Here is a 113,244-nt window from a genome sequence, read left to right on the forward strand (position 1 = left end):
TCGGTTTTTTTATATTTCGCAGAATGATAAAAGTTATTTTATTCATTAAATCCAGAAATGGTGTAAAGGGATAATAGCGTGGGATGACTTTGCGAGCCTGCTTCCAGATTATTATAAAATCCGTCTGATTAATTCCTTGCAGATAAATTTCACGCCCTGACGAGTATAGAATAGCGGCGGGTGCTTGAGGCTGTCTGGCCTTGAGCATTACCAGGACCCCAGACAGACGAAAGCCCCAGGAGATATTTCTATCAACTGAGGCTAGCGAATGAACATAGACAATTCAGATGTTAGTCTCTTCTTTGCAGGGAGGCAAGATATGCTGACAAAATATGCCCTTGTGGCAATCATCGTACTGTGTATTACGGTACTGGGATTTACGCTGTTGGTGCACAGCTCGCTATGCGAGCTGAGTATTAAAGAGCGTAGTATTGAGTTTAAAGCTGTTCTCGCTTACGAATCGAAGAAGTAGCATCCGCGCGGGGGCAACCCCGCGTATTGGTTGTCAGGACGCATCCTCTTGCACCCATTTTTAGTTTGTTAAAACGGCAGCGCGGAGCGGCGCTGCCGTTTTTGACCTTAATAGGGCGATTGGGGTGCTAGACCAGACTTTTCAGACGATAAATCCACTCCAGCGCCTGACGCGGGGTCAGGGAGTCCGGATCAAGATTCTCCAGCGCCTCAACCGCAGGCGAGGTCTCTTCCGGGGCGGCGAGCAGCGACATCTGCGTGCCGTCGACCTGGGTCGCCGCCGCGTTGGGCGAAATACTCTCCAGCTCGCGCAGTTTCTGCCGCGCGCGCTTGATCACCTCTTTCGGCACCCCGGCCAGCGCGGCGACCGCCAGGCCGTAGCTCTTGCTGGCCGCGCCATCCTGCACGCTGTGCATAAAGGCGATGGTGTCGCCATGCTCCAGCGCGTCGAGATGGACGTTGGCGACGCCTTCCATTTTCTCCGGCAGCTGAGTGAGCTCGAAGTAGTGGGTGGCGAACAGCGTCAGCGCCTTGATTTTGTTGGCGAGATTTTCCGCACAGGCCCATGCCAGCGACAGACCGTCGTAGGTGGACGTGCCGCGGCCAATCTCATCCATCAGCACCAGGCTGTGTTCGGTGGCGTTGTGCAGGATATTGGCGGTTTCAGTCATCTCCACCATAAAGGTCGAGCGGCCGCTGGCCAGGTCATCCGCCGCGCCGACGCGGGTAAAGATGCGATCGATGGGGCCTATCTCCACCTTCTGCGCCGGGACGTAGCTGCCGATATAGGCCAGCAGCGCAATTAACGCGGTCTGGCGCATATAGGTACTTTTACCGCCCATGTTCGGCCCGGTGATGATCAGCATCCGCCGCTGCGGCGCCAGCTGCAGCGGGTTGGCGATAAACGGCTCTTTCAGCACCTGCTCGACCACCGGATGGCGGCCTTCGCTGATGCGAATGCCCGGCTTATCGCTAAAGGTCGGGCAGCAGTAGTTCAGGGTTTCCGCGCGTTCCGCCAGGTTGACCAGCACGTCCAGCTCGGCCAGCGCGCTGGCGCTCGCCTGCAGGTCGGCAAGGTGCGGCAGCAGCAGGTCGAACAGTTCGTCATAAAGCTGTTTTTCCAGCGCCAGCGCCTTGCCCTTGGAGGTCAGCACCTTATCTTCGTATTCCTTCAGCTCAGGAATAATGTAGCGTTCGGCGTTTTTCAGCGTCTGGCGACGCACGTAGTGGATCGGCGCGAGGTGGCTCTGGCCGCGGCTGATCTGGATATAGTAGCCGTGGACGGCGTTGTAGCCGACCTTCAGGGTATCGAGGCCCAGCCGCTCGCGCTCGCGGATCTCCAGCTTATCGAGATAATCAGTGGCGCCATCGGCCAGCGCCCGCCACTCGTCCAGCTCTTCGCTGTAGCCCGGGGCGATAACCCCGCCGTCGCGGACCAGCACCGGCGGCGCGTCGATCACCGCGCGCTCCAGCAGTTCGCGCAGTTCGCTAAACTCGCCCATTTTCTCGCGCAATTTTTGCACCGGCTGACTGTCAACGTCGGCCAGCTGCTCGCGCAGCAGAGGCAACTGCTGCAGGGCATGACGCATGCGGGCTAGATCGCGTGGACGGGCGGTACGCAGCGCCAGACGCGCCAGAATACGTTCCAGATCGCCGACCTGGCGCAGCACCGGCTGCAGCTCGGTATAGCGCTCCTGCAGCGCGCCGATGGTCTGCTGGCGCTCCACCAGCACGGCGGTATCGCGGACCGGCATATGCAGCCAGCGCTTGAGCATCCGGCTGCCCATCGGCGTCACCGTGCAGTCGAGCACCGAGGCCAGGGTGTTATCGGTGCCGCCGGCGAGATTCTGGGTGATCTCCAGATTACGGCGGGTGGCGGCATCCATAATAATGCTGTCCTGCTGGCGTTCCATGGTGATGGAGCGAATATGCGGCAGCGAGGTGCGCTGGGTGTCTTTGACATACTGCAGCAGGCAGCCGGCGGCGCACAGGCCGCGGGGGGCGTTTTCCACGCCGAAGCCGACCAGATCGCGGGTGCCGAACTGCAGGTTAAGCTGCTGGCGCGCGGTGTCGATTTCAAATTCCCACAGCGGGCGACGGCGCAGGCCGCGGCGGCCTTCGATCAGCGACGATTCGGCAAAATCTTCCGCGTACAGCAGCTCCGCTGGATTAGTGCGCTGCAGCTCTGCCGCCATAGTTTCGCGGTCGGCCGGTTCGCTCAAGCGGAAGCGGCCGGAGCTGATGTCCAGCGTCGCGTAGCCAAAGCCTTTACTGTCCTGCCAGATGGCGGCCAGCAGGTTGTCCTGGCGCTCCTGCAGCAGCGCTTCATCGCTGATGGTGCCCGGCGTGACGATACGCACCACTTTACGCTCGACCGGCCCTTTGGTGGTGGCCGGGTCGCCTATCTGCTCGCAAATAGCTACCGACTCGCCCTGATTAACCAGTTTCGCAAGATAGTTTTCCACCGCGTGGTGGGGGATGCCGGCCATGGGAATGGGTTCGCCCGCGGAGGCGCCGCGTTTGGTCAGCGAGATATCGAGCAGCTGCGACGCGCGTTTCGCATCGTCATAAAACAGCTCGTAAAAATCCCCCATCCGGTAAAACAGCAGAATGTCAGGATGTTGCGCCTTCAGCTTGAGATACTGCTGCATCATCGGCGTGTGGGCGTCGAGATTGTCAATTGTGCTCATGGGGTGTTATCCAGATCCCTGATTTGAAATGGCTGCGATTTTGTTGTTTTCGTCGTTATCACATGGATGAGACATGATAACGGAGATGGGCAGGCGAGGGAAACTGACGAACGCGCGCGGCGCGATCCGGATTCCAGTTGCAGAGGGGGATGAGTCATCAAAAGCCAGCATCAGGATGTGCAGTTACCGGTTCAAAAAAGCCCTATCCGATATTTCCCTGGATAAGCCTTAACGGCAGCAGTTAGCAACGATCCTTGATATACTGAAACCATCAGGTGAATGAAAAGGGAGATGCCATGAGTCACAACAAAAAAGATCAGGCCACATACGCCAGACCTTCCCGCGCTGACATCGTTCGTTCTGTTGCGACATCAACCGCGGTCGAGACAGGGCAACCCTCAGCCAGAGTTGAAGAGAGTCTTGAAGCCGCGCGCAAAAAATATGCGCATCTTCGTCTTGCCTAATCCCTTCTTAAGGCCATGCTGACCCAGTGTTTCATCGGTCGATAGTCCAGAGTCAAACCTGCATGGATAGCCGATATATACTGGGTTTTGTTTTGTTCCCAGCTTTGATAATTCAGCGGTTTATAGCCAGCCTGCACCGCCATCACATCAGCTAATAATCGTGATAAACGCCCGTTATCCTCTCTGAATGGATGGATGAGGATCAATTCAACATGTGTGAATGCGATAGCTTCTGTGAGCTGCAATTCACTCATGCCTGAACAAGGCGTATAATGAGCAAGGTATTTCTTATCAAAATCGTTTAGCAGTTTAGCCAGCTGTGCTGAAGGGGCGAACATAAAATCGCCTTTGCTGATATTGACCGTTCTTTCCTGGCCTGCCCATGCATAGATATTGCCTAACCAGCGATAATGCCACTTTTTCAGGATATTGACGCTGAGCAATCCGGTTGGAAAGTGTTCCTCAAAAACCGAGCGATAAAGTTGTTCCAGCAGTACCAGTTCTACGCTATCCATCTCATTTGCGTCAGCAATCCCGAGTTTATTAGCCAAAACCCGTTCACCTGAATTTTTCTCATACTGGCCTTCGCTGCCAGCAACTGTGTATCGGCTCATGGGGACCCTCAAAAGGGAACGCTGATAGATATGAAAGTATAATGCTCATCAGCTTTTGCGGTGTAATACCGAACGCGCGCGGCGCGATCCGGATTCCAGTTGCGCCGCGCGGGGGTTACGGCGCCAGATAGACCTGGGGGGCCGCGTTGTCCGAATGCTGGCCGAGGCGGACATCCGCCCCGTACCAGCGATGGATAACCGGCTGCTGGATCACCTCCTGCGGCGTGCCCTGGGCGACCAGATGGCCCTGGTGAAGCAGCAGGATGCGGTCGGCCCACAGGGCGGCGAGGTTAAGGTCATGCAGCACCACGCACACGTGCAGTTGCCCGCCGGCGGTGAGCCGTTTGAGCAAGCGCAGCAGATACTGTTGATAGTAAAGGTCCAGCGCCGAGGTGGGTTCATCAAGAAACAGCCAGCCCTGCGGCGCGCCGTCGCGCCACAGCTGCGCCAGACAGCGGGCGAGCTGTACCCGCTGCTGCTCGCCGCCGGAGAGGCCGGGATAGCGGCGGCCGGCAAGGTCATCGCAGCCGGTGACGGCCATTACCGCCGCCAGCACCGCCGGGTCCGCGGTCGGACCCCACGGCGAGCGCCCCATGGCGATGACCGTTTCCACCGTCCATTCAGCCTGCAGGGCCGTGCGCTGAAGCATGACCGCCCGCCGGCGCGCCAGCGCCTCGGGTGACCATTCCTCCAGCGGCGTGCCCGCCAGATGGCGAGTGCCGCTATCCGGAGTCAGGTACCCGGTAAGCAGCCGCAGCAGCGTGGATTTGCCTGCGCCGTTCGGCCCGATAAGCGCCGTCATCTCGCCGCCGCGCAGCGCGACGGAGACGTTGTCGATAATCTGCCGCTGGCCGAGGCGAAGCGCCAGTCCCTGCGCGCAGTATTCATTAGCCATGTTTGAGATTCTCCCGGCGAAAGACCAGCCACAGAAACCAGGGGGCGCCCAGCAGGCTGGTGAGCAGACCGACCGGCATCTCCGCTGGCGCCGCTACGGTGCGGGCCAGGGTATCGGCCAGCAGAAGCAGGATGGCGCCGGCCAGCAGCGAGCCGGGGATCAGCCCGCGATGATCCGGCCCCAGCCACAGGCGCATCAGGTGCGGCACCACCAGGCCGATAAAGCCGATGACTCCGCTGATGGCCACCGCCGCGGCCACCAGCACCGCGCTGCACAGCAGCAGCCAGCGCTGCAGCGCCCGCACGTTGACCCCGAGATAGTGCGCCTCTTCATCGCCGAGCTGCAGCAGATTCAGGTGGGATGCCATCCACCACACCGCCAGCGCCGCCGGGATGATCAGGGTCGTAGCCACCAGCAGGGTCGGCCACTCGGCCTGGCCCAGGCTGCCCATGCCCCACAGCGACAGCTGGCGCAGCTGGGCGTCGTTGCTCAGCCAGGCCAGCACGCCGACCAGCGCCCCGCACAGCGCGTTGATGGCGATCCCTACCAGCAGCAGGCGCGACAGCGAACCCTCCTCCGCCCGGCTGAGGATAAAAATCACTACCATCACTGCCAGGCTACCAATAAACGCCGCCAGCATCGGCATATACAGGGCGATCAGCCCCGATGCGGAAAGCGGGAGCACCAGCCAGCAGGCCACCGCCAGCGCGGCGCCGCTGCTGATGCCCAGCAGGCCCGGGTCGGCAAGCGGGTTGCGAAACAGCCCCTGCATCACGCAGCCGGAGAGGGCCAGCGCCGCGCCTACCAGCAGGGCCAGCAGCACCCGCGGCAGACGGATGGTCAGCCAGATGTGGCGCAGCATCTCATCCCCGGCGGGCAGCAGGCTGGCCAGCGGCAAACGCATCGCGCCAAGGGTGGTGGCGAACAGCGTCAGCGAAACCAGCAGTAGCGTCATCATCAGCAAACGGCGGGCGAGGGCAGGGCGCATCAGGGCAGTTGCTCCGCTTTTTCACGCAGCGCGATAATTGCCTGCGGGGTGCGCGGCCCAAAGCCGAGCAGGGCCATGTCGTCGATCGTCAGCAGCTGTTTATGGCGACCCGCCGGGGTCTGCGCCAGGCCGGGCAGGCTCCACAGCCCGGCTTCGCCGCCCATCCCTTTGAGACCATCGGCGGAGATCACCACCAGATCCGCCTGGCTGGCGGCCACTCCCTCCTGCGACATCGCCCGATAGTGGTCGAAGCCCTGCATCGCGTTCTGCAGACCGGCGGCGCGAATGGCGCCATCGGCCGCGGTGTGTTGCCCGGCCACCAGGGTATTCATTCCGCCGTGGCTGAGAATAAACAGCACCCGCCTGGCAATCGGCTGCGTTGGAATGGCGGCGATCTGCTGCTGAAGCTGCTGGCGCAGCGCGTCGCCTGCCGGGGTTTTGCCTAATGCTTCGGCAATGACGGCCACTTTTTTATCGATCGCGGCCAGGTTTTCGCCGCCAGGCACGTTAACCACCTTCACGCCGCTCGCCTGCACCTTTTGTAAGACCAGCGAGGGCTGCGCCTGGGCGCTCGCTAACACCAGCTGCGGACGTAATGCGAGGATCCCCTCAGCGTTCAGCTGCCGCAGGTAGCCGACATCCGGCAGTTTTTGCGCCGCCGGGGGCCAGCTGCTGGTGCTGTCCCGGGCGACCAGGCTCTGTTGCGCGCCAAGGGCATAGACGATCTCAGTGACATCTCCGCCGAGGGTGACGAGCCGCTCCACAGCGGCGTGGCTCAGCAGCGGGAAGGCGATGAGAAGCAGTAACCAGCGCATCATGCGGGCAGTCCTTCGCGGGTCAGACGATCCACCTGCTGGCGCCATTGCGCCTGCTCGGGGTGGCCCTCGCTGCGCTGGCCATAGAGCTGGGCAATCTGGGTGCCGTCTTTGGCGAACAGCTCGACGCTGGTGACGTGTCCGTCTGAGGTCGGCTTACGGGTCACCCACACTTCATCGATGCTCTCTTCGCGCAGATGGAGGGTAAAGGTGGGATTGAAGATATTCAGCCAGCCGCGCATCGGCGCCAGCTTTTCCAGGGCGCCGGTGAAAATCTGCACGCAGCCGCGATTGCCGACGAAGATCATGATTTCATTGCCCTCCTGGCGCACCGTCTCCAGTAACGCTGGCAGCGCATGGCGATCAACGCGGCAGGCGAGGTCGTCGCTCACCAGACGGAAGGCCTGCTGGCGGGAAAACTGATATTTACGCAGCAGACCGAAGAACTGGTGTACGTCGGTCATCGCGCGCCAGTCGTTCTCCAGCGCGGCTCCATCGGCGCTCTCGGCATATTTCACCGGCTCCAGCGGGCGCAGGGTCAGCGGTGCCGGGGCCGCCACCCGATACTCCGCGATCAGGGTGTCCCAGGCCGCCATGTCGGTCTGCGTGGTCGCATAGACTTTCAGCAGGGCGTCACCGTGGTGGTCGAAAAACTGAATGCTCTGGCGACCGTTATCGTTCAGATGGAAGGCGCTGGCCCACTGGCTGAGGAACAGACGCAGGTCGAGCGCGCGCGGGTTGAGTACCAGCCCGGCGTGGCCGCTGAGGTGCTGGTGCGTGAACTGGCCGACCTGCTCATGCACGGCATACTCGTTGCGGCAGATGCATTTGGTTTCACCGACGCGCTCCAGGGCGGCAATCAGCGCCCGGGCGTCATCGCTCAGGCGTACGGTATCGTGGCCGAGGCGGGCGGCGGTCAGTTCGGCTTCGCTGATCCCCATTTCCGCGGCGATATCGCGGGCATATTTCGCGGCGCTGGCCGCTTTGGTGGCCTGGTAGCGCTGCCACAAATCGGGGTGGGCATTGGGCATAATTATATCCTTCTCGATGATCAATATCCCCGGCCGGTGGGCCGGGGCAGGTGAGTGGTTATTCGGGCAATCAGAAGTCGACGTTGACTCCGAGCTGCCAGGTGCGGCCCGGCATCACCGCCAGCGCTTTATCGTTGGCGTCCTGGTTGGTGCCGGTCTCGATATTGCGGCTGCTCAGGTAATCCCAGTATTTACGATCGGTGAGGTTGTAGACCCCGCCATTGAGGCGCACGTTTTTCGCTACCTGCCAGTACGCGGTCCAGTCCAGCATGCCGTAGCCCGGCACGCGCATATAGTCGCTGCTGGCATCGGTGATGGCGGATCCGCTGTTGCTGTAGCTTTCGCGATTGGTGGCGGTCGCCTGTTTCCCTTTGACGAAGGTCGCCGTCAGGGCGGTGCCGTAGCGTTTCGCCGGATCGTCCCACGCCACGCCGACGATGGCTTTCATCGGCGCTACGCTGTCGAGGTCGACGTATTTATCGCCGCTGTAGCTGGATTTCGATTTCCCTTCGCTATAGCCGAGGGCGAGGGTGGCGCTCAGGCCGTCCACCTGCTCATACCAGGTGCCAAAGTTAAATTTAGTGCTGATTTCACCGCCGTAGATATAGGCTTTATCGCGGTTTTCCGCCTGATAAATGGTGTAGATATTCGACGGCACGTTGGTGAACTGGCCCGGATTATTCGCCCGGGTATAGCGGGTATAGGCGATAAAGTTCTTATAGCTGTTGTAGAACAGCGCCGTGCGCAGAGTGATGCCTTCGGTAACTTCCCCCTTCAGTCCCCACTCAAGATTATCGCTGGTTTCCGTCTTCAGATCGGTATTGCCGATCAGGGCATACTGCTGGCTGCCGGCGTAGCTGGAGCCAAGGTTCCAGGAGCCATACAGCTGGCTGGCGTTGGGGAACTGCGCCCCGCGCTGGTACTGCAGGTAGGTCATCAGACGCGGGGTGAGGTCGTACTGGAAGGTCAACGACGGCAGAACCTGGGTATCGCTGTTTTTACCATACAGCCTGGCCACTGACGATTCGGTCAGCGCGCTGCTGTTGGCGGCGAGGTCGGACAGATTTTCCGGCTTCGTCGATTGATGTACCACACGCACGCCGGGAATAATGGCGAAATTGTGGCTATCGAGATCGAAGTTGATCTTATCCTGAACAAAACCGCCGAGGGTGTAGCTGCGGCTATCCGCCTCCGGCTGCATGATCTCGCTGTAAACGCTGGGGATTGGCGACTGGCTGAACGGCCGCTGGGTTTTGCTGGTGCTGGCGTTAAAGCCGGCGCTCAGATCGTGGCGGCCCAGGGTTTTCGCCAGTGCGGTCTGCAGGCCCCAGGTGTCGGTGTCGTAGTTGGAGTTCACCGTCTGCATTCTGCGGGTGACGCTGTCCGGCATATACGTCCAGTCATGGGCTTCGGTATGCTGGTAATAGATTTTACTGGAGACGCTGTCGAGGTAGTCATTCATCGGCGTCCAGTCATCCTTCAGGCTCAGACCCCAGCGCCGGGTCTGGCTGGTCTGGTTGGCGGTGCCGATGGTGCTGTTGCCGCTGGAGTCCCAGGTATCGTAGTGGGTGTGGTTGGTTTTATGGTAATAGTCGAAGGTGCTGGTTAGCTTGTGCTCGTCGTTGGGCTGCCAGATCCCGGAGGCCAGAAAGGCATCGGAGTGCCAGTTCGCCGGGTAGGCATCGACGGTGCCGCTGTTATTTTCGGTTTCCTGACCATCGCGGCGGCTGTAGACCAAAATGCCGCGCAGGAACTCATCGCCGCCGGCGACGGTCACCCCGTTGTGCCAGCTGCGATCCGCGGAGTCGTAGCCGCTGCGATAGCCGAAGGCGCTGGTTTTGCCCGGGCGCAGGTAATCATCCGCCGATTTCGGGCGGAAGGAGACATTCCCCCCGATGGCGCTGTTGGCCGTTTCCGTCGAGGTGGCGCCGGACTGGATATCCACGCTGCCGTACATATACGGGTCGATATAATCGCGGCCGATGCCGAAGGTGTTGAGCCCGGCGCGACCGACGTAGCCGCGGCCGGTGGCGTTGGGCTGGGCGATACCGTCCACGTCGATGCCTACGCGGTTGCTCTCCATACCGCGAATGTTGTAGCCGGTGTAGCCTCCGCGGTCGAAGCCGCTTTTGCCGTTGCCGGAGCCGCCGCTGGCTCCGGTGGCGCTGATGAGCGGCTCATAGCGCATGATTGAGCCGAAATCGTTAGCGCCTTTATCCTCCAGCTCCCGGGCGCTGATGCTGTGCTCGTTACCGGCTTTTTGCGCCGGCGCGGGAGCGGTGACGGTCATTTGTTCCGAGGTGTCATCCACCGCCTCGCCGCCGATGGCGGAAGTGCCTGCTGCGACGGCAGAAGTTTGATAAATTGCTGCAAGCAAAGAGGTCACCAGCAGGCGTTTTTTACACCCTGCTGCTGACGGAGTCGATTTGTACATAGTCGCCACGCCTTGATCGTTATTAGTATCGGCTCACGCGTTACTTCCAGAGTTGCAGGTTGCTCCGTCTTTTCCGTTGCGGATAGGGTCTAACTCCATTTGTTGATTGCGAATGGTAATGATAGGTATTATCGTTTGCAACAAAATATTGATGTATTCCTCATTTAAACTGCACATTGTTTACACTGTGCCCTTTCAGCCTGAGCGAGATGACGATGAATTCAAAAGCGGCTATCACCATCACCTATTGTTCCCAGTGCAACTGGATGCTGCGCGCCAGCTGGATGGCGCAGGAGCTGTTACACACCTTCAGCACCGATATCGCCTCGGTGACGCTGGTGCCGGGCACCGGCGGGATCTTCACTATCGATATCGACGGCCAGCAGATCTGGGAGCGCAAGCAGGATGGCGGCTTTCCGGATGCGGCAGAGCTGAAACGCCGGGTGCGCGATGTCTGCTTCCCGGAAAAAGCATTGGGGCATGTTGATAAACCCGCTAACCCGACCTGATCGTTAGGAAAGCGGCTGCGTGGCCGGCTTAAAAGGTGTATTATTGATGCATCTTTTTGTGGGGAGGGAAATTGACGGTGGGCAAACGCATCGAACGTGAAAAGCAGACGATCTGTCGGATGATTGGGCTTTATCAGCGCCGCTGTCCGGAGGCCCGCGACGACGCCGAACACTATCAGGCGCTGAACGCCTACGCCGATAAGCGCCTTGATAAGTGCGTGTTTGGCAACAATAAACCGGCCTGCAAGCAGTGTCCGGTGCATTGCTACCAGCCGGCGAAGCGCGAAGAGATGAAGCAGATTATGCGCTGGGCCGGGCCGCGAATGCTCTGGCGTCACCCGATCCTGACCCTTCGCCATCTGCTGGATGACAGGCGGCCGGTGCCGCCGCTGCCGGAAAAATACCGACCGAAAAAATAGCGGCCTTCCCCGGCCTGCGCGGCGCGCAGCCGGCGGACAACTCGCGTTTTTTGTAGCCCCGGTAAGGCGTTAGCCGCCGCCGGGGATGGTTGCTGAAGTTTTCTGTTTCCGGCTATCCCGGATCGTGCTTGCCACAAAGGCGACCACAAACAGCGCGGTGAACAGCACCACGATAGTCGGCGCCGGCGCGCTATCGAGATAAAACGCCAGCCACACCCCTCCCGCCGAGCAGCAGACCGCCACTGCCACCGCCAGCAGCAGGGCGTGGATAAAGCGCCGTACCAGCAGGAGCGCGATCGCCCCGGGGGCAATCAGCAGCGAAATCGACAGAATAATCCCTACCGACTGCAGCGTCGCGACGATGGTCAGGGCGATCATGCACAGCAGGCCGTAGTGCAGCAGCCCCCCGCGCAGGCCGCTGGCTTTGGCCTGCGTCGGATCGAAGGCGTGCAGCAAAAAATCCCGCCATTTCAGCCCGATAATCAGCGCAATCACCAGCGCGATAGCCGCCGTTTGTCCAATATCGCTGAGGGAGATCCCCAGCATGTCGCCGAACAGAATATGGTCGAGATGGACGTCGGACTGGATCGCTACATACAGCACCAGCCCGGCGCCAAACATGCCGGAGAAGACAATTCCCATAATGGTATCGCGTTTGAGGCGGCTGTTATCGTCAAGAAAACCGGTCGTTACGGCACACAGCAGCCCGGCGATAAACGCGCCGATGGCGAAGGGGATGCCGATAATGTAGGCCAGCACCACGCCGGGAAATACCGCGTGGCTCATGGCGTCGCCCATCAGCGCCCAGCCTTTAAGCACCAGAAAGACCGACAGCAGCGCGCAGGGCACGGCGACGACCATCGATACCGTTATCGCGTTGACCATAAATGGAAACTGAAACGGAGCCAGGAACAGATTCAGCATGCAGCCTCCCTGGCGCGGCGGCGGTTGGCCAGCAGGCCATGCTTCGGCGCAAAGATAAAGGTGATGAGGAACAGCAGCGTTTGCGCCACCACGATAATGCCGCCGGTGGCGCCGTCGAGATAGTAGCTGAGCCAGGCGCCGAAGAAGCTGGTCAGGCTGCCGATGACGACGGCGATGGCCAGCAGGCGCGGGAAGCGGTCGGTTAACAGCCAGGCGGTGGCCCCGGGAGTGACCACCAGGCAGATGACCAGAAAGGCGCCGACGGTCTGCAGCGCCGCTACGGTGCAGGCCGCCAGCAGGGTAAAGAACAGCAGCTTCAGGCCGCGGGTGTTCAGACCAATCGAGCGAGCGTGGTTTTCATCGAAGAAGGTCACCATCAGATCTTTCCACTTCAGCAGCAGGATCGCCATCGAGATAAAGCCGATCGCCGCCAGCTGGATAATATCCTCCGGGGCGATGGCCAGAATATTGCCGAGGATAATGGTCTGGATATTCACCGACGTCGGGTTCAGCGACACCATAAACAGTCCGATACCGAAGAAGGAGGAGAAGATCAGGCCGATAATCGCATCCTCTTTTAGCCGCGATCGCTGCTGCAAAAATAGCATACTGCCCGCCGCCAGGCCGCCGGAGAGAAACGCGCCGAGGGCAAACGGCAGGCCGAGCATATAGGCCCCGGCGACGCCGGGCACAATCGAGTGGGAAAGGGCGTCGCCAATCAGCGACCAGCCTTTGAGCATCAGGTAGCAGGAGAGAAAGGCGCAGACGCCGCCCACCAGCGCCGATACCCACATCGCATTGAGCATATAGTGATAGCCAAACGGCTCCAGCAGCCAGCTCATCGTGGTCCTCCCGCCGCGCGCCGGCTGATAAACGGCCGCTCGTCATCGGTGATAATCTGCGCTTCCGCGCCGGTGAGGGCGACGTGGCGCAGCACGCCGCTGAAAGCCCGCTCCAGATTCTCGGCGGTGAAGGTGGTTTCTGTCGGGCCGCTGGCCAGCACGGTGCCTTTTACCATCACCGTATAATCGCAAAACTCACTTACGGACCCGAGGTTATGGGTGGAGACCAGCATGGTGCAGCCCTCATCGCGTAGCTCGCGCAGCAGGCTGATGATCCGCGCTTCGGTCTGCACATCGACGCCGGTAAAAGGCTCATCCAGCAGGATCACCTGACCCTGCTGAGCGATGGCGCGGGCAAGGAAGACGCGCTTTTTCTGCCCACCGGAGAGCTCGCCAATTTGCCGATGGCGGTACTCGCTCATGCCCACGCGGGCCAGCGCGGCATCGACGATTTCGCGATCGCGCGGCTTTGCCCGCCGCAGCCAGCCCATATGGCCGTAGCGGCCCATCATCACCACATCCTCCACCAGCACCGGGAAGGACCAGTCCACCTCTTCCGACTGCGGGACATAGGCGACCAGATTCTGGCGCAGCGCGCGATTGACCGGCTGGCCGAGTATGGCGATCTCGCCGTGACCGATGCGCACAAAGCCCATCAGCGCTTTAAACAGCGTGGATTTACCCGAGCCGTTAACCCCCACCAGCGCGGCAATGGCGCCGCGTGGTACGCTGAACGAGGCGTCGCGCAGGGCGGTGTGGCCGTTGCGCCAGGTAACGGTGAGCTGGTCGACATACAGACCCGCTTGCGCTGTATTCATGGCTGTTTCCTCATCCCGTCCTGGATACCGTTGACGATGGTTTCGGTGGTGACGCGCAGCAGGTCGAGCCAGGTCGGCACCGGGCCGTCGGCGGCGCTCAGGGAATCGACATACAGCAAGCCGCCGTAGTGGGCGCCGGCTTCGCGCGCCACCTGACGCGCCGGTTTATCGGAGATGGTGCTTTCGCTGAAGATGGTCGGGATCTGTTCTCTCTTCATGGTGTCGATAACCTTGCGCACCTGTTGCGGGGTACCCTGCTGGTCGGCGTTAATCGGCCACAGATACAGTTCGCGCAGGCCATAGTCGCGGGCCAGATAGGAGAAGGCTCCCTCGCTGGTGACCAGCCAGCGCTTATCCTCCGGCAGCTGCGCCAGTCTGGCCTGCAGTGGCGCCATCGTCTGGCGGATCTTCTCTTTGTAGGCCTCGGCGTTGCGGCGATAGGTGTCGGCGTGAGGCGGATCGTATTTCACCAGCGCGTCGCGAATATTATCGACATAGATCAGGGCGTTATCTGCCGACATCCAGGCATGGGGATTGGGCTTCCCGCTATAGGGGCCCGCGCTGATGCCCATCGGCTGGATCCCCTCGCTGACCACCACCTCCGGGACGCCCTGCAAGTGCTGATAAAAGCGGGCAAACCACCGTTCGAGATTGAGACCATTGCTGAGGATCAGCTGCGCCCCCTGCGCGCGTTTGATATCGCCGGGGGTGGGCTGGTAGTCGTGGATCTCCGCGCCCGGTTTGGTGATGGAGCTGACGACGGCGGCATCGCCGGCCACGTTCTGCGCCATATCGGCGATAACCGTGAAGGTGGTGATAACCCTGAATTTCTCCTGCGCCGAGGCCGGCGCCGCGGCCAGCAGGGCCAGCGCGCTGGCCAGCAGCAATGATTTCAGCGGTGTCAGATGCAGCATAGGATCCCTCGCAATGGTGTGGTTAATTTCTCAGCGTTTATAGCAATTGCTATGTTATATAGCACAAGCTATTTATAAATGAAAATAATTCTTATTTGCGTGCGGGGATAATAATGAGCCGGGAAACGAAAGCGCGAGAAAGGGGGAGGCAAGGTTGGCCCGGCGCGAACCGGGCGGAGATCAAGAGATATCGGCGACCGACTGGCGCGGGATCAGGCGGCCGGCCAGCGAGCGGCCCTCGGCGGTGAACGTTGGCCGGTCGTCTATCAGGCTGCGAATACGCTGAATACAGTTATCCAGCAGCGCCTCCAGTGGCCATGAGATGCAGGTCAGCGGCGGATAGAGCAGCGAGGCGAGGGGGGAATCCTCAAGGCTCAGCAGGGAGACCTCCTGCGGGACGGCGATGGTGAATTCGCGCAGCAGGCGCATTGCTTCAGCCGCGTAGCGGTCGCGTTTAACGATAATGACTGAGTATTTACTGAAGCTGTTAATTAAGGTCAGCAGCGCCTGCTCGACATCATCGTTGGCCGTCAGCACCAGCTGGCGGTTAAAAGGAATGGAGTAGTTCTGCAGGACGTTGCGGTAGCCTTCCAGCATCTGGCGGCTGGCATCGTCGCTATCGCTGTCCACCAGCAGGGCGATGTTGCGGTGTCCCTTGCCAATCACATAGCGGCAGGCGCTTTCGGTGGCGAAGGCGAAGTCATAGCCCTGGCTGTTGCTTCCAGCGACGCCGAAGCGGTCAAAGGCGATAACGTTGCGCGGCGCGTCGGCGGCAACGGCGCCCAGCACCACCACCGCCACGCACTGGCGCTGCAGATCGTCGATCGCCGCCGCCTGCTCTACCGGGTCGCTGACGTACTGGACCAGCAGGCTTTTATTCAGCCCTTTCAGCGCCTGCGAGAGGAGCGGCAACAGACGCGCGCCGTGGCTCTCGTCCTGCGCGGAAATCACCAGGCCAACGTGGCTGGATGTCTGACTGGCGAGGTTTTGCGCGGCAAAGCTCGGGCGATAGTTGAGTTCTTCAACGGCCCGCAGCACAGCTTCCCGGCTCTCTTCGCGCACGCCCCGGGTGCCGGTCAGCACGCGGGAAACCGTCGCTCTTGAGACATTCGCTAATCTTGAAACATCATCAATCGTTGGCATGGCTTTTTCTGTCTGGACATTTTCGCCTAGCTTAACATACCTGCTGAAAAAAGTGTCTACCGAGGCCCGTCCGCGGCGCCGGGCAACCGGGGCAGCCAGGCCGCGCCGCGCACGCCGCTGGCGTCGCCGAAGCGGGCCGGTTTGATCTGCGTGCGGCAGCTGTCGGAGAAGATCCACGGCACGATGGCGGCAGGCAGATCGCGATAGATCTGGCTGACGTTGGACAAACCGCCGCCCAGCACAATCACCTGCGGGTCGAGAATGTTGATCACTGACGCCAGGCTGCGGGCAAAGGCGTCGATAAAATGACGCCAGTGGGCCAGCGCGCGCGGATCGCCGTTTTGCGCTGCGGCGACAATGGCTTCCGCACGCGCTTGTTCCCCGTAGCGGCGGGCGAAGCCGGTGCCGGAAACAAAGCTTTCGATGCAGTTCGTTTTGCCGCAGTAGCAGGGCTGCGGCGGGCCATCGCGCTCAGGAGTATAGCCCGGCAGCGGATTATGTCCCCACTCTCCGGCGATAGCGTTGGGGCCGCTGAGCAGCTGTTGATGAACGGCGATCCCGCCGCCGCAGCCGGTACCGATAATCACCCCGAAGACGGTGGTGGCGCCGGCGCCGGCGCCATCGACCGCCTCGGAAAGGGTGAAGCAGTCGGCATCGTTTGCCATCCACACGGGTTGGCCAAGCTGCTGCATGATATCCCGGCGCAGATCGTGGCCGTTGAGCACCAGGCAGTTGCAGTTTTTAATGCGTCCGCTTTGCGGATCGATAGCCCCGGGAAGGCCGATCCCCAGAGTGAACGGCTGCGGGCTGACCGCGCGCATATCGGCAATCAGGGTCAGCAGTTGACGCATAAAGGCGTCATAGCTCTCTTTGTGGGTTGGCCGACGCAGGCGCTGGACGCATTCGCCTGCGGGATCCAGCAGTACGGCCTCCATTTTGGTGCCGCCAATATCTATTCCAAGATGTAACATAGTGACCTCGGGGAATCAGACCCGGCCAGCACGTCTGGCCGGGCAAGGCGCTAGGCGTGAAGCGGTTGCGCGCGGTAAATCGCAATCAGTTCGGCAATCAGCTCTTTCGCCAGAATGGAGGTCATCAGGTGATCCTGAGCATGGACCATCACCAGCGTCATTTTGGTTTTTCCCTCGCCTTCGTCAGCTTCGATAAGCTGGGTCTGCACAAGGTGAGCTTCGCGGGAATAGTGCGCCGCTTCCTGCATTTTGGCGTCGGCGGTGGCGAAATCACCCGCTTTAGCGGCGTGCAGCGCTTCGTAGCACAGGCTACGGGACTGGCCGGCGTTGATGATGATCCCCATCACCTGTTCTTCTAATTCCATGATTATCCTCTGAATCGTTAGCGTTAAGCGGTTTGCGCCGCGTTGTCAGCCTGGTCGACGGCGTTTTCACGCTCCTGGGCCAGCAGCTGTTTTTCGTAAGCTTTGAGAAATGGCAGGTACATCACCATGGCGGTGGCCATACAAATAAGGCACAGGATCACCGGGCTAAAGCTCCAGTTCGCCGCCCACGAGGCGCCGATAGGGGCCGGCGTCGTCCACGGCGTCATCGACACTACGCGGCTGACCAGGTCCAGCTTCAGCGCAAAGTACGCCAGGGTCGCGTTGACCATCGGCACCAGCACGAACGGCAGGAAGAACAGCGGGTTCATGATGATCGGCGCGCCGAACAGAATCGGTTCGTTGATGTTAAATACGCCCGGCACCACGCCCATCCGGCCAATCGTCCGCAGATGCACGGCCTTGCTGCGCAGCAGCATCAGCGCCAGCGGCAGGGTTGAGCCGACGCCGCCGATCAGCAGATAGTGATCCCAGAAGCCCTGGACATAGATGTGCGGGATAGCGGTGCCAGCGGCCATCGCCGCCTGATTGACCGACAGGTTGGCCATCCAGAACGGGTTCATGATCCCGGTGACGATCAGCGCGCCGTGGATCCCGGCGAACCACAGTACCTGACAGACCAGCACTGACAGCAGGATCGCCGGCAGCGTATCGGAAGCTGCGACCAGCGGTTTCACCAGCGACATGATCGCTTCCGGAATGATCATCCCCAGCTGGGCCTCGATAAACAGGTTCAACGGATGTAGCGTCAGGATGATCGCCAGCACCGGGATCAGGATCTCGAACGAGCGCGCTACCCCGGCAGGCACTTCCGGCGGCAGGCGAATGGTGATGTTATGTCGCTTGAGGAAGGCGTACAGCTCGGTGGAATAGATAGCCACCAGAATGGCGGTAAAGATCCCCTGGCCGGAGAAGTAGGCAGTAGAGATCTGGCCATCTTTCAGCGGCGCGGCGACCAGCAGAAACGACATCAGCGACAGCATCCCGGCGGTCAATGAGTCCAGGTGATGGTGCTTGGCGAGGCTGGCGGCGATCCCGACGGTGATAAACAGGGTCATCACCCCCATGCTGAAGTTGAACGGCAGCATCAGCGCCTCGCGATGATCGAGCGAAAATTGCAGCCAGGCGCGGGCAAAGCCCCACGTCGTATCCGGAGAAAACGGCGGGAAGATAAACACCAGCAAAAACGAGCCGACGATCATAAAGGGCAGGGCGGTAATAAAACCGTCGCGGATGGAGGTAACGTATTTTTGCTGGCCGATCGCTCCCGCCATAGGCGTGATCTGCCGTTCGATCACATCGATCAATTTAGCGTACAGAGAGCTCATGATCTTTCCTTAGTTCTTGTTTTCGATGAGGGAAAGGGCGAAATCAAGGACTGCGGCGCCTTTTTGCATGCCGTAGTCCATCATATTGATGGGTTCGACGCGGATACCGTATTTATCCGCCTGCTTTTGCAAATCCTGCTGCATGTATTTCACCTGCGGCCCCAGCAGCACCACCTGATAATGGCCAACCTGTTCGGCGAACTCCGCTACGCCATAGGCGTTGATCTCTACCGGCAGGCCCCGCTGTTCGGCTTCCGCAATCATTTTTTTCATCAGCAGGCTGGTGGACATGCCTGCCGAACAACACAACATAATTTTTTTCATAAGTACCGCTCCTGATGAGGTTGGATGTGCGGACTATAGTCAAAATGGATGCATTACGGAAAGCGCTTTCCATTTATGGATTTATTTATTGTGACCATGATCACCTATGGCAGGCTTTCACTTTCCGGTGTTGTGGGCGATCATCCCGGCGAGACAATCATTCGCAAAGGTAGGAGTATGAACATTCAGTTAATGAATGTGGCCGTGGACATCATCGAGCAGCGGCTGGCGCCGTTGGCGAATGTTCTGACGCGCAACAACCACATTACGGCGATGCGCGATAGCTTTGCGCTGGCGATGCCATTTGTGATTGTTGGCAGCCTGTTGGTTCCCATTTTGTTTCCGCCCGTTTCCATCGACGGCGCCTCGCGTTTCGGCCAGGTCTATTTGCTGCTGCGGCCTATCCTGCTGCCGACCTTTCAGCTAACCATTGGCTTGGTGGCGCTGATTGTCGCTTTCGGCGCCAGCGCCAGTCTCGCCAAGCAGTACCGTCTGCCGGAACGGCTCTGTGGTTTAACCGGGTGTCTGGCTTTTCTGCTGTTTATTGGCTTTCGCGAGACTGCGGTGAGCAACGTTTATCTCGGCGGCATGGGGATATTTACCGCCCTGATATCCAGTACCTATTCCATTGAGATAATTCGTTTTTTCTACAAAAAAGGCTGGTGTATCCGCCTGCCTGATGAAGTGCCGCTGATGACTCGCAATGGCTTTCAACTGCTGATCCCGCTGCTGGTGGTGATGCTGTCGATAAGCGTGATGAATGCCATATTGCTGCAGACGACCGGGCGCATCGTACCGGAGCTAATCAGCGAAGCGGTGCGACCGCTGGTGCTGGCGTCCGACACGTTGATGGCGGTACTTATCTCTTTGTTAATCTGTAACTTACTCTGGTTTATCGGTATCCACGGCGCGCTGATTATCACCGGGATTATGAACCCCTTCTGGATGACCTATCTGTTTGAAAATCAGCAGGCTTTGGCAGCGGGTTCGCCAACGCTGCCGCATATTTATCTGCAGGGATTCTGGGATTTTTACCTGCTGATCGGCGGTATCGGCTCCACTCTGCCGCTGGTATTGATGGCGATGCGCAGCCGCTCACGGCAGCTGAAAAGCGTGGCCAAAATTGGCCTGCTGCCGTCGCTGTTTAATATCAACGAGCCGATACTGTTTGGTTTTCCGGTGATCATGAACCCGGTTTTTTTACTGCCGTTTCTCTTTGTTCCGCTGATAAATGCCTGTATTGCATGGTATTTGACTCAGCTGGGCATCCTCGATCGCGCGGTGGCGATGCTACCCTGGTCGATGCCTTCTCCGCTGGGGGCGGCATGGTCGGCGAACGGCAGCTGGAAAAATTTGTGCATGAGCCTGTTCGCGATGTTTAACGCCTGGATGCTTTATCGCCCCTTCTTCAAAGTTTACGAACGCCAGCTCGCGGAAACCGAGCGCTGATCCCCTCGCCGTCGGCGGCTTATCCCCCGACGGCACCTGTTCACTTTCTCTTTCTTCCGCTCTGCTGCCGGCTTCCGGCGGTATTCTTGTTATTTTATGTGATCAGTCTCACGAATATATTCGTCGCAGAGCGAATTTTGTGAACCAGATAGGCAATTATGGAAAGCGCTTTCCATTAGTGGATGTACATTTCCATTTTTGATCCGTAAATTTCCCCTCCGTTATCGGTTCGTGTTAACAAACATAACGTGGGAAAAAAATAATGATAAAGCTGAAACACTCAATACCTCTGGCTCTCCTCTCGCTGGCCGGGACCAGCAGCCTGGCCTGCGCGGATCCGAAGTATGATTTTGCGCTGCATGGCTATATTCGCTCCGGGATCCTTGCCAATTCTGATGGCAACCGCGCGGACTCCGTCGGCCTGATGCCGGACGGCAAGTGGCGACTGGGCAACGAAGAAGACACCAAGATCGAACTGATCCCCACCGTAACGCTGACGGCGGACAGCGGCGTGGTGGCGAAAGTGCAGGCCAACCTCACTCACCAGTCGAAATGCACCTCCGACTGGAACTGTCAGGATGACGATGGCCATGATGTGCAGTTTCGTGAAGGGTTCGCCGAGCTGAGCAATCTGGATTTTGCGCCGGAGATGACCTTCTGGGCCGGTAAGCGCTACAGCAGCTCCAACACTTCCAGCCATCAGTTTGACTGGGAGTACATTCAATACAATGGCACCGGCGGCGGCTTCGACAACATGGATCTGGGCTTCGCCCGCTTCGACGCCGGGGTCTACGCCTTTTCGCCCACCGATGAAACCAAAGCCTACCCGGTGGATAAGGGAGATCAGGGCTACCCGGATGATTACTCCCTCAACCTGTGGCTGAAAAAGATCGCCGGGACAGGCTTCGATCTGGAGCTGATCGGCCACCACATGAACCGTAACGAAAAGCATCCGACTTCCGCCGAAAAGGGCTATGGCGTGACCGGTATTTATAACTTTGACGGTTTTTATGGCCTCACCGGGGGGTACTCCCGCCTCGCATTGCAGTACGGCAAAGGGCTGGCGGCGGGCGACTCGCTGGGTAAAAACGGCTGGGGCTGGGCCAATCTGGAAAACACCCAGTCCTGGCGGGTGGTGCTGGATAGCGTGGCCTCGATGGGCGATCTGGAAATCTCCACCTTCGCCTTCTGGCAGAAGGATAAAAACTACCGCTGGTGGACGGAAGATGACAATGGCTGGGGACGCTCGATGTGGGTCGCCGGTATCCGCCCCTATCATCAGATCACCCGCAACTTTGCCATGCAGTACGAGCTGGGCTACGAATACCTGGATGACAAAAACTACAAAGGGGTTAACGGCAAAGGCAAAGGCGGCCTGACCAAAGTCACCGTTGCGCCAACGCTGACTTTTGACTCCGGCTTCTGGGCGCGCCCGCAGCTGCGTTTCTTCGTCACCTACGCGAAGTGGGACAAAGGTGTCTCCGATGCGCTGGACGGCAACTACAACTGGGATACCAATACCATCACCGCCGGCGGTTATTCCCGCAGTGGCTCAACCGACACCGTTAACTTCGGCGTACAGGCCGAAGTCTGGTTCTAAGGAGAGACAGCGATGAAGCCGATGAAAAACCTGCTGCTAATGGGGCTGCTCTCCGCGCTGGGGGCCGGCGGGGCGCTGGCCGCCGAGCGCTCGCATTTTGAACATTTTATCACTCGCGACGGCGCCGCTCTCAAGGATGGCGATAAGGTGTTTCGCTTCGCCGGGATCCACGCGCCGGAGCTGCACCGCATTGAAGACGACGCCCGCGGCCCCTGCAGGGCAGACCCGCGCGGCTGGGGGCAATACTTTAAATGGCCGACGGCCCAGGAGCAGCAAAACTGGATCCAGGCGATGGTGCAAACCGGGGCGAAAGCCCAGCGCGTCTACGTGCTGTCGGTGCAGCAGGAGTTTGACAAGGCCTGCGGCCGCGAGACCCATATTCTCGCGCCGGAAACGGCGGACGGCATGCCGCGGCTGAATGAGAAAGCCATGCGGGTGTATGACAACATGATTGCCGAAGCGGATAAACAGGGATTGCGACTGATTCTGCCCTTTATCGACCACTGGTGGTGGTGGGGCGGGCGCGAGCAGCTGGCGGCGTTCTACCACGAAAAAGCGGAAGACTTTTATCGTACCGATAGCAAGACCTTCAAAGCCTATCTGGATGTGATCCGTCAGGTCATCACCCGGACAAATACCGTCACCGGCCGCGCCTACTTTGATGAGAAGGCGATCATGGCCTGGGAGACCGGTAACGAGCTGGAGGATACCAATGCCGATTTTCTGCAGCAGACCGCGGCGTGGATTAAAAAGTGGGCTCCCAACCAGCTGGTGATGGATGGCACCTATAAGAAAATCAATTCCTTTGCGTTGACTGACCCCAATGTGGATATCGTCAGCAATCACTATTACACCAACGCCGATAATAACCATCCCGGGCAGGTGACGCAGGATCTACGCGCCGTCGGCGGGCAAAAAGTCTATCTCGTCGGCGAGTTTGGCTTGCTGCCGGCGGATCAGCTGAACGCCATTATGCAGTCGATTGTTCACAGCGAGGTCAACGGGGCGCAAGCCGCCGGGGGGCTTATCTGGGGCTTCCGCGGCCATCGTCACGACGGCGGCTTCTACTGGCATAAGGAGTCGACCGGACACTACAGCTACCACCTGCCGGGGTTTGCAAAAGAAGGCGAAGCGAACCAGGAGCAGGCGGTGGTCGATCTGGTGCGCACCGCCGCAGCGCAGATGGCCGGGCAGCAGAGGATGGCGCCGCTGCCGAAGCCGGACGCGCCTCTGCTGCGCGAGACCACCTCGCCCTTCGCGATCAACTGGATGGGTGCCGCGGTAGGACGTAGCTACGATGTCGAACGCGCTGGCTCGCCGACCGGGCCGTGGACGGTGGTGGGCCGGGATATCTCCGATGGCGTTAACGAATGGAACCCGGAAACCATGGTTCTGTTCCGCGACGATTATCGTCAGCTTCAGCTCGGGCGGACGTACTATTACCGGGTGACGACGAAAAACGAGAGCGGTCGTTCTGCCCCTTCCAATGTGATTAGCGTGAAGCATAGTGAGGTGAATCAGCCGCCGGCTATCACGCTGGAACCCGCCTTAACTACTACTCAGGACCAGGGCGTCGAGCTTACGGCCAGCTGGCAGGACGATGGCCTGCCGTCGCGAGAGGTGAAAGTGGGCTGGCAGCACGCCGGCGACGGACAGGTACATTTCTGCCATGCCGATCGGCCGCAAACCCGGGCCTGGTTCACGGCGCCAGGCACCTATGCGCTGACGTTCACTGCCGACGATGGGCTGCTGAAAAGCAGCAAAACCGTGACCGTGACGGTGGGCGAGGCGACGGGGAAGGCGCCGGCGGATTTCTGTCGTTATCACGGCAAAGTCTATGGCGTGGCTGAGGGGCGCCTGACGGTAATGAAGAGTGATAAAGACGCGCTGGCAGTTGGCGAGGACGGTTTTCTCGGCCCATTTGCCAGCGAGGGGGATAAGATCAGCTGGCAGGTGCAGGCGCCGTGGAGCGGTCAGTTCCAGCTCAACGTAACCTTCAACGGCAAATGGGGCGGCAAGCAGAACTCCTTTGTCGTCAACGGGGGCGCTCCGCAGGCCGTGGCCTTCCCGCAGACGGATGAGCAGGGCCAGCAGCTGCGGATACCCGTAACGCTGAAAGCGGGGAGCAATCAGGTTGACTTCGGCCGCTTCGCCGGCGACTGGGGCTATATGTTTATTAAATCGATCGAAGTGGTCGCGGAGTAGTACGCTCAGGCTGCGCCAGACGGGCGCAGCCTTTTTTCGAAAGGAGAGGTTATGCAGCAGTATCAGTTTCCGCAAGGGTTTCTGTGGGGGGCGGCGGCGTCCGGCCCGCAAACGGAAGGGGTCACCAATAAGCGCCATCGTTCCATCTGGGACAGCTGGTTTGCTGAACAGCCGGAGCGATTTTATCAACAGGTAGGGCCGCAAACCGTGTGTGATACTTATCATCAGTATCCGCAGGACGTGGCGCTGATGAAACAGACCGGCTTCAACTCGTTTCGAACCTCGATTCAGTGGTCACGACTGATCGCGGATTTTGAAACCGGCGCGCCGGACCCGGACGCGGTGCGTTTTTATCACGCCTATCTTGATGAGATGATCGCCAACGGCATTGAGCCGATGATCAATCTCTACCATTTTGATATGCCGGAGGTGCTGCAGAAACAGTACGGTGGCTTTGAATCGGCGCACGTAGCAGAGCTGTTTGCCCGCTTTGCCCGCACCGCCTTTAACCTGTTTGGCCATAAGGTTAAATACTGGATAACCTTCAACGAGCCGATTGTACCGGTTGAGGGAGGCTTCCTGTACGACTTCCACTATCCGTGTAAGAAAGATGGTCGGCTGGCGGCGCAGGTGGCGTTTAACATTATGCTGGCGCATACCAAAGCGGTAACGGCTTATCGTGAACTGGCGCTGGCGGGCGAGATCGGCGTGGTGCTCAACCTGACTCCGAGCTATACGCTCACCGACAGCGACGCGGATAAAAAGGCCGCCTGGTATGCCGACCTGTTTTTTAACCGCAGCTTCCTTGACCCGCTGGTAAAACATGAATTCCCTAAAGCGCTGTGCGAGATCCTCGCCGCCCACGACTGCCTGCCGACGACCAGCAAAGACGACGTGGCGTTGATCCTCAGCGCGGAGATCGATTTTCTTGGGGTGAACTATTACGTGCCGCGGCGGGTAAAAGCGCGTGAGAGCGAATATGACCTCGATTATTTCACCCCGGAATACTATTTCGAAAACGCGGTGAACCCGCAGGGCCGCTTTAACCCCTATCGTGATAACAACGAGATCCTGCCGCAGGCTATTTACGACATTGCCGCCAATATTCGTGAAAACTACGGCAATATTAAGTGGTATCTCGCGGAAATCGGTATCGCGATGGATCGACAATCAGAGGGAGAGCCCGGGGCGGACGGGGTCATAGACGATACTTTCCGCATTCAACTGATGGAAGAGCATCTGGTGCAGCTGCACCGCGCTATTGCCGACGGCGCGAACTGCTTTGGCGTGCATCAGTGGACGTTTATCGACAACTGGTCGTGGATCAATGCCTTCAAACGGCGCTACGGCTTCTGGCGACTGGATCTGGATACCGGCGAGCGACAGATAAAACGCAATGCGCTGTGGTTTGCCGAACTGGCGACCAGCAACGGTTTTACCCGCGACAAATAGCGCGCTGCGCCAGCGCTCCCTCCTGGCGGCGCGCAAAGAGGGAGCGTGCGAGGCTACACCAGTTCGTCTTTATTAATGCCCAGCCGCTTCATGCGCGACAGGTGCGTGGTGCGCTTCAGCCCCAGCCGCTGGGCGGCGCCCTTCGGCCCGGCCACCACGCCGTTGCTCTCCTTCAGCACCCGGACGATCAGTTGATATTCATCTTCGCCTTCCTCAGGCAGGACCTCTGGCGACCGCGGAGGCTCGACGATATCCCGCTCCGGCAGGGAGAGCTGCAGCACGTTGCCGCGGGTCAGCAGGACTGCCCGTTCGATGACGTTTTCCAGCTCGCGCACGTTGCCCGGCCACTCCATGCGCGTCAGGGTGCGCAGGGTTTCCGCCGGGATGCTGTCGATATTGCGTCCCATGCGGCGGGCGATTTTGAAGGTAAACGCCTTCACCAGCAGCGGGATGTCGTCGGGACGCTCGCGCAGCGGCGGCAGGTGGATCGGGAACACGTTGAGCCGGTAGTAGAGATCGCTGCGGAATTCCCTGTCGATAACCATTTGCTTGAGATCGCGGTTGGTGGCGGCGATCAGTCGGACGTCGGTCTGGATCAGCTTGTTGCTCCCCAGGCGTTCGAACTCCTGCTCCTGGAGGACGCGCAGCAGCTTGGGCTGCAGCTCCAGCGGCATATCGCCCACTTCATCAAGGAACAGGGAGCTTTTGTCCGCCAGTTCGAAGCGGCCGATACGCTGGGCGCTGGCCCCGGTAAACGCGCCGCGTTCGTGGCCGAACAGATCGCTCTCCAGCAGCCCGGCGGGCATCGCGGCGCAGTTCATCTTCACCATCCGCCGACTGTTTCGTCCGCTGAGGTTATGAATGGCGCGGGCGATAAGCTCTTTACCGGTGCCGGTTTCGCCGAGGATCAGCACGGTGCTGTCGCTGTGGGCCACCATCTCGACCTGCTTGAGCACATTGTTCATCGCCTCGCTGCGGCCGATGATCTCCCCGAATTCGCTCTCGACATTGTTGAGCTGCTCGGTGAGGGCGAGGTTCTCATCCACCAGTCGCTCTTTCAGGCGCTGAATTTCGCGGTAGGCGAGGGCGTTATCGATAGCGATCGACACCCGCTCGGCGATCTGCCGCAGCAGCTTGAGATTGGTGGTGGTAAACACCTGTTCGTCGCACTGCGCCAGCTTCAGCACGCCGAGCAGAGTGTTGCCGGACATCAGCGGCAGCAGGCACAGGGTCTGGATCTTGTTGCCCCACATCTCGAAGAGCATTTTCTCGTACGGCGCGAGAGTGTCATGCTCGTGCAGGTTAAGCAGCAGCATCTCTTTGCTTTTGAACACCCGCTCGGTGAGGGTGCCGGCTTCATCCACCTCGCTCTGGTCGTGAACCGGATGGCTGGCGTCAAGATAGTGGGTGGAATAGATGTTGAGCTTCCCTTTGCGGTTGCTGCGCAGCACTACGCTGATGGCGTCGATCCGGAAGTAGCGATGGATCTCTTTCGCCACCTCGCTAACCAGCTCGTCGATATCCAGACGCGAGAGGACCGCGTTGGTGATCGCCACCAGGATGCGAAAGTTGTCGCGCTCGTGGCACAGCAGATCGTAATCGACGTTGTTGCTGACCCGGTTCTGAATCTGCTCGGTGACGACGGCGACGATCTGCGCGAAGGTATGCAGCCGCTGGAACTCTTTCTCGCTCCATGGCCGGTTGTCACGACGCAGAAATTCGCAACCGCCGAAGATCCGCCCGTCGGCCGCCAGCGGCAGCAGCGAATAGTACCCGAACGGGCGATAGATCCCGCTACGGATAAGCTGCGGCCAGGTGTCGGCAAAGGTCTCATGATCGCAATGCAGGGCATCCGGCCGGGAGAGTAAGCGGCGCACCGGACCGTGGGCGAGCACGGTTTCATCTTCGTAGCTCACCGGCTGGCCTGCCTCATCGCAGGCGTATCTGGCCGCGCGGTGGTTGCCGGCGTTCCACAGGATAATGGCCGCTTCGTCGGCCAGCGCGGACTGTTGCACCAGGCGGGTCAGGGTTTCGCTCAGCGCAGCCAGATCGGGCTGCTGTAATAAAAGCCGGGTGATATCAAACAGACCCTGCTGGCCGAGATCGCTCATCGGTGTATACGACATGGCTTACATCCAAAACGCGCCGGCAACGCGGCGCATAAGAAAATGATGGTACAAATAATAGTATGTTAATAAGGCGGTTGTGACCGCCGTTAACCCATCCGTGGGCGCCCGCTGGTTTGGGCGGGATACTCATGCTGGCTTTTCCCGGCTTACGCTGCGCTTAGCCGGGCTACAAGTGCGCGGAGTTTTGTAGCCGGATAAGGCGCCAGCCGCTATCCGGGCCCCGACGCCGTCGTTAACAAATTCTCGGCAGCGGCTCGGCGTGGGGAAGATCGAGCGTCCGCTTCACGCCGTACAGCCCGACGGAACGCACGCCCGGGCGGGCGACCACCTCGCCGATTATCGCCGCCTCGCATCCCAGGGCGTGAGACCGTAGATGCGTCAGCACATTTTCCGCTTCTTCGCGGGCGACGGCGATCACCAGCTTGCCTTCATTGGCGAAGTTCAGGGCGTCCAGTCCGAGCAGCTCGCAGACCCCGCGCACGGTGTCGTTGACCGGCAGCTTTGCCTCGTGCAGTTCAATGCCGCAGCCGCTGGCGACGGCGAACTCATGGGCGACGGCGTTGACGCCGCCGCGGGTGGCGTCGCGCAGGGCTTTTACGCCGCGCAGCGGCCGCAGGGTTTGGATCAGCGGCGTCAGCACCGCGCAGTCGCTGGACAGCGCGCCGTCGAGCCCCATCTGCTCACGCAGATTAAGGATGGTGGCGCCATGATCCCCCAGCGTGCCGCTGACCAGCAGCACATCGCCGGCGCTGATCTGCTGCGTCCCCCAGCGAACGTCCGCCGGGATGGTGCCGATGCCGGCGGTGTTGATAAACAGCTTATCCGCCGCGCCGCGCGGTACCACTTTGGTATCGCCGGTGACGATGGCGATCCCTGCCGCCCGAGCGGTATCGGCCATGCTGGCGACCACCGCTTCCAGGGTAGTCATCTCCAGCCCCTCTTCGAGAATAAACCCGCAGGAGAGATAGCGCGGGATGGCGCCGCTGACCGCCACGTCGTTGGCGGTACCGCAGACGGCCAGCTTGCCGATATTGCCGCCGGGAAAGAACAGCGGGTCAATTACATAGCTGTCGGTGGAGAAGGCGAGGCGATCCCCCTGAGCGGCAAGCGCCGCCAGATCGAGGCGCGCCTGATCCTCCTGCTCCGCCAGCCAGGGGTTGGCGAAAGCCTGCATAAACAGGTCGCCGATCAGCTGCTGCATTGCCTGACCGCCGCTACCGTGGGCTAACTGGACGCTTTTCATGCTTCATATTCCTGACTGCGATATAGATACCAGGCGGCGCAGGCCCCTTCCGAGGAGACCATCAGCGCGCCAAAGGCGCTTTGCGGATTGCAGGTGCTGGCGAAGAGCGGGCACTGGTGCGGTTTACAGCGACCGGTCAACACCTCGCCGCAGCGGGCGCGCGGGTCGTCGCACACGCGCTGCGGCGCCGGGCGGAAATGGGCCTCGGCATCGAAGCGCTGATAGGCCGGCGTGAGGTGCACGCCGGAGTCGCTGATGACCCCCAGACCGCGCCATTCGCTGTCGCCATCAAGGCAAAACACGTCGGCCATCGCCGCCTGTGCCAGCGGGTTGCCGGCATCCGGCACCACGCGACGGTACTGATTTTCCACTTCGCTACGCTGCGCTATTGTCTGCTCAACCAGCATCACCGCGCCTTGCAGTAGATCAAGCGGTTCGAAACCGGCGACCACTAACGGGCGATGATAGTTGCTGGCGATAAAGCCGTAGGCTTCGGTGCCGATCACCATACTGACGTGGCCGGGGGCGAGAAAGGCGTCGATACCGTTGTCCGGCTGATCCAGCAGACTGCGCAGGGTCGGCAGCAGGGTGATGTGCTGACAGAAAAAGAAGAAGTTTTCGACGTTGCGCTCCCGCGCCTGACGCAGGGTGAGGGCGGTGGCGGGCATGGTGGTTTCGAAACCGAGACCGAAAAAGACCACCTCACGCTGCGGGTTTTGCTGCGCCAGCCGCAGGGCGTCCATCGGCGAGTAAACGATGCGAACATCGGCGCCGCTGGCTTTCGCCTGCAGCAGTGAGCCGTTTTTGCCCGGCACGCGCATGGCGTCGCCGAAGGTACAGAAGATCACCCCCGGGCGGCTGGCAATCTCAATGCAGGCGTCGATGCGCCCCATCGGCAGGACGCACACTGGGCAGCCGGGCCCATGAATAAATTCGATATTCTCCGGCAACAGCTGGTCGAGCCCGAATTTAAAAATGGCATGAGTATGGCCGCCGCAGACCTCCATAATGCGCAGCGGACGCTGCGCGGTGTGCGGCAGCAGATGGGCACGCTGCTGAAGATGGGCCACCAGCTGCATGACCTGCTCGGGGGCGCGGTATTCGTCAACGTAACGCATTATCGCTCCTCGCCGTACAGCAGGGCGCCGACGTCCGGCTCCACGTCAAACATATTTTGCAGCGCCTCGAGCGTATCGAGCGCTTCGTCTTCATTAATCACGCTCATGGCGAACCCGACGTGCACCAGCACCCACTGGCCGAGACGCGGCTGACCCTGGTCGTCAACGGCGCCCACCAGCGTCAGGTCAACGTCGCGCTGAATGCCACAGACTTCCACCTTCGCCAGCACGCCGTCGATGGCGCAAATTTGTCCCGGAATGCCTATGCACATCGTTGCGTCTCCAGCCAGGTGAGCCACTGGTCCATGCCTTCGCCGCTGGTGGCGGAGAGGAGGATAATTTCAATATGCGGATTGACCTCGCGGGCGCAGGCCAGGCATTTATCCACGTCAAAGTTGAGATACGGCAGCAGGTCGACTTTGTTGAGCAGCATCAGGCTGGCGGCGGCGAACATATGCGGATACTTCAGCGGCTTGTCTTCGCCTTCTGTGACCGACAGTACCGCCACCTTATGGCGTTCGCCGAGATCAAAGCTCGCCGGGCAGACCAGGTTGCCGACGTTTTCAATAAACAGAATGCCGTGGTCAGCCAGCGGCAGTCGCGGGGCGGCGTCGGCGATCATCTGGGCGTCGAGATGGCAGCCTTTCCCGGTGTTGACCTGGATCGCCGGAGTGCCGGTGGCGCGAATGCGGGCGGCGTCATTGACCGTTTGCTGGTCGCCTTCGATCACCGCGCAGTCGGCACGCCCTTTCAGCCGGGTGAGGGTTTCGGTGAGCAGGGTGGTTTTGCCGGAGCCGGGGCTGGAAACCAGATTCAGCACCAGCTGCTGCTTTGCCGCAAAGCGCGCGCGGTTGCGCGCCGCCAGGCGGTTGTTTTTATCCAGCACGTCGATTTCCACTTCCAGCATCCGCCGCTGGCTCTGGCCCGGGGCGTGAGTCCCCGCTTCGCCATGGCCGTAATGCAGATCGCCCTCTGTCGTGCGGGTGGGGGCGAAGTGGTCAGTTTTGACGCCGGTGATGGTCATCGTCTGGCGTGGGGCGGGCGCGAAGGGGGCGCTGCGGAACGCGGAATGCGGGTTTCGTTCGTCTCCTTCAATATAGAGGTTGCCTTCGCCACAGCCGCATGTCGTACACATAATTTACTCCAATTCTAAACGCTGAATCTGTAAGCCGTCATCCGCCACGATCTGTAGCTGGTCGTTATTGCAGTGCGGGCAGCGGCGGACGTGCTGCGAGACAAGATGGACGTACTGCTGACAGCGTTCGCACCAGCATTCAGCCTGTTGTTCGGCGATATGCAGTTCACACCCCTCCGCCAGCGTGCCGCGGCAGACCAGCTCAAAGCAGAAGGTCAGGGCGCTGGCTTCGACGCAGGAAAATGCCCCGACCTTAAGCCACACGCCGGTCACCCGTCGCGCGCCGGCCTGCTGCGCCTGTTGTTCAATAATTTCCAGCGCCCGCTGGCTGAGGGTGATTTCGTGCATAGTCGCCTCCGTATCGCGATGCGCCTTTTATGCAATAACGATGCCAGAACAGACTCATGGCGGTGGGAAATGTCGATGACGACGCGCCGGGGCTGTCATCGACATGTCGCGTCGGCAGGAGATAAATATAAAAACATAATTAAATCAAATAAATAAAATGTGGCACGGAAAATGCTTAAACGGTGCATCTCATGCTACGGAGAAACCGATATGACTATTTGGGAAATAAGTGAAAAGGCGGATTACATCGCCGACCGTCACCGGCAGCAGCAGGAGCAGTGGCATATCTACTGTAACTCGCTGGTTCAGGGGATCACCCTGTCGAAAGCCCGCCTGCATCACGCGATGAGCTGCGCGCCGGACAAAGAGCTGTGCTTCGTGCTGTTCGGCCATTTTCAGGTGTTCGTCGCCCTGGCGGAAGGCTTCAACAGCCACACCATCGAATACTACGTCGAAAACAAAGGCGGCGGTGATAAGTATCTGATTGCTCAGGCCACGCTCGCCGCGGATGGCACTGTGGACGGGCGGATCAGCAACCGCTCCCGCGACCAGGTGCTGGAGCACTATCTGGCGATTATCGCCACCGTCTATGACCGTCTGTACGACGCCATGGAGCAAGACCAACCGGTGGACTTAAGCCATCTGGCTCTGACCCACTGATCGCAAGGTGTCGACATGTGTCGAAAATGACACCTGCGCAACCTGATTTCGTCAAAAGTGACTTTCACCCGAGGATGACCCGGTGAACCGTTTTGTAATTGCTGACTCCACTGTCTGTATCGGCTGCCGCACCTGCGAAGCCGCCTGCTCTGAGACGCATCGCCAGCATGGCCTGCAGGCGATGCCGCGGCTGCAGGTGATGCGTAATGAAAAAGAATCGGCACCGCAGATGTGCCACCACTGCGAAGACGCCCCCTGCGCCGCTGTCTGTCCGGTTAACGCCATCCAGCGCGTCGATGGCGCTGTCCAGCTCAACGAGAGCCTGTGCGTAAGCTGCAAACTGTGCGGCATCGCCTGCCCGTTTGGCGCGATCGAATTTTCTGGCAGCCGTCCGCTGGATATTCCGGCCAATGCCAATACCCGACTGGCGCCCCCCGCGCCGCCGGCGCCGGCCCGCGTCAGCTCGCTGCTCGACTGGGTGCCTGGGGTGCGCGCCATTGCCGTGAAATGCGACCTCTGCCACTTCGATGACCAGGGCCCGGCCTGCGTGCGGACCTGCCCGACCAAAGCGCTGATGCTGGTGGATAGCCGTGATATCGCCCTGGCCAGCAAGCGTAAACGCCAGCTGACCTTTAATACCGACCTTGGCGACTTGTCGCTGTTCCAGGCGCAACAGGGGGAGAGGGAATGAGTGTAATTGGATTAGTCAATCAGGCGGTGACATGGTACGCCGCCAGCGCCGTGCTGGCCTTTGTGTTTGCCATGCGTAAACCGCTCAGCGGCGCCATTGCCGGGATCGGCGGCGCGGTGGCCAGCGCCATGCTGGTGGTTGCCGGCGGCGCCGCGCTGTTGATGCCGGATCGGATCCACGGCGGCATGCTGCAGTTTCTCCATCTGACGATGCGGGTGGGCGGCGTGAACGCCCTGTGGCTGCTGGCCATTGGCCTGTCGGCGCTGCCGGTGTCGCTGTTTAACATTAGCTGGCATCGCCACCCGCAGGTGAAGGCCAACGGCCTGCTGGTCAACCTGCTGCTGGCCGCCGCCACCTGTGCGGTGGTGGTGACCAATATCGGCTCGCTGGTGGTGATGGCGGAGATCATGGCGCTCTGCGCGGCGTTTCTCACGGGCTGCGCCGCCTCCGGCAAGCTGTGGTTTGCCCTGGGTCGTCTCGGCACGTTGCTGATGGCCTGGACCTGCTGGCTGGTGTGGTCGACCTACGGCACCCTCGAGCTGGCGCAGATCAATCTTCAGGCGGTGGATATGATGCAGAGCCCGCTGCTGTGGCTGCCGGGGCTGGCGGGGTTCGCCCTGCTGGCGGGGGCTATCCCGCTGCACGGCTGGGCGCCGCAGGCGCACGCCGGGGCCAGCGCGCCGGCCGCCGCGCTGTTTTCCACTGTGGTCATGAAGGTCGGTCTGTACGGCATGTTAACCGTTTCGCTGGCCGGCGGCGTGCCGCCGCTGTGGTGGGGCGTGATGCTGCTGGTGCTGGGGATGATCACCGCCTTTATCGGCGGGCTGTATGCGTTGATGGAACATAACATTCAGCGCCTGCTGGCCTATCACACCCTGGAGAACATCGGCATTATCCTGCTGGGGCTGGGCGCCTTCGTCACCGGCGTGGCCACCCGCAACAGCACGCTGATGGTGCTGGGTTTCATCGGTGGCATGTATCACCTGATTAACCACAGCCTGTTCAAAACTACGCTGTTCCTCGGCGCCGGGGCGGTGTGGTTCCGCACCGGCCATCGCGATATCGAGAAGCTGGGCGGCATCGGTAAAAAAATGCCGCTGATCTCCCTCGCCATGCTGGTGGGGCTGATGGCGATGGCGGCCCTGCCACCGCTGAACGGCTTCGCCGGCGAGTGGGTTATCTACCAGTCCTTCTTCAAAATGAGCACCAGCGACCTGTTTATTGGCCGTCTTCTGGGGCCGCTGCTGGCGGTCGGCCTGGCGATCACCGGCGCGCTGGCGGTGATGTGTATGGCCAAAGTCTATGGCGTCACCTTCCTCGGCGCGCCGCGGAGCAAAGAGGCGGAAAACGCCACCTGCGCCCCCTGGCTGATGACCCTGAGCGTGGTCATGGCGGCGGTCTTCTGCCTCGTTGGCGGCATCGCCGCGCCGTGGCTGCTGCCGCTGGTGAGCGGTGCCTTCCCGCTGCAGGCCCAGGTGTCGAGCGTGGTGTCGCAGCCGATGATCGCGCTGCTGCTTATCGCCTGCCCGCTGCTGCCGTTCTTGTTGATGATCTTCTTTAAAGGCGATCGCCTGGCGGCGCGCTCGCGCGGCGCGGCCTGGGTCTGCGGCTACGATCACGAACAGTCGATGGTGGTCACTGCCCACGGTTTCGCCATGCCGGTGAAAGAGGCCTTTGCGCCGCTGCTGAAGCTGCGTCACTGGCTGAATCCGGTGCGTCTGGTGCCGGGCTGGCGATCGGCCTCGGCGCCAGCGCTGCTGCGCGGAATGGCGCTGGTTGAGCTGGCGGTGCTGGTGGTGATTGTCATTTCGCGAGGAGCCTGAGAATGAGTTTGTTAATTGCATTGCTACAGGCGCTGGCGCTGTTTGCCGTCGCGCCGCTGTTATCCGGGATCGTTCGCGTCGCCCGCGCGCGGCTGCATAACCGCCGCGGTCCGGGCGTGCTGCAGGAGTATCGGGATATCCTGAAACTGCTGGGCCGCCAGAGCGTCGGTCCCGACGCCTCGGGCTGGGTGTTCCGCCTGACGCCGTACGTCATGGTGGGCGTGATGCTGACCATCGCCACCGCCTTGCCGGTGGTGACGGTGGACTCTCCGCTGCCGGTGCTTGGGGATCTCATCACCCTGATCTACCTGTTCGCCATCGCCCGTTTCTTCTTCGCGATTTCCGGTCTGGACACCGGCAGCCCATTTACCGCGCTGGGCAGCAGCCGCGAAGCGATGCTCGGCGTGCTGGTGGAGCCGATCCTGCTGCTGGGCCTGTGGGTCGCCGCGCAGGTCGCCGGCTCGACGCACATCAGCACCATTACCGATACCCTTTATCACTGGCCGGCAGCGCGCAGCATTCCCTTGATTCTGGCGCTGTGCGCCTGCGCCTTCGCCACCTTTATCGAGATGGGCAAACTGCCGTTCGATCTGGCGGAAGCGGAGCAGGAGCTGCAGGAGGGGCCGCTTTCCGAGTACAGCGGTAGCGGCTTTGGCATCCTGAAGTGGGGCATCAGCCTCAAACAGCTGGTGGTGCTGCAGATGTTTGTCGGGGTCTTTTTCCCGTGGGGCCAGATGACCAGCTTCAGCGTCGGCGGCCTGCTGCTGGCGCTGGTGGTGGCCGTCGTCAAGCTGGTGGTGGGCGTGCTGATCATCGCGCTGTTCGAGAACAGCATGGCGCGTCTGCGTTTTTGTGCCACCTCCCGCGTCACCTGGGCCGGGTTTGGTTTTGCCTTTTTAGCCTTCGTCTCCTTGCTGGTGGCGTGATTTAAGAGAGTTTGAGCATGTCTGAAGAAAAAATCGGTCAACACTATCTTGCGGCGCTGCACCAGGCCTTTCCGGGCGTGGTGCTGGACGAAGCCTGGCAGACCAAAGACCAGTTAACCATCACCGTGAAGGTCAATTACCTGCCGGAAGTGGTGGAGTTTCTCTACTACCAGCAGGGCGGCTGGCTGTCGGTGCTGTTCGGCAACGATGAACGTAAGCTGAACGGCCACTACGCGGTCTATTACGTACTGTCGATGGAGCAGGGCACCAAATGCTGGATCACCGTGCGCGTGGAAGTGGACGCCAACAAACCGGAATACCCGTCGGTGACGCCGCGCGTGCCGGCGGCGGTGTGGGGCGAGCGCGAAGTGCGCGACATGTACGGCCTGGTGCCGGTCGGCCTGCCGGACGAACGCCGGCTGGTGCTGCCGGACGACTGGCCGGACGAACTCTATCCGCTGCGTAAAGACAGCATGGACTACCGCCAGCGTCCGGCGCCGACCACCGACGCCGAAACCTACGAGTTCATCAACGAGCTCGGCAGCAAGAAAAACAACGTGGTGCCGATCGGCCCGCTGCACGTCACTTCCGATGAGCCCGGCCATTTCCGCCTGTTCGTTGACGGTGAGAACATTATCGATGCCGATTACCGTCTGTTCTATGTCCACCGCGGCATGGAGAAACTGGCGGAAACCCGCATGGGTTATAACGAAGTGACTTTCCTGTCTGACCGCGTGTGCGGCATCTGCGGCTTCGCCCACAGTACCGCTTATACCACCTCGGTGGAGAACGCGATGGGCATCGTGGTGCCGGAGCGGGCGCAGATGATCCGCGCCATTCTGCTGGAGGTGGAACGCCTGCATTCGCACCTCCTGAACCTTGGTCTGGCCTGCCACTTCACCGGCTTCGACTCAGGCTTTATGCAGTTCTTCCGCGTGCGCGAAACCTCGATGAAGATGGCGGAGATCCTCACCGGCGCGCGTAAAACCTACGGTCTGAACCTGATCGGCGGCATCCGCCGCGACCTGCTGAAAGAGGACATGATCCAGACCCGTCAGCTGGCGCAGCAGATGCGTCGCGATGTGCAGGAGCTGGTGGATATGCTGCTCAGCACCCCGAACATGGAGCAGCGCACCGTCGGCATTGGCCGGCTGGACCCGGAAATCGCCCGCGACTTCAGTAACGTTGGCCCGATGGTGCGCGCCAGCGGCCACGCCCGCGATACCCGCGCCGACCATCCGTTCGTCGGCTACGGCCTGCTGCCGATGGAAGTCCACAGCGAGCAGGGCTGCGACGTGATCTCCCGCCTCAAGGTGCGGATCAACGAGGTTTATACCGCGCTGAACATGATTGATTACGGTCTCGATAACCTGCCCGGCGGTCCGCTGATGGTGGAAGGGTTCACCTATATCCCGCACCGCTTCGCGCTGGGCTTCTCCGAGGCGCCGCGCGGCGACGATATCCACTGGAGCATGACCGGCGACAACCAAAAACTGTACCGCTGGCGCTGCCGGGCGGCGACCTACGCCAACTGGCCGACCCTCCGCTATATGCTGCGCGGCAATACCGTTTCCGATGCGCCGCTGATCATCGGCAGCCTCGACCCGTGCTACTCCTGTACCGACCGCATGACCGTGGTCGATGTACGCAAGAAGAAGAGCAAAGTGGTGCCGTACAAAGAGCTGGAGCGCTATAGCATCGAGCGTAAAAACTCGCCGCTGAAATAAGGAATCGCCATGTTTACCTTTATTAAAAAAGTCATTAAGACCGGCACCGCGACGCACGCCTACCCGCTGGAGCCGATGCCGGTAGATAAAAACTTCCGCGGCAAGCCGGAGCATAACCCGCAGCAGTGTATCGGCTGCGCGGCCTGCGTGAATGCCTGCCCATCGAACGCCCTGATGGTCGAGACCGATCTGGCCACTAACCAGCTGGCGTGGCAGTTCAACCTCGGGCGCTGCATCTTCTGCGGCCGCTGCGAAGAGGTCTGCCCGACGGCGGCGATTAAGCTGTCGCCGGAGTATGAGCTGGCGGTGTGGAAGAAAGAGGATTTCCTTCAGCAGTCGCGCTTCGCTATCTGCCACTGCCGGGAGTGCCAGCGGCCGTTCGCGGTGCAGAAGGAGATCGACTACGCCATCGCGCTGCTCAAGCATAACGGCGATACCCGCGCCGAGCTGCACCGCGAAAGCTTCGAAACCTGCCCGGAATGCAAGCGCCAGAAATGTCTGGTGCCGTCCGATCGTATTGAACTGACCCGCCACATAAGGGAGGCCAGCTGATGAGCACTTTACTTGGCCCGCGCGATGAAAACGGCATTCCGGTGCCAATGACGATGGATGAATCCATCGCCAGCATGAAGGCCTCGCTGCTGAAGAAAATTAAACGTTCGGCCTACGTCTACCGCGTCGACTGCGGTGGTTGTAACGGTTGCGAAATCGAAATCTTCGCCACCCTTTCGCCGCTGTTCGACGCTGAACGCTTCGGGATTAAGGTTGTGCCTTCGCCGCGCCATGCCGATATCCTGTTGTTTACCGGGGCGGTGACCCGCGCGATGCGCTCCCCGGCGCTGCGAGCCTGGCAGTCGGCGCCGGATCCGAAGATCTGTATCTCCTACGGCGCCTGCGGCAACAGCGGCGGCATCTTTCACGACCTGTACTGCGTCTGGGGCGGTACCGATAAAATCGTACCGGTCGATGTCTATATTCCGGGCTGCCCGCCGACGCCCGCCGCCACCCTGTACGGCTTCGCCATGGCCCTCGGCCTGCTGGAGCAGAAAATTCACGCCCGCCTGCCGGGCGAGCTTGACGAACAGCCGACCGAGCTGCTGCACGCCGATATGGTACAACCCCTGCGGGTGCGCATCGACCGCGAAGCGCGGCGTCTGGCGGGCTATCGCTATGGCCGGCAGATTGCTGACGACTATATGCGTCTGCTCGGCCAGGGCGACAGCCAGGTGCTGCGCTGGCTGGAGGCGGAAAAAGATCCGCGTCTGACCGAGATCGTCACCCATCTCAACCAGGTGGTCGAGGGGGCGCGTATCCGATGAGCGAGACGGTGGTGTTCAGTCAGCTGAGCCGTAAATTTATTGATGAGAACGACGCCACGCCGGATCAGGCGCAGCAGGTGGTCTATTACAGCCTGGCGATTGGCCACCACCTCGGCGTTATCGACTGTCTTGAGGCGGCGCTGAGCTGCCCGTGGGAGGCGTATCTGGCGTGGATCGCCACCCTTGAGGCTGGGAGCGTCGCGCGGCGCAAAATGGAGGGCGTGCCGAAGTATGGCGAAATCGTCATCGACAGCAGCCATGTGGCGATGCTGGCCAACGCCTTTGATAAAGCGCAGTCCGCGCAGACCCCGCAGCAGCAGGCGTGGAGCAAAGCGATGCTCAGCATGCTGCATGATATTCACCAGGAGAGCGCCATCTATCTGATGGTGAGGAGATTACGTGACTGACGTTTTACTCTGTGTTGGCAACAGTATGATGGGCGACGACGGCGCCGGACCGTTGCTGGCGGAGATGTGCGCGGCGAACCCGGCCGGCCAGTGGGTGGTCATCGACGGCGGCAGCGCGCCGGAAAACGACATCGTGGCGATCCGCGAATTACGCCCCGAACGCCTGCTGATTGTTGATGCCACCGACATGGGCCTTAACCCCGGCGACATTCGCGTCATCGACCCCGACGACATCGCCGAGATGTTTATGATGACCACCCATAACATGCCGCTCAACTATCTGGTCGATCAGCTGAAAGAGGACGTCGGCGAGGTGATCTTCCTCGGCATTCAGCCGGATATCGTCGGTTTTTATTATCCGATGACCCAGCCGGTGAAAGAGGCCGTTGCCCGGGTGTACCAGCAGCTGGCAGACTGGCAGGGTCAGGGCGGCTTTGCCCGGCTGGAGGCCGCAGACGATTAACCCTGCGGCGATCAGGGCTCCCCGACGGCGCGCGACTGGCCTGCCGGGAGCCCCGTTACCGGCGGCGCCAGCTCAAGATTCTCTATCACTAATTTACCGGGCGACACCGAGACTCTGACCTGCGTGCCGACCGGAAATCCCGCCTGCTCCAGCCAGTCGCCGTTCAGGCTCAGGGCCGCGTGGCGGGTGTAGCGCCGCGTCTCCCGCGTTTTGCGGTTCTCATGGCGTTTTCTGACATAACCCACGGTTAACTGGCGAATGGCCCTGACGATCCCTCTGGCTGCGGGGGGCTGCTGTGCGTTCATGATTTGCTCCTTGCTGAAGATACCCCTGAAAATATACTGGATAAAATACCAGTTGTTGTGAACGGGAGGCAAACCAGAAACTGGAATCAGGCTCGAGAAAAAAACATGTAATGGATGCAACAGAAAGCAGACGCCCGTCCCCCGGTCAGCGCAGGGAGACGGGCGAGCGCCGGAGACGCGCTTAGTCGAGGTCGGCGCCGTTGCTGGCTATCACCTTCTGGTACCAGAAGAACGACTTTTTACGCTTGCGCGCCAGCGTGCCGTTGCCGGCGTCGTCGCGATCGACATAGACAAAGCCGTAGCGTTTGCTCATCTCGCCGGTTGACGCCGAGACCAGATCGATACAGCCCCAGCTGGTGTAACCCAGCACCGGAATACCGTCGCCGATGGCGTCGCGCATCGCCTTGATGTGCTCGCGCAGGTAACTGATGCGATAGTCGTCATTGATCTCGCCCCTGGCGTCGATCTCGTCCCGGGCGCCGAGCCCGTTTTCCACCAGGAACAGCGGCTTCTGATAGCGGTCGTACATCATGTTCATGGTGATACGCAGACCCAGCGGGTCGATGCCCCAGCCCCATTCACTGGCCGGAATGTGCGGGTTCTTCAGCGACTTGACGATATTGGCGGCATTGGTGTTGCTGGCGTTCATCTCCGCCGAGGCGCAGCGTGAGGCGTAGTAGCTAAAGGAGACGAAATCGACGGTGTTTTTGAGGATCTCGTCATCGCCCGGCTGCTTCGCAATGGTGACCCCCTTTTCCCGGAACACCCGCGCGGCCCACACCGGGTAGGCGCCGCGCGCCTGGACGTCAATAAAGAACAGATTTTCGCGGTCCTTCTCCAGCGCCATCCAGACATCTTCCGGCTTGCAGGAGTAAGGGTAGAAATTACCGCCCGCCAGCATGCAGCCGACCTGATTTTGCGGGTTTATCTCGTGGGCGATTTTTGTCGCCAGCGCGCTGGCCACCAGCTCGTGATGCGCGGCCTGGTACTTCACCTGCTCCTGGTTTTCTCCCTCTTCAAACACCAGACCGGCGCCGGAGTAGGGGCTGTGCAGCATGATATTGATTTCATTGAAGGTGAGCCAGTATTTCACCAGACCGTCAAAAGCTTCAAAGCAGGTGCGGGCGTAGTGGCTGAAGAAATCGACCATTTTGCGGTTGCGCCAGGAGCCGTACTCCATCACCAGGTGCATCGGCACGTCAAAATGGCACAGCGTGACCAGCGGCTCGATACCGTGCTTTTTGCACTCTTCGAACAGCGAGCGATAGAAGGCGATGCCCTGCGGATTCGGCTGCTGCTCGTCGCCGCGCGGGAACAGGCGGCTCCAGGCGATGGAAGTGCGAAAGACGCTGAACCCCATCTCCGCCATCAGGGCGATATCTTCCTTGTAGCGGTGGTAGAAATCGATCGCCTCGTGGCTGGGGTAGAATTCGTCTTCGCGAAGCGTGAAGCGCTTCTCCAGGCCTAATTTTACCGGCAGACGGTGGGCGCCGTGGGGGAGGGTATCCACGGTGGCCATCCCTTTCCCCCCTTCGCGCCATGCGCCTTCAGACTGGTTGGCGGCCAGTGCGCCGCCCCATAAAAATCCCTGTGGGAAACTCGCCATGCGTTACCTCGTTATCAATGATGTGTTCAGGCGTGGGTTGCCTGGGCCTGGGCCTGGCGCGCTCGGGCGTCGGCGGCGGCCTGTTCAACGGGAATATCTTCAAAGCCGAGGATCAGCGTCAGGGCAAACGACAGCACTACCGACAGCGCCATCACGCCAAACACCCAGACGATGGTCATTGGATTGGCTGGATCGAAAAACTGCACGCTGGTGAACAGCCCCGGCGCCGCCATCGAGTGGCTGGCCAGTCCGGCGATACCCGCCACCGCGCCGCAGATAAAGCCGCTGATCAAGCTGGCGATCAGCGGGCGTTTCAGGCGCACCGCCACGCCGTACAGCGCCGGTTCGGAAATCCCGGCCAGAATCGCCGATGCCGCGGCGGCCAGCGCCGTCTGGCGCAGTTCCGGGTTTTTGGTTTTCCACGCCACCGCCAGCGAAGAGCCGCCGAGCGACAGGTTAGCGCCGATCTCCGACGGCATTACCATGCCCTCTTTGCCGGTTTCGGCGATGGTCTGAATGATGGTCGGCGTAAAGACCCGGTGCATGCCGGTCATCACCAGCAGCGGCCACAGCCCGCCCATGATCGCCACCGACAGCCAGCCGAGATAGCTGTGGATCGTATAGACCAGCGCGGAAATGGCGCTACCGATCCAGATGCCGAGCGGGCCAATCAGCAGGATCGCCAGCGGGGCGGCGATCAGCACGATCAGCATTGGCTTAAGGAAGTTTTTCGTCACCGCCGGGGTAATGCGATCCACCCAGCGTTCGATATACGACAGGCACCAGGTCATCACCAGCGCCGGGATCACCGTGTAGGTGTATTTCACCGCGGTCACCGGGATAAAGGCAAATTCAACGTGTTCGCCCTGAGCGGCTTTGGCCATTAATTCGATAAACCCGGGATGCACCAGCACCCCGGCGATAGCGATGGCCAGCGACATATTGGTTTTGAATTTCACCGCCGCGGAGGCGGCCACCATCAGCGGCAGGAAGAAAAATGCGCCGTCGCCGATAAGCGTCAGGAGGGTCAGCGTCGGCGAGCCTTTCGGCAACGCGCCGCTCATCTCAAGGATCATCGCCAGCAGCTTGGCCATCGATCCGCCGATAATCGCCGGGATCAGCGGCGACATGGTGCCGATCAGCGCGTCAAGGATCCCGGCGCCGATGCGTTTCAGGGTGACCGGCGCTTTGCCCTGCGGCTCGACCGGGCGCAGGTCGCCGGGCAGCAGATTCACCACCTCGCGATAGGCCTGTGAGACCGTGTTGCCGATGATCACCTGGCACTGGTTATCGCTGCGCACGACGCCGAGCACCCCGGTCAGGCCTTTCAGTGTAGGGCTATCGACCTGTTCGTTGTCTTTGACCACGAAACGCAGACGAGTCATGCAGTGGGTCACGGCGACGACGTTATCGACTCCGCCTAATGCCGCGACTATCTGTTGCGCCAGGGCTGCATAATTTTTCGACATCGGATTTTATCCTGTTTATCAATAGGGTACTGATCTGTTACCGCGCCGCATCGCCGGGCGATACCATGCTTTATAGGAAACCGGTTCCACAAAATCATGGTGAGTTTCATTTGATTGCACAAGAAATAAAAAAATATGATCTCAGTTTTGTGATTTTGATCGCTAATCGTCGCGGTGAGCAGGGGAGTGCTGTAAAAGCGGGAAACGTGCAGTACACTGCCTGCAACTTTTGCAACAGGAAGAATCACATGGCAACGATGCTGGAGGTCGCTAAGCGCGCGGGGGTATCGAAGGCGACCGTGTCGCGGGTGCTGTCGGGCAACGGCTATGTCAGCCAGGAGACCAAAGACCGGGTGTTTAAGGCGGTGGCGGAGAGCGGCTACCGACCGAATCTGCTGGCGCGCAACCTGGCGACCAAAACCACGCAAACCCTCGGCCTGGTGGTGACCAATACCCTGTACCACGGCGTCTATTTCAGCGAGCTGCTGTATCAGGTGGCGCGGATGACCGAGGACAAGGGGCGGCAGCTGATCCTCGCGGATGGCAAGCACAGCGCGCAAGAGGAGCGGGAGGCGATCCAGTACCTGCTGGATCTGCGCTGCGATGCGATCATCATCTACCCGCGTTTTCTCACTGTCGACGAGATGGATGAGATCGTTGAGAACCACTCGCAGCCGATCATGGTGCTTAACCGCCGCCTGCGCCGCCACGCCAGCCACTGCGTCTGGTCCGATCAAAAAGCGTCGGCGATGCGGGTGGTGGAGCGGCTGATTGCCCTGGGCCACCGCGATATCGCTTTTATTACCGGCTCCCTTGACTCGCCCACCGGCGTTGAGCGTCTTGCCGGCTACAAAGACGCGTTGGCTGGCCACGGCATTACCCTGAACGAGGCGCTCATTGCCGAAGGGCGCTGGACGCCGGAAACCGGCGCGGCGGCAGTGGAGAGCCTGCGTCAGCGCGGGGTGACCTACAGCGCGCTGGTGGCAAGCAATGACGATATGGCCATCGGGGCGATGAAGCAGCTTCACCAGCTGGGCATTAAGGTGCCGGAGCAGGTCTCGGTGGTGGGGTTTGACGATATTGTGCTGGCGCCGTACATGGTGCCGTCGCTCGCCAGCGTCCGGGTGCCGGTGACGGAGATGATTAAAGAGAGCATTAATCGCCTGATATTTATGCTCGATGGCGGGGAATTCAATGTTCAGCAGAGCTTCCCAGGGGCGCTGATCGAGCGTGAGTCGCTGGTGGCGGGTCCCTGCGCCTGACGTCGTCAGCTGTCATCGTCACTACTGACGATGACAGCGCATCACCGATTAAAATCTATTTATTATCAATAATATAAAAATTGGAACGTATTATGCATACTCCGGCGCCTAACCCTCTTACTGCTGGAGAAATGGATGAACCGTTTCATTATCGCCGATGCGAGCAAATGCATCGGCTGTCGCACTTGCGAAGTGGCCTGCGTGGTGTCCCATCAGGAACATCAGGACTGCGCCTCCCTGACGCCGCACACCTTTCAGCCGCGTATTCATGTGATAAAAGGGGTCAATGTCTCCACGGCCACCGCCTGCCGTCAGTGTGAGGACGCTCCCTGCGCCAACGTCTGCCCGAACGGCGCTATCAGTCGCGATAAAGGCTTTGTTCACGTGATGCAGGAGCGCTGCATCGGTTGCAAAACCTGCGTCGTCGCCTGCCCGTACGGGGCGATGGAGGTAGTGGTGCGGCCGGTGATCCGCCATAGCGGCGCCGGACTGAACGTCGTGGCGGAAAAAGCCGAAGCCAACAAGTGCGATCTCTGCTTCCACCGCGACAGCGGCCCGGCCTGCATGGAGGTCTGCCCGACGCACGCCCTGGTCTGCGTAGACCGCAACAAGCTGGAGCAGATGAACCAAGAGAAACGTCGCCGCACGGCGCTGGCCTGGTAACCTCTGGCATGAACGGGGTGCAAATCCGCATTCGCGGTAAGGTGCAGGGGGTGGGGTTCCGCCCCTTTGTCTGGCAGCTGGCTCAGAGGCAGGCTCGCTGCGGCGATGTCTGTAACGACGGCGAGGGCGTTCTGGTGCGGCTGGCCGGGGGCGATGACGGTTTTACTGCCGCCCTCGCTGCCCACTGCCCGCCGCTGGCGCGGGTCGACAGCGCCGACTGCGCCCCTTATCGCTGGGCGGCTCCGCCGCAGGGCTTCACCATCCGTGAGAGCGGGGCGGGGCGGATGCGCACCCAGATCGTGCCCGATGCCGCGACCTGCCCGGCGTGCCTCGCGGAGATGAATAATCCCCGGGCGCGCCGCTATCGCTACCCCTTTATCAACTGCACCCACTGCGGGCCGCGGTTGACCATCATTCGTGCCATGCCTTACGACCGGCCTCTTACCGCGATGGCGCCGTTTCCGCTCTGTCCGCCCTGCGAGGCGGAATACCGCGATCCCGCCGATCGCCGCTTTCACGCCCAGCCGGTGGCCTGCCCCGACTGCGGGCCGCGGCTGGAGTGGCGGGCCCAGGGTGAAGTGCGGCGCGGTGAGGCGGCGCTGCAGGCGGCTATCGCCCGGCTGGCGGCGGGCGACATCGTGGCGATAAAAGGCGTCGGCGGCTTTCATCTGGCCTGCGACGCCGGCAACCCCGCTGCTGTTGCCACGCTGCGGGCGAGGAAACACCGTCCGGCGAAACCGCTGGCGGTGATGCTGCCCTCTGCGGCGGGGTTACCTGCCGACGCCGTGGCGCTGATGGACTCCCCGGCGGCGCCCATCGTACTGATTAGCAAAGCGCAGGTCTCCGGCCTGTGCGACGAGATTGCGCCAGGGCTTGCGGAAGTTGGGGTGATGCTGCCGTCTAATCCGCTGCAGCATTTGCTTCTGCAGGCGCTGGCGCGCCCTATCGTGATGACCTCCGGCAACCTTAGCGGCCGCCCGCCGGCGTTAAGTAATACTGAAGCACTCAACGACTTAGCCGACATCGCCGACGGCTTTTTGCTCCATAACCGCGACATCGTGCAGCGGCTGGATGATTCTCTGGTGCGCTCGAGCGGAGAAATGCTGCGCCGCGCCCGGGGCTATGTCCCGGATGCGCTGCCGCTGCCGCCGGGTCTGGACAAGGTGCCGCCGCTGCTGGCGCTGGGCGCGGACATGAAAAACACCTTCTGCCTGGCGCGCGGGGGCGAAGCGGTTCTCAGCCAGCACTTCGGCGATCTTGGCGAGGAGGGCGTCGAGCAGCAGTGGCGCAGCGCGCTGCAGCTGATGCAGAACATCTTCGCCTTTGCGCCGCAGCGGGTGGTGGTTGACGCCCATCCTGGCTATCGATCGACGCAGTGGGGAGCGGCTCTGCCGCTGCCGGTGGAGACCGTGCTGCATCACCATGCTCACGCTGCGGCGTGCCTGGCAGAGCACCGCTGGCCGCTCGACGGCGGAGACGTTATCGCCCTGATCCTCGACGGAATCGGCATGGGGGAGAACGGCGCGCTATGGGGAGGGGAGTGCCTGCGGGTTAACTATCGCCAGTGCGAACATCTCGGCGGGCTGCCGGCTGTCGCCCTGCCGGGCGGCGACCTGGCGGCGCGTCAGCCGTGGCGTAATCTGCTGGCTCAGTGCCTGGCTTTTGTCCCTGACTGGCAGGATTACCCGCAGACCGGTACGCTGCGCCAGCGCAACTGGCCGCTGCTGGCGCAGGCCATCGACCGCGGTATTAACGCGCCGCGCGCCTCGTCCTGCGGACGGCTGTTTGATGCCGTCGCCTGCGCGCTGGACTGCGCCCCGGAGAGCCTGAGCTATGAGGGGGAGGCGGCCTGTCGGCTGGAGGCGCTGGCCGCCAGCTGCCCCGGCGTCAGCCATCCGGTCACGCTGCCGTGGCGCGGCAATGCGCTGGACCTGGCCACCTTCTGGCGACAGTGGCTGCGCTGGCAGGCGAGCCCGGCGCAAAAAGCCTGGGCATTTCATGACGCCCTGGCCAGCGGACTGGCGGCGATGGCCCGCGACTGTGCGACTGCCCGCGGCATCGACACGATTGTCTGCAGCGGTGGGGTGCTGCATAACCGTCTGCTGGCGGCGCGATTGACCTTTTATCTGGCGGATTTTACTCTGCTGTTTGCGCAGCAGTTGCCGGCCGGCGACGGCGCAATCGCCTATGGTCAGGCGGTGATCGCCGCCGCTCGCGTTCAGGCTCAAGGAACACAACAATGATAATGACAGTTTTACGCCAGCAGCCGCGCGCCGCGGGCCTGGTGTTGGGGTTGATCGCGGCGAACTTACTGGCCTGGTGCTGGGCGCTGCAGGCCTTTGGCGACAGCGGCGCGCTAATGGCCGCCAGCCTGCTGGCCTGGGGCTACGGCCTGCGCCACGCAGTGGACGCCGATCATATCGCGGCGATTGATAACGTCACCCGCAAGATGATGCAGCAGGGGCGGCGGCCCTTCGCCGTCGGGGCCTGGTTCTCGCTGGGCCACTCGTCGATTGTGGTGCTGGCCTCGGCAGCGATTGCCGCTACCGCCACGGCCTTCAGCGCGCAGATGAACTGGCTGCACGACACCGGTAGCGTCATCGGCACCGCTGTGTCGGCGCTGTTTCTGCTGGCGATGGCCTTTATCAACCTGGTGATATTGCGCAGCGTCTGGCGTAGCTTTCGGGCGTGGAAGCGGGGTGAGCCGTTGAGCGACGAGATCGTCAGCGGCGGCGGGGTGATGAGCTGGCTGTTTGGCAAAACCTTTCGTCTGGTCAGCCGTAGCTGGCAGATGTACCTGGTCGGTTTCCTGTTCGGCCTCGGGTTTGATACCGCCACCGAAATCGGCGTGCTGGGCATCTCCGCCGCCGGCGCGTCGAGCGGGATTTCCGTCTGGTCGATTATGGTCTTCCCGGCGCTGTTCGCCAGCGGCATGGCGCTGGTGGACACCCTCGATAACGTGCTGATGGTCGGCGCCTACGGCTGGGCGTTCAGCAAGCCGCAGCGCAAGCTTTACTACAACATGACCATCACCGGCACTTCGGTGGTGGTGGCGCTGTTTATCGGCGGCCTGGAAGCGCTGGGTCTGCTGATGGATAAGTTTGCGCTCAGCGGCGGAATATGGCGCTGGGTAGGGGCGTTAAACGACAACCTCGGCGACGCCGGGTTTGTGGTGGTCGGGCTGTTTGTCGCCTGTTGGGCGCTGTCGGTGCTCAATTATCGCTGGCGCGGCTACGATAATCTGGCGCGTTAGGTTCAGCATTTTCCCGGCTTGCGCTGCGCTAAGCCGGGCGATCATCACTCTCTGGCGGCGCTTCTCTGCGCAGGTTCCCACCGGTCGTCACGAACCATCGCTCTACGTTAATCAGCTCACTTATTTAACTCATTGAAAAATTATTATTTTTATCAAATCTTCATTTCTCTTCGTTTTAACGACCCGCAGCATCTGTGATTCACCTCTTATTTACATCATTTAAACCATTCGTTAACTGGATAAAAACACGGCAGCCTCGTTATAGTAGTTTTGTAAAATAAAACACTGTTGTACAGGGTAAAACAAAACGAGGTATTCATGGAGATCGTTACCGCGCCGCACCTTGCGGTCAGAAACGAGTGGCTTGCGTTACATCGTGAAGCGCCATTACAACCCGAGCTGCCCATCATTGATGCGCATCATCATCTTTGGGATCGGCAAACCGGCCGCTATCTCACCCATGAGTTCAGCGACGATATCCAGACCTCAGGGCATCGCGTTGTCTCATCGGTCTACGTGCAATGCCGCTCCATGTTGCGTCGCGACGGGCCGGAGACGCTTAAACCGCTTGGTGAAATCGAGTTTGCCAGCGGTATCGCCGCGATGTTCGCCAGCGGACATTATGCAAACGCGCTCGGATGCGAAGCCGTCATCGGCGGCCTTAGCTTGCTGGCGGGCGATGCGATGCAGCCTGCCATCGAGAGCGCGATAGCGTTATCCGGCGGGCGGCTGCGTGGGATGCGCAATCCGTTGGCCTGGCATCCCGATCCGCGGGTCACGTCCAGCCCGGTTACGCCACCGCCAGGACTGGCGCTGAGCGATCCGTTCCATCGGGGCGCTCTCTGCCTTGCGAAAAATGGATTGTCGCTTGATGTGTGGGTTTACCACACGCAACTGGATGAAATTGCCGAGCTGGCGCGGCACATACCAACGCTTCAGATTGTGCTCGATCACTGTGGCGGGCCAGTCGGCGTTGGACCCTATTCAGAACGGGATCCAGACATGTTTCAGCAGTGGCGAAACAGTATGCGACATCTGGCGGAACTGCCGAACGTATGCGTAAAAATTAGCGGATTTGGTATGACGGTCAGGGGATTTCCCTTCGCAGCGGCAGAAACACCGCCGGATTCGCAAATGCTGGCACAGGCCTGGCAACCGTGGTTTGAGACCATCGTTTCGCTTTTCGGTGCGGAACGCTGCATGTTCGCCAGCAACTTTCCGGTCGATAAAGGCATGTTCAGCTACGGCGTTTTCTGGAACGCCTGCAAACGCCTGGCGCAACAGATGTCCCCTGGCGAACAGGCGCAGTTGTTCTGGCGCACTGCCGCAACCTGTTATCGGTTAACCTCTGTGGAGAAGATCAATGACCAGTAAAAGCGAGCTGAATCAATTTACTGCGACTAAAGCGACGCCTGACACATTGCCACAGCGCGTTGCTGAGAGGCGGACGCTGGCGCTGGGCGGCCTTGGCTGGACATTTGAAAGCTATGACTCCTTTCTGCTTTCATTGCTGTTGCCAGTACTGGGCGTGGTGTTCGGTATTAATAAAACCGAGCTTGGGCTGTTTATCAGCGTCACGGCCGGGGGGCAGATTATTGGCGGGATCCTGTTTGGTTTTATCGCCGACAAAATTGGCCGTGTAAAAACGGCGCTGACCTGTATCGCCATCTATTCACTCTTTTCCGGCCTGTTAGCCTTTACGCACGATCAACAACATTTCGCGCTGTTACGTTTTTGCGGCGCGCTGGGTATGGGCGGAATGTGGACATCGGGCGCGGCGCTGATTGCGGAAACCTGGCGGCCAGAGCGGCGCGCGCGCGGCGGCGCGCTGATGCAAATGGGGTTGCCCGTTGGCGCGATTCTGGCCATCAGCCTGACGGCAATCGTCAGCTCGGTTAATGGCGGCCTGGAGCAGGGGGCATGGCGCTATCTGTTTATGATCGGCGCGCTGCCGGTGTTCATTATGAGCGTGGTGGCCTGGTTCACACCGGAATCGCAGGTTTGGCTTGCTCGTCAACAGGCGAAGGCGACGAGTAGTCAACCTGCCGCGAAGCTGGGGAAACACAATCTGCGAGGTCTGCTGCTGGCCTTTGTCTTTATCTTTTTTATTCAGTATCTGTTCTGGGGCGTATTTACCTGGACACCCACCTATCTGCGAGAAGTCAAACACCTGGATTTTCTGCACAGTCTGAAATTTGTACTTGCGCTGCAGGCTGGGGCCATCGCGGGGTTTCTGGTGTTTTCGGTGCTGGCGGATAAGTGGGGACGCCGTCCAATGTTCCTGATTTATCTGTTAACGGGCGCCATTGCCGTCGCGCTTTACCTTGTGGCCACTCAACCCATCATTCTGATGGTGGCGATTTTCATGGCCGGTTTCGGGGTTAACGGTATTTTTGCGGGCTCCGGACCCTTCCTGGCGGAAATCATCGGGGACACCTCTTCCCGGGGCTTCCTGATGGGGCTCGCCTATAACGGAGGCCGTCTGGGCGGATTTATTGCGCCGCTACTGATTGGCGCTGTCGCCAATGCCGGCGGTTTCACCGCGGGACTGGCGACGACCGTGGTTGCTTTCCTTGCGGCGATGCTGGTGGTGTGGCGAGCGCCGGAAACCAGAGGCATCAAGCTGAAGTAACGTATTTCATCTCTACATCGTTTTCCTGATAAACATAATGAAACCCTGCGAGGAAACCATGACCGATCAATTACCGAACCGCGCGAACGATAACGACGCGCTGGAAAAAGAGACCATGCGGCGGGTTATCTGGCGCATCCTTCCGTTCCTGGTGGTGAGCTACCTGGTGTCGATTATTGACCGGGGCAATATAGGTATGGCTGCGCTGCAGATGAATGAGGATCTGGGGCTAAGTAAGGCGGCTTTTGGTTTCGCCAGCAGTTTGTATTTTGTCGCCTACTTTATTTTTGAAGTACCCAGCAATCTGGCGATGCAGAAGGTGGGCGCACGCTTGTGGCTGCCGCGCATTATGATTAGCTGGGGAGTGGTATCGATGTGTATGGCGCTGGTGCAAAATACCACCTCACTGTATATCGTCCGTTTTTTACTGGGCGCCGCCGAAGCGGGTTTCTTCCCGGGCGTGGTGCTCTATCTTACCTGGTGGATCCCGTCGCGCTACCGTGCGCGCATCATTGCCTCTTTTATGGTGGCCATTCCGCTGGCTAACTTTATCGGTTCACCGCTTTCAGGGTTGATCCTGACCCTGGATGGCTGGTTAGGGCTGCGTGGCTGGCATCTGTTATTCATTATTGAAGGGCTGCCGGCGGTACTGCTGGGAATAGCCGCGTTTTTTATTCTGCGCGACCGCCCTCACCAGGCTGGCTGGTTAACCGAGCGGCAAAAAACGTGGCTGGAAAACACCCTTCAGGCAGAGCGGCAACAGCAGACACAGATCGGCCACACCACGACATGGCAACTGTTGAAGCATCGCCAGATCTGGCTTATGGCGCTGATTTACGCTGGCGCTTCTTCTGCCGGCACCACGCTAAGCGTCTGGTCTCCACAGCTGCTGAAGTCGTTCCATCTTGATAACCTGACCACCGGGCTGCTGAATGCCATCCCCTATGGCCTGGCCTCGGTGCTGATGATTGTATGGGGACGCAGTTCGGACCGGAATAATGAACGCCGCTGGCACACGGCCCTTGCCCTCTTTATGATTGCGGCTGGCGTGTTCGCGGCATTTATCAATCTATCGCTGCCGGCCACCATTATGATCCTCAGTACCATACTGATTGGCGCATATGCGGCGAAGGGCCCCTTCTGGGCGCTGGCATCGGGCTGGATGAGCAGCACGTCAGCTGCCGCCGGGCTGGCGGCCATCGGCGCGATCGCCAACCTGATTGGCGGCGCGGTGATGGTGAATGCCTATGGCATTATTAGCGAACGGACAGGAAGCTATACGCTGGCGATGCTGCCGCTGGCCGTCTTGTGTCTGGCAGGCGGCATTGCGGTGCTGGCGATGGGGCGCCGTTACTCGCAGTCTGCCAGACAGGAAAAACAGGTGACCCATTAATAAGCAAAGGCGGGATTTTTCCCGCCTTCTCAGCAAAGCTTACTCTTTCACACCGTAAAACGTTTCGCAGAAAGGCTTGCTGGCCCCTAGCTTGAGCGACAGGCGGTTGGCCGTCTCCTGCATGAGCTGGCTGATGCCGCTCGTTTTACGATCTTCCGTCAGACGCGATGCCGGCCCGGTCAGGGCCAGCGCCGCGATCAGTTTATCGTGGACGCCAAAAACAGGCATTGCGAAGGCCGCAGTGTGCGGGTCGCGCGCGCCGGAGGTATAGAACGGCAGCGTCGACTCGTCTTCCGGCAACGATTCACCCAATCCCCAGTGGCGTAAAACCTTGCTGATAGCGGAACCATCCAGCGGGAACTGGCTGCCGGGCAGGTTGCTGTGGCGTAATCCCTGGGAGGCTTCGGCGCGGAACAGGCACAGGCGTTGCCCACCCTCAATCACATACCAGCTTGCGCTTTCGCTGGAGGCCTGCGACAGCGCCTGCAATTCCGGCTGTACGACTCTGGCAAGTTCAAATGATTGCTCATAGAGCTTGCCGAGATAGAGCAAACGGTGGCCGAGCGTATAGGTGCCATCGTCGTGCCGGATGATGTAGTTCATTCGCTCAAGCGAATTCATCAGGCGATAAACGGTTGTTTTGTGATATCCCGAAAGCTGGGCCAGCTCGGTTAACGTCAGACTGTCATTACCGGGACGGAAGCAGTCAAGTAAAGCCAGCGCCTTTTCAACGGCAATTACGCCTTCATTCCCCATCATGTTCTCCTTTTTGCCGACCAAAATTGTACCTGAATTTTGTGAGTAACTTCGTGTTTACATCACAAACAACTTCGCAACACTGGCGAAAAGCGACGCAATGCTCGTATAGTTGTTTTATATAGTACACACAAGTTGTACCTAGTAAAACAAATGGAGAGTCACCATGCCTGCTTCACAACAGAAACTCATCAATCTTGATATTGCGCGTGTTGACGCGGAAGAGGTCCGTCAGGCTGCCGAATTTCAGGCCGCCATCCTGGCTGACGTAGCCGGACGCCGTGGCACATTACATGGCCGCATCAAGCCGCTGGCGCCGCATATGACGGTTGCCGGGCCGGCGATTACCGTAGAGGTACGCCCAGGGGATAATCTGGCTATTCACGCCGCAATGGCCGTCGCCAAACCTGGCGACGTGCTGGTCATCGACGGGAAGGGCGATCTCTCCTGCGCGCTGCTGGGAGAGATCATGGCAACGCAGGCGCAGGCCAGCGGTATCGCCGGGATCGTCATCGATGGCGCTGTTCGTGATGCGGAAACCTTAAGTAAACAACGCTTTCCGGTTTTCGCAGCCGGCCTGAATCCGTGCGGCCCCACCAAGTTCATTCCTGGCCGGGTCAATCATGCCATTTCGGTCGGTGGCGCCGCGGTGCAGGCAGGTGACTTAGTGGTAGGGGATATTGACGGCGTGGTTGTTATCCCGCGCGATGAAGTCCGCACTATCATCGAGCTGGCGAAAGGTAAACTGGAAATGGAATCAAAACGTCTGGTTGCTATCCGCGACGGCGACCTTCGTCCGCACTGGCTGGAGAGCGCTCTGCGTCAGGCGGGGATGCTGAGCGAAGGGGAGACACTGCCATGAGCGCTAAAAATGTCATACTGATTACCGGCAGCGATTTGGCTGACGCGGCGCTGGGGATGCTGGAAGATTACGAACTTGTCTTTGCCGGCCGCCAGCCTACAGAGGCCCAGCTGATCGCGCTGTGCCAGCAGCACAATCCCGTCGCCATCCTGGTGCGCTATGGCCACATCACTGCCGCCGTTATGGATGCCGCCCCTGCATTGAAGGTGATTGCCAAACATGGCAGCGGCATCGATGTCATTGACGTTGAGGCGGCTGCCGCACGCGGCATTCTGGTTCGCGCGGCGACCGGGGCGAATGCCGCCGCGGTTTCCGAACACACCTGGGCGTTAATTCTGGCCTGTGCTAAGTCGGTCATTCCGCTTGATCGCCGCCTGCGCGAAGGGCACTGGGATAAATCAACGCATAAATCGCTTGAGCTTGAGGGCAGAACGCTGGGACTCATCGGCCTCGGCGCCATTGGCAGCCGGGTGGCGAAGATTGCCTGTGCCTTTGGCATGAAGGTTCTGGCTTACGATCCCTATGCGAAAGCGGTTCCGCCGGAATGTGAACGTGTTGCTGAACTTAGCGAGCTGCTCATGCAGGCCGATGTGCTGTCGCTTCATTGCCCTTTGACGCAACAAAACAGGGGAATGATCAATGCCGCCACGCTGGCGCAGTGTAAGCCGGGCGCCATCCTGGTGAATACCGCGCGCGGCGGGTTGATTGACGATGCGGCGCTGGCCGCGGCATTAAAAGCGGGGACCTTGCGCTGGGCGGCGCTTGACAGCTTTAATAGTGAACCATTAACCACGCCGCATATCTGGCAGGCGATCGATAATGTCATTCTCTCTCCGCATGTGGGCGGCGTTAGCGATGCCTCTTACGTGAAAATGGGGACCGCCGCCGCGGCCAACATTCTGCAGGTGCTGCAGGAGTTGGCTCAGACAGAAACAACGTATTAAGTGTTAACCGAACCTGCGCTCCCGGTTAATTATTCTGCCCTTATGTACTTACGGGCGGTGTCTGCAGGCCGGGTAAGCGTAGCGCCGGCCGGCGAAATTACCGCGCAACAGGCTGCGTGGGAGGTAATCAACGCTTGCCCGGCGGCGCTGCGCTTGCGCGGGCCTACAATGTTTGAGCTTACGGGTTACATCCGTAGGCCGGGTAAGCGTAGCGCCACCCGGCAAAATAACCGCGCAACAGGGCTGCGTGGGAGGTAATCAATGCTTGCCCGGCGGCGCTGCGTGTATTGCAGATACGGTTATCGGAATGCCACTTTGTCACTCCGGCAACAGCGTCTGTCGCCTGTAACTTCAGCGTACATTGCGCTCCCGGTTAATCTTCTGCGTTATGTCTTTCATGGCGCAGGGAGCGCACAGGGGGCGGCCAGTCGCCGCCGCCCCCTGTACCCCCGGGCTCCGGCCAGCAAAATCGCCGCTGCGCGGTCCCTTCGACTTATCCCTGCAGGCTTCGGGTCGGGCCGAGGCAGCGTCCGTGCAAAACACGGCCCTCAGCCCGCATCCATGCGGGCTGCCCCGGCCTTCCGGGAACGTCTCAGCGATTTTGAGGCCGTCAGCACCGGCAGTTTCAGCGACCCCAGCGCCAGCGGTGATTTGGGGCTGTAGGCCGGGTAAGGTGCAGCCGCCACCCGGCGAAATCAAGGATACCGTGCCTGATATCTTGCCCGGCGGCGCTGCGCTTGCACGGGCCTACGGGGTGTGAGCCTGTGAGTGGATCCTGTAGGCCGGGTAAGCGTAGCGCCACCCGGCAAACTAACGGCGCAACAGGGCTGCCTGGAAGGTCATCAACTCACCAGCTGTTTGAGCAGGGCAAAGGCGTCTTTCATCTTGTCTTCGCTGACCACAAAGGCGCGCAGCTGCTTCTCACCATCCAGCCCTTTCGCCACCAGCCCCTCTTTGGCGGCCACGATGTTCCACGTCAGATCCTCGCGACGGGTATCGCCGGCCAGATGCAGCGGCAGATCCGGGGTCTTCACCTTCACCAGCATCGGCGGCAGTTTCAGTTCTCCCGTCTGCGCCAGCAGGTTTTTACTCAGGCACATGGCGCTGAGTAAAATCGGCTGCAGGAACGGCAGTACCGTACCGTTGATTTCCGCACAGTCGCCGAGGGCGTAAATCGCCGGGTCGCTGGTTTGCAGCTGGCTATTGACCACCACGCCGCGGTTAATCTGCAATCCGGCGTGGCGCGCCAGCGAGGTTTCCGGGCGCAGGCCGGCGGCGGCCACCACTGCATCGACGGTTATCACGCGCTGGCGATCGAGGCTAACGCGGATGCCGTCGGCGGTATGCTCAAGCCCTTCCAGCTGCGTTTTTAACATCAGATGGACGCCCATCCCGGTGAGGCGATGCTGCAGACGGCTGCTGACCTCCGGCGGCATCAGCGCCGCCAGTACGCTGGCGGCGTTATCAACCACCGTTACCGCTTTACCGGCGCGACAGAAATCCATTGCCAGCTCGCAGCCAATCAGGCCGCCGCCGACGATCAGCACCCGCCTGGCGTCGCGGAGCTGGCTCTGCGCGGCGCCATATTCGCGCTGGCTGTTCAGCGTCAGCATCAGCTCGCGGCCCGGCACCGGGGGGATAAACGGCGTGGCGCCGGTGGCCAGCACCAGTTTGTCGTAGCGCCACTGCTTATCCAGGCTTTTCACCCGATGGTTTTCAGCGTCGACATCGTTCACCCAGGTATGGGGAAACAGGCGCAGATTGTACTGCTCGGCGAACTCGCTGGCGCTTTGCAGGGTGAGATCGTCGGCGTGCTGTCCGCGGCTGATGACGTGGCTGAGATCGGGCTTGTTGTACTCATCCATGCTATCGGCGGCGATGAGGGTCAGCGGGATTTCGGCATCCTGCTTACGAATATTTTTCACCAGCTGGCGGGCCGCGAAGCCCGAGCCGATGATGACGATACCATCACTCATTTTGCCTCCATCGCCAGGACGTCAAAGACATCTTTGCCAAGAGAACACTCAGGACAAAGGAAATTGTCCGGCACTTCACTCCAGGGCGTACCCGGCTGGACATCCTGGTTAGGTTCGCCTTTCGCCGGGTCATACACCCACTGGCAGACGCTGCACTGCATCATGGGACCGAGATCGGCGGCCGTGGCGGCGGCACAGGCGCAGTCCTGTTGTTCCGGCGTGACTGTCGCTTCAGCAACCGGCAGCGGGGAGAGGGCCCACTGGCGGGCGATGTCGCGACCGTGTTGGCGGCACAGTTCGAGCGCGTCGATATCCGGGCGCCATTTGGCTTTCAGGCTCAGGGACATCTCAAACCCGGCATCCTGCAGGCGGGTGGACAGGCGGTCTACCGCGCCGCCGCTCCAGCCGTGGGAGCCAAAGGCGCTGGCGCGTTTGTTGCGAAAACGCAGCCCGGTCATCTCTTCCACCAGCCCGGCGATTTTCGGCATCATCACGTTGTTCATGGTAGAGGTGCCCACCAGCACGCCCTTCGAGCGGAAAACATTGGTGAGGATGTCGTTTTTGTCGCTGCGGGCGACGTTAAAGATTTTCACCGCCACCCGTGGGTCGACCTCAGTGATCCCCTGGGCAATGGCGTCCGCCATCATGCGGGTGTTGTTGGACATGGTGTCGTAGAAAATCGTGATGCGATCTTCCTGATAATCCGCCGCCCATTCGAGGTATTTCTCGACGATTTGCGTCGGGTTATCGCGCCAGACCACGCCGTGGGAGGTGGCAATCATCGCTACCGGCAGATTGAAGCCGAGGATTTCGTTAATTTTCGGCGTCACCAGGCGGCTGAAGGGCGTCAGGATGTTGGCGTAGTAGCGCTGGCACTGTTCGTACAGTTCACTCTGGTCCACTTCATCGTTGAACAGATGTTCGTCGCAGTAGTGCTGCCCGAAGGCGTCATTGCTGAACAGCACCGCGTCGCCGGTCAGGTAGGTCATCATGCTGTCCGGCCAGTGCAGCATTGGCGTTTCGACGAAGATCAGCTGCTTACCGTTGCCGATATCGAGAGTGTCGCCAGTTTTCACCACGTGGAAGTTCCACTCCGGATGGTGGTGATGACCGTTGATGGAGTCGATGGCGTTGGCGGTGCAGTAGATCGGCGTATCCGGGATCTGCATCATCAGCTCAGTCAACGCGCCGGCGTGGTCCTCTTCGGCGTGGTTAATAACGATGTAGTCGAGGTCGGCGAGGTCGATTTCGCGGCGCAGGTTCTGCACGAACTCGCGGCTGAATTTATGATCGACGGTATCGATCAGCACGTTTTTCTCTTCGCGGATGAGATAGCTGTTATAGCTGCTGCCGCGCAGCGTTTTATATTCGGTGCCGTGGAAATCACGCACTTCCCAGTCACGTTGGCCAACCCAAAGAATGTTATTTTTCACCACAATAGACATAGCAACCTCAATCAATACAGTGTGTTTAAACTCAGTTGCCTGGCGTATTACAAGTTGCGTGCCAGTTTTTTAAAGTATTGAATAAAAAGAATTTTTAAATTTTCATGATTTTCGTTGCTGTCAAAATGACAATGATTAAAATAGTCGATATGACTATTAAGGTTGTCAAAATGACAATGGAGCGATGATGAGTTTTTCCGTTGAGGCGCTGGCGAGAATCGCCATTGATTTACAAAGCGATATCGGTCACGTCGACCGCTTTTCGCGCCTGATCGCCACCCTGCGGCAGATCCTGGGCTGCGACGCCTCGGCGCTGCTGCGCTATGAGGCCCATCAGTTTGTGCCGCTGGCGATCGATGGCCTGGCGCAGGATGTGCTTGGCCGGCGCTTTGCGCTGGATGGGCATCCGCGGCTGGAGGCGATCGCCCGCGCCGGCGATGTGGTGCGCTTCCCGGCGGACAGCGACCTGCCGGACCCCTATGACGGCCTGATCCCCGGCCAGGAGAGCCTCAAGGTTCACGCCTGCGTGGGGCTGCCGCTGTTTGCCGGGCAAACGCTGATCGGCGCACTGACCCTTGACGGTATGGATGCCGACCGCTTCGACAGCTTCAGCGATGAAGAGCTGCGGCTGATCGCCGCCCTGGTGGCCGGGGCGCTGAATAACGCGCTGCTTATCGCCCGCCTTGAAGCGCAAAACGTCCTGCCGCCGCAGGTGGTGAATTACCCGCAGCCGGAGCGCCAGGAGCTCATCGGCCTGTCGGCGCCGATGCTGCAGCTGAAAAAAGAGATCGAGATTGTCGCTGCCTCGGATTTAAACGTGCTGATCAGCGGCGAAACGGGGACCGGCAAAGAGCTGGTGGCGAAGGCGGTGCATCAGGGTTCGCCGCGGGCGGCTAACCCGCTGGTGTACCTCAACTGCGCGGCGCTGCCGGAGAGCGTGGCGGAGAGCGAGCTGTTCGGTCACGTGAAAGGGGCGTTTACCGGGGCTATCAGCAACCGCAGCGGCAAATTTGAGATGGCCGATAACGGCACGCTGTTCCTCGACGAAATCGGCGAACTGTCGCTGGCGCTGCAGGCGAAGCTGCTGCGCGTCCTGCAGTATGGCGATATTCAGCGTGTCGGCGATGACCGCAGCCTGCGGGTCGATGTGCGGGTGCTGGCGGCGACCAACCGCGATCTGCGCCAGGAGGTGGTGGAAGGGCGCTTTCGCGCCGATCTCTATCACCGGCTGAGCGTTTTCCCGCTGTCGGTTCCGGCGCTGCGCGAGCGGGAAAATGACGTGGTGCTGCTGGCAGGCTATTTTTGCGAGCAGTGCCGCCTGCGGATGGGGCTGGCGCGGGTAATTTTAAGTGAGGCAACGCGTAACAGGCTGCAGCAGTGGTCGTGGCCGGGCAACGTGCGCGAACTGGAGCATGCCATTCACCGGGCGGTGGTGCTGGCGCGGGCTACCCAGGCTGGCGATGACGTAGTACTGGAGCCGCAGCATTTCCAGTTTACAGCGGCTGCGCCGACGTTGCCGACCGAGGAGATGGCAGCGGCGCCGGCGATGGGCAACGTCAATCTGCGCGAAGCCACGGATAACTTCCAGCGCGAGGCGATTTCCCGCACGCTGGCGGCGCATCAGGGCAACTGGGCGGCGACCGCCCGCGCGCTGGAACTGGACGTCGCCAACCTGCACCGGCTGGCGAAACGTCTGGGGCTTAAAGGATCCCGGCCTGGTAAATGTTCTGCAGGTTGATGGCGCCGACCAGCAGGCCGTTTTCATCCACGACCGGCGCGGCGCTGATTTTATGTTTCATCAGCCGCTCTTTGGCTTCCACCGCGCGGCTCTCCGCCTGCAGCGTCACGCCGTTGCGGGTCATCGCCTGCGTGACGCCGTCGTTTAAGGTGCCGCCGCCCACCAGCCAGCGGCGCAGGTCGCCGTCGGTGAAGACGCCCTGCACGCGGTTGGCCTCATCGCAGACCGCCACCAGGCCGAGCCCGGTGCGGCTCAGCTCGAGCATCGCGTCCATGACGTTGGCGTCTGTACCGACGCGCGGCACTTCGTCGTCGCGGCGCATCAGATGATGCACTTTGTTCAGCAGACGCGCGCCGAGAGCCCCCGCCGGATGGGAGCGAGCGAAATCCTCTTCACTGAAGCCGCGGGCTTGCATCACCGCCATCGCCAGCGCGTCGCCGAGCATCAGGGTGTTGACGGTGCTGGAGGTCGGTGCCAGATGCATCGGACAGGCTTCGCGCTCCACGGCGATATCCAGCACTGCTTTCGCCGCCAGCGCCAGCGGCGAGGTGGATTTGCCGGTCATCGCCAGCAGGGGTATCCCTTTTTCCTCCAGCCGCGGCACGATCAGATCCAGCTCTTTCGCGCTGCCGGAGTAGGAGATAAACAGCATCACATCGCGACCGTCGAGCATGCCGAGATCGCCGTGCAGGGCTTCCGCCGGGTGGACGAAAAAGGCCGGAGTGCCGGTGCTGGCGAAGGTCGCCGCCAGCTTTTTGCCGATATGACCGGATTTCCCGATACCGGAGACAATCAGTTTGCCCTCGCAGTGGATGATGGTCTCCGCCGCGCGGATGAAGTCATCGCCCAGGCGTTCCGGCAGGCGGCTCGCCTCCTGTAGCTCCAGCATCAGGGTTTGGCGTCCGGCCTCTAACAAAAAGTTACTCATGATGTTCTCCAGTAATGATGACTTCTATGCCTTTGGCTTCCAGCGCCCGCTGGAATGCAGGGTCAATATCGGCATCGGTAATCAGTTTATCCACGCGCTCCAGGCCGCAGACAATATTGGGGCTTTTACGGCCAAACTTTGACGAGTCGGCCATCAGGATCACTTCGCGGGCGGCGTTGCACATCGCCTTGCTGACGGTATACACCTCATTGAAGGTGGTGACGCCGGCGTTCAGATCGATGCCGTCGGTGCCCATAAACAGCTTGTCGAAACTGAACTGTTCGAAAGCGTTTTCCGCCAGCTGGCCGTGAAAGGAGGCCGATTTTTTGCGGAAGGTGCCGCCGGGCATCAGGATAGTCTGTTCATTATCCAGTTCGGCAAGGGCATTGACGATATGCAGGCTGTTGGTCATCACCGTGATGTTATTGAAGCGGCTGAGCAGTGGGACCATCTGCAGCACCGTGCTGCCGGCATCGAGGATGAGGGAGTCGCCATCATGAATAAAACGCACCGCCGCTTCGGCGATGCGCGCTTTCTTATGGGTGTTGATCAACGTCTTATGATCGATCGGCGGATCGGCTTCATCCTTGTTGAGTACCACGCCACCGTAGGTGCGAATGACGGTGCCGGCGTTTTCCAGCGTGACCAGATCCTTACGGATGGTGGTGCCGGTCGTATCGAAATGTTGCGCCAGCTCTTCGACCGAGCATTTTCCCTGCGACTGCAGGAACTCGAGAATGGCTGCCTGGCGCTGACGTGGTTTCATAGGCGTCTATCCTGCGTTTAAGTTTCGAAGTGATAATTTCGCAAGATATTTACTTTTACAACGAAATTATCCATGTTTCGGATTAAGCGCTAATGATAGTGCATTCTGACAGCGCGGATCATGGGGAAAGATCACATCAGGCTGCAATTCCGCGATATGTTTGCCGTCCAGCGCGGGGATTTTTTGCGGACGGGCGAAAATGGTGAAGCCTTTCATCAGCAGCGTGTCGCAAATGCGGTTGTCATCATCAACGGCGATAGCGACGATGGCGCGCGGTTGAAAGCGTCCGGCGGAGCGGCCGACCCCCACCCGACCCTGCTGGCACAGGCTGTCGAAAGCGCGATTGAAACGGCGGATCTGCCAGCCGCCAAAGGCCATTTGGGTAAGCCAGGCGATGGCGGCGACGGTGATTAATGCGGTAACCATAGGTATCTCCTTAAGGGGGGCGGGAACAACCCGGGTCGTGGCGCGAGCGCCTAACCCGAGCGATCCGCGGTGCCTTTTCGTCGGGTAGCGGCTAACGCCTTACCCGACCTACAGTTTTGTAGCCCGGATAAGCGCGGCGCCATCCGGGATCCCTTTAAAACATCACCTGACCGCCGGTAACGTTGATTGACTGCCCGGTGCAGTACGACGCCTGCGGGCTGGCGTAAAACATTAATACGTTCAGCACATCCTGATATTCGCAACCGCGCTTCAGGGGCACCTTGTCGATGTAATACTGCTCGACCTCGCTCTCATCGATACCGAGCTTGGTGGCGTACTGCGGCAGCAGCGACTGGAACATCGGCGACTTCAGCAGATTGCCGAGCATCAGTGAGTGTACGGTAATGCCGTATTCCGCCAGATCCAGCGCCAGCGACTGGGTCAGTCCGACGCCGCCGAACTTCGCCGCGCTGTAGCCGGAGTTGTGCTTGCTGCCGACTTTGCCGGATTTCGAGTTGATCTGAATGATGCGTCCCTTAATGCCGTCGCGGATCATCAGCCGGGAGAATTCGCGGGCGCAGAGGAAGTAGCCCACCAGATTGACCTGTAGCGAGCGGTCGAAATCCCCCAGCGCAAAGTCGCTAATAAACGCCGCTTTGGCGATGCCGGCGCTGTACACCAGCAAGTCGACGCGCGAGAAAATCTCATCCACCCCATGGGCCAGCGCGGTGACGCTGGCCTCGCTGGTGGCGTCGGCGCCGAAGCCATACGCCATGCCTTCGCCATATTCAGCGTTAATTTCCTGGGCGACGCGGCTGGCTTTTTCGCTCTGAATATCGACCACCGCCACGCGGTAGCCCTCGGCGGCCAGCCCGCGGCACAGAAACTCTCCTAAGGTTTGTCCACCGCCAATGACAACAGCAACCTGATTCATCTTTCTCTCCTGTTAAGCAACAAATTTCAGTACGCAGCCGGGCGCAATGGCGTCCGGCACCGGGCCCGCCACGTGGACGGTCCCCGGAAACTCCGCGTCGCGATGGCCGTCAAAGCGCAGGGTAATATGGCCCAGCTCGCGCAGATTTTGCTCGGCAACGTCGCCGACGGCGGTCACCGGGTAGCGCAGCTCGCCAAGCTGCAGCTCTGCACCCGGCTGCAGCGAACCGGCAAGCTCGCCGTGGTTGTGAATAAAGCAATACGCTTCGATATCCGCCGGGGCGCCCTCGCGGAAGGTGATCAGCATTTGTTCTTCCAGCGCCATCGCCGCGCAGGCGCCGATGTGCGTAATAGTGGTCTGGTAAATCACGGTCATGTTCTGGCCCCTCTTACTGGTAAATAAATCCGGAAACGAACCACGCGATCAGCACCGTTGGCGCGCCGGTCAAAAAGCGGCTGACCAGCACCGACGGCACGCCGACGCGCACGGTATCCTGGCGAGCTTCGGCCAGCGACAGGCCAACCGGGATAAAATCGCAGGCGGCCTGGGCGTTAATGGCGAACAGCGCCGGCAGGGCGAGGTGCGGCGGAATATTGCCGAGGCCGATCTGCAAGCCGATCAGTACGCCAATCACCTGGGCGATAACCGCGCCGGGGCCGAGAAACGGCGACAGCAGCGGGAAGGAGCAGATCAGCGCCAGGGTCACCAGACCCAGCGGATGGCTGGCGAGCGGCGCCAGGCCATGGGCGATCCAGTCGCCGATGCCGGAGGCCATGATGATGCCGATCAGCGCCGAGACGAAGGCCATAAACGGCAGGATGGTTTTCAGCACCGTATCGATGGTGTCGCGTCCGGCCTGGAACAGCACCGCCACCACCGAGCCCATCCCCATCCCGACCTTCGCCAGTAGGCCATCGCTCTGTTCAGTGATCTTTTTGCTGGCGTCGTAGTCGCGACCCGCGCGGTTGTTCTCCGCCGGTGGCTCGGGAGCTATCGTGCCGCCGGTCGCGATGCGCTGAATGTTCTCCTCCTTGACGCCGGAGACGTAGATATCTTCTGTGATGTACTGGGCCAGCGGCCCCGATTTGCCGGTGGCATGGATATTCACCGTCGGGATGCGGCGCTTGGGATAGAGCCCGCAGCGCAGGGTGCCTCCGCAGTCGATAATCGCCACGCCGATGTCGCTTTCCGCCGGTTCGCCCTCTTTAAAACCGTCCACCGCCTGCCAGCCGGTCAGGCTGGCGATGCGGTCAACGATCGCCGGGCGGGTGCCGGCGGTGATATAGACGATCTTTTTGCCCTCGACGACGTCGAGTTCAAGGGGGCCGCCCCAGCCGCCGGTGCCTTTCTCAATACGAATCCGGGTCATGATGTCGCTCCTGACAGATGCACTTTCTGAGCCAGCTGAATCGCCATTTTTCGCTCGAAAATCGAGGTGGTCAGGTCGGTAACCCAGCCGCGGAAGAAGTTGGTCACCAGCCCGACCAGCAGATAGCTCACCGCCAGCGGACCGAGCGGCAGGCCGAGGGTGGTGAGGCCGTTGGCGATGCCGAGATAGACGAACAGTTCGCCGGGGTTGATATGCGGAAACAGACCGTTCATTGAGTGGCAGCTATAGGACGCCGCCGCGTAATAGCTGGGCTTGTACTTCTCTGGCATAAAGCGGCCCAGGCTCAGGGTCATCGGGTTACAAAACACAAAGGTACCGATGCAGGGCAACAGCAGGTAGCGGGAGATCGGGTTCCCGGCGCAGCGCTGCGCCAGTTTTTCGATCCGCTGCTGGCCAATAAAGTTGATCAGCGCGTTCATGATCACCAGCAGACTGATCAGCAAGGGGAGGATCCCGGTCACCATGCCGGTAAACACCTCGCCGCCTTTCTGAAACAGGCCGATAAACCACTCCGCGCCGTGGGTCACGACGTCAATCATTGTTCTCTCCTTCAGCATGTTATTTTTCTTGCTAACTGCAGGCTGATTTTAATCATTTTGAAAGGTTTTAAAGTGTTAAATGGATCGCAAAATGAAAGATAAATATTTTATTTTGAAAGATTGGCGCTGAGAGGATGAAATAACGAGGGGCATGACAGCATGCAGGGAAGGGGTCGGTGAAGGACTATTTTGTCTACAAACGGATTGTCGCTTTCTTGTTGGTCGTCGCATGCTTTACCATAATTATCCCTTGCTGAATTTGTTAAACGGAATTCCCATGTTGAAGCGTCGCTCTCTGGCTTTACTTCCCCTTTGTGTGCTCCTCGCTGCCTGCAGCAGCAAACCCAAGACTCCCGCGGAAACGGAGATGGCGAGTGGAACTGGCGGCTTTTTGCTGGAACCGCAGCATAACGTGATGCAGATGGGCGGCGACTTCGCCAACAACCCGGCGGCGGCGCAGTTCATCGATAAGATGGTGGCGAAGCACGGTTTCGACAGGCAGCAGCTGCAGGAGATCCTGTCGCAGGCGAAGCGTCTGGACTACGTTCTGCGGCTGATGGATCGTCAGGCGCCGACCGGCTTGCCGCCGACCGGGCCAACCGGCGCCTGGCTGCGCTACAAGAAACAGTTTATTACCCCGGATAACGTGCAGAACGGCGTGGTGTTCTGGAATCAATATCAGGACGCGCTCAACCGCGCTTATCAGGTCTACGGCGTGCCGCCGGAAATCATTGTCGGTATTATCGGCGTGGAGACCCGTTGGGGACGGGTGATGGGCAAAACCCGCATCCTCGACGCGCTGGCGACCCTGTCGTTTAGCTATCCGCGCCGCGCCGAATACTTCTCCTCCGAGCTGGAAACCTTCCTGCTGATGGCGCGCAGCGAAAGCGACGACCCGCTGGATCTGAAAGGCTCTTTCGCCGGGGCGATGGGGTACGGCCAGTTTATGCCGTCGTCCTATAAGCAATACGCGGTGGACTTTAACGGCGACGGCCATATCAACCTGTGGGACCCGGTGGATGCTATCGGCAGCGTGGCCAACTACTTCAAACAGCACGGCTGGGTGAGCGGCGATCTGGTGGCGGTGCAGGCGCTGGGCCAGGCGCCGGGGCTGGAGAATGGTTTCAAAACCAAATACAGCGTGTCGCAGCTGGCGGCGGCGGGGCTAACCCCAACCCAGCCGCTGGGTAACCATCAGCAGGCCAGTCTGCTGCGCCTGGACGTCGGGACCGGCTATGAGTACTGGTACGGGCTGCCGAACTTCTACACCATCACCCGCTATAACCACAGCACCCACTACGCGATGGCCGTCTGGCAGCTTGGCCTGGCGGTTTCGCAGGCCCGCGGCGGTTATTAATACTGTCATCCGGCTGACAGTATCCGAGCCTCCCCGGATAACGGCGCGTAGCGCCTTATCCGGGCGACGGTCTGTTATCTGGTTGGTGGCCCCGTAAGCGCAGCGCGACCGGGGGATTTCCCGGAAAGGCCGCGCTTATCCTGCTGTTTCTTCCTGTCGGCATGCCTCCTGTCGACCTTTGTTACATTTCGCTCACTGACGCTGATTTACAATCTAATCCCGCCCCTGTATTGTTATGTTATAACATTTAATAAAAGGGATAAGGATATGTTCGCATCGGTTTTTATGGCATCCGGCGCGGCGCGCCTGGCCATCGCTGGAACGCTGCTGGCGGCGCTATGGCTGGCGACCTGGTGGGCGGTGACGCTGCCATGATTGAACTGGAACAACTGGTAACCGGCTATGGCGGGGCGGCGATCACCCCTCCGCTGAGCGGGATGATATGTCCCGGCAGCCTGACGGCAATCGTTGGTCTCAATGGCTGCGGAAAATCGACCCTGCTGAAAACCCTCGCCGGGTTTCTTCCGCCGGTCAGCGGCCGCCTGCGCTGGCAGGGAAAGCGGCCGGTGATTGGCTGGCTGGCACAGCGCCATGCCCTCGAGTCACAGTTTCCTCTCAACGTGCAGGATGTGGTGAGTCAGGGCGCATGGCCCGGCGTGTCGCTGCTGCGCGGTCTGAGCGGCGATACCCGGCGACGCATCGGCGCGGTGCTGGAGCGGGTCGGGTTGGCGAGCCTGGCGAAAACCCCGATCGAAGCGCTCTCCGGCGGCCAGTTTCAGCGCATGCTGTTTGCCCGGGTGATGGTGCAGCGGGCGCCGCTGGTGATGCTCGACGAGCCCTTCACGGGTATCGATGAAGCAACCAGTCGCGAACTGATGGAGCTGATCCTCGACATGCACCGGCAGGGGCAAACCATCCTGGCGGTGCTGCATGATAACCAGCGGGTAGCCGACTTTTTTCCGGAGACGCTGCTTTTAACCCGCCAGCGCGCCTGCTGGGGTGCCACCCGGGCGGTTCTCCCGGCCTTCAGCCAGGCGAGGTCAGCATGATCTGGCACACCTTCTTTCAACCTTTTATTGAATTCGGCTTTATGCGCCGGGCGCTGGTGGTCTGCCTGGCGTTGTCGCTAAGCACCACCATGCTGGGCGTCTTCCTGTTGCTGCGGCGCATGAGCTTGATGGGCGACGCGCTGTCGCACGCCATTCTCCCCGGCGTGGCGGTGGGCTATCTGCTGAGCGGCATGTCGCTGCTGGCCATGACCGTGGGCGGCTTTGTCGCCGGCATCGCGGTCGCGCTGGTGGCGGGATGGGTGAGCCGGCGGACGCCGTTAAAAGAGGACGCCAGCTTTGCTGGATTTTATCTGGGATCGCTGGCGCTGGGCGTCACTCTGGTGTCGCTGCGCGGCTCCAGCGTCGACCTGCTGCATCTGCTGTTTGGCTCCATTCTGGCGGTGGATCGTGACGCGGCGCTGTTTGTCAGCGGCGTCGCCAGCCTGACGCTGTTGTGCATCGCGCTGTGCTACCGCGGTCTGGTCAGCGAGGCGTTCGACAGTGCCTGGCTGCAGGTGAATAACCGCCGGCTGCCCGCGGTGCTGCATGGGCTTTTTCTGGCGCTGCTGGTGCTTAACCTGGTGGCGGGATTTCAGGTGCTCGGCACGCTGATGGCGGTAGGGGTGATGATGCTTCCGGCGGTTGCCGCGCGCTGCTGGGCGCGAACGCTGCCGGGCATCCTGCTGCTGGCGGCGCTCTCCGGCGCGCTCTGCGCCTGGCTGGGTTTGAGTCTCTCCTGGGCGGCCAGTCTTCCCGCCGGGCCCGCCATCGTGCTGACCGCCAGCGCGCTGTTTTTTATTTCGCTGTTTTTTGGCACGCGCAGCCGACTGCTGGTCGGCTGGCGCAAATTGATGGGGTAAGGAAATGATGAAACGTAGTGCAATAGTGGTCGCGCTGGCCTTCGGCCTGATGGCGCAGGGGGCGATGGCGAAAACGCTGAATGTGGTAAGCAGTTTTTCAGTTCTGGGTGATATGGTGCAGCAGGTTGGCGGGGAGCATGTCCATGTGGATACCCTGGTCGGCCCGGATGGCGATCCGCACACCTTCGAGCCGTCGCCGAAGGATAGCGCGCTGCTCAGCAAGGCCGACGTGGTGGTGGTTAACGGCCTGGGACTGGAAGGCTGGCTGGATCGCCTGATTAAGGCCTCTGGTTTTAAGGGCGAGCTGGTGGTGGCGTCGAAGGGCGTCAAGACCCATACCCTCGATGAAGACGGCAAAACGGTGACCGATCCCCACGCCTGGAACAGCGCAGCGAACGGCGCATTGTATGCGCAGAATATCCTCGATGGTCTGGTGAAAGCCGACCCGGAAGATAAAGCGGCGTTGACCAGCAGCGGCAAGCGCTATATCGACCAGCTGACGGCCCTCGACGGCTGGGCGAAAGGGCAGTTCAGCGCCATTCCGCTGGCCAAGCGCAAGGTCCTGACCAGCCATGACGCTTTCGGCTATTTTGGCCGCGCTTATCACGTAACCTTCCTCGCGCCGCAGGGGCTCTCTTCAGAGAGCGAGGCCAGCGCGGCGCAGGTGGCGGCGCTGATTAAGCAAATCAACGCGGACGGCGTCCATACCTGGTTTATGGAGAACCAGCTTGACCCGCGGCTGGTGAAGCAGATTGCCAGCGCCACCGGCGCGCAGCCCGGCGGAGAACTCTATCCTGAGGCGCTCTCCGCCCCGGGGGGCGTCGCGGATAGCTATGTCAAAATGATGCGTCATAACGTGGCGCTGATCGCCGCCAGCATGAAGTAAGCGTGCGATTTCTCATCCCGGCGCCGCCGGGATGATTCATTTTGGATGTCCCCTCGTAAATTCCACACCTCGTCCCCATATCTCTGTGGAAAGTGCTATCTTTGATGGCCTCTTTATCCGGAGTAAAGCGGGGCGATAATGACCGATTCAGAATTAATGCAGCTAAGCGAGAAGGTCGGCCGGGCGCTGCAGGCGCAGGGCGCGACGGTGACCACGGCGGAATCCTGCACCGGTGGCTGGATAGCGAAAGCCATCACCGATATTGCCGGCAGCTCAGCGTGGTTTGAACGCGGTTTTGTGACTTACAGCAACGAGGCCAAATCGCAAATGATCGGCGTCAGCGAAGCGACGCTGCGGGACAACGGCGCGGTGAGCGAACCGGTGGTGGTGGAGATGGCGATCGGCGCGTTGCGCGCCGCGCGCGCGGACTATGCCATCTCGGTTAGCGGCGTCGCCGGGCCGGATGGCGGCAGCGACGAAAAGCCGGTCGGGACGGTGTGGTTTGGCGTCGCCAGCGTTAGCGGACAAGGGGTGACGCGGCGGGAATGCTTTGCCGGAGACCGCGAAGCGGTACGTCGTCAGGCGACGGCCTACGCGCTCAATCTGCTCTGGCAACAATTTCTACAAAAGACTTGATACTGTATGACTATACAGTATAATTGCCTCAACTGAACAAATATTAACGGCGAAGCGAACACGCTTCACCCTGCATGATTAGGAGTAACAATGGCGATCGACGAAAACAAACAGAAAGCGTTGGCGGCTGCACTGGGCCAGATCGAAAAGCAATTCGGTAAAGGCTCCATCATGCGCCTGGGTGAAGACCGTTCTATGGACGTAGAAACCATCTCCACCGGCTCGCTTTCTCTGGATATCGCGCTGGGCGCCGGCGGTCTGCCAATGGGCCGTATCGTCGAGATCTACGGGCCGGAATCCTCCGGTAAAACCACCCTGACGCTGCAGGTTATCGCCGCAGCGCAGCGCGAAGGTAAAACCTGTGCGTTCATCGATGCGGAACACGCGCTGGATCCGGTCTATGCGCGCAAGCTGGGCGTGGATATCGACAACCTGCTGTGTTCTCAGCCGGATACCGGCGAGCAGGCGCTGGAAATCTGTGACGCGCTGGCGCGCTCCGGCGCGGTTGACGTTATCGTCGTCGACTCCGTCGCGGCGCTGACGCCGAAAGCGGAAATCGAAGGCGAAATCGGCGACTCTCACATGGGCCTCGCGGCGCGTATGATGAGCCAGGCGATGCGTAAACTGGCGGGTAACCTGAAGCAGTCCAACACGCTGCTGATCTTTATCAACCAGATCCGTATGAAAATCGGCGTGATGTTCGGTAACCCGGAAACCACCACCGGCGGTAATGCGCTGAAGTTCTACGCCTCCGTGCGTCTGGATATCCGTCGCATCGGCGCGGTGAAAGAGGGCGACAACGTCGTCGGTAGCGAAACCCGCGTCAAAGTGGTGAAGAACAAGATTGCGGCGCCGTTCAAACAGGCTGAATTCCAGATCCTCTACGGCGAAGGCATCAACTTCTTCGGCGAGCTGGTTGACCTCGGCGTGAAAGAGAAGCTGATTGAGAAAGCGGGCGCCTGGTACAGCTACAACGGCGACAAAATTGGTCAGGGCAAAGCGAACGCTATCACCTGGCTGAAAGAGAACCCGGCGGCGGCGAAAGAGATTGAGAAGAAAGTGCGCGAACTGCTGCTCAACAACCAGGACTCTACGCCGGACTTCGCCGTTGACGGCAACGATGCAGAAGAAACGGAACAAGATTTCTGATATCGTCTAACAGAGTGATAAAGGGCTGCTTATGCGGCCCTTTTGCTTTTCTTAGATTATTGAGGTGCCTGTGACTGAACCTTCATCACGCCGCTCCGGCTACGCCCGCCTGCTGGACCGCGCTATCCGCATTCTGGCGATGCGCGACCACAGCGAACAGGAGCTGCGGCGCAAACTGGCTGCTCCGGTAATGAGCAAAAACGGCCCCGAGGCGCTGGACGTCACCCCTGAAGAGCTGGAGCAGGTGGTTGCCTGGTGTATCGAAAACCGTTATCTCGACGATAATCGTTTTGTCGGCCAGTTCATCGCCAGCCGGAGCCGCAAAGGCTATGGCCCCGCGCGCATTCGTCAGGAGCTCAGCCAGAAAGGCATTGCGCGCCAGGCCGTGGAGCAGGCGATGCGCGAATGCGATATCGACTGGGTGAGCCTTGCCAGGGCGCAGGCGCAGCGTAAATACGGTGAACCGTTACCCTCCGCCTTTGCTGAAAAAGTGAAAATCCAGAGATTCCTGCTGTACCGTGGCTACCTGATGGAAGATATCCAGGAAATCTGGCGAAATTTTGCAGATTGACCCATCCGGGATTTTACTTCGCCGTAAAGAAAACTTATCTTATTCCCACTTTATTCCGTCGGGCCGCTGGTTGTGACAGTGCAGGCAGCGTCCTGGGCGATTATTCCTTTACACAAAATCATTCAAGCTGCATCAGGGCGGCAAGAGAGACTATCTTCCGCAACGCACGTCAGTTCGGTGCCGGAAGAGCAAGCGCAGCCAGGACAGAGGCGACTTGAAGGATGACGTGTAGCTTGATTTCAGGATAATTATGAGCAAGAGCACCGCTGAGATCCGTCAGGCGTTTCTCGACTTTTTCCATAGCAAGGGACATCAGGTAGTTGCCAGCAGCTCCCTGGTGCCGCACAACGATCCGACCCTGCTGTTTACCAACGCAGGGATGAACCAGTTCAAGGATGTCTTCCTTGGTCTCGACAAACGTAATTATTCGCGTGCGACCACCGCGCAGCGTTGCGTGCGTGCGGGTGGTAAACACAACGATCTGGAAAACGTCGGTTACACCGCGCGTCACCACACCTTCTTTGAAATGCTGGGCAACTTTAGCTTCGGCGACTACTTCAAGCAGGATGCCATCAAATACGCGTGGGAGCTGCTGACCGGTGAGAACTGGTTCGCGCTGCCGAAAGAGAAGCTGTGGGTCACCGTTTACGAGACCGATGACGAAGCATACGACATCTGGGCCAATGAAGTAGGCGTCCCGCGCGAGCGAATCATCCGCATCGGCGACAACAAAGGCGCGCCGTTTGCTTCAGACAACTTCTGGCAGATGGGCGACACCGGTCCGTGCGGTCCGTGCACCGAGATTTTCTTCGACCATGGCGATCACATCTGGGGCGGCCCTCCGGGAAGTCCGGAAGAAGACGGCGACCGCTACATTGAGATCTGGAACATCGTCTTCATGCAGTTCAACCGTCAGGCTGACGGTACCATGGAGCCGCTGCCGAAGCCGTCCGTCGACACCGGTATGGGCCTGGAGCGTATTGCCGCGGTGCTGCAGCACGTTAACTCAAACTATGACATCGACCTGTTCCGCGATCTGATCGCCAGCGTGGCGAAAGTCACCGGCGCCACCGATCTGACGAACAAGTCGCTGCGCGTTATTGCCGACCACATTCGCTCCTGCGCCTTCCTGATCGCTGACGGCGTAATCCCGTCGAATGAAAACCGCGGCTATGTGCTGCGCCGCATCATTCGCCGCGCGATCCGTCACGGCAACATGCTGGGCGCGAAGGATACCTTCTTCTGGAAACTGGTTGCCCCGCTGATCGCCGTGATGGGCTCCGCCGGCGAAGAACTGAAGCAGCAGCAGGCTCAGGTTGAGCAGGTGCTGAAAACCGAAGAAGAGCAGTTCGCCCGTACTCTGGAGCGCGGACTGGCGCTGCTGGATGAAGAGCTGTCGAAGCTGAAAGGCGACACCCTGGATGGCGAAACCGCCTTCCGTCTGTACGACACCTACGGCTTCCCGGTCGACCTGACCGCGGACGTCTGCCGCGAGCGCAACATCAAGGTTGACGAAGCCGGCTTTGAGGCCGCCATGGAAGAGCAGCGCCGTCGCGCGCGCGAGTCCAGCGGTTTCGGCGCTGACTATAACGCGATGATCCGCGTTGACGGCGCCTCTGAATTTAAAGGTTACGATCATCTGGAGCTGAACGGCAAAGTGACTGCGCTGTTCATCGATGGCAAAGCGGTGGATAGCGTCAGCGCGGGTCAGGAAGCGGTAGTGATCCTCGACCAGACCCCGTTCTATGCGGAGTCCGGTGGCCAGGTGGGCGATAAAGGCGAACTGAAAGGCGCGGGCTTCTCCTTCGCGGTCAGCGACACGCAGAAGTACGGCCAGGCCATTGGTCATATCGGTAAAGTCGCCAGCGGCTCCCTGAAAGTGGGCGACGCGGTGCAGGCCGATGTGGACGAGGCTCGCCGTCAGCGTATCCGCCTGAACCACTCCGCGACGCACCTGATGCACGCGGCGCTGCGCCAGGTGCTCGGCACCCATGTGGCGCAGAAAGGCTCGCTGGTCAACGATAAAGCGCTGCGCTTTGACTTCTCGCATTTCGAAGCGATGAAGCCGGAAGAGATTCGTGCAGTGGAAGATCTGGTCAACGCGCAGATCCGTCGTAACCTGGCTATCGAAACCAACATTATGGATATCGATGCCGCGCGCGCATCCGGCGCGATGGCGCTGTTCGGCGAGAAATACGATGACCGCGTCCGCGTGCTGCGGATGGGCGACTTCTCCACCGAACTGTGCGGCGGGACTCACGCGGCGCGTACCGGTGATATCGGCCTGTTCCGTATCACGTCTGAGTCCGGTACCGCCGCTGGCGTGCGCCGTATCGAAGCGGTGACCGGTGAGGGCGCGATGGCCATGCTGCACGCGCAGAGCGATCAGCTCAGCGATATCGCACAGCTGCTGAAGGGCGACAGCCACAATCTCGGCGAGAAAGTTCGCGCCGCGCTGGAGCGTACCCGTCAGCTGGAAAAAGAGCTGCAGCAGCTGAAAGAGCAGGCTGCGGCGCAGGAGAGCGCAAACCTCTCCAGCAAAGCGGAAGAGATTAACGGCGTTAAGCTGCTGGTCAGCGAGCTGGCCGGCGTGGAGCCGAAGATGCTGCGCACCATGGTTGACGATCTGAAGAACCAGCTGGGTTCGACGGTTGTGGTGTTGGCTACGGTCGCAGACGGTAAAGTTTCCCTGATTGCCGGTGTGTCTAAGGATGTGACAGATCGCGTCAAGGCTGGGGAGCTGGTTGGTATGGTCGCTCAGCAGGTGGGCGGTAAAGGGGGCGGTCGTCCGGATATGGCGCAGGCCGGTGGTACCGATGCGTCTGCTCTCCCTGCAGCGTTAGCCAGTGTGAAAGGCTGGGTCAGCGCAAAACTGTAATAACTATAAACGCATATACCCTAAATAATTCGAGTTGCAGGAAGGCGGCGACACAGCGAATCCCCAGGAGCTTACTCAAGTAAGTGACTGGGGTGAGCGAGGAAAACCAACACACATGCAACTTGAAGTATGGCGGGTTTAGGTGCCGTAACCTCAGGGAAATGGCACCTTGCGCGAGAAACACCGATAACGATAAAGTCGGGTTGAAATTGTGTATATCGGCTAAACTTAGGTTTAACAGAATGTGATGCCATGACTGCTTATACCGTAAGGTATTTGTCATTGCTTACTTTTTGGCGTTATATGATGGATAATGCCGGGATACGAGAGACCCGACTCTTTTAATCTTTCAAGGAGCAAAGAATGCTGATTCTGACTCGTCGAGTTGGTGAGACCCTCATGATTGGAGATGAGGTCACTGTGACAGTTTTAGGGGTGAAGGGTAACCAGGTTCGTATTGGCGTAAACGCCCCTAAAGAAGTATCTGTACACCGTGAAGAGATCTACCAGCGTATTCAGGCTGAAAAATCCCAGCAGTCCAGTTACTAAGGTTTCCGCGCCTCGCTGTTCAGTGAGGCGCATCACTTATCGCCGCTTTTTCCCTTTTTCTGTTTCTTCCCCCTGCACCATACCGCTTTTCATTACCCTTTGCCGCTTTGGTTGTTTGGCGTTATGCCAGCGCCAGGGCTGATTTCCTGTTGATAAATTGCCCTTTTTGCCGTTTTTGCATGCGAATTGCGTGCGAAGTGTGCAAACGAAAAAAGGTCTCGAAAAAGTGTTTGACTTATAAGTACCAGAAAGTAATATGTGCGCCATCGCAGCGACGAAGAGCAGAAACAAGTTCTTCGAAGCACTCGAAAGAGGCGTGTGTGGTGAGGTGGCCGAGAGGCTGAAGGCGCTCCCCTGCTAAGGGAGTATGCGGTCAAAAGCTGCATCCGGGGTTCGAATCCCCGCCTCACCGCCATTTTGCATCCGTAGCTCAGCTGGATAGAGTACTCGGCTACGAACCGAGCGGTCGGAGGTTCGAATCCTCCCGGATGCACCATCTTCTTTCTGAATTAAGAGAGAAGCGCGCTGTGAAAGCAGCGGCCCGCAGTGCGAGGCATAATCGAGTCACTCTACCGATTAGGCCGTCATACTCAGTGTGGCATGTGTTAGTTGTGACACTGACGCGTAGTAAAGCAAGTTTCCCGATGCATCCGTAGCTCAGCTGGATAGAGTACTCGGCTACGAACCGAGCGGTCGGAGGTTCGAATCCTCCCGGATGCACCATTCTTTAACAAGAATGGCAAATCGCGAAATTTGATATCAGAATTACTGCAGTAATCCCGATGCATCCGTAGCTCAGCTGGATAGAGTACTCGGCTACGAACCGAGCGGTCGGAGGTTCGAATCCTCCCGGATGCACCATATTCTCCTTAGTAACAGCAACATTGTTGTTATCTGGTTTGCGAAACCATCGTAAGTGCCAGGAGAGTAACCCCGCAGTAAAATAGCTTTCCCGATGCATCCGTAGCTCAGCTGGATAGAGTACTCGGCTACGAACCGAGCGGTCGGAGGTTCGAATCCTCCCGGATGCACCATATTCTCCTTAATAACAGCGACGATGTTGTTTTATGGTCTGCGAAATCATCGCCAGCACCAGGGAGGATAACGTTGCGTAAGCAACGGCCCGAAGGGTGAGGCGAAGCCGAATCATCCTCCCGGATGTACCATATTCTCCTCAGTAACAACGACGATGTTGTTACATAGGCTGCGAAATTATCGCAGCACCCGTTCTGAATGCATCATCTTCACTCTTCTCTCACCATCCCGATAACCGCGTTTTCCATCGCCAGTTTCATCCTGACTTTTTTATTGGCAAGCCGCGCTTTCCACTATAATTTATCCTTGTATATCAGCGTTATCAGGCTGAGATAAATGCAAGGAGAGAAATCCATGAAATGGTTCAAAGCAATACCTGCTTTTTGCGCAACGCTGCTGGTGGCGACTGCCCTCGCTGGCTGTGCGGGATCGGCTACAAAGGAGAGTACGGGCGGCTATATTGACGATACCGTGGTGACCACCAAGGTGAAAACGGCGCTCTTTAACGATAAAGACATCAAGTCCTCTGAAATCAGCGTCCAGACCTTTAAAGGCCGCGTCCAACTGAGCGGATTTGTCTCCTCCGCGGAAAGCGCTAAACGGGCGGTGGAAGTCACCCGTCGGGTGCAGGGCGTGCGAATGGTCGAAAACGATCTGCGAATTAAATAAGGCCGCCTATCCGGTCTGATGCCTGAAGGCGCCTGTGGGCGCCTTTGTCGTCTGCGCCGCTGGCCGCGACAACGACCGGCTTTTGCGTTACAGTAACCATTCATTAACCGGTTGGTGAGAAGACGATGTACGAAGGTTACGCAGGACTGATCTTTGATATGGATGGCACTATCCTCGATACCGAGCCGACCCATCGTCAGGCATGGAATGAGGTGCTGGGCCGCTACGGTATGCGTTTCGACGAACAGGCGATGGTTGCCCTCAATGGCTCACCGACCTGGCGGATTGCCCAGGCGATTATTGAACTCAACCAGGCGGATCTCGATCCACATCGCCTGGCGCAGGAAAAAACCCTGGCCGTTAAGGCGATGCTGCTGGACAGCGTACGTCCATTGCCGCTGATCGAGGTGGTCAAGGCGTGGCACGGCCGTCGCCCGATGTCGGTCGGCACCGGTAGCGAAAGCGCCGTCGCCGAAGCGCTGCTGGCGCACCTGGGCCTGCGTCATTACTTCTCCGCGGTGGTGGCGGCCGATCATGTGGTCAACCATAAACCCGCGCCCGATACCTTCCTGCTGTGCGCCGAGCGCATGGGCGTCGCGCCGGAAAAATGCGTGGTCTTCGAAGATGCCGACTTTGGTCTGCAGGCGGCGAAGCGCGCGGGAATGGACGCTGTAGACGTGCGTTTGCTGTGAGCGATGCGCTGTCACTCCTCTCGCTGTTTGCCAGTAGCTTTTTAAGCGCCACGCTACTTCCCGGCAATTCGGAGGTTGTGCTGGTGGCTATGCTACTTGCGGGGGTCAGTCATCCGTGGTGGTTAGTATTAATAGCAACAATCGGCAATAGCCTTGGAGGGGTAACTAACGTTATTCTGGGGCGCCTGTTTCCGCTGCGTAAAACCTCGCGCTGGCAGGAGCGGGCGGCCGGCTGGCTTAAGCGCTACGGCGCGGTTACGCTGTTGCTGAGCTGGGCGCCGGTTGTCGGCGATTTACTGTGTTTGCTGGCGGGATGGATGCGCATTTCCTGGGGACCGGTACTCTTTTTCTTATGCCTTGGAAAGGCGCTGCGCTATATCGTCATTGCAGCAGCGACGCTTCAGGGCATGACGTGGTGGCACTAATTGGACTGACAGTTCATCCATTACAATTATGCTTATTCAAACGATTTCGACAGGCGGGAGGTCAAATTGATCCCGGACGTATCACAGGCGCTGGCCTGGCTGGAAAAACATCCGCAGGCCCTGCAGGGTATTCAACGTGGTCTGGAGCGGGAGACGCTGCGCGTGAACGCAGACGGCACTCTTGCAACGACCGGCCACCCTCCGGCGTTAGGCTCAGCGCTGACGCATAAATGGATTACCACCGATTTTGCCGAAGCTTTACTTGAGTTCATTACGCCAGTAGATGGCGATATTGAGCATATGCTGACCTTTATGCGCGATGTCCATCGCTATACCGCGCGTCAGATCGGTGATGAGCGGATGTGGCCGCTGAGTATGCCATGCTATATCGCCCCCGGTCAGGATATTGAGCTGGCGCAGTACGGCACCTCTAACGTGGGGCGCCTGAAAACGCTATATCGCGAGGGGCTGAAGAACCGCTATGGCGCGCTGATGCAGACTATCTCCGGCGTGCACTATAACTTCTCCCTACCGATGGCCTTCTGGCAGGCTAAATGTGGTGTGGAAGACGCTGAGAGTGGTAAAGAGGCCATTTCGGCGGGCTATTTCCGCTCAATTCGTAACTACTATCGCTTTGGCTGGGTGATCCCCTATCTGTTCGGCGCCTCGCCGGCGATTTGCGCTTCGTTCCTGCAAGGAAAGCCGACGACGCTGCCCTTTGAGGAGACGGGCAACGGCATGTATTACTTGCCGTACGCCACCTCGCTGCGCCTCAGCGACCTTGGTTATACCAATAAGTCGCAAAGCAATCTCGGAATTACGTTTAACGATCTGCACGAGTATGTGGCAGGATTGAAGCGCGCGATTAAAACGCCGTCGGAAGAGTACGCTAAAATCGGGCTGGAAAAATACGGTAAGTATCTGCAGATCAACAGCAATATCCTGCAGATTGAAAACGAACTCTATGCGCCGATCCGCCCGAAACGCGTCACCCGTCGGGGCGAAACCCCGTCCGATGCGCTGTTGCGCGGTGGTATTGAGTATATCGAAGTGCGTTCGCTGGATATCAATCCGTTCTCGCCGATCGGCGTTGACGCCCAGCAGGTGCGTTTCCTCGACCTGTTTATGGTCTGGTGCGCGCTGGCCGACGCGCCGGAGATGAGCAGCGATGAGCTACTGTGCACCCGCACCAACTGGAACCGGGTGATTCTGGAAGGGCGTAAGCCGGGCTTAACGTTGGGCATCGGCTGCGAAAGCGCGCAGTTCCCGCTGGCGCAGGTGGGTAAAGATCTGTTCCGCGATTTACGCCGTGTAGCGCAGACGCTGGACAGCATTCACGGCGGCGAGGCCTATCAACAGGTCTGCGATGAGCTGCTGGCCTGTTTTGACGATCCGGAATTAACCTTCTCAGCCCGCATTCTGCGTTCTATGATTGAAGAAGGGATTGGTGGAACCGGCCGTGCGCTGGCCGATCGTTACCGGACCCAGCTGCGTGAAGAGCCGCTGGAGATCCTGAGCGAAGAAGATTTCATCGCCGAGCGCGACGCGTCGGTGGCGCGACAGAAGAAAATAGAAGCGGAAGACAGCGAGCCGTTTGAGGCGCTGTTGGCGCGGCACGCGTAGCGGTCGAAGCGCTGGAAAAGAAAAAGGCCACATCACTGTGGCCAAACTTTCATCTCTGATTCAGGGATGATGATGATAATAAATGCGCGTCTTTCATATACTGAGACTCGCGGCTGAACAAAGAGTTCATTTTATTTTAAAAAAATTCACTCCCGGAGGTGACGAATGCCGTTGTTAGATAGTTTCACAGTCGACCATACCCGAATGGAAGCCCCAGCGGTGCGTGTCGCGAAGAAAATGAACACGCCGCATGGCGATGAAATCACCGTATTCGATCTGCGCTTCTGCGTGCCGAACCAGGAAGTGATGCCGGAGCGCGGTATCCACACCCTCGAGCACCTGTTCGCCGGCTTTATGCGCGATCACCTGAACGGGAATGGCGTGGAAATTATCGACATTTCGCCGATGGGCTGCCGCACCGGGTTCTATATGAGCCTGATTGGTACGCCGGACGAGCAGCGCGTCGCCGACGCCTGGAAAGCGGCGATGGCCGACGTGCTGAAGGTGAAAGATCAGAACCAGATCCCGGAGCTGAACGTCTACCAGTGCGGGACCTACACCATGCACTCGCTGGAAGAGGCGCAGGAGATCGCTCGTCATATCATCGAGCGCGATGTGCGCATCAACAGCAACGACGAACTGGCGTTGCCGAAAGAAAAACTGCAGGAACTGCACATCTAGTGCTTCCGCCGCGGCCCGACGCCTGTCGCCGGGCCGCTTTCCCGACGCCGCCATGACGACGACCACCACCTTCTCCTTTCAGCACCGCCCGCTGGTGCCCTTTGCCCATGATTATGCTCACGGTGACCAGGAAGACTGGCATCAGCATGACTGCGCCCAGCTGCTGCATATTTTAAGCGGCGTGGTGCGGGTGGCGACGCCGGCAGGCTACTGGGTGGTGCCGCCCGGGCGCGGCGTCTGGCTGCCGGCGGGAACGCCCCACGCGCTGCGCATGACCGGCAACGTCGCGGCGCGAACGCTGTTTATCGATCCGCTGGCGCGCGCCGATCTTCCGGCGGGGTGCCAGATCGTACAGATCACGCCCTTGCTGCGGGAACTGATTGTCTCCTCCCTGGCGCTGGCCGAGCGTTATGCCCCCGCCAGCCGCGACGAACGGATTTATGAGCTGATCCTCGATGAGATCCGCGGGATGGCGATCCTGCCGTTTGGCCTGCCGGAGCCGCAAAGCGAAACGCTGCGCCGGCTGTGCCAGCAGGTGCGCGAGGCGCCGGGCGACGTCTGGAGCAGCAGCCAGGCGGCGAAGGCGTGCAGCATGAGCGAGCGAACCCTAAACCGCCATTTTCAGCAGCAGACTAGCCTGACGTGGCGCGAGTGGGTGCGCCGGGCGAAGCTAATGGAAGCGCTGATTCGCCTGGCGCAGGGCCACTCCGTGCTGCGGGTGGCGCTGGAGCTGGGCTACGGCAGCCACAGCGCCTTCAGCGCCATGTTTCGTCGGGTGATGGGCGTCGCCCCCAGCGACTATTTTCGTCCCCCGGCCTGATCGGCGGCGCTGAGCGCATTGCACAGCGCCTGCAGCGAGGCGCGCGCCACGTCATTATCGATACCCACGCCCCAGTAGCTTTCTCCTTGCGGAAAAACGCAGCGGATATAGGCCACCGACCGGCTGTCGCTGCGCGCGCCGAGGGTATGCTCATGATAGTCCTTGATCATAAACGGTTGCCGAAACAGCGCGCTGAGGCCGCTGGCTGCGGCGGAGAGCAGGCCGTTGCCCTGGCCCTGCAGGCGTCGGGTTTCGCCGTGGTGACGCAGCGTTGCCTGCAGGGAAAGCTGGCCATCCTGCTGGCTGGCGCTCTGATAATCGACCAGCGTCAGCGCAGACTGCGTCTGCAGCCCGTAGCGCGTGCGGAACAGCTGCCACAGCGCATGGTGGGTCATCTCTTTGCCGTCGCTATCGGTGACCTGCTGAACGTGCTGGCTGAAGTCCTGCTGTAGCCCGCGGGGCAGCTTCAGGCCATGATTTTGTTCGATAAGCCAGGCGCTGCCGCTTTTCCCCGACTGGCTGTTGACGCGGATCACCGCCTCATAGCTGCAGCCAATATCCTGCGGGTCAATCGGCAGATAGGGCATCCGCCACGGGTCGCCAGGCTGACGGGCATCAAATCCTTTTTTGATCGCATCCTGATGAGAGCCGGAGAAGGCGGTGTAAGCCAGACTTCCCGCCCACGGGTGGCGCGGGTGAACGGGGATCTGATTGCAGTTTTCCACCACTTCCACCACCCGGTTCATCTGCTCGAAGCGAAGCTCAGGGTCGATGCCCTGGCTGTAGAGATTCATCGCCAGCGTCACCAGACAGACATTGCCGGTGCGTTCGCCGTTGCCAAACAGGCAGCCTTCCACCCGGTCGGCACCGGCCATCACCGCCAGCTCGGCGCTGGCGACGCCGGTGCCGCGGTCATTGTGCGGATGCACGCTGATGCAGACTTCGCCGCGGCGGGAGAAGTGGCGGCAAAAATATTCGATCTGATCGGCATAGACATTCGGGGTGTTGACTTCCACCGTCGCCGGCAGATTGACGATCATCGGTCGCTCGGCGCAGGGCTGCCAGACATCCGCCACCGCTTCGCAAATCTCAAGCGCAAACTCGGGCTCGGTGAAGCAGAAGGTTTCAGGCGAATATTCATATTGCCAGCGGGTCTCTGGCTGCTGTTCGCACTGCTGACGGATAAGCCGGGTGGCGCGGGTCGCGAGGGCGATCACCTCGGCCTTGTCCATGCCGAAAACCAGCTCGCGGAACAGCGGCGCGGTGGCATTGTAGAGGTGGACGGTGGCCCGGCGGGCGCCGCGCAGCGCCTCAAAGGTGCGCAGGATCAGCGGGTCTCGCGCCTGGGTCAGCACCTGGATAGTGACATCCTCCGGGATGCGCTGTTCGTCAATCAGCTGGCGGACAAAGTTGAAGTCGGTTTGTGAAGCGGAAGGGAAGGCGACCTCAATCTCTTTAAAGCCGCACTCCAGCAGCAGATCCCAGAACTGCAGTTTGCGGGCGCTGTCCATGGGCTCGGCCAGCGCCTGGTTGCCGTCGCGCAGGTCAGTCGACAGCCAGCGTGGGGCGTGGCTGATTTGCCGGTCAGGCCAGCGGCGGTCGGGAAGAGCGATCGGCGGATAGGGTCGGTACTTTTCAGCAGGATGGCTCAGCATAGTGTTCTCCTTAATGGTCAGCCTTTATCCTGCCCGAGCGCCGGCGGGCGGGCTTTCGCAAACGAGACAGAAACTAGCGAGAACTGGACAACCTGAAGGCGTAAAAAAGGGACCCGCAGGTCCCTTAATGTGAGGCTTAGTGCGCGCCGCCGCCGCCGCCGCCGCCGCCGCCGGCGCTGAACGGGGGTCTGGCGAACCACACCAGTCCCAACAGCAGGATGAAAATGGCCGCTGAGATCCAGAAGATTTCGTTGGCGGAGATAATCAGCCCCTGGTTGGTTATCTGCTGTGCTATCCAGCCGGACGCCTGTTGCTGCGTCATTCCCATCCCCTGCAGCTGATCGTAGATCTGCTGCGCGTTGGGGTTGAACGGCGTCACCGATTCGGTGAGCTGCGCATGGTGCAGCGCCTCGCGGTTGGTCCACAGGGTGGTGGTGATCGAGGTACCGATGGAGCCAGCAAGGGTACGGGTGAAGTTCGACAAGCTCGACGCCGCCGCCAGCCGCTCCGGCGGCAGGCCGGAAAGGGTGATGGTGGTCAACGGCATGAAGAAGCAGGCCACCGCGAAGCCCTGGATAAACTGCGGCCACGCCGAGGCGCCAAAGTCCATCCCCGGTTCGAAGGTCCAGGCGCGCCAGTAGAAGCAGACGGCGTACATGATAAAGCTGAAGGTGACCAGCCGCCGCATATCGAGCTTATGCGCAAAGCGGCCGATAATCGGCGACAGAATGACCGGGATCACCCCCACCGGCGCTGACGCCAGGCCGGCCCAGGTCGCAGTGTAGCCGTAGACCTCCTGCAACAGCTGCGGCAGCAGCACGATGGCCCCGAAGTAGAGCATGTAGGCCAGGCTGATGCAGAGGCAGCCGATGGTGAAGTTGCGCGACTTAAACAGCGACAGATCGACAATCGGGTTATCGTCGGTCAGCTCCCAGACGATCAGGAAGCTTATCGCCACCACCGCCACGATGGTCAGAATGATAATTTCATTGGAGGAGAACCAGTCCAGCTCTTTGCCCCGGTCCAGCATCACCTGCAGACTACCGATACCGATGATCAGCAGCGCCAGGCCGACGCCGTCGATACGCCGCTGTTCGGTTTTGGTTTCCCGGTTGCGCAGGGTCTGCAGGGTCATCAGCACCACCGCCACGCCAATGGGCACGTTGATAAAGAAGATCCATCCCCAGTGGTAGTTATCGCTGATATAGCCGCCGAGGATCGGGCCGCAGATGGGAGCGACGATCACCGTCATCGACCACAGCGCCAGGGCGATAGAGCGTTTCGCCGGCGGATAGTTGCTGAGCAATAGACTTTGCGACAGCGGGATCAGCGGCCCGGCAACAATCCCCTGAATGACGCGGAAGAAGATCAGCATCGTCAGGCTGTTGGAGACGCCGCAGGCCCAGGAGGCGATGGCGAAAGCGGTGGTGGACCACAGGAACAGCTTCACCTCGCCCACGCGCTTGGCCAGCCATCCGGTGATCGGAATGGAGATGGCGTTAGCGACCCCGAACGAAGTGATGACCCAGGTCCCCTGGCTCAGCGATGAGCCAAGGTTACCGGCGATGGTCGGGATCGCCACGTTGGCGATAGTGGAATCCAGCACCTGCATGAACGTCGCGAGCGACAGCGCAATGGTCATGATGACCAGCTGCGCGCCTTCCAGCGGTTTTTGCTGTTGCATTACACTCACCCCGAATTATCCGGCGTTGGCCTGAATGATCTCGTCTATCAGCTTATTGACCGGATCGAGAGCGATTTCGCGGGCGTTGCTCTCGTAGACCGGGGAGCTCCGCACCTGGCTTGCCAGCATTTCGCCATCGCGATCGGTGGTGTTAACTTCTACCAACGTCGAGAGGCCGATGCGCAGCGGGTGTTCCGCCAGCTGTTTTTCATCCAGTTCGATGCGGACCGGCAGACGCTGTACCACTTTGATCCAGTTACCGGTGGCGTTCTGCGCCGGCAGCAGGGAGAAGGCGCTCCCGGTCCCCATATCCAGACCAACCACCTTGCCGGTGTATTTCACGTCATCGCCATAGATGTCGCTGATCACCGTGGCCGGCTGGCCGATGCGCATATGCGCCAGCTGGGTCTCTTTAAAGTTAGCGTCGATCCACAGGTTAGTTGCCGGAACCACCGCCATCAGCGGCGTGGTGGTGCCGATCTGCGCGCCAGGCTGTACCGAGCGACGGGAAACGTAGCCGCTAATCGGGCTGACGATCTGCGTACGCTGCAGGGCCAGCCAGGCGTTACGCACTTCGGTCGCCGCCTGCAGCACCGCCGGCTGCTGTTCGAGTTTGGTACCCAGCACGATCGCCTGGTTGGCGTTGTACTGCTGGATGGCCACGTCAAGCTCGGCCTGCGCGCTGGCGACGGTGTCGCGGGCGTGCTGCAGCTCTTCGCGGCCGATGAGGTTCGCCGCGCCCAGCGGGATACGGCGGTTCAGGTCAGCCTGCGCCTGGGCGAGGGCGGTCTTTTTGACGTCAATATTCGCCTGCAGCTGCTTGCTGTTGATCATCTGCTGACGGGTTTGACGCACGCTGGCGGCCAGCTGCGTCTTGGCTTTCTCAAACGCCTGTTGGGCATCGGTCTGATCGAGGGTGACCAGCGGATCGCCTTTCTGCACGTAGTCCGTGTTGTCAGCCCAGACTTTGGTCACGCTGCCCGAGACCTGGGCCATAATTTGTACCTGGTTCCCTGCCACGTAGGCATCGTCGGTCTCTTCGTAGTGACGCAGTACCAGAAACCAGTAAATCCCATATGCCACGGCAATAATAATGAAGAGCAATGTCAGCAACAGAAGGGCGCCTTTACGCTTCCCTTTTTTGCTGCCTGGTTGCTGCGGGGTTTGGCTCTCCGCATTTGCGCTCATGTTATTCTCCACGATCTTATTATTTCACATCGGCTGAGCCGACCTGTTTATCAGAAAGGCCAGCAGAGATCTGCTGGCCTGGCTGTTTTCCTTGCAACGTAAAAATGGGCTGAGCGACGCCGCCCTTAGCGTAGAGAGTCCGCCAGCACGCCTTCTTCTTCCATCTGGTCAAGGCGGCTCAGGAGTTTGCGGGTAATATGTTCGAGCTGATCTTTTTCGCTGGTGCTGAGTGAAGACCACAGCTGATGCAGGCAGTTATGCTGCGGCGGCAGGACTTCACGCAAAAACTGATGGCCCTTTTCGGTCAGCTGCAGATGCAGACAGCGACGATCGTTATCGCTCTCGCGGCGTTCAATCCAGCCGCGTTTTTCCAGTTCATCAGCGATACGGGTGGCGTTGGTACGCGACGAGCCCAGCGCACAGCTCAGCTCGGACGGCTGAATGCTGTGGTTTTCCTGCGACTCCAGCGTAATCAGCGCCATAAATAATGTCTCGTTAATTCCCTGCGCTTTGAGCATTTTATTGCGATTTTCCAGCAGCTTACCTTGCATATGCATGCAAAGACGAGTTAACAGAATCTCCTGGAACGGGAAATCTTCATGGCGGCTGGCGCGGAACTTGAGCATTTGCTCAATGGGAGTAAACGAACTATCCATTTGGGTATGACCTCATTAATTACAGCCGATATAATAACTATTGTGACAAATAAATCAAATGAATTATTGACCAAAATTGATACGTAAAGCTTAGAGCCCGCTGGCGATTTTCCAGGCCAGACCGTAGGCCAACGCCGACAGGAGGGTCGGGATAATAATGCTGCGGGTTTTCCAGAAGGCGCCCCCCAGCACCAGGAAGCCGATCAGCGTCGGCGCCAGACGATGGGCATCGGCGAGGATCTCCGGCACGCTGGAGACCACCAGCAGCGCGCAAATCGAGGCGATGCCGATGGTATCCAGCAGCACGCTGACCGGGCCACGGCGGGCAGGCCGGGCATGGCCCGCGCGCAGACGCAGGGGAAGATAGCGAAACAGATAGTTCACGCCGCCGACAATCACCCCGAGCAGAAGGACCTCACTGTTCATCCGGCATCCCCTTCAGCATGGCCTGGACCAGCGCCGTCAGACACCCGCAAACAATCCCGGCAAGGATCGCCGCCGGAATGGAAAATAACAGAATGCCACCCAGGGCGCCCGCCAGCGCCGCGGTGACGCACAGGGATTGCTGGCGCTGGAAAGAGGCCAGCAGGAAGCTCATAAACAGCGCCGGCAGCATAAAGCCGAGCGCGGCTTCCACCGCCGGATAATCCACCAGCAGGCCGTTGCCGGACCAGGCGCCGGCCAGCGTGCCGCACACCCACGATGCCCACGAGGTGAACGCGAGACCGAGCATCCAGTTTTCGCTCCAGCGGCGGTTGTCGCGAACCAGCCTGGCGGTGGCGGCGGCGAAAACCTCATCGGTCAGGCCGAAGGCCCAGAGGGCGGTTTTCTTTTTGTTCAGCGCGGTATGAATGCGGCTGCGCAGCGAGGGTCCATACAGCACGTGGCGTACGTCCATCGCCATCACCGTCAGGGCGGCGACCCACAGCGAACTGCCGGCGGCCAGCATGGCGGTGATCACAAACTGGCTGGCGCCGGCGTAAATGATGCAGGAGAAAAACAGGCTTTCCAGCGGGGTGAAACCCAGCCGGGTGGCATTGAGTCCGAAGGCGAATGCCACCGGAAGGTAGCTGATGACGATGGGGAGACTGTCTTTAATGCCTTCGCCGACGGTGGCGACACGTTCAGATAAGGCACAGGTTAAGGGCGCGGGGTTTTCCATATGAATAACTTATCGCTGGATCCATGTGAAGGTGGCAAATTGACCGATGTCCCCACCTTAACAGAGCGCGACGCGCCTTAACACTATGAAAATGCCCGCAATCCGCTTTTCCCTGACCCAGACGGGATGAAAGGCGGGGAAGGGGGCCCGGATAAGGCGTCGGGCCTTATCCGGGAGCGGGTTACTGCTGCGCGGCGAGGGCGGCTTTCACCCAGCTGTCGAACAGCGGCTGGTGGGCCTTGATCCAGCCATCAACATGACCGTTAATGTCGGCTTCAGAAGCATGGCCTTCGTGCATCATCGCATTCTCGGCATTGATGTCGGCGATCGGCAGCTTCATGACGCTAAACAGAGTGGCGGCGGCCGGGTTTTTCTCCGCCCAGGCTTTGTTGGCGACAATGTGCATGGTGTTGACCGGGAATCCATAGTTGGCGCCATTGGCTAGTTTGGTATCGATGTTTTTCTGCTCGCCCGGCAGGGAGGAGAACGGCACCTGCAGCCAGACGACATCTTTGCCAGGCTTCAGCACGTCGCTAACCCAGTACGGCGTCCAGGTGTAGTAGAGCACCGGTTTACCCTCTTTATAACGGGCGATGGTGTCGGCCATCATCGCCGCGTAGTTGCCCTGGTTATGGGTGACGGTTTTGCTCAGGCCATAGGCGTCAATCTGGTGGTTAATCACCGCTTCGCAGCCCCAGCCAGGGGTGCAGCCGGTGAGGTCCGCTTTGCCGTCGTTGTTGGTATCAAACAGTTTGGCGATCTGCGGATCTTTGAGCTGATCGATGGAGGTGATGTGGTACTGCTCGGCGGTTTTTTTGTCGATCAGATAGCCCTGGGCGGCGCCTGAGACGTATACCCCCTTGCGGTAAAATTTGTTATCACCGCCCGCCGCGGCGTACATGTCATCGTGCAGCGGCTGCCAGTTGGTGGCGATGAAGGTGGTATCCCCAGCGGCAATCGAGGTATAGGCAACGTTATAGTCCACTTCGCTCGGTTTCTCGACGGTGTAGCCAAGCTTCTCCAGCGCGCGGCTGACCAGCAGGGTCTGGAAGCTCTCTTCGGAGATGGTGCTCTGGGCCGGCTTGACGGTAATGCCTTTGCCCGGCAGGTCGGCGGCGAAGGCGCTGGTGGCGATCAGGGTGGCAAAGGCGGCGGTGGCCATCATCGTGCTATGTCGCATGGTGGTTCCTCTTATTGTTTAACGGGAAGGGCGGCCCCCCGGCATCGGCTGGTGCCGGGGAGCGGCGCTGTTATCGACTTATCGACAGAAAGGGCGAGTGAGAAGCCCCAGCGGGCCGGTGGTGTACCAGCGGCGGTTGCCGCGACTGCGGGCGTCGCGGCCGACGGCCTGGGTAAGGCGGTCAAGAATAATCGCCAGGATCACGATCCCCACGCCGCCGACGGTGGCCAGGCCCATATCCAGGCGACCAATGCCGCGCAGCACCATCTGGCCAAGACCGCCGACGGCGATCATCGAGGCGATCACCACCATCGACAGGGCCAGCATCAGCGTCTGGTTAACCCCGGCCATAATGGTGGGCATCGCCAGCGGCAGCTGAACTTTAAACAGCAGCTGGCGCGGGCTGGCGCCAAATGAGCGCGACGCTTCGATCAGATCCGCAGGCACCTGGTTTATCCCGAGGATGGTCAGACGGACGATGGGCGGCAGGGCGAAGATAATCGTCACCACCACGCCGGGCACGTTGCCGATGCCGAACAGCATTACGATCGGCACCAGGTAGACGAAGGCCGGCGTGGTCTGCATGGCATCCAGCAGTGGGCGGATAATTTTCGCCGCCCGCGGACTGCGCGCCAGCCAGATCCCCAGCGGCAGGCCGATGATCATGCAGAACAGCAGGGCGGTGAGGACCAGCGCCAGGGTGACCATCGCCTGCGACCACGCGCCGATGGCGCCAATGGCAATCAGCGATACCAGGGTGGCGACCCCCATGCCGAGGCTGGAGATCTGCCAGGCGATCAGCGCGAAGACGATAATCGCCACTGGCGCCGGCATTCCCAACAGCAGCTGCTGAAAGGCGCTGAGAATGTAGTCGATCGGCACGCGGATCCCCTGGAACAGCGGGCGGAAGTGCAGCACGATCCAGTCGATGGCGTGGGTCACCCAGCTGTCGAGCGGGATCAGGGTCTTATGGAACGGATCCATGATATTGAACTGTTCCGGCTGCGGCGCCGGGGCGCTGTGCAGCCAGTCGGCGCCGCCGCCATTGGTCGGCGCGGCAGTAGAAGCGCCACCCCAGGCGTCTGCAGCCTGGGCGGCGCTGTCGGTTGTCGGGGCGCTGTCCCACGGATTGGTTTGATCAGCCATGATTCACCCCCTCGCGATCTAAAGCCTGGAGCAACATTCGTTTGGAAATGATGCCAATATATTGTTGTTCTTCATCCACCACCGGGACGGCGCACGGGGCGTGGCCGACGTGGGAGAGCAGATCGCTGAGCGGCGTTTGCGCCTCCACCGCCAGCGGGGCGTCAATCAGCGCCGCCTCGATCCCCTGGCCGGCGCTGAGCGCGGTTTTCAGAGAATCGATCGACACAATCCCGACAAAGCGATTACCACGCTCGATGACATAGCCATATTCCCGGTCTTCATCCTGTAATAATTTCAGCGCTGAGCGGGGGCCAAAACCTGGCGTTTTACGAATCAGGCCGACCGGACTACGACGGGCAATATCTTTGGCGCTGAAGACCTGGCTAATATCGACGCCGCGGAAGAAGGTGCGGACATAATCATTGGCCGGATTATTCAATATTTCATCCGGAGTGCCGACCTGAACCACTTCGCCATTTTGCATAATGGCGATACGATCGCCAATTCGCATGGCTTCATCAAGGTCATGGGAAATAAAGACAATGGTACGCTGATGCTTAGCCTGTAATTTGATCAGCTCATCCTGCATTTCGGTGCGAATGAGCGGATCGAGCGCGGAGAAGGCTTCATCCATTAACAGAATATCGGGATTAATCGCCAGGGCGCGGGCTAAACCGACGCGCTGACGCATCCCGCCAGAGAGTTCATCCGGCCAGGCGTGGGCATAATTCTCCAGCCCCACCTGCCGCAGCGCTTCCCGCGCTTTTTGCTCTCGCTCAGCGGCCGGGACGCCGGCAAGCGCCATGCCAAACGCCGTGTTGTCGAGCACGCTCATGTGCGGCATCAGTGCAAAGGATTGAAAAACCATCGCAATTTTTTTACGACGCACCTCGCGCAGCTCGGCGTCCGACATTTTCGCGATATCGACCCCGTCAATCAGCACCTGGCCGCGGGTGGGTTCAATCAGGCGATTGAGAAGGCGAACCATGGTGGATTTCCCCGAACCGGAGAGCCCCATGATGACGAATATCTCGCCTTCTTCAATGGCCAGACTGGCGTCTTTGACGCCAAGCGACAGCCCCGTTTTTTCCAGTATTTGCGCTTTGTTGAGTCCTTTCTCAATATATTTGAAAGCACGGTGAGGGTGCTCGCCAAATATCTTATAAAGATTTTTAATTTCTAATTTAATTGCCATGCAATAGAGAAGTTCCTGTTATTTGTTTATTGCGATACGGTACCCAATGGTGATTATGATCTTTTTACACCCTAACATACTCAGATTCTGTGACAACCCTTAATGACAAACTCTCGGCAAAATGGAGTGAGGGACATGGCGGCGCAGCCCCCGTGATATAAGGGCTGAGCGGTAATTTGTTGTGGGTAATATTTTTTGATTATCTCTGGATAATTCGACTGAAATAGACCAGTTTTCTGCTAAATATGACGGGATGATGACGGTTAGGCCATGGAGAGAATATTTGACAGATGAACCCACTTTTCTGCGAAATAGATCACCAGGAATTCGGTCGCGATATTCCTGGTGAAAGTACGGTTAAAAGTCCCAGTCGTCGTCGGCGGTCTCTTCCATTTTTCCTATCACGTAGGAGGAGCCAGAACCGGAGAAAAAGTCGTGGTTTTCATCGGCGTTGGGCGACAGCGCCGCGAGGATCGCTGGATTAACCGCCGCCATCTCCGCCGGGAACAGCGCCTCGTAGCCGAGGTTCATCAGCGCTTTGTTGGCGTTGTAGCACAGGAAAGCGCTAACGTCGTCGAACCAGCCGCTCTCGCCGTACAGTTCCCGGCTGTAGGCCAGCTCGTTGTCGTAAAGATCCATCAGCAGATCGAGGGCGAAATTTTTCAGTTCTTCGCGCTTGCCGGGGCTGACGATCTCCAGTCCTTTCTGATATTTGTAGCCGATGTAATAGCCATGCACCGCTTCATCGCGAATGATCAGGCGGATCAGATCCGCGGTGTTGGTCAGTTTTCCCCGGCTGGAGAAGTACATCGGCAGCCAGAAGCCGGAGTAGAAGAGAAAGGATTCGAGGAACACGCTGGCGATTTTTTTCTTCAGCGGCTCGTCGGCCTGATAGTAGCCCAGCATCAGCTGCGCCTTGCGCTGCAGGGGCTCACAGCTTTCGCTCCAGGCGAAGGCGGCATCCACCTCCTTGCTGTGGCACAGCGTGGAAAAGATGGAGCTGTAAGAGCGAGCATGAACCGCTTCCATAAAGCTGATGTTCGACAGCACCGCCTCCTCATGCGGGGTCAGGGCGTCCGCCATCAGCGCCGGCGCGCCGATGGTGTTCTGAATGGTGTCGAGCAGGGTCAGCCCGGTAAAAACGCGAATGGTCAACTGCTGCTCCGCCGCGCTGAGGGTTTGCCAGGCGGGAATGTCGTTCGACAGCGGCACTTTCTCCGGCAGCCAGAAGTTGCTGGTGAGACGGTTCCACACCTCCAGATCTTTATCGTCATCGATGCGGTTCCAGTTGATCGCGCTGACGCGCGTTAAATGGGTCATCCTGATCTCCTTACAGCGCGCAGGACACGCAGCCTTCAATTTCAGTGCCTTCCAGCGCCAGCTGGCGCAGTCGGATGTAGTAGAGCGTCTTAATGCCTTTCTTCCAGGCGTAGATCTGCGCCTTGTTGATATCGCGGGTGGTGGCGGTATCGGGGAAGAACAGGGTCAGCGACAGCCCCTGATCGACGTGGCGCGTCGCCTCGGCGTAGGTGTCGATGATTTTCTGGGGCCCTATCTCGTAGGCATCCTGATAGAGGGCCAGATTGTCGTTATTCATAAACGGCGCGGGGTAGTACACCCGTCCGGTTTTCCCCTCTTTGCGGATCTCAATCTTCGAGACGATCGGGTGAATGCTGGAGGTGGCATGGTTGATGTACGAGATCGAGCCGGTGGGCGGCACCGCCTGCAGATAGCGGTTGTAAATGCCATAGCGCATGACGTCGTCGCGCAGCTGGCGCCAGCTTTCCCGGTCGGGCAGGGAGATGCCGGCGCGGGCGAACAGCGCGCGGACCCGTGCGGTTTTCGGCTGCCACTCCTCATGCAGATATTTGTCGAAGTACTCCCCGCTGGCGTAGCGCGACTGCTCGAAGCCGGCGAAGCGCTGACCGCGCTCGCGAGCCAACAGCATCGAGGTGTGCAGCGCGTGCCAGGTCACGGTGTAAAAGTAGATATTGGTGAAGTCCAGCCCCTCCGGGCTGCCGTAGGCAATGCCTTCCCGCGCCAGGTAACCGTGCAGATTCATCTGCCCCAGGCCGATGGCGTGGGAGGCCGCGTTGCCGGCCGCCACAGAAGGGACCGACTGAATGTGGCTCATGTCGGACACGGCGGTCAGGGCGCGCACCGCGGTGGCGATTGTGCGGCCGAAATCCGGCGAGTCCATGGTATGGGCGATGTTCAGCGAGCCGAGGTTGCAGGAGATATCTTCCCCGATATGGGCATAGCTGAGGTCTTCATTATAGGCGGACGGCGTACTGACCTGCAGGATCTCGGAACACAGATTGCTCATGGTGACCCGCCCGGCCACTGGACTGGCGCGGTTCACGGTGTCTTCAAACATGATGTACGGGTAGCCGGATTCAAACTGGATCTCCGCCAGGCGCTGGAACAGGTCGCGGGCGCGGATCCAGCGTTTGCCCACCCGCTCGTCGGCCACCAGCTGCGGATAGAGGTCGCCGATGGCGCAGTCGGCGAAGGGTTTGCCGTACAGCCGTTCGACATCATACGGCGAGAACAGCGCCATCTGCGCGTCTTCTTTCGCCAGCTGGAAAGTGATATCAGGGATCACCACCCCCAGCGACAAGGTTTTGATGCGGATTTTCTCATCGGCATTTTCACGCCGGGTATCAAGGAAGCGCAAAATATCCGGATGGTGCGCGTGCAGCCAGACCGCCCCCGCCCCCTGGCGGGCACCGAGCTGGTTGGCATAGGAGAAGGCATCCTCCAGCATCTTCATCACCGGCACCACGCCGGAGGACTGGTTTTCGATGCGCTTGATCGGCGCCCCGGCCTCGCGCAGGTTAGAGAGTAAAAAGGCCACGCCGCCGCCGCGCTTCGACAGCTGCAGCGCCGAGTTCACCGCCCGGCCGATGGACTCCATATTATCCTCAATGCGCAGCAGGAAGCAGGAGATCAGCTCTCCGCGCTGCTGTTTGCCGGCGTTGAGGAAGGTGGGGGTAGCCGGCTGGAAGCGGCCGCTGAGTATCTCCTCCGTCAGCTGCCGCGCCTGCTGTTCATCGCCCCGGGCCAGCGTCAGGGCCACCATTACGCTGCGTTCGGCGAAATCCTCGAGGTAATGTTTGCCATCAAAGCTCTTCAGCGCGTAGCTGGTGTAGAACTTCCAGGCCCCGAGGAAGGTCTGGAAGCGAAACGCGGCGCGCCGGGCATGGTCGAACAACGCCAACACAAACCCGCGGTCATAGCCGGCCAGCACCTGCGGATCGTAATAGCCCTCGCGGACGAGCCAGCTGAGTTTATCCTCCTGGCTGGCAAAGGCGAGGGTGTTGGGCTGAACCTGGGTCGCCATAAAGGCCTCAACCGCCTGGCGATCTTTCTCAAACGGGATGCGGCCCTCGCTGTCGTATAAGTTCAGCATCGCATTGAGGGCGTGAAAATCCACGGCGGCGGTTATACGTTCTGAGGTTGTCGTTGCCAAAATTCGCTGACTCCTTTGCGTACGTTATCGATATCGTCGGGGGTTCCCATCAGCTCGAAGCGGTAGAGATAGGGCACGGCGCACTTCTGCGCGATGACATCCCCGGCGCGCCCCCAGGCGTCGCCAAAGTTGCGATTGCCGGCGGCAATCACCCCGCGGATCAGTCGACGGTTATGTACGTCGTTTAAAAAGCGGATCGCCTGACGCGGCACGGCGCCGGCGGTGCCGCCGCCGCCATAGCTGGGAACGATGAGAATGTAGGGCTCGTCTACCTGCAGATGTTCACGCTCGTTCAGCGGGATGCGCACCGCCGGCAGCCCCAGGCGCTGCACAAAGCGATGGGTGTTCTCCGAACGGCTGGAGAAGTAGACGATGAGGCTCATGCGCTGGCCGCCGCGACGGAGGGACGCAGGCGATTGATCATATCCGGGCGGAAGCCGCTCCAGCGCAGGTCGCCGGCGATCACCACCGGCAGCTGGCGAAATCCCTGCTCGCGCAGGATGTCGGCGGCATCCGGCTGTTGGTCGACGTTGACCATTTCAAAGGCCAGTCCCCGGCTCTCCATGGCTCGCCGGGTGGCATGGCACTGCACGCAGTCATTTCGAGTGTAAATAATAATGCGCATGATTCGTATTTCCATTTAAGATAACAGCACGGCGCTAAACGTAGCGTCGAACGTTGTGGGCCATTCGATAAGGAAATACTAGATGTAGTTATTTAAAACTTCAACCACTCAATATATAGCGTTTTTAGCAAAGAATTCCCCCGCCGGGATGGCCAGGCGGAGGAGGGGGAAGGTTGCGCGAAACTACAGACGCATGGCGACGGCGAGGCGGTTAAAGGCGTTCATCAGGCTGATAGCGAAGGTGAGATCGCTTATCTGACGCGGGGTAAAATGTTCGCGCAGCGGCAGGTAAACCTCATCTTCCGCATGGCTGGCGGCGATGTCGGTGACCGACTCGGCCCACGCCAGTGCCGCGCGTTCGGCAGGGGTAAAATGGTCGCTCACCCGCCAGCCGGCCAGGGCATCCAGCTTGCTCTGCGCCATGCCGCCCTTGCGCAGCGCCTGGCTGTGCTTCTCAAGGCAGAAGGCGCAGCCGTTGATCTGCGACACGCGTAAATAGACCAGCTCCACCAGGGCGCTGCCCAGCTCGCTTTTCTCCAGCGCGAGGCTGGCCTGCACCAGCCCTTTATAGACTTCCGGGCTTAGTTCACTGAATGGCTGACGTAATTGGCTCATGGTGTTCTCCTCTCTAAGACGGCAGCCAAAATAGCACTATAATGGACTGCAAAAGATAGCCATATTGTGATGAAAAAAGCAGACCATAATGGAAGCCAGCCACCTCCCTCTCTATCAGCGTATTGCCCGCCAGCTGAAATCCGCCATTGAACGGGGCGAACTGGCTCCTGGCAGCCGTCTGCCCGCCAGCCGGGTGTTTGCCCAGGAGCAGGGCGTCTCCCGGGCGACCATCGAAAACGCCTGGGGCGAACTGGTCGCTCAGGGCTGGCTCGAGCGACGCGGGCAGGCGGGAACCTTTGTCAGCGAACGGCTCAGTCCGCGCCAGCTGGCGCCGGTAATGCCAGCGCAACCTGCCGCGCCGGCGGAGCCGTTGCCGTTTCAGATGGGGCTCCCGGCGCTGGATCTCTTTCCGCGCGGGCTGTGGGCGCGGGTGATGGGGCGCCGGCTGCGCACGCAGTCGCGGTTCGATCTGGCGCCCGGCGATCCCGGCGGCGACCCGCTTCTGCGTCAGGCGATCGTCGACTATCTGCGCCTGTCGCGCAGTATCGACTGTCAGCCGGAGCAGGTGCTGATCGCCGGCAACTATGCCACCGCTATGAACCTGATCCTGCGTACTCTGGCACAGCCGGGGCAGCATATGTGGATGGAAGATCCGGGATATCCCTTTATCCGCCCGGTGGTCGAGGCCGGGCAACTGGTGGTGGATGCGATCCCGGTGGACGACGAGGGGATGGATATCGCCTGGGGCCAGCGCCATCATCCGCAGGCGCGGTTTGCCCTGCTCACCCCGGCGCATCAGAGTCCGCTGGGCGTGGCGCTGTCGCTGCCCCGGCGTCGCCAGCTGTTGGCATGGGCCGCGGAGCGTGACGCATGGATCATTGAGGACGATTACGATAGCGAGTTTCGCTATCGCGGCAAACCGCTGCCGCCGCTGAAAAGCCTTGATGCGCCCCAGCGGGTCATCTACGCGGGCACCTTCAGCAAGTCGATGTTTCCGGCGCTGCGCACCGCCTGGCTGGTGGTGCCGAGCGCGCTGGCGGCGCGCTTTCAGCAGACCGTGGAGCGCCAGCCCTGTACGGTTCCCACCCTGTGGCAGCAGACGCTGGCGGATTTTATCCAGCAGGGCCATTTCTGGCGTCATCTGAAAAAAATGCGCGCCAGCTACAGCCAGCGCAGGCAGTGGCTGGAGTCTGCTCTGCAGGCGCAGGGCTTTCAGGTTACGCCGCAGCAAGGGGGGATTCAGCTGGTCATGCCGGTTAGCGGCGACGATCGCCTGTTGGCCCAACGGGCGGTGGCGGCCGGGCTGGCGGTACAGGCGTTGAGCGACTGGCGGATGCGCCATGCCGGCGAGGGGGGATTACTGATGAGTTTTACCAATATTCGCTCGCCGGCAATGGCTGGCGCGCTGGCCCGGCGGCTGGGGGAGGCGATCGGCGTCGGCGGCGTCACACCCGATGGTGCGTAAAAAACCCCTGCGGCCAGAGGCGCGCAGGGGCTGACGCGTATTTGTTATCTTCATTGCTTTCCGTGAAGCAGGCGGGCTTCCGCACGCTGATCGCGCGGCGGCAGCAAACGCTATAGCTATTATCGACGTAAATTGAGCAATACGCCAATAAATACCCCGACGGCGGCGGCGGCGCCCACGCTGTGCCACGGTTTATTGCGCACGTAGGTATCGGCGCAGCCCAGCGCATCACATGCTGCCTGGCGCGCATCCAGCGCCGCCTGCTGCACCCGGTTGTGGCCATTAATGCGGGCGCGGGTCTCTTTTAACAGCGACTGCGCTTTGGCACGCGCCGCTTCCGCTTCCTCTTTCGCGTCACTGCCCCACGATTTCAGCACCTCTTCCAGCGTGTCCGCTAATTGGCTGACATCGTTATGAATATCTTCGGCGTTATCGTCAAAATTGTTGCGGTTCACATGGTTAGCCATCGTTATCTCCCTTAATTCCATCGAGTGAGTAAGTGTAGGACAAGATTTTGAATTATGCTTACTGCTGTGGTTTCTGGAATATTCCGAAAGCACTGCCCTTAATGAATAAGGTAAGGTCAATGTGCGGTAAAAGATAACGAGGAATCAGTATGTATTTAAGACCCGATGAGGTGGCGCGTGTTCTTGAAAAAGCCGGCTTCACCATGGATGTTGTGACGCAAAAAGCGTACGGCTATCGCCGCGGCGATAATTATGTTTATGTGAACCGCGAAGCGCGCATGGGGCGAACAGCGTTAGTTATTCATCCGGCGTTAAAAGAGCGCAGCAATATGCTGGCTGAACCGGCTTCAGATATCAAAACCTGCGACCATTATGAACAGTTTCCGCTGTATTTAGCCGGGGATGCGCAGCAGCATTATGGAATTCCGCACGGATTTAGCTCACGCATGGCGCTTGAGCGTTTTCTGAATGGGCTATTTGGCGAAGCTAAGCCGGCCATGTCGACGAATTAATTCGCTGGATAAAGGCCCGGGCGAAGTCGGCTGGCGGGAGGAAGCGACTGGCAGAGCCAGTCGCTGTTAACGGGTCGGTCAGGCTTTTGCCTGCTGGTAGGGAGCCACGCGGAACAGGCGGCGGCAATAGTCGAGGAAGTAGCCGTAAGCGGCGCCCATCATCATCGATACCGCCAGGTTCGAGCTCACCGCAGCGACAATCTGGTGCCAGTCCGCACCCACGCTCCACAGAATGGCGACATATACCGGCGACTGAAAGGTCACGTAGGCCAGCACGTCGGCCATATTTTTCATCCAGCCGGCCGGAGTGATGCGCCGGGCCTGACGCATGGCGAAATCGCGATAAATCCCGTAAGGAACAGCAATAATAATGTTGACCGGGATCGCCACCAGGCGCGACGATAACGACTGCTCAAACGTCATACCAGAGAGAAAAATTTCGATCATCATGTTGACGACGGTGCAGTAAACCACCATCGCAAAGGTGTCTGCAACCGCATGCCGCAAGCGGGAGTGCGCAGAGAACATCGGAGTGCTCCTCGAAAATGAAGTCAAAAACGCCGAAAAATGCGCGTTAGTATAGCGTTTTTGGGCTGCCTGTTTTGATGTGCGTAGAGTATATCTCTGCATTAAAAGTGGCAACTAGCTATAAATTTTTATTTATTGCCTTTTTGTCGATAAAATACTCTGCGACGGTTGGTTTTCTGCCCGTTACGCTACTTTTATTGCTTATTTTGTTAAATGTGTTTTATTTCATATGGTTATGTTGTTTTTTGCCGTGATGTTTGACCCACGATTCGGCGTCTGAGCACTCGCCGTGGCGCAAAATCGCGTTAGCCTGTGATGAGTGTCTCGTTTAGATGTTTTTATGCCATTATGCCGGTTTTTGTGGTGGAAAATTCTAAAATGCCGAGTGGCGTTTTATTCTGAATGGCCGAGTAACTATTCATTAGGTTGGGCTGAGAAGGCCTGCGCATCCGCCGACGATAAGAGGATAAGCCGCTGACCATAAAGGTAATATCGCCTGCTGAATATATTTTCCTATCTCACTATCCGCCGCTTTTATTTATTCATGGTCTCGTTGGCCCGCGCTGGCGAAAAAGAATCGGGGATTTTCCGATATAGGGCAGGCGGAAGAGATTTACTCTCTGCATAATATATTTATCTGGACAACCGCAGGCTGGAAATAAATAAACGTTTCTATTACACTTGCCGCGTTGTGTCTTTTAATTTGCTATTTGGAATTTTTTAATTTTATGTCTTCAATGTTACACAAACTGAATAATATCCGTTCACTGCGCGCGCTGTCCCGTGAATTCTCCATTGACGTGCTTGAAGAGATGCTGGAAAAGCTCAGGATCGTCACTGAAGAAATACGTACGCAACAGCAGCTGGCGGCACAGCAGCAAGCGGAATATCAGGAAAAAGTGAATACCTGGCTTGAGCTGATGCGCGCCGACGGTATTTCTCCTGACGAGCTGGTGGCCGATATTCAGCCGCCGATGGCGGGCGGTAAAAAGCGGAAACCGCGCCCGGCGAAATATCGTTATACCGATCATACCGGCGCCGAGAAAACCTGGACCGGCCAGGGAAGAATGCCGAAGCCGATTGCCCTGGCGGTCGCCGAGGGGAAATCGCTGGACAGCTTTTTAATTTAAAACCGATTCGGCCAGCGCCACGACGGCGGGGAAGACCCACCGCCCGGCCTGGCCTTATGACCTGCAGCGAGGGAGCTTCAGCAGACGCCGAAGTCTCCCTCTTCCTGATATCGCGTCACCTCGTCTGACTTCAGCGTATAGCGTTCTCCCTGCTCCTGAGCGGCCTGAACCACCACCAGATCCTCGCCCTGCACTTCGATCACTTTCAGTTTTGGCCCGCCCGCACGCGGTTGCACCAGATCGCCGACAGAAAACATCATTCACTCCTCACTGTTAATACTACGTATGAACCTAAACCATAGCTCAACGCCCGTTCACTGAACACCGGGTGTGCTCTTTTTTGTTAAAACAATTTGGAGGTATATGTATTAGAGTTGTTAATGTTTTGCTGGCGCCATACCGCTGCTGAGAAGGGGGGACGGCGAGGGTAGGGTTACCACCAATCAGGTCAGGAAAGACACCATGAAGTATATCATTCTGTTGATCATTGTTATTGCTGTACTGTATGTCCATTACCGCGGACGGGTGCGCTATCGTTTCTGGCGACAGCTCTCCGACCATTCCACATTTACCGCGCCGCTGAATGGATTTATGTATTTATTTTCCCGCGTACCGAATACGCCTTATCTGCGCCCGGAGATGTTTCCCGAGCTGGCGATATTGCAGCAGAACTGGCTGGTTATTCGCGAAGAAGGGATCCGCCTCCAGCAACTGGAGCAGATTAAAGCGGCCGATAAATATAATGACGCCGGATTTAACTCATTTTTTAAAACCGGCTGGAAACGCTTTTATCTGAAATGGTATGAGGATGCCCATCCTTCCGCCAGCCAGCTTTGTCCGCAAACTACCGCGCTGCTGCGGGATATCCCGTCGGTAAAAGCGGCCATGTTCGCCACCCTGCCTGACGGCAGCCGTCTGCCGCGCCATCGCGACCCCTACGCCGGTTCCCTGCGCTTTCATCTTGGCCTGGCGACGCCGAACGATGACCGCTGCTTTATCGAGGTGGATGGTCAGCGCTACAGCTGGCGCGACGGGGAAGGCGTGCTGTTTGACGAGACCTATATCCACTATGCAGAAAATACCAGCGGTGAGAATCGACTGATTCTGTTCTGCGATATTGAACGGCCGATGCGCTACCGCTGGGCGCAGAAGGTCAACCACTGGCTGGGGCGCTATCTGATGAGCGCCGCCTCGGCGCCCAACGACGCCAGCGATCGCACCGGCGGAATTAACCGGGCATTTCGCTATATCTACCAGATCCGTATTGTCGGCAAGCGGCTGAAAAAATGGAATAAGACGGTCTATTACATCGTCAAATGGCTGCTTTTCGGCGGCATTGCCTGGCTTATCTGGAGTGCGTTTTAACTCCCCTGGCGCCGGTTCCACGGCATGATCGCCAGCAGGCGCGCCATGCCGCAAAAGCCGGTCACCCCGGCGAAAGTGAGCCCGGCGCCGACCGCGCCGCTGAGCAGGAAAAAGCCGCCGTTCACGGTATAGCCCAGCAGCACCCCCAGTAAAATCAGAACGCCAGCGGCAATTTGCACCTGACGCATCAGCGGCAGCGGTTGCGATTTATCTTCCTCAACCGGGAGCCCCGCGGCTTTCCACGCCTGAATCCCACCCGCCAGCAGGCTGACCTGCGCCGGCGCGGCAGCGGCGGCCAGACGAATGGCGTTATTCTGCGTCCGGGAGCCGGCCTGGCAGTGGAAGATCACGCGCTCGCCGGCCCGGGCGTTTAGGGTCGCGCCGCCGTTCAGGGTGGCGAGTGGCACCAGCTCGGCATCGGGAATATGTTCGCGCGCGTATTCATCCGCATCGCGGATATCTATCAGTCTCGCGCCTTGGGCAATCTGCGCCCGGGCTTCGGCAGGGGTTAAGGTGGCGATGGTCATAGGCTCCTCACGGGCAATAGAGCGTTTTCAGCGTGTTGATCACCTGCTGTACTGCAGGATGGGTGATGAAATAGTGAATACGCTGAGCGTCGCGTTCGCTGTCGAGCAGCCCCTCGTCACGCATCCGCGCGAGATGCTGCGAGGTGGCGGAAGGGCTCAGGCCGGTGGCGCGGGCGAGTTCACCGGCGCTGGCCCGCGGCGCGTCGCACAGCATGCACAGGATCAGCAATCGGTGAGGATTGCTCATCGCTTTCATTAGCGTGGCGGCTTCTCCGGCGCGGGCCTGCAGATCTTCAGGTGTAGTCATGTATTTTAGCTTTTTCTAAATTTAGATAACTCTAAAATAAAAAGACCGCCAGCGCCAGCACATTTTCCCGTGACTCAGGCCGGAACGGCGAGATCGGCTATCTGCGCACGGGCGCTGGCGATCCCGGCGTCGCGACCGTGCGGGCGGTTATCCAGCCCTTCGGCATAGATAAACTCCACCTCATGGATCCCCATCAGCCCCAGCACTGCGCGCAGATAGGGGGTGACGGCGTCGGTGCTTTCGCCCTGGTGAATACCGCCGCGGCTGCTGACGACCACCGCCCGGACGCCCTCGACCAGCCCCTGCGGCCAGCTGTCGGTGTAGCGAAAGGTTTCCCGCGCCCGCGCCACGAGGTCGAACCATTTCTTCAGGTCGGTCGGGACGTTGAGGTTATACATCGGGGCGCCGATCACCAGCAGGTCGCTGGCTTTTAACTCGGCGATAAGCTGGTCAGAGAGCGCAACCGCCGCGCGGATGGCCGGCTGCGGATCCGCCGCCCCGCGCAGGGCGGCGAACAGCGCGCCATCCAGCGTCGGCAGCGCCATGGCGCTGAGATCGTGTTCGCGGATCCGATCGGGGTGACCCGCCGCCTGGCGCGCCGCGAGAAATTCGTTAATCAGCTGATTGGTCAGGGATGTTTCGCCATTAATGCTGGATTTTAATACCAGAACGTTAGCCATGATAAGTGCCTCAGGTAAAGGGTAGAGGCAGAGACTAACACTGTCTTTTTTCTCTCTGGAGTGACATTATTTTCCGCTATTGTATCCCGTAAGGAACCAATCTGTGCGCGACGATCTGAACGCGATCCCGGTGTTTGTCACTGTGGTCGAGAGCGGTAACTTTGCCAGCGCGGCGACGATCCTCCACGTCACGCGATCGGCGGTGGGGAAAAGCATTGCCCGGCTGGAGGCGCGTCTCGGCGTGGCGCTATTCCAGCGCACCACCCGCAGGCAACTGCTGACGGAAGAGGGAGAGCAATTTTATCACCAGTGTCGGGAGGCGCTGGGTCGCATTCGCGAGGCCGAAGAAGCGCTGCAGCGCGGCAAAGGCGAGGTGCAGGGACGGCTGCGGATTTCGCTGCCGGTGCTGTTTGGCCAGCGCTGCGTGGCGCCGCTGCTGTTCCGCCTGAGTCAGCGCTATCCACTGCTGAAGCTCGAGCTCCACTACAGCGACCGGCAGGTCAATTTGCTGGAAGAGGGGTTTGATCTCGCGGTGCGTATCGGGAGCCTGGCCGATACCGGGTCGCTACGGGCGCGGGCGCTGGGGGAGCATGGCATGGTGCTGTGCGCGGCGGCGGAGTACCTGCGCCGCCAGCCGGCGCCGCAGACCATCGCCGGGCTGAGCGAGCACCGCACCCTCGGCTATCTGCATAACGGTCAGCTGCAAAAATGGCAACTTTACGACCCGCAGCAGGGCGAAGTGCGCTTCACCCCGGAGGCGTGGCTGGTGCAGGATGACTTTGCCGCCATCGCCGCCGCGGCGCAGCAGGGGATGGGCATCGCCTGGCTGCCGGACTGGCTGGTGGAGCAGGCGCTCGCCGACGGGACGCTGCAGCAGGTTCTGGCGCCCAGCGGCCGTGTGCGTTTCGCTATCCACGCGGTGTGGCCGGAAGGGCCGTGGCTGCCGCAAAAAACGCGGGTGGCGATCGATGCCCTGCGGGAAGGACTGCGCCTTGCTAAAAGCACACCGCCCAGCGGTTAAGGGTATCTTAAGGCATCCGGGCGATAATGACAGAAAGATGACGACTGAGAGCTATCGCCATGAACGCCCTGGAAACCCTGAATCAATCTGTTTTTTTCGCGCTTAACGCGCAGCCTGGCGCCGCGGATGGCCTGCTGTCGCTGGCCAGTTTTTGCGCCAATGGCATTGTGTTTATGATGCCGACGATCGCGCTCGGCCTGTGGTTTCTCGGTGGCCGTGAGGGACATCGTCAGGCGCTGTTTATGACCCTGGCCGTGATCATTTCCCTCGGGCTGGGGATGGTGTGCGGGACGCTCTGGTTCCATCCGCGGCCGTTTATGATCCCCCTCGGCCATACCTGGATAAGCCATCCGGCGGATAACAGCTTTCCCAGCGATCACGGTACGGTGATGTTCAGTGCTGCGTTTGCGCTGCTGTCGCTGCGCCTGCGGGCGCTTGGCCTGCTGATGCTGCTGGCCGCGCTGCCGGTGGCCTGGTCGCGGATCTATCTTGGGGTGCATTTTCCGCTGGATATGGTGGGCGCGGCCCTGGTCGCCGTCGGTGGGGTCATCGTGGCGAAGCGAGTCTGGCAGGCGGTCGGCCCACGACTGGTTCTGCTGTGCGAGGCCGTCAGCCGGCGGATGTTCTCCTGGCTGCCGGCGCGCTTTACGCCATAGTCTCAGCGGCGTGGCCGTCCGGCACGGGCGGCGCGACGGTATAACGTGCTGCGGGCGATGCCCAACATCTGCGCCGCCCGGCTGACGTTGCCGTTGACTCTGGCGAGGGTATCGACAATCAACTGCTCGTCATGGGCCTGCAATCCCCCGCGCGGCAGCGGCGCAGGCGCGGTGCGATAAGTCTCCGGCAGCGCATCGGGCGTTAATGTGTCGCCCTCATCGGCGAGGGCCAGCATCACCTTCAGGACGCTCTGCAGCTGGCGTACGTTTCCCGGCCACGGCAGCTGGCTGAGGTGGGTCAGCAGCGCGGTGGACAGCGTCACCCGGCGCGAAGCGCCGCCCAGGTCGCGCCACAGGGTGGCGATAAAGGTTTCCAGCGCTGGCCACTCGCGCAGCGGAGGCAGCGCCAGGGCATACTCCCGCAGGCGCCACAGTAGATCTTCGCGGAATTCGCCGGCGCTGACCCGCTGGGTCAGGTTGCGGTGCGTGGCGCAGATCAAGGCGAAGTTCACCGGCACGCTGCGGCTGGCGCCCAGCGGGGCCACCTCTTTCTCCTGCAGTACCCGCAGAAGGCGGGTCTGCAGCGCCAGCGGCATATCGCCGATCTCATCAAGAAACAGCACCCCGCCCTCGGCTTCGCGGATTTTGCCGATATAGCCATTTTTACTGGCGCCGGTAAACGCCCCCGGCTGGTAGCCGAAAAGCTCGGACTCGATCAGCGATTCCGGAATGGCGGCGCAGTTAATGGCGACGAATTTACCGCTGCGCCAGCGGCTGTGCTGGTGCAGCGTGCGGCTGACATACTCTTTGCCGCTGCCGGTTTCCCCCTCAATACAGAGCGCGATGCCGGCGTTAAGCAGCCGGAGCAGCTTTTCGCCTTCCCGCGGGCTGGTGAAGGGGAGCTGCATGGCCGGCGGGGCGCTCACCGCCACCCGGCGGCGGGTGGGCTCGCGCAGGCGATAGTGATAGCGACCCTGCGGGGTGGTCAGCGGCAGGGGAACGCTGACCGCCGTTTGCGTCAGCGTCGGAAAGAGCGACGCAAAGGTGAGCTGGCCAAACTGCGCCGCGCTCAGGCCGAACTCGCGCATCGCCAGCCGGTTGCCGGCGGTGAGGACGTTATCGGAAAAGACCAGCAGCAGCTCCTCGACGCTGTCGAGCTTGTCCACCTGCCGGTGCAGGCTCATCAGCCACTGCTCAGGATGCAGGCTCTGCTTCACCCACAGATACTCAATCTGCTTTGCCGCTGCTTTCACCCAGCCAAAGGTGTGCTGGTGGGGAAAATCCGCCGGGCCGGAGATATCCAGCACGCCGGCGATACTTCCGTCCGGCCGCTGGAGCGGCATCGCCGCGCAGTACAGATTCTGGTTGCGGGTGAGAAAGTGCTGACGGCCATCGATTTCGCAGCCGTCGTCAATCGCCAGCGCGGTGCCGATGGCGTTGGTCCCACGCCCGCTTTCGCTCCACAGATTGCCGGGCGCCAGCGCCACGCGCTGCGCCTTTTGCATCGCCTGGGTATCGCCAACGGTGTGCAGCACCAGACCGCCGGGGTCGGAGAGGATCACCACCGACTGCAGGTCCGCCACCTGGCGCGACAGGGCTTCCACCACCGGCTGCGCCAACTGCTGCAGGCTGCGGTGGCTGGCGAGTCGATCCGCCAGCTCGCCGGCGTCGAGGCGGGGAAAATCCTCGGTAGCGGGATCCAGACCGTAGCGCTGGCAGCGAGACCATGAATCGCTCAGCAGGGGATTGGCGTTAACCTCTGGTGCGAGAAGAAAGGGATTGCCTGGCACAGGGCACCTCTGGGTCGATGTTGCTGTGTTGCAATATTGTAGCTATTTGGTTTATTTGGTGTTGCGATTTGCAACACATAAGTGGAAACCCGTGCAACAGTGGCTGACCATCTGCCCAGTTAGTGAAGGCAACCTATTAATAAATAAAAAGATTTAAAGTAAATAAAAAACTGGCATAACCCCTGCAAAGTGAGAAGCGTTCGGCGGCAAGTTTAAAAAATCAATATGCCGCTGCGTCTCAACCCTACAGAAGGAGATTTGCGATGCGTTATGCACACCCTGGCCAGCCCGGCGCCCTGGTTTCATTTAAATCCGCTTACGGCAACTTTATTGACGGTAAATTTGTCGAGCCGCTGAGCGGTGAATTCTTTATGAATACCTCCCCGGTAGACGGCAGCAACATTGCGCAGTTTCCCCGGTCGGATGCCAGAGACATTGACTTCGCCCTCGACGCCGCCCACCGTGCGGCGCCGGCGTGGGGCAAAACCTCAGTGCAGCAGCGCTCCCGGCTGCTGCTGCAGGTCGCCGATCGTATTGAACAGCATCTGGAATATCTGGCGGTGGCGGAGAGCTGGGACAACGGGAAACCGATCCGCGAAACGCTGAACGCCGACCTGCCGCTGGCGGTGGATCATTTTCGCTACTTCGCCGGCTGCCTGCGCGCCCAGGAGGGGAGTACCGCCGAGATTGATGAAACCACGGTGGCTTACCATTTCCATGAACCGCTGGGGGTTGTCGGTCAGATTATCCCGTGGAACTTCCCGCTGCTGATGGCCGCGTGGAAGCTGGCCCCGGCCCTGGCGGCGGGGAACTGCGTGGTGCTCAAGCCGGCGGAACAGACGCCGCTGAGTATTACTCTGCTGCTGGAGCTGATCGGCGATCTGTTCCCGGCCGGGGTGCTGAACGTGGTGCAGGGTTTCGGCAAAGAGGCGGGCGAGGCGCTGGCCACCAGCAAACGTATCGCCAAGCTGGCATTTACTGGCTCCACGCCGGTCGGGCGGCATATTCTCGCCTGCGCGGCGGAGAATATTATCCCCTGCACCGTCGAGCTGGGGGGCAAATCGCCCAATATCTACTTCGCCGACGTGATGGAGGGAGAAGAGGAGTTTATTGAGAAGGCGGTGGAGGGGCTGGTGCTCGGCTTCTTCAACCAGGGTGAGGTCTGTACCTGCCCGTCGCGGGCGCTGATCCATGAATCCATCTATGAGCCCTTTATGGCGCGGGTCATGGAGAAGGTGGCGCAGATCCGCCGCGGCGATCCGTTAGATACCGACACCATGATCGGCGCCCAGGCTTCCCGCCAGCAGTTCGACAAGATCCTCTCCTATATTCAGATTGCCCGGGAAGAGGGCGGCCAAATCCTGACCGGCGGCGAGCGGGCGGCTATCGCGCCGGCGCTGGATAATGGTTTTTATATTCAGCCCACGCTAATTAAAGGCCGCAACGATATGCGCTCCTTCCAGGAGGAGATCTTTGGGCCGGTGATCGGGGTGACCACCTTTAAGGACGAAGCGGAAGCGCTGGCTATCGCCAATGAGACCCAGTTTGGCCTCGGCGCTGGGGTGTGGACGCGCGATACCAACCTCGCCTATCGCATGGGCCGCGGCATAAAAGCGGGTCGCGTATGGACCAACTGCTATCATGTCTATCCGGCGCATGCGGCGTTCGGCGGCTATAAACAGTCCGGCGTCGGCCGGGAAACGCACAAGATGGCGCTGGATGCCTATCAGCAAACCAAAAACCTGCTGGTGAGCTACGGCACCGCGCCGCTGGGCCTGTTCTGAAGTCCATCTCATTTCTGATTGATCCCCAGTCCGCAATCCATTCGGGTTGCGGATTTTTTTTACTTCAAAATAACCCCATGCAAACGATGGGTTTGTATCGGCGGCAACGGCAATATATTCACATCACTGATATAACCACTTTCACTTGAAAATAAAAACACTTCCAGAACAAGAAATTATCGGATGGGGGCTGACTGTCTTTTCGTCGTTTGTGTAGAAATGATGAATATTAATACCAGGAAAATTCCTAATTTTTTGGTGCTGCCCGGCAAGCGCACAATAAAACAAGACGACTTTTTGAACACTTATCTTTAAATTTGTTAATGGAATTGATCTGTTGTTGTTTAAAGGTATTTTAATTTCTTTTGTATAGATATGTAAATTAACATTGAAAAGCCATTTCAAAAATTAACTTTATGGCGAATACAGTTGTTAACCTACAATTAACATTTACTCAGGTTGCCTTTTGATACTTCGGGTAATATATTTATTTCGCACATCAAAATAACTCTTTTTTCTTCTGCTTGTCATTCATGGCCATCTGTTGGCGAAATAAAGCAGAGTGGAGAGAACGTGTGCCTACTATCCTGCGGAAGGAACGCAATGAACATTTACAGGGAGGAGCTGACGAGCCGTTTCGCGATAGCTATGGAGCTATTGGCGATGATGGAAAATATATTCGTTAACGATGAGATAAATAATGAAAAAACAACCTCGCTTTATCACCATCCTCATAGGGGCGCTGCTTTCTGGCGTCGCCTTCCAGGCTACTGCGGCCAATACCATTAATCCAAACTCGGGCACCAGTGCGCAAGGCGCCGGCGGGCAGATCACCTTCAATGGGTCGATCACCGACAGCTCTTGCAACGTCGATAGTAATTCTTCCGGCCAGCCTGTGGATCTGGGCAAATGGGCCAGCAACTATTTTACCGGCACCGGCGCCGAAACCACGAAAACTCCTTTCCATATCAAGGTGAAAGATTGCCGGCCAGCGTGACTACCGTCGCCGTGCTGTTTGACGGCGCGCGTGAACAGACGGATACCTCCCTGCTGGCCATCAACGGCGGCGGCGCCAAAGGCGTAGCCATTAAGCTGTATGAGCACGATCAGACGACGGCGGTCAGCCTCGGTAAAACGACCGCAAAACAAACGGTCACTCCGGGTTCCAGCGGCGGCACCGGCACTGCCGACCTCGAGTTTTACGCCGACTATGTCTCCACCGCGGCGACCGTGACGGCAGGTAAAGCCGACGGTACGGCTAATTTCAATATGATTTATAACTAATCATATTGCACGTTATTCAGAGTCAGTTCATTGCGTCCTGATTAATTGCAGATAGCTAAAGAGATAATTGTCATGAAGTCATGAAATATATTCGTGACGGTATAGTTGTTTTTGCTAATTATCCCGACGGGTACTGGCTCTGTTATTTGCTGCTTTATTTTATTGTCTGTTCAACCTTTGCCTGATGGTAAGTCATGATGAAGAAAATAATTGCCGTTGCGGCCTTTCTGCTATGCTCCACGGCAGCGCAGGCCGGTATTGTCATGGGTGGAACCCGTGTGATTTATCAGGAAGGGAAGCGTGAAGCTGCTATTTCAGTCACTAATGCCGATACCCATACGCCCTATCTGGTGCAGTCATGGGTGGAAAATTACGCGGAAAACGATAAGGCCAGGGTGCCCTTCATTGTCACACCGCCCTTGTTCCGTCTCGATCCGGAGTAAAATAACGTCCTGCGCATTAACTTTATTGGCGCCTCGTTGCCCAGCGACCGTGAATCGGTCTACTGGCTGAACGTCAAAAGTATCGCCCCGACGCCCCAGGGCGAGGTGAACAAGCTGCAGGTCAATATTAAGTCGAAATTCAAAATCTTCTATCGCCCCAACGGCCTGGCGGGCGACCCGGCGAAAGCCTGGCAGCAGCTGAAGTTTAGCCAGTCCGGCGGTCATCTGACGGTGGCAAACCCCACTCCCTATTTTGTCTCTTTTTATTCCGTCGCGGTGGGCGGGCAGGCAATCGACGACCCTGGCATGGTGGCCCCCTTCGGTCAGAAAACGTGGTCGGTGAGCGGGCACGGCACCGTCAAATGGCGGGCGATTAACGACTACGGCGGCGTCAGCGATTTCGCCCAGCAGTAATTCCCCTTTGTAATGAGCTTACCGGACGGCGCCAGCATGAAAAGAATAACAACAGCCAGGGTGCGGGAGTATGCCGCGTTGCCCGTCACCGCCGGACGGGCGCTGGCGCTGGCGACGCTGCCGACGATGATCTGTTGTCTCAGCCCGCTGAGCCGGGCGCTGGCTGACGACTATTTTGACCCGGCGGCGCTGGAGTTTGCCGACCCGCAGCAGCAAACCTCCGATCTGCACTACTTTGCCAAACCCGGCGGACAGCAGCCGGGGACTTACCCTGTCACCGTGGTGGTTAACGACCAGGAGCTGGGCCAGGCCGATATTACGTTTGTTGACGATGGCGGGAAGCTGCAGCCGGTGCTGACGCCCGGGCAGCTGGCGGAGTATGGGGTTAACGTTAGCGCGTTTCCGGCTTTTCAAACGCTGCATGAGGGTGAGACCTTCACCCGGATCGAGAAGTTTATTCCCGACGCCAGCAGCCGCTTCACCTTCGCTAACCAGCGCCTGACGCTGAGTATTCCCCAGGCGGCGATGAACGTGCAAAGCCGCGGCTATATCGATCCCTCGCGTTGGGACGATGGCGTGCCGGCCGCGTTTGTCGATTACTACTTTTCCGGCGCGCAAATCAAGAACGCCGATGACGGGGAGAGCAGCCGCTCAAACTATCTCAATTTACGCAGCGGCGTTAACCTGGGCGCCTGGCGGCTGCGCAACGTCTCCTCAATGCAGTACGACCAGCAGCGCCGACACTGGGATTCACAGAGTACCTGGCTGCAGCGCGACGTCCGCTCGCTGAAGAGTCTGCTGCGGATCGGCGATACTTACACCACCGGCGACGTGTTTGACAGCATCCCGTTTCGCGGCGTACAGCTGATGTCTGACGATGAGATGCTCCCGGACAGCCAGCGTGGCTTTGCCCCCACCATTCGCGGCGTGGCGCACAGCAATGCCAAAGTGACCGTCTCCCAGCACGGATATGTGATTTACGAAACCTTTGTATCGCCGGGGGCGTTCGCCATCAGCGATCTTTACCCCACCTCGCAGAGCGGCGATCTGGAGGTGAAGTTGACCGAGAGCAATGGTTCGGTGCGCACCTTTACCCAACCCTATTCCGCCGTGCCCTACATGCTGCGCGAAGGGCGAGGCAAATTCAGCCTCAGCGCCGGCCGTTACCACTCCGGGGCGGATTCGGTGCGCTCGCCGGAATTCCTGCAGGGCACCCTGTTCTATGGTTTGTCGGCAGGATTTACCCTCTACGGCGGCACGCAGCTGGCCCAGGACTATCAGTCATGGGCGCTGGGCCTGGGCCGCGGCTTCGGCGAATTCGGATCGCTGGGTGGCGACGTCACCCAGGCCGTCACCCGTACCCCGTCGGGTAAGCGCTATGCGGGCCATTCGCTGCGCGCTCAGTATCAGAAAAATTTTGTCAGCTCGGGCACCGCATTCAGCCTCGCCAGCTATCGCTACTCCTCCAGCGGCTATTACGATTTTGCCGAAGCCAGCGCCCTGGAAAGCGCGCAGGGGCAGGTGGACAACCGGCGCCGACGGGAAGAGATCTCGGTGTCACAAAGCCTTGGCGATCTGGGGAGTCTGGCGGTTTCCGCCTGGTCGCAGGAATACTGGCACCGGCAGAGCCGGGATGAGACGGTACATCTCGGGTTCTACAGCGCCTGGAAAGGGATCTCCTGGGGTGTGGGCTATTACTACACCCGCGCCAGCGGTCAGCAAAAAAATGATCGCTCCTGGTCTTTCAATATCAATATTCCGCTGGGTGGTCCGCTGTCCGACAGCGCGGTGAGCTACAACACCACCTCGGACAGCAATGGCTATACCTCGCAGCAGGTGTCGCTGTATGGCGCGGTGCCGTCGCGGCCGAACCTGTTCTACTCGGTTCAGCAGGGCTATGGCAATCAGGGACGAGGCAGCAATAGCAGCGCTGCTCTCGACTACCACGGCGGCTTCGGCAACGCCCAGCTTGGCTATCGCCATGACGCCGCCAGCAACCAGCTGACCTGGGGAGGCGCCGGCTCGGTGGTCGCGCATCCGCACGGGGTCACTTTCGGCCAGACGGTGGGCGAGAGCTTCGCCATCGTCCGCGCGCCGGGGGCCGCCGGGGTGGCGGTACAAAACGGCAACAATGTGCACACCGACTGGCGCGGCTATGCCGTGGTGCCGTCCCTCACCGCCTATCGGAAAAATGTCATTACCCTCGACACGGAGTCGATGGCGGATGATACCGACGTCGACCAGCAGGGGCAGACGGTGATCCCCAGCGGCGGCGCGGTGGTGATGGCCAACTACCGGACCCACATTGGCAACCGGGTGCTGTTTACCCTCCGCAATGCCCACGGGCCGTTACCGTTTGGCGCCAGCGCGCAATTGGTCACGGCGGAGGAGAGCGGCAATGCGCCGGGCGGCATGGTGGCTGACGGCGGCCAGGTGTACCTCAGCGGCGTACCGCAGGAGGGGACCCTGGCGGTGAGCTGGGTCGTGAACAACCAGTCGCAGAGCTGCAGGCTGCATTTTCATCTTCCGGATAACCCACAGCAGAGTCTGAACACGGTGAAAACCGTCTCCGGACTGTGCCAGACACGCTGAGGCGGCTATGAAATCTGTTTTTCGTCTACTTCCTTTCCTCTTTCTGCTGACGCTGAGCGGTTATCTTCCCGGTGTGCGGGCGGAAACCTGCCGCGCGAATATCGGTCAGACCACGGTCAATATTCCCAATATCAAGTATTTACCCACGCTGCCGATCAATACCCAGATGACCAGCGCGATGGCGGATAACGGCAGTGGGATCCCTTTTTCCTGCGACCTGCAGCTGCCGACGGCGAGCGCCAAACGCATCGTCTATAAGCAGCTGAAAACCGGCGGCGCGCCGGTGGTGATTAACGGACAGCACGTCTACCCCAGCGCCATCGACGGCATCGGGTACTCGCTCAGCTTTCAGTGCGCGGGCGGCCCGATGCGCGCTATCGACGGCAGCCACTCCGCGGGCGGCGAGTCGGTGGTGGTGTGCGACAGCGCGATGCTCCCGGCGCTGATGACGCAGCAGCAAACCACGGTCAGGATCGCGGTGACCTTCTATAAAACCGGGACGGTGCAGCTGGCGGACGGGACGCATACCAACTCGCCGTCGCTGCCGCAGGTGGGGGAGATGACCATTGAGCAGCAGGCCAGCGGCAGCGCCAGCTATGTCGCCAGCGCGCCGGTCAGTATCGATATGGCTGCCCTGAACGTGGACATCGGCAGCAGCGGTAGCTGTCAGGTGACGACGTCGTCGATCCAGGTCACTCTGGGCACGGTAAACCGGGCGGAGTTTCACGGTAAAGGGAGCACCGGCGGCCAGGCGAAGCGCTTTTCGATCCCGGTGTTCTGTCCGACGCCGACCGACGTGCGCATCGGCTTTTTCGGCGTGAGCGTGGAGAGCGATACCCTGGCGCTGAGCCAGGTCAGCAAC

106 protein-coding genes, 5 tRNA genes and 3 pseudogenes (1 of these 114 only partly in view) are annotated in these 113,244 nt (G+C 59.7%); 58 read left to right on the forward strand and 56 right to left on the reverse strand.

Annotation, left to right across the window (positions count from 1 at the left end):
- The first annotated feature begins 319 nt into the window (after positions 1-319).
- Positions 320-472 carry a Hok/Gef family protein gene (locus MKS11_RS02845; protein WP_025999150.1) on the forward strand — a complete coding sequence of 51 codons (153 nt, stop codon included), beginning with the start codon at positions 320-322 and terminating at the stop codon, positions 470-472.
- Between the two features lie 127 nt (positions 473-599).
- Here MKS11_RS02845 and mutS read toward each other — a convergent pair whose 3' ends face one another.
- The gene (gene mutS, locus MKS11_RS02850; protein ID WP_023290813.1) at positions 600-3,161 is read right to left on the reverse strand and encodes a DNA mismatch repair protein MutS; all 2,562 of its coding nucleotides are present in this window, start codon (positions 3,159-3,161) and stop codon (positions 600-602) included.
- Positions 3,162-3,457: 296 nt separating this feature from the next.
- On the opposite strand from mutS, the gene MKS11_RS02855 reads away from it, so the two are divergent.
- The gene (locus tag MKS11_RS02855) at positions 3,458-3,625 is read left to right on the forward strand and encodes a hypothetical protein (RefSeq protein ID WP_162838135.1); all 168 of its coding nucleotides are present in this window, start codon (positions 3,458-3,460) and stop codon (positions 3,623-3,625) included.
- On the opposite strand, the gene MKS11_RS02860 is transcribed toward MKS11_RS02855, so the two are convergent.
- The 6 genes from MKS11_RS02860 to MKS11_RS02885 form a co-directional block, all read right to left on the reverse strand.
- Positions 3,622-4,239, reverse strand: a complete 618-nt coding sequence (locus MKS11_RS02860; protein ID WP_087770880.1) for a Fic family protein — start codon at positions 4,237-4,239, stop codon at positions 3,622-3,624. The two genes, MKS11_RS02855 and MKS11_RS02860, sit on opposite strands and share 4 nt — an antisense overlap.
- Positions 4,240-4,354: 115 nt before the next feature.
- Positions 4,355-5,134: a heme ABC transporter ATP-binding protein gene (locus MKS11_RS02865; protein ID WP_284109366.1), complete on the reverse strand. Its 780-nt coding sequence runs from the start codon at positions 5,132-5,134 to the stop codon at positions 4,355-4,357.
- Positions 5,127-6,122 (reverse strand): iron ABC transporter permease, encoded by a 996-nt coding sequence (locus MKS11_RS02870; RefSeq protein WP_048295460.1) that lies wholly within the window; start codon positions 6,120-6,122, stop codon positions 5,127-5,129. Before MKS11_RS02870 ends, MKS11_RS02865 begins: the two co-directional genes overlap by 8 nt.
- A complete protein-coding gene (locus tag MKS11_RS02875) occupies positions 6,122-6,940 on the reverse strand; it encodes a hemin ABC transporter substrate-binding protein (protein WP_023319005.1) in 819 nt (272 codons plus the stop codon). Before MKS11_RS02875 ends, MKS11_RS02870 begins: the two co-directional genes overlap by 1 nt.
- A complete protein-coding gene (locus tag MKS11_RS02880; protein ID WP_087770878.1) occupies positions 6,937-7,968 on the reverse strand; it encodes a hemin-degrading factor in 1,032 nt (343 codons plus the stop codon). Before MKS11_RS02880 ends, MKS11_RS02875 begins: the two co-directional genes overlap by 4 nt.
- Before the next feature lie 70 nt (positions 7,969-8,038).
- On the reverse strand, positions 8,039-10,402 hold the full coding sequence (locus MKS11_RS02885) for a TonB-dependent receptor domain-containing protein (protein WP_017899164.1): 2,364 nt from the start codon (positions 10,400-10,402) through the stop codon (positions 8,039-8,041).
- A 215-nt stretch (positions 10,403-10,617) separates the two neighbouring features.
- On the opposite strand from MKS11_RS02885, the gene MKS11_RS02890 reads away from it, so the two are divergent.
- On the forward strand, positions 10,618-10,911 hold the full coding sequence (locus MKS11_RS02890) for a SelT/SelW/SelH family protein (RefSeq protein ID WP_004205627.1): 294 nt from the start codon (positions 10,618-10,620) through the stop codon (positions 10,909-10,911).
- Positions 10,912-10,988: 77 nt separating this feature from the next.
- The gene (locus tag MKS11_RS02895; RefSeq protein ID WP_074377604.1) at positions 10,989-11,330 is read left to right on the forward strand and encodes a nitrous oxide-stimulated promoter family protein; all 342 of its coding nucleotides are present in this window, start codon (positions 10,989-10,991) and stop codon (positions 11,328-11,330) included.
- 69 nt (positions 11,331-11,399) lie between these two features.
- Here the strand turns inward: MKS11_RS02895 and MKS11_RS02900 are convergent, their stop codons facing one another.
- The 9 genes from MKS11_RS02900 to MKS11_RS02940 all read right to left on the reverse strand — a co-directional run bounded on the left by MKS11_RS02900 (position 11,400) and on the right by MKS11_RS02940 (position 18,977).
- A complete protein-coding gene (locus MKS11_RS02900) occupies positions 11,400-12,254 on the reverse strand; it encodes a metal ABC transporter permease (RefSeq protein ID WP_023319001.1) in 855 nt (284 codons plus the stop codon).
- Complete coding sequence (sitC, locus tag MKS11_RS02905; RefSeq protein ID WP_048325503.1) at positions 12,248-13,096, reverse strand: iron/manganese ABC transporter permease subunit SitC; 849 nt, start codon at positions 13,094-13,096, stop codon at positions 12,248-12,250. Before sitC ends, MKS11_RS02900 begins: the two co-directional genes overlap by 7 nt.
- Positions 13,093-13,914, reverse strand: a complete 822-nt coding sequence (locus MKS11_RS02910) for a manganese/iron ABC transporter ATP-binding protein (RefSeq protein ID WP_023318999.1) — start codon at positions 13,912-13,914, stop codon at positions 13,093-13,095. The genes sitC and MKS11_RS02910 overlap by 4 nt, the downstream gene beginning before the upstream one ends.
- Entirely contained in the window at positions 13,911-14,828 is a 918-nt protein-coding gene (locus MKS11_RS02915) for a metal ABC transporter substrate-binding protein (RefSeq protein ID WP_087770876.1), read from the reverse strand. The genes MKS11_RS02910 and MKS11_RS02915 overlap by 4 nt, the downstream gene beginning before the upstream one ends.
- Positions 14,829-15,008: 180 nt before the next feature.
- Entirely contained in the window at positions 15,009-15,971 is a 963-nt protein-coding gene (locus tag MKS11_RS02920) for a LacI family DNA-binding transcriptional regulator (protein WP_004205633.1), read from the reverse strand.
- A gap of 56 nt (positions 15,972-16,027) precedes the next feature.
- Positions 16,028-16,942: an ROK family protein gene (locus tag MKS11_RS02925; RefSeq protein WP_023318996.1), complete on the reverse strand. Its 915-nt coding sequence runs from the start codon at positions 16,940-16,942 to the stop codon at positions 16,028-16,030.
- A gap of 50 nt (positions 16,943-16,992) precedes the next feature.
- Positions 16,993-17,307: a PTS lactose/cellobiose transporter subunit IIA gene (locus MKS11_RS02930; RefSeq protein ID WP_002914983.1), complete on the reverse strand. Its 315-nt coding sequence runs from the start codon at positions 17,305-17,307 to the stop codon at positions 16,993-16,995.
- Between the two features lie 23 nt (positions 17,308-17,330).
- On the reverse strand, positions 17,331-18,653 hold the full coding sequence (locus MKS11_RS02935) for a PTS cellobiose transporter subunit IIC (protein ID WP_017899156.1): 1,323 nt from the start codon (positions 18,651-18,653) through the stop codon (positions 17,331-17,333).
- Positions 18,654-18,662: 9 nt separating this feature from the next.
- Positions 18,663-18,977 (reverse strand): PTS sugar transporter subunit IIB, encoded by a 315-nt coding sequence (locus tag MKS11_RS02940; protein WP_002914979.1) that lies wholly within the window; start codon positions 18,975-18,977, stop codon positions 18,663-18,665.
- 177 nt (positions 18,978-19,154) lie between these two features.
- On the opposite strand from MKS11_RS02940, the gene MKS11_RS02945 reads away from it, so the two are divergent.
- The 4 genes from MKS11_RS02945 (at position 19,155) to MKS11_RS02960 (ending at position 25,683) form a co-directional block, all read left to right on the forward strand.
- Positions 19,155-20,426: a PTS sugar transporter subunit IIC gene (locus tag MKS11_RS02945; protein WP_004205636.1), complete on the forward strand. Its 1,272-nt coding sequence runs from the start codon at positions 19,155-19,157 to the stop codon at positions 20,424-20,426.
- Positions 20,427-20,688: 262 nt separating this feature from the next.
- Positions 20,689-22,026: a carbohydrate porin gene (locus tag MKS11_RS02950; protein WP_004205637.1), complete on the forward strand. Its 1,338-nt coding sequence runs from the start codon at positions 20,689-20,691 to the stop codon at positions 22,024-22,026.
- Positions 22,027-22,038: 12 nt separating this feature from the next.
- Positions 22,039-24,231: a CBM35 domain-containing protein gene (locus MKS11_RS02955; protein WP_087770875.1), complete on the forward strand. Its 2,193-nt coding sequence runs from the start codon at positions 22,039-22,041 to the stop codon at positions 24,229-24,231.
- A gap of 51 nt (positions 24,232-24,282) precedes the next feature.
- The gene (locus MKS11_RS02960) at positions 24,283-25,683 is read left to right on the forward strand and encodes a glycoside hydrolase family 1 protein (RefSeq protein ID WP_087770874.1); all 1,401 of its coding nucleotides are present in this window, start codon (positions 24,283-24,285) and stop codon (positions 25,681-25,683) included.
- A gap of 53 nt (positions 25,684-25,736) precedes the next feature.
- Here the strand turns inward: MKS11_RS02960 and flhA are convergent, their stop codons facing one another.
- The 6 genes from flhA to hypA form a co-directional block, all read right to left on the reverse strand.
- The gene (gene flhA, locus MKS11_RS02965) at positions 25,737-27,809 is read right to left on the reverse strand and encodes a formate hydrogenlyase transcriptional activator FlhA (RefSeq protein WP_284109367.1); all 2,073 of its coding nucleotides are present in this window, start codon (positions 27,807-27,809) and stop codon (positions 25,737-25,739) included.
- Positions 27,810-28,044: 235 nt separating this feature from the next.
- Positions 28,045-29,055 carry a hydrogenase expression/formation protein HypE gene (gene hypE / locus MKS11_RS02970; protein WP_087770873.1) on the reverse strand — a complete coding sequence of 337 codons (1,011 nt, stop codon included), beginning with the start codon at positions 29,053-29,055 and terminating at the stop codon, positions 28,045-28,047.
- Positions 29,052-30,173, reverse strand: coding sequence for a hydrogenase formation protein HypD (gene hypD / locus MKS11_RS02975; protein WP_087770872.1), 1,122 nt, complete (start codon positions 30,171-30,173; stop codon positions 29,052-29,054). The genes hypE and hypD overlap by 4 nt, the downstream gene beginning before the upstream one ends.
- Positions 30,173-30,445 (reverse strand): HypC/HybG/HupF family hydrogenase formation chaperone, encoded by a 273-nt coding sequence (locus MKS11_RS02980; protein WP_062913540.1) that lies wholly within the window; start codon positions 30,443-30,445, stop codon positions 30,173-30,175. The genes hypD and MKS11_RS02980 overlap by 1 nt, the downstream gene beginning before the upstream one ends.
- Entirely contained in the window at positions 30,436-31,308 is an 873-nt protein-coding gene (gene hypB / locus MKS11_RS02985; RefSeq protein WP_004205643.1) for a hydrogenase nickel incorporation protein HypB, read from the reverse strand. The genes MKS11_RS02980 and hypB overlap by 10 nt, the downstream gene beginning before the upstream one ends.
- Positions 31,309-31,311: 3 nt before the next feature.
- Positions 31,312-31,656 carry a hydrogenase maturation nickel metallochaperone HypA gene (hypA, locus tag MKS11_RS02990; RefSeq protein ID WP_004205644.1) on the reverse strand — a complete coding sequence of 115 codons (345 nt, stop codon included), beginning with the start codon at positions 31,654-31,656 and terminating at the stop codon, positions 31,312-31,314.
- Positions 31,657-31,866: 210 nt separating this feature from the next.
- Here hypA and hycA point away from each other — a divergent pair, with 210 nt between their 5' ends.
- From hycA to hycI, 9 genes are all read left to right on the forward strand, one after another.
- Positions 31,867-32,316: a formate hydrogenlyase regulator HycA gene (gene hycA / locus MKS11_RS02995; RefSeq protein ID WP_004205645.1), complete on the forward strand. Its 450-nt coding sequence runs from the start codon at positions 31,867-31,869 to the stop codon at positions 32,314-32,316.
- Positions 32,317-32,398: 82 nt separating this feature from the next.
- On the forward strand, positions 32,399-33,007 hold the full coding sequence (locus MKS11_RS03000; RefSeq protein ID WP_004205646.1) for a 4Fe-4S dicluster domain-containing protein: 609 nt from the start codon (positions 32,399-32,401) through the stop codon (positions 33,005-33,007).
- A complete protein-coding gene (hycC, locus tag MKS11_RS03005; protein ID WP_065696870.1) occupies positions 33,004-34,830 on the forward strand; it encodes a formate hydrogenlyase subunit 3 in 1,827 nt (608 codons plus the stop codon). Before MKS11_RS03000 ends, hycC begins: the two co-directional genes overlap by 4 nt.
- A 2-nt stretch (positions 34,831-34,832) precedes the next feature.
- Positions 34,833-35,756 (forward strand): respiratory chain complex I subunit 1 family protein, encoded by a 924-nt coding sequence (locus MKS11_RS03010; RefSeq protein WP_004205648.1) that lies wholly within the window; start codon positions 34,833-34,835, stop codon positions 35,754-35,756.
- 17 nt (positions 35,757-35,773) lie between these two features.
- Complete coding sequence (hycE, locus tag MKS11_RS03015) at positions 35,774-37,483, forward strand: formate hydrogenlyase subunit HycE (RefSeq protein ID WP_004205649.1); 1,710 nt, start codon at positions 35,774-35,776, stop codon at positions 37,481-37,483.
- A 9-nt stretch (positions 37,484-37,492) separates the two neighbouring features.
- Positions 37,493-38,035: a formate hydrogenlyase complex iron-sulfur subunit gene (locus MKS11_RS03020; protein WP_048325491.1), complete on the forward strand. Its 543-nt coding sequence runs from the start codon at positions 37,493-37,495 to the stop codon at positions 38,033-38,035.
- Positions 38,035-38,802, forward strand: a complete 768-nt coding sequence (locus tag MKS11_RS03025) for an NADH-quinone oxidoreductase subunit B family protein (RefSeq protein WP_100127360.1) — start codon at positions 38,035-38,037, stop codon at positions 38,800-38,802. Before MKS11_RS03020 ends, MKS11_RS03025 begins: the two co-directional genes overlap by 1 nt.
- Positions 38,799-39,209 (forward strand): formate hydrogenlyase maturation HycH family protein, encoded by a 411-nt coding sequence (locus MKS11_RS03030; RefSeq protein WP_043520704.1) that lies wholly within the window; start codon positions 38,799-38,801, stop codon positions 39,207-39,209. Before MKS11_RS03025 ends, MKS11_RS03030 begins: the two co-directional genes overlap by 4 nt.
- Positions 39,202-39,672, forward strand: a complete 471-nt coding sequence (hycI, locus tag MKS11_RS03035; RefSeq protein WP_023298125.1) for a hydrogenase maturation peptidase HycI — start codon at positions 39,202-39,204, stop codon at positions 39,670-39,672. The genes MKS11_RS03030 and hycI overlap by 8 nt, the downstream gene beginning before the upstream one ends.
- Before the next feature lie 11 nt (positions 39,673-39,683).
- Here the strand turns inward: hycI and MKS11_RS03040 are convergent, their stop codons facing one another.
- The 3 genes from MKS11_RS03040 to ascF all read right to left on the reverse strand — a co-directional run bounded on the left by MKS11_RS03040 (position 39,684) and on the right by ascF (position 43,052).
- The gene (locus MKS11_RS03040; RefSeq protein WP_004205653.1) at positions 39,684-39,977 is read right to left on the reverse strand and encodes a SymE family type I addiction module toxin; all 294 of its coding nucleotides are present in this window, start codon (positions 39,975-39,977) and stop codon (positions 39,684-39,686) included.
- Positions 39,978-40,158: 181 nt separating this feature from the next.
- A complete protein-coding gene (locus MKS11_RS03045; protein ID WP_023318986.1) occupies positions 40,159-41,583 on the reverse strand; it encodes a 6-phospho-beta-glucosidase in 1,425 nt (474 codons plus the stop codon).
- A 26-nt stretch (positions 41,584-41,609) separates the two neighbouring features.
- Positions 41,610-43,052: a PTS cellobiose/arbutin/salicin transporter subunit IIBC gene (gene ascF, locus MKS11_RS03050; RefSeq protein ID WP_284109368.1), complete on the reverse strand. Its 1,443-nt coding sequence runs from the start codon at positions 43,050-43,052 to the stop codon at positions 41,610-41,612.
- 248 nt (positions 43,053-43,300) lie between these two features.
- Here ascF and MKS11_RS03055 point away from each other — a divergent pair, with 248 nt between their 5' ends.
- From MKS11_RS03055 to MKS11_RS03085, 7 genes are all read left to right on the forward strand, one after another.
- Positions 43,301-44,314, forward strand: coding sequence for a LacI family DNA-binding transcriptional regulator (locus tag MKS11_RS03055; protein ID WP_017899639.1), 1,014 nt, complete (start codon positions 43,301-43,303; stop codon positions 44,312-44,314).
- A 135-nt stretch (positions 44,315-44,449) separates the two neighbouring features.
- Positions 44,450-44,977, forward strand: a complete 528-nt coding sequence (gene hydN / locus MKS11_RS03060; protein ID WP_004205658.1) for an electron transport protein HydN — start codon at positions 44,450-44,452, stop codon at positions 44,975-44,977.
- Positions 44,978-44,985: 8 nt separating this feature from the next.
- Positions 44,986-47,220, forward strand: coding sequence for a carbamoyltransferase HypF (gene hypF, locus MKS11_RS03065; protein ID WP_101865468.1), 2,235 nt, complete (start codon positions 44,986-44,988; stop codon positions 47,218-47,220).
- Complete coding sequence (locus tag MKS11_RS03070) at positions 47,217-48,230, forward strand: HoxN/HupN/NixA family nickel/cobalt transporter (protein WP_017899641.1); 1,014 nt, start codon at positions 47,217-47,219, stop codon at positions 48,228-48,230. The genes hypF and MKS11_RS03070 overlap by 4 nt, the downstream gene beginning before the upstream one ends.
- A 318-nt stretch (positions 48,231-48,548) precedes the next feature.
- Positions 48,549-49,604 carry an amidohydrolase gene (locus MKS11_RS03075; RefSeq protein WP_053810030.1) on the forward strand — a complete coding sequence of 352 codons (1,056 nt, stop codon included), beginning with the start codon at positions 48,549-48,551 and terminating at the stop codon, positions 49,602-49,604.
- Positions 49,594-50,862, forward strand: coding sequence for an MFS transporter (locus MKS11_RS03080; protein ID WP_004205662.1), 1,269 nt, complete (start codon positions 49,594-49,596; stop codon positions 50,860-50,862). The genes MKS11_RS03075 and MKS11_RS03080 overlap by 11 nt, the downstream gene beginning before the upstream one ends.
- 58 nt (positions 50,863-50,920) lie before the next feature.
- Positions 50,921-52,255 (forward strand): MFS transporter, encoded by a 1,335-nt coding sequence (locus tag MKS11_RS03085; protein ID WP_049092178.1) that lies wholly within the window; start codon positions 50,921-50,923, stop codon positions 52,253-52,255.
- Positions 52,256-52,294: 39 nt separating this feature from the next.
- Here the strand turns inward: MKS11_RS03085 and MKS11_RS03090 are convergent, their stop codons facing one another.
- Entirely contained in the window at positions 52,295-53,011 is a 717-nt protein-coding gene (locus MKS11_RS03090; RefSeq protein ID WP_048325482.1) for an IclR family transcriptional regulator, read from the reverse strand.
- A 166-nt stretch (positions 53,012-53,177) separates the two neighbouring features.
- Between MKS11_RS03090 and MKS11_RS03095 the strand changes: the two genes are divergently transcribed.
- Positions 53,178-53,873 (forward strand): hypothetical protein, encoded by a 696-nt coding sequence (locus MKS11_RS03095; RefSeq protein WP_004205665.1) that lies wholly within the window; start codon positions 53,178-53,180, stop codon positions 53,871-53,873.
- On the forward strand, positions 53,870-54,817 hold the full coding sequence (locus MKS11_RS03100) for a hydroxyacid dehydrogenase (RefSeq protein ID WP_004205666.1): 948 nt from the start codon (positions 53,870-53,872) through the stop codon (positions 54,815-54,817). Before MKS11_RS03095 ends, MKS11_RS03100 begins: the two co-directional genes overlap by 4 nt.
- Positions 54,818-55,659: 842 nt before the next feature.
- Here MKS11_RS03100 and norW read toward each other — a convergent pair.
- Together norW and norV are read right to left on the reverse strand one after the other, a co-directional pair.
- Positions 55,660-56,793 carry an NADH:flavorubredoxin reductase NorW gene (norW, locus tag MKS11_RS03105; RefSeq protein WP_043521285.1) on the reverse strand — a complete coding sequence of 378 codons (1,134 nt, stop codon included), beginning with the start codon at positions 56,791-56,793 and terminating at the stop codon, positions 55,660-55,662.
- On the reverse strand, positions 56,790-58,238 hold the full coding sequence (gene norV / locus MKS11_RS03110) for an anaerobic nitric oxide reductase flavorubredoxin (RefSeq protein WP_017901376.1): 1,449 nt from the start codon (positions 58,236-58,238) through the stop codon (positions 56,790-56,792). The genes norW and norV overlap by 4 nt, the downstream gene beginning before the upstream one ends.
- Positions 58,239-58,425: 187 nt before the next feature.
- On the opposite strand from norV, the gene norR reads away from it, so the two are divergent.
- Positions 58,426-59,976, forward strand: a complete 1,551-nt coding sequence (gene norR / locus MKS11_RS03115) for a nitric oxide reductase transcriptional regulator NorR (protein ID WP_048295430.1) — start codon at positions 58,426-58,428, stop codon at positions 59,974-59,976.
- Here the strand turns inward: norR and gutQ are convergent.
- The 7 genes from gutQ to MKS11_RS03150 form a co-directional block, all read right to left on the reverse strand.
- Entirely contained in the window at positions 59,939-60,904 is a 966-nt protein-coding gene (gutQ, locus tag MKS11_RS03120; RefSeq protein WP_048295428.1) for an arabinose-5-phosphate isomerase GutQ, read from the reverse strand. The genes norR and gutQ overlap by 38 nt on opposite strands.
- The gene (locus MKS11_RS03125) at positions 60,897-61,670 is read right to left on the reverse strand and encodes a DNA-binding transcriptional repressor (protein WP_004205671.1); all 774 of its coding nucleotides are present in this window, start codon (positions 61,668-61,670) and stop codon (positions 60,897-60,899) included. The genes gutQ and MKS11_RS03125 overlap by 8 nt, the downstream gene beginning before the upstream one ends.
- 66 nt (positions 61,671-61,736) lie before the next feature.
- On the reverse strand, positions 61,737-62,096 hold the full coding sequence (gene gutM / locus MKS11_RS03130) for a transcriptional regulator GutM (RefSeq protein ID WP_048325461.1): 360 nt from the start codon (positions 62,094-62,096) through the stop codon (positions 61,737-61,739).
- A gap of 154 nt (positions 62,097-62,250) precedes the next feature.
- Positions 62,251-63,030 carry a sorbitol-6-phosphate dehydrogenase gene (gene srlD, locus MKS11_RS03135; protein WP_002914815.1) on the reverse strand — a complete coding sequence of 260 codons (780 nt, stop codon included), beginning with the start codon at positions 63,028-63,030 and terminating at the stop codon, positions 62,251-62,253.
- Positions 63,031-63,042: 12 nt separating this feature from the next.
- Positions 63,043-63,405: a PTS glucitol/sorbitol transporter subunit IIA gene (gene srlB / locus MKS11_RS03140; protein ID WP_004205674.1), complete on the reverse strand. Its 363-nt coding sequence runs from the start codon at positions 63,403-63,405 to the stop codon at positions 63,043-63,045.
- A 13-nt stretch (positions 63,406-63,418) separates the two neighbouring features.
- A complete protein-coding gene (locus MKS11_RS03145) occupies positions 63,419-64,399 on the reverse strand; it encodes a PTS glucitol/sorbitol transporter subunit IIB (protein ID WP_284109370.1) in 981 nt (326 codons plus the stop codon).
- Positions 64,396-64,959 carry a PTS glucitol/sorbitol transporter subunit IIC gene (locus tag MKS11_RS03150; protein ID WP_004205677.1) on the reverse strand — a complete coding sequence of 188 codons (564 nt, stop codon included), beginning with the start codon at positions 64,957-64,959 and terminating at the stop codon, positions 64,396-64,398. Before MKS11_RS03150 ends, MKS11_RS03145 begins: the two co-directional genes overlap by 4 nt.
- A gap of 277 nt (positions 64,960-65,236) precedes the next feature.
- Here MKS11_RS03150 and mltB point away from each other — a divergent pair, with 277 nt between their 5' ends.
- The 20 genes from mltB to MKS11_RS03250 all read left to right on the forward strand — a co-directional run bounded on the left by mltB (position 65,237) and on the right by MKS11_RS03250 (position 80,839).
- On the forward strand, positions 65,237-66,316 hold the full coding sequence (mltB, locus tag MKS11_RS03155) for a lytic murein transglycosylase B (protein WP_043521292.1): 1,080 nt from the start codon (positions 65,237-65,239) through the stop codon (positions 66,314-66,316).
- A 338-nt stretch (positions 66,317-66,654) separates the two neighbouring features.
- Complete coding sequence (locus MKS11_RS03160; RefSeq protein ID WP_072140381.1) at positions 66,655-67,365, forward strand: metal ABC transporter ATP-binding protein; 711 nt, start codon at positions 66,655-66,657, stop codon at positions 67,363-67,365.
- Positions 67,362-68,225: a metal ABC transporter permease gene (locus MKS11_RS03165; RefSeq protein WP_004205682.1), complete on the forward strand. Its 864-nt coding sequence runs from the start codon at positions 67,362-67,364 to the stop codon at positions 68,223-68,225. Before MKS11_RS03160 ends, MKS11_RS03165 begins: the two co-directional genes overlap by 4 nt.
- A 7-nt stretch (positions 68,226-68,232) precedes the next feature.
- Positions 68,233-69,111 (forward strand): metal ABC transporter substrate-binding protein, encoded by an 879-nt coding sequence (locus tag MKS11_RS03170; protein WP_004205683.1) that lies wholly within the window; start codon positions 68,233-68,235, stop codon positions 69,109-69,111.
- 138 nt (positions 69,112-69,249) lie between these two features.
- Positions 69,250-69,747: a nicotinamide-nucleotide amidase gene (gene pncC / locus MKS11_RS03175; RefSeq protein WP_004205685.1), complete on the forward strand. Its 498-nt coding sequence runs from the start codon at positions 69,250-69,252 to the stop codon at positions 69,745-69,747.
- Positions 69,748-69,837: 90 nt separating this feature from the next.
- A complete protein-coding gene (gene recA, locus MKS11_RS03180; RefSeq protein ID WP_004205686.1) occupies positions 69,838-70,896 on the forward strand; it encodes a recombinase RecA in 1,059 nt (352 codons plus the stop codon).
- 70 nt (positions 70,897-70,966) lie between these two features.
- A complete protein-coding gene (gene recX, locus MKS11_RS03185) occupies positions 70,967-71,467 on the forward strand; it encodes a recombination regulator RecX (RefSeq protein WP_004205687.1) in 501 nt (166 codons plus the stop codon).
- A 250-nt stretch (positions 71,468-71,717) separates the two neighbouring features.
- The gene (gene alaS / locus MKS11_RS03190; protein ID WP_048325458.1) at positions 71,718-74,345 is read left to right on the forward strand and encodes an alanine--tRNA ligase; all 2,628 of its coding nucleotides are present in this window, start codon (positions 71,718-71,720) and stop codon (positions 74,343-74,345) included.
- A 363-nt stretch (positions 74,346-74,708) separates the two neighbouring features.
- On the forward strand, positions 74,709-74,894 hold the full coding sequence (gene csrA / locus MKS11_RS03195; protein ID WP_000906486.1) for a carbon storage regulator CsrA: 186 nt from the start codon (positions 74,709-74,711) through the stop codon (positions 74,892-74,894).
- Between the two features lie 322 nt (positions 74,895-75,216).
- Positions 75,217-75,309, forward strand: a tRNA-Ser gene (locus tag MKS11_RS03200).
- A 4-nt stretch (positions 75,310-75,313) separates the two neighbouring features.
- Positions 75,314-75,390, forward strand: a tRNA-Arg gene (locus tag MKS11_RS03205).
- A 150-nt stretch (positions 75,391-75,540) separates the two neighbouring features.
- Positions 75,541-75,617: transfer RNA gene (locus tag MKS11_RS03210), tRNA-Arg, on the forward strand.
- A 61-nt stretch (positions 75,618-75,678) separates the two neighbouring features.
- A tRNA-Arg gene (locus tag MKS11_RS03215) sits at positions 75,679-75,755 on the forward strand.
- Between the two features lie 96 nt (positions 75,756-75,851).
- Positions 75,852-75,928: transfer RNA gene (locus tag MKS11_RS03220), tRNA-Arg, on the forward strand.
- Between the two features lie 355 nt (positions 75,929-76,283).
- Positions 76,284-76,598 carry a BON domain-containing protein gene (locus tag MKS11_RS03225; protein WP_004205689.1) on the forward strand — a complete coding sequence of 105 codons (315 nt, stop codon included), beginning with the start codon at positions 76,284-76,286 and terminating at the stop codon, positions 76,596-76,598.
- 125 nt (positions 76,599-76,723) lie between these two features.
- Entirely contained in the window at positions 76,724-77,290 is a 567-nt protein-coding gene (yqaB, locus tag MKS11_RS03230) for a fructose-1-phosphate/6-phosphogluconate phosphatase (protein ID WP_004205690.1), read from the forward strand.
- Complete coding sequence (locus MKS11_RS03235) at positions 77,287-77,715, forward strand: YqaA family protein (protein ID WP_004205691.1); 429 nt, start codon at positions 77,287-77,289, stop codon at positions 77,713-77,715. Before yqaB ends, MKS11_RS03235 begins: the two co-directional genes overlap by 4 nt.
- Positions 77,716-77,781: 66 nt before the next feature.
- Positions 77,782-79,338, forward strand: coding sequence for a glutamate--cysteine ligase (gshA, locus tag MKS11_RS03240; protein ID WP_087770867.1), 1,557 nt, complete (start codon positions 77,782-77,784; stop codon positions 79,336-79,338).
- Between the two features lie 165 nt (positions 79,339-79,503).
- Positions 79,504-80,019: an S-ribosylhomocysteine lyase gene (gene luxS, locus MKS11_RS03245; protein WP_004205694.1), complete on the forward strand. Its 516-nt coding sequence runs from the start codon at positions 79,504-79,506 to the stop codon at positions 80,017-80,019.
- A gap of 52 nt (positions 80,020-80,071) precedes the next feature.
- Positions 80,072-80,839: a helix-turn-helix transcriptional regulator gene (locus tag MKS11_RS03250; protein ID WP_032456498.1), complete on the forward strand. Its 768-nt coding sequence runs from the start codon at positions 80,072-80,074 to the stop codon at positions 80,837-80,839.
- Here the strand turns inward: MKS11_RS03250 and leuA are convergent.
- The 14 genes from leuA to MKS11_RS03320 form a co-directional block, all read right to left on the reverse strand.
- On the reverse strand, positions 80,818-82,494 hold the full coding sequence (gene leuA / locus MKS11_RS03255; RefSeq protein ID WP_017901451.1) for a 2-isopropylmalate synthase: 1,677 nt from the start codon (positions 82,492-82,494) through the stop codon (positions 80,818-80,820). The two genes, MKS11_RS03250 and leuA, sit on opposite strands and share 22 nt — an antisense overlap.
- Before the next feature lie 136 nt (positions 82,495-82,630).
- The gene (gene emrB / locus MKS11_RS03260) at positions 82,631-84,178 is read right to left on the reverse strand and encodes a multidrug efflux MFS transporter permease subunit EmrB (RefSeq protein ID WP_087770866.1); all 1,548 of its coding nucleotides are present in this window, start codon (positions 84,176-84,178) and stop codon (positions 82,631-82,633) included.
- Positions 84,179-84,193: 15 nt separating this feature from the next.
- Positions 84,194-85,366 carry a multidrug efflux MFS transporter periplasmic adaptor subunit EmrA gene (gene emrA / locus MKS11_RS03265; protein WP_004205697.1) on the reverse strand — a complete coding sequence of 391 codons (1,173 nt, stop codon included), beginning with the start codon at positions 85,364-85,366 and terminating at the stop codon, positions 84,194-84,196.
- A gap of 125 nt (positions 85,367-85,491) precedes the next feature.
- The gene (mprA, locus tag MKS11_RS03270; protein WP_002914337.1) at positions 85,492-86,022 is read right to left on the reverse strand and encodes a transcriptional repressor MprA; all 531 of its coding nucleotides are present in this window, start codon (positions 86,020-86,022) and stop codon (positions 85,492-85,494) included.
- A gap of 90 nt (positions 86,023-86,112) precedes the next feature.
- A complete protein-coding gene (ygaH, locus tag MKS11_RS03275; RefSeq protein WP_004205699.1) occupies positions 86,113-86,448 on the reverse strand; it encodes an L-valine transporter subunit YgaH in 336 nt (111 codons plus the stop codon).
- On the reverse strand, positions 86,438-87,184 hold the full coding sequence (locus MKS11_RS03280; RefSeq protein WP_004205700.1) for an AzlC family ABC transporter permease: 747 nt from the start codon (positions 87,182-87,184) through the stop codon (positions 86,438-86,440). Before MKS11_RS03280 ends, ygaH begins: the two co-directional genes overlap by 11 nt.
- Positions 87,185-87,365: 181 nt before the next feature.
- A complete protein-coding gene (proX, locus tag MKS11_RS03285; protein WP_023290755.1) occupies positions 87,366-88,364 on the reverse strand; it encodes a glycine betaine/L-proline ABC transporter substrate-binding protein ProX in 999 nt (332 codons plus the stop codon).
- A gap of 78 nt (positions 88,365-88,442) precedes the next feature.
- Positions 88,443-89,510, reverse strand: a complete 1,068-nt coding sequence (gene proW / locus MKS11_RS03290) for a glycine betaine/L-proline ABC transporter permease ProW (RefSeq protein ID WP_048295423.1) — start codon at positions 89,508-89,510, stop codon at positions 88,443-88,445.
- Positions 89,503-90,705, reverse strand: a complete 1,203-nt coding sequence (gene proV, locus MKS11_RS03295) for a glycine betaine/L-proline ABC transporter ATP-binding protein ProV (protein WP_002914328.1) — start codon at positions 90,703-90,705, stop codon at positions 89,503-89,505. The genes proW and proV overlap by 8 nt, the downstream gene beginning before the upstream one ends.
- 357 nt (positions 90,706-91,062) lie before the next feature.
- Positions 91,063-92,025, reverse strand: a complete 963-nt coding sequence (nrdF, locus tag MKS11_RS03300; RefSeq protein WP_004205704.1) for a class 1b ribonucleoside-diphosphate reductase subunit beta — start codon at positions 92,023-92,025, stop codon at positions 91,063-91,065.
- Between the two features lie 10 nt (positions 92,026-92,035).
- On the reverse strand, positions 92,036-94,177 hold the full coding sequence (gene nrdE / locus MKS11_RS03305; RefSeq protein ID WP_048295421.1) for a class 1b ribonucleoside-diphosphate reductase subunit alpha: 2,142 nt from the start codon (positions 94,175-94,177) through the stop codon (positions 92,036-92,038).
- Complete coding sequence (nrdI, locus tag MKS11_RS03310) at positions 94,150-94,560, reverse strand: class Ib ribonucleoside-diphosphate reductase assembly flavoprotein NrdI (RefSeq protein ID WP_004205706.1); 411 nt, start codon at positions 94,558-94,560, stop codon at positions 94,150-94,152. Before nrdI ends, nrdE begins: the two co-directional genes overlap by 28 nt.
- Complete coding sequence (nrdH, locus tag MKS11_RS03315; protein ID WP_004205709.1) at positions 94,557-94,802, reverse strand: glutaredoxin-like protein NrdH; 246 nt, start codon at positions 94,800-94,802, stop codon at positions 94,557-94,559. The genes nrdI and nrdH overlap by 4 nt, the downstream gene beginning before the upstream one ends.
- A 183-nt stretch (positions 94,803-94,985) precedes the next feature.
- Positions 94,986-95,417, reverse strand: a complete 432-nt coding sequence (locus tag MKS11_RS03320; protein WP_004205714.1) for a carboxymuconolactone decarboxylase family protein — start codon at positions 95,415-95,417, stop codon at positions 94,986-94,988.
- A gap of 88 nt (positions 95,418-95,505) precedes the next feature.
- On the opposite strand from MKS11_RS03320, the gene MKS11_RS03325 reads away from it, so the two are divergent.
- Positions 95,506-96,882 carry a PLP-dependent aminotransferase family protein gene (locus MKS11_RS03325; RefSeq protein ID WP_048295419.1) on the forward strand — a complete coding sequence of 459 codons (1,377 nt, stop codon included), beginning with the start codon at positions 95,506-95,508 and terminating at the stop codon, positions 96,880-96,882.
- 119 nt (positions 96,883-97,001) lie between these two features.
- On the opposite strand, the gene MKS11_RS03330 is transcribed toward MKS11_RS03325, so the two are convergent.
- On the reverse strand, positions 97,002-97,349 hold the full coding sequence (locus tag MKS11_RS03330; protein ID WP_004205716.1) for a DUF883 family protein: 348 nt from the start codon (positions 97,347-97,349) through the stop codon (positions 97,002-97,004).
- A gap of 149 nt (positions 97,350-97,498) precedes the next feature.
- Between MKS11_RS03330 and MKS11_RS03335 the strand changes: the two genes are divergently transcribed.
- Entirely contained in the window at positions 97,499-97,861 is a 363-nt protein-coding gene (locus MKS11_RS03335) for a DUF2002 family protein (protein ID WP_004205718.1), read from the forward strand.
- A gap of 78 nt (positions 97,862-97,939) precedes the next feature.
- Here the strand turns inward: MKS11_RS03335 and alaE are convergent, their stop codons facing one another.
- Positions 97,940-98,389 (reverse strand): L-alanine exporter AlaE, encoded by a 450-nt coding sequence (gene alaE / locus MKS11_RS03340; RefSeq protein ID WP_004205719.1) that lies wholly within the window; start codon positions 98,387-98,389, stop codon positions 97,940-97,942.
- Positions 98,390-99,117: 728 nt separating this feature from the next.
- Between alaE and stpA the strand changes: the two genes are divergently transcribed.
- A complete protein-coding gene (stpA, locus tag MKS11_RS03345) occupies positions 99,118-99,519 on the forward strand; it encodes a DNA-binding protein StpA (RefSeq protein WP_004205720.1) in 402 nt (133 codons plus the stop codon).
- Positions 99,520-99,596: 77 nt separating this feature from the next.
- Here the strand turns inward: stpA and MKS11_RS03350 are convergent, their stop codons facing one another.
- The gene (locus MKS11_RS03350; RefSeq protein ID WP_004205721.1) at positions 99,597-99,776 is read right to left on the reverse strand and encodes a hypothetical protein; all 180 of its coding nucleotides are present in this window, start codon (positions 99,774-99,776) and stop codon (positions 99,597-99,599) included.
- Between the two features lie 205 nt (positions 99,777-99,981).
- Between MKS11_RS03350 and lpxO the strand changes: the two genes are divergently transcribed.
- The gene (lpxO, locus tag MKS11_RS03355; protein ID WP_004205722.1) at positions 99,982-100,884 is read left to right on the forward strand and encodes a lipid A hydroxylase LpxO; all 903 of its coding nucleotides are present in this window, start codon (positions 99,982-99,984) and stop codon (positions 100,882-100,884) included.
- Here lpxO and MKS11_RS03360 read toward each other — a convergent pair.
- The 3 genes and pseudogenes from MKS11_RS03360 to MKS11_RS03370 form a co-directional block, all read right to left on the reverse strand.
- Positions 100,865-101,411 (reverse strand): annotated as a pseudogene (locus MKS11_RS03360) (rhodanese family protein). The gene lpxO and the pseudogene MKS11_RS03360 overlap by 20 nt on opposite strands.
- Positions 101,412-101,418: 7 nt before the next feature.
- Complete coding sequence (locus tag MKS11_RS03365; protein WP_048295417.1) at positions 101,419-101,718, reverse strand: helix-turn-helix transcriptional regulator; 300 nt, start codon at positions 101,716-101,718, stop codon at positions 101,419-101,421.
- A 74-nt stretch (positions 101,719-101,792) separates the two neighbouring features.
- Positions 101,793-102,398 (reverse strand): FMN-dependent NADH-azoreductase, encoded by a 606-nt coding sequence (locus tag MKS11_RS03370; RefSeq protein WP_004205724.1) that lies wholly within the window; start codon positions 102,396-102,398, stop codon positions 101,793-101,795.
- 103 nt (positions 102,399-102,501) lie between these two features.
- Between MKS11_RS03370 and MKS11_RS03375 the strand changes: the two genes are divergently transcribed.
- Both MKS11_RS03375 and MKS11_RS03380 read left to right on the forward strand, forming a co-directional pair.
- Positions 102,502-103,419, forward strand: a complete 918-nt coding sequence (locus MKS11_RS03375) for a LysR family transcriptional regulator (RefSeq protein WP_284109371.1) — start codon at positions 102,502-102,504, stop codon at positions 103,417-103,419.
- Positions 103,420-103,478: 59 nt separating this feature from the next.
- Positions 103,479-104,075, forward strand: coding sequence for an undecaprenyl-diphosphatase (locus tag MKS11_RS03380; protein ID WP_004205726.1), 597 nt, complete (start codon positions 103,479-103,481; stop codon positions 104,073-104,075).
- A gap of 2 nt (positions 104,076-104,077) precedes the next feature.
- Here the strand turns inward: MKS11_RS03380 and MKS11_RS03385 are convergent, their stop codons facing one another.
- Positions 104,078-105,865 carry a sigma-54-dependent Fis family transcriptional regulator gene (locus MKS11_RS03385; RefSeq protein WP_004205727.1) on the reverse strand — a complete coding sequence of 596 codons (1,788 nt, stop codon included), beginning with the start codon at positions 105,863-105,865 and terminating at the stop codon, positions 104,078-104,080.
- A 263-nt stretch (positions 105,866-106,128) separates the two neighbouring features.
- On the opposite strand from MKS11_RS03385, the gene MKS11_RS03390 reads away from it, so the two are divergent.
- The 5 genes and pseudogenes from MKS11_RS03390 to MKS11_RS03410 form a co-directional block, all read left to right on the forward strand.
- Entirely contained in the window at positions 106,129-107,649 is a 1,521-nt protein-coding gene (locus MKS11_RS03390) for an aldehyde dehydrogenase family protein (RefSeq protein WP_004205728.1), read from the forward strand.
- A gap of 700 nt (positions 107,650-108,349) precedes the next feature.
- Positions 108,350-108,933: pseudogene (locus MKS11_RS03395) on the forward strand (fimbrial protein).
- A 194-nt stretch (positions 108,934-109,127) separates the two neighbouring features.
- Positions 109,128-109,790: pseudogene (locus MKS11_RS03400) on the forward strand (molecular chaperone).
- Between the two features lie 36 nt (positions 109,791-109,826).
- Positions 109,827-112,382: a fimbria/pilus outer membrane usher protein gene (locus MKS11_RS03405; RefSeq protein WP_114267693.1), complete on the forward strand. Its 2,556-nt coding sequence runs from the start codon at positions 109,827-109,829 to the stop codon at positions 112,380-112,382.
- Positions 112,383-112,389: 7 nt separating this feature from the next.
- A protein-coding gene (locus MKS11_RS03410; RefSeq protein ID WP_032456492.1) for a fimbrial protein crosses the window boundary here: on the forward strand, positions 112,390-113,244 show its 5' portion. 240 nt of this gene lie beyond the right edge of the window; only the first 855 of its 1,095 coding nucleotides appear in the window; its start codon is at positions 112,390-112,392; its stop codon lies off the right edge, out of view.

Origin of the sequence: Klebsiella sp. K5-45 (genome assembly GCF_030128605.1) — a bacterium.
GTDB classification, from domain to species: domain Bacteria; phylum Pseudomonadota; class Gammaproteobacteria; order Enterobacterales; family Enterobacteriaceae; genus Klebsiella; species Klebsiella quasipneumoniae.

Coding starts and splice junctions, on each gene's coding strand:
- MKS11_RS02845 (WP_025999150.1), top strand. CDS start 320: ATGCTGACAAAATATGCCCTTGTGGCAATCATCGTACTGTGTATTACG.
- mutS (WP_023290813.1), bottom strand. CDS start 3,161: ATGAGCACAATTGACAATCTCGACGCCCACACGCCGATGATGCAGCAG.
- MKS11_RS02855 (WP_162838135.1), top strand. CDS start 3,458: ATGAGTCACAACAAAAAAGATCAGGCCACATACGCCAGACCTTCCCGC.
- MKS11_RS02860 (WP_087770880.1), bottom strand. CDS start 4,239: ATGAGCCGATACACAGTTGCTGGCAGCGAAGGCCAGTATGAGAAAAAT.
- MKS11_RS02865 (WP_284109366.1), bottom strand. CDS start 5,134: ATGGCTAATGAATACTGCGCGCAGGGACTGGCGCTTCGCCTCGGCCAG.
- MKS11_RS02870 (WP_048295460.1), bottom strand. CDS start 6,122: ATGCGCCCTGCCCTCGCCCGCCGTTTGCTGATGATGACGCTACTGCTG.
- MKS11_RS02875 (WP_023319005.1), bottom strand. CDS start 6,940: ATGATGCGCTGGTTACTGCTTCTCATCGCCTTCCCGCTGCTGAGCCAC.
- MKS11_RS02880 (WP_087770878.1), bottom strand. CDS start 7,968: ATGCCCAATGCCCACCCCGATTTGTGGCAGCGCTACCAGGCCACCAAA.
- MKS11_RS02885 (WP_017899164.1), bottom strand. CDS start 10,402: ATGTACAAATCGACTCCGTCAGCAGCAGGGTGTAAAAAACGCCTGCTG.
- MKS11_RS02890 (WP_004205627.1), top strand. CDS start 10,618: ATGAATTCAAAAGCGGCTATCACCATCACCTATTGTTCCCAGTGCAAC.
- MKS11_RS02900 (WP_023319001.1), bottom strand. CDS start 12,254: ATGCTGAATCTGTTCCTGGCTCCGTTTCAGTTTCCATTTATGGTCAAC.
- sitC (WP_048325503.1), bottom strand. CDS start 13,096: ATGAGCTGGCTGCTGGAGCCGTTTGGCTATCACTATATGCTCAATGCG.
- MKS11_RS02910 (WP_023318999.1), bottom strand. CDS start 13,914: ATGAATACAGCGCAAGCGGGTCTGTATGTCGACCAGCTCACCGTTACC.
- MKS11_RS02915 (WP_087770876.1), bottom strand. CDS start 14,828: ATGCTGCATCTGACACCGCTGAAATCATTGCTGCTGGCCAGCGCGCTG.
- MKS11_RS02920 (WP_004205633.1), bottom strand. CDS start 15,971: ATGCCAACGATTGATGATGTTTCAAGATTAGCGAATGTCTCAAGAGCG.
- MKS11_RS02925 (WP_023318996.1), bottom strand. CDS start 16,942: ATGTTACATCTTGGAATAGATATTGGCGGCACCAAAATGGAGGCCGTA.
- MKS11_RS02930 (WP_002914983.1), bottom strand. CDS start 17,307: ATGGAATTAGAAGAACAGGTGATGGGGATCATCATCAACGCCGGCCAG.
- MKS11_RS02935 (WP_017899156.1), bottom strand. CDS start 18,653: ATGAGCTCTCTGTACGCTAAATTGATCGATGTGATCGAACGGCAGATC.
- MKS11_RS02940 (WP_002914979.1), bottom strand. CDS start 18,977: ATGAAAAAAATTATGTTGTGTTGTTCGGCAGGCATGTCCACCAGCCTG.
- MKS11_RS02945 (WP_004205636.1), top strand. CDS start 19,155: ATGAACATTCAGTTAATGAATGTGGCCGTGGACATCATCGAGCAGCGG.
- MKS11_RS02950 (WP_004205637.1), top strand. CDS start 20,689: ATGATAAAGCTGAAACACTCAATACCTCTGGCTCTCCTCTCGCTGGCC.
- MKS11_RS02955 (WP_087770875.1), top strand. CDS start 22,039: ATGAAGCCGATGAAAAACCTGCTGCTAATGGGGCTGCTCTCCGCGCTG.
- MKS11_RS02960 (WP_087770874.1), top strand. CDS start 24,283: ATGCAGCAGTATCAGTTTCCGCAAGGGTTTCTGTGGGGGGCGGCGGCG.
- flhA (WP_284109367.1), bottom strand. CDS start 27,809: ATGTCGTATACACCGATGAGCGATCTCGGCCAGCAGGGTCTGTTTGAT.
- hypE (WP_087770873.1), bottom strand. CDS start 29,055: ATGAAAAGCGTCCAGTTAGCCCACGGTAGCGGCGGTCAGGCAATGCAG.
- hypD (WP_087770872.1), bottom strand. CDS start 30,173: ATGCGTTACGTTGACGAATACCGCGCCCCCGAGCAGGTCATGCAGCTG.
- MKS11_RS02980 (WP_062913540.1), bottom strand. CDS start 30,445: ATGTGCATAGGCATTCCGGGACAAATTTGCGCCATCGACGGCGTGCTG.
- hypB (WP_004205643.1), bottom strand. CDS start 31,308: ATGTGTACGACATGCGGCTGTGGCGAAGGCAACCTCTATATTGAAGGA.
- hypA (WP_004205644.1), bottom strand. CDS start 31,656: ATGCACGAAATCACCCTCAGCCAGCGGGCGCTGGAAATTATTGAACAA.
- hycA (WP_004205645.1), top strand. CDS start 31,867: ATGACTATTTGGGAAATAAGTGAAAAGGCGGATTACATCGCCGACCGT.
- hycC (WP_065696870.1), top strand. CDS start 33,004: ATGAGTGTAATTGGATTAGTCAATCAGGCGGTGACATGGTACGCCGCC.
- MKS11_RS03010 (WP_004205648.1), top strand. CDS start 34,833: ATGAGTTTGTTAATTGCATTGCTACAGGCGCTGGCGCTGTTTGCCGTC.
- hycE (WP_004205649.1), top strand. CDS start 35,774: ATGTCTGAAGAAAAAATCGGTCAACACTATCTTGCGGCGCTGCACCAG.
- MKS11_RS03020 (WP_048325491.1), top strand. CDS start 37,493: ATGTTTACCTTTATTAAAAAAGTCATTAAGACCGGCACCGCGACGCAC.
- MKS11_RS03025 (WP_100127360.1), top strand. CDS start 38,035: ATGAGCACTTTACTTGGCCCGCGCGATGAAAACGGCATTCCGGTGCCA.
- MKS11_RS03030 (WP_043520704.1), top strand. CDS start 38,799: ATGAGCGAGACGGTGGTGTTCAGTCAGCTGAGCCGTAAATTTATTGAT.
- MKS11_RS03040 (WP_004205653.1), bottom strand. CDS start 39,977: ATGAACGCACAGCAGCCCCCCGCAGCCAGAGGGATCGTCAGGGCCATT.
- MKS11_RS03045 (WP_023318986.1), bottom strand. CDS start 41,583: ATGGCGAGTTTCCCACAGGGATTTTTATGGGGCGGCGCACTGGCCGCC.
- ascF (WP_284109368.1), bottom strand. CDS start 43,052: ATGTCGAAAAATTATGCAGCCCTGGCGCAACAGATAGTCGCGGCATTA.
- MKS11_RS03055 (WP_017899639.1), top strand. CDS start 43,301: ATGGCAACGATGCTGGAGGTCGCTAAGCGCGCGGGGGTATCGAAGGCG.
- hydN (WP_004205658.1), top strand. CDS start 44,450: ATGAACCGTTTCATTATCGCCGATGCGAGCAAATGCATCGGCTGTCGC.
- hypF (WP_101865468.1), top strand. CDS start 44,986: ATGAACGGGGTGCAAATCCGCATTCGCGGTAAGGTGCAGGGGGTGGGG.
- MKS11_RS03070 (WP_017899641.1), top strand. CDS start 47,217: ATGATAATGACAGTTTTACGCCAGCAGCCGCGCGCCGCGGGCCTGGTG.
- MKS11_RS03075 (WP_053810030.1), top strand. CDS start 48,549: ATGGAGATCGTTACCGCGCCGCACCTTGCGGTCAGAAACGAGTGGCTT.
- MKS11_RS03080 (WP_004205662.1), top strand. CDS start 49,594: ATGACCAGTAAAAGCGAGCTGAATCAATTTACTGCGACTAAAGCGACG.
- MKS11_RS03085 (WP_049092178.1), top strand. CDS start 50,921: ATGACCGATCAATTACCGAACCGCGCGAACGATAACGACGCGCTGGAA.
- MKS11_RS03090 (WP_048325482.1), bottom strand. CDS start 53,011: ATGGGGAATGAAGGCGTAATTGCCGTTGAAAAGGCGCTGGCTTTACTT.
- MKS11_RS03095 (WP_004205665.1), top strand. CDS start 53,178: ATGCCTGCTTCACAACAGAAACTCATCAATCTTGATATTGCGCGTGTT.
- MKS11_RS03100 (WP_004205666.1), top strand. CDS start 53,870: ATGAGCGCTAAAAATGTCATACTGATTACCGGCAGCGATTTGGCTGAC.
- norW (WP_043521285.1), bottom strand. CDS start 56,793: ATGAGTGATGGTATCGTCATCATCGGCTCGGGCTTCGCGGCCCGCCAG.
- norV (WP_017901376.1), bottom strand. CDS start 58,238: ATGTCTATTGTGGTGAAAAATAACATTCTTTGGGTTGGCCAACGTGAC.
- norR (WP_048295430.1), top strand. CDS start 58,426: ATGAGTTTTTCCGTTGAGGCGCTGGCGAGAATCGCCATTGATTTACAA.
- gutQ (WP_048295428.1), bottom strand. CDS start 60,904: ATGAGTAACTTTTTGTTAGAGGCCGGACGCCAAACCCTGATGCTGGAG.
- MKS11_RS03125 (WP_004205671.1), bottom strand. CDS start 61,670: ATGAAACCACGTCAGCGCCAGGCAGCCATTCTCGAGTTCCTGCAGTCG.
- gutM (WP_048325461.1), bottom strand. CDS start 62,096: ATGGTTACCGCATTAATCACCGTCGCCGCCATCGCCTGGCTTACCCAA.
- srlD (WP_002914815.1), bottom strand. CDS start 63,030: ATGAATCAGGTTGCTGTTGTCATTGGCGGTGGACAAACCTTAGGAGAG.
- srlB (WP_004205674.1), bottom strand. CDS start 63,405: ATGACCGTGATTTACCAGACCACTATTACGCACATCGGCGCCTGCGCG.
- MKS11_RS03145 (WP_284109370.1), bottom strand. CDS start 64,399: ATGACCCGGATTCGTATTGAGAAAGGCACCGGCGGCTGGGGCGGCCCC.
- MKS11_RS03150 (WP_004205677.1), bottom strand. CDS start 64,959: ATGATTGACGTCGTGACCCACGGCGCGGAGTGGTTTATCGGCCTGTTT.
- mltB (WP_043521292.1), top strand. CDS start 65,237: ATGTTGAAGCGTCGCTCTCTGGCTTTACTTCCCCTTTGTGTGCTCCTC.
- MKS11_RS03160 (WP_072140381.1), top strand. CDS start 66,655: ATGGCTGGCGACCTGGTGGGCGGTGACGCTGCCATGATTGAACTGGAA.
- MKS11_RS03165 (WP_004205682.1), top strand. CDS start 67,362: ATGATCTGGCACACCTTCTTTCAACCTTTTATTGAATTCGGCTTTATG.
- MKS11_RS03170 (WP_004205683.1), top strand. CDS start 68,233: ATGAAACGTAGTGCAATAGTGGTCGCGCTGGCCTTCGGCCTGATGGCG.
- pncC (WP_004205685.1), top strand. CDS start 69,250: ATGACCGATTCAGAATTAATGCAGCTAAGCGAGAAGGTCGGCCGGGCG.
- recA (WP_004205686.1), top strand. CDS start 69,838: ATGGCGATCGACGAAAACAAACAGAAAGCGTTGGCGGCTGCACTGGGC.
- alaS (WP_048325458.1), top strand. CDS start 71,718: ATGAGCAAGAGCACCGCTGAGATCCGTCAGGCGTTTCTCGACTTTTTC.
- csrA (WP_000906486.1), top strand. CDS start 74,709: ATGCTGATTCTGACTCGTCGAGTTGGTGAGACCCTCATGATTGGAGAT.
- MKS11_RS03225 (WP_004205689.1), top strand. CDS start 76,284: ATGAAATGGTTCAAAGCAATACCTGCTTTTTGCGCAACGCTGCTGGTG.
- yqaB (WP_004205690.1), top strand. CDS start 76,724: ATGTACGAAGGTTACGCAGGACTGATCTTTGATATGGATGGCACTATC.
- luxS (WP_004205694.1), top strand. CDS start 79,504: ATGCCGTTGTTAGATAGTTTCACAGTCGACCATACCCGAATGGAAGCC.
- MKS11_RS03250 (WP_032456498.1), top strand. CDS start 80,072: ATGACGACGACCACCACCTTCTCCTTTCAGCACCGCCCGCTGGTGCCC.
- leuA (WP_017901451.1), bottom strand. CDS start 82,494: ATGCTGAGCCATCCTGCTGAAAAGTACCGACCCTATCCGCCGATCGCT.
- emrB (WP_087770866.1), bottom strand. CDS start 84,178: ATGCAACAGCAAAAACCGCTGGAAGGCGCGCAGCTGGTCATCATGACC.
- emrA (WP_004205697.1), bottom strand. CDS start 85,366: ATGAGCGCAAATGCGGAGAGCCAAACCCCGCAGCAACCAGGCAGCAAA.
- mprA (WP_002914337.1), bottom strand. CDS start 86,022: ATGGATAGTTCGTTTACTCCCATTGAGCAAATGCTCAAGTTCCGCGCC.
- ygaH (WP_004205699.1), bottom strand. CDS start 86,448: ATGAACAGTGAGGTCCTTCTGCTCGGGGTGATTGTCGGCGGCGTGAAC.
- MKS11_RS03280 (WP_004205700.1), bottom strand. CDS start 87,184: ATGGAAAACCCCGCGCCCTTAACCTGTGCCTTATCTGAACGTGTCGCC.
- proX (WP_023290755.1), bottom strand. CDS start 88,364: ATGCGACATAGCACGATGATGGCCACCGCCGCCTTTGCCACCCTGATC.
- proW (WP_048295423.1), bottom strand. CDS start 89,510: ATGGCTGATCAAACCAATCCGTGGGACAGCGCCCCGACAACCGACAGC.
- proV (WP_002914328.1), bottom strand. CDS start 90,705: ATGGCAATTAAATTAGAAATTAAAAATCTTTATAAGATATTTGGCGAG.
- nrdF (WP_004205704.1), bottom strand. CDS start 92,025: ATGACCCATTTAACGCGCGTCAGCGCGATCAACTGGAACCGCATCGAT.
- nrdI (WP_004205706.1), bottom strand. CDS start 94,560: ATGAGCCTCATCGTCTACTTCTCCAGCCGTTCGGAGAACACCCATCGC.
- nrdH (WP_004205709.1), bottom strand. CDS start 94,802: ATGCGCATTATTATTTACACTCGAAATGACTGCGTGCAGTGCCATGCC.
- MKS11_RS03320 (WP_004205714.1), bottom strand. CDS start 95,417: ATGAGCCAATTACGTCAGCCATTCAGTGAACTAAGCCCGGAAGTCTAT.
- MKS11_RS03325 (WP_048295419.1), top strand. CDS start 95,506: ATGGAAGCCAGCCACCTCCCTCTCTATCAGCGTATTGCCCGCCAGCTG.
- MKS11_RS03330 (WP_004205716.1), bottom strand. CDS start 97,349: ATGGCTAACCATGTGAACCGCAACAATTTTGACGATAACGCCGAAGAT.
- MKS11_RS03335 (WP_004205718.1), top strand. CDS start 97,499: ATGTATTTAAGACCCGATGAGGTGGCGCGTGTTCTTGAAAAAGCCGGC.
- alaE (WP_004205719.1), bottom strand. CDS start 98,389: ATGTTCTCTGCGCACTCCCGCTTGCGGCATGCGGTTGCAGACACCTTT.
- stpA (WP_004205720.1), top strand. CDS start 99,118: ATGTCTTCAATGTTACACAAACTGAATAATATCCGTTCACTGCGCGCG.
- MKS11_RS03350 (WP_004205721.1), bottom strand. CDS start 99,776: ATGTTTTCTGTCGGCGATCTGGTGCAACCGCGTGCGGGCGGGCCAAAA.
- lpxO (WP_004205722.1), top strand. CDS start 99,982: ATGAAGTATATCATTCTGTTGATCATTGTTATTGCTGTACTGTATGTC.
- MKS11_RS03365 (WP_048295417.1), bottom strand. CDS start 101,718: ATGACTACACCTGAAGATCTGCAGGCCCGCGCCGGAGAAGCCGCCACG.
- MKS11_RS03370 (WP_004205724.1), bottom strand. CDS start 102,398: ATGGCTAACGTTCTGGTATTAAAATCCAGCATTAATGGCGAAACATCC.
- MKS11_RS03380 (WP_004205726.1), top strand. CDS start 103,479: ATGAACGCCCTGGAAACCCTGAATCAATCTGTTTTTTTCGCGCTTAAC.
- MKS11_RS03390 (WP_004205728.1), top strand. CDS start 106,129: ATGCGTTATGCACACCCTGGCCAGCCCGGCGCCCTGGTTTCATTTAAA.
- MKS11_RS03405 (WP_114267693.1), top strand. CDS start 109,827: ATGAAAAGAATAACAACAGCCAGGGTGCGGGAGTATGCCGCGTTGCCC.